106 protein-coding genes and 1 riboswitch (1 of these 107 cut by a window edge) are annotated in these 113,089 nt (G+C 63.1%); of the genes, 42 read left to right on the top strand and 64 right to left on the bottom strand.

The genetic code is table 11. The annotated features are described in order from the left end of the window. The 6 genes from ACGYK4_RS11685 to arfB all read left to right on the top strand — a co-directional run. On the top strand, window positions 1-381 hold the 3' portion of the coding sequence (locus ACGYK4_RS11685) for an acyl-CoA thioesterase (RefSeq protein WP_394456644.1). The gene continues 198 nt to the left of window position 1, outside the view; only the last 381 of its 579 coding nucleotides appear in the window; its start codon lies beyond the left edge, outside the window; its stop codon occupies window positions 379-381. 104 nt (window positions 382-485) lie between these two features. Continuing rightward, on the top strand, window positions 486-1,859 hold the full coding sequence (locus ACGYK4_RS11680) for an MFS transporter (protein ID WP_394429620.1): 1,374 nt from the start codon (window positions 486-488) through the stop codon (window positions 1,857-1,859). Continuing rightward, on the top strand, window positions 1,856-2,800 hold the full coding sequence (gene mepA / locus ACGYK4_RS11675; protein ID WP_394429622.1) for a penicillin-insensitive murein endopeptidase: 945 nt from the start codon (window positions 1,856-1,858) through the stop codon (window positions 2,798-2,800). Before ACGYK4_RS11680 ends, mepA begins: the two co-directional genes overlap by 4 nt. Further along, window positions 2,773-3,687 (top strand): esterase-like activity of phytase family protein, encoded by a 915-nt coding sequence (locus ACGYK4_RS11670; protein WP_394456642.1) that lies wholly within the window; start codon window positions 2,773-2,775, stop codon window positions 3,685-3,687. Before mepA ends, ACGYK4_RS11670 begins: the two co-directional genes overlap by 28 nt. A gap of 63 nt (window positions 3,688-3,750) precedes the next feature. Next, window positions 3,751-4,371 carry a queuosine precursor transporter gene (locus ACGYK4_RS11665; protein WP_394429626.1) on the top strand — a complete coding sequence of 207 codons (621 nt, stop codon included), beginning with the start codon at window positions 3,751-3,753 and terminating at the stop codon, window positions 4,369-4,371. A gap of 329 nt (window positions 4,372-4,700) precedes the next feature. Further along, complete coding sequence (gene arfB / locus ACGYK4_RS11660) at window positions 4,701-5,123, top strand: alternative ribosome rescue aminoacyl-tRNA hydrolase ArfB (protein ID WP_067267837.1); 423 nt, start codon at window positions 4,701-4,703, stop codon at window positions 5,121-5,123. Window positions 5,124-5,126: 3 nt separating this feature from the next. On the opposite strand, the gene cobF is transcribed toward arfB, so the two are convergent. Genes cobF through cbiT form a run of 7 tightly spaced genes read right to left on the bottom strand, consistent with a single transcriptional unit; the run spans window position 5,127 to window position 10,553 of the window. After that, entirely contained in the window at window positions 5,127-5,876 is a 750-nt protein-coding gene (gene cobF, locus ACGYK4_RS11655; RefSeq protein WP_394429628.1) for a precorrin-6A synthase (deacetylating), read from the bottom strand. Continuing rightward, complete coding sequence (locus ACGYK4_RS11650; RefSeq protein WP_394429630.1) at window positions 5,873-6,175, bottom strand: DUF1636 family protein; 303 nt, start codon at window positions 6,173-6,175, stop codon at window positions 5,873-5,875. The genes cobF and ACGYK4_RS11650 overlap by 4 nt, the downstream gene beginning before the upstream one ends. After that, window positions 6,172-6,897, bottom strand: a complete 726-nt coding sequence (gene cobA, locus ACGYK4_RS11645) for a uroporphyrinogen-III C-methyltransferase (RefSeq protein WP_394429632.1) — start codon at window positions 6,895-6,897, stop codon at window positions 6,172-6,174. Before cobA ends, ACGYK4_RS11650 begins: the two co-directional genes overlap by 4 nt. Further along, window positions 6,897-8,219: a cobyrinate a,c-diamide synthase gene (locus ACGYK4_RS11640; RefSeq protein WP_394456639.1), complete on the bottom strand. Its 1,323-nt coding sequence runs from the start codon at window positions 8,217-8,219 to the stop codon at window positions 6,897-6,899. The genes cobA and ACGYK4_RS11640 overlap by 1 nt, the downstream gene beginning before the upstream one ends. Further along, window positions 8,216-9,001 (bottom strand): precorrin-4 C(11)-methyltransferase, encoded by a 786-nt coding sequence (cobM, locus tag ACGYK4_RS11635; RefSeq protein WP_394456637.1) that lies wholly within the window; start codon window positions 8,999-9,001, stop codon window positions 8,216-8,218. Before cobM ends, ACGYK4_RS11640 begins: the two co-directional genes overlap by 4 nt. Window positions 9,002-9,006: 5 nt before the next feature. Then, window positions 9,007-9,375, bottom strand: coding sequence for a cobalamin biosynthesis protein (locus tag ACGYK4_RS11630; RefSeq protein ID WP_394456635.1), 369 nt, complete (start codon window positions 9,373-9,375; stop codon window positions 9,007-9,009). Beyond that, window positions 9,372-10,553, bottom strand: coding sequence for a precorrin-6Y C5,15-methyltransferase (decarboxylating) subunit CbiT (gene cbiT, locus ACGYK4_RS11625; protein WP_394456633.1), 1,182 nt, complete (start codon window positions 10,551-10,553; stop codon window positions 9,372-9,374). The genes ACGYK4_RS11630 and cbiT overlap by 4 nt, the downstream gene beginning before the upstream one ends. Between cbiT and ACGYK4_RS11620 the strand changes: the two genes are divergently transcribed. Beyond that, on the top strand, window positions 10,552-11,301 hold the full coding sequence (locus ACGYK4_RS11620) for a cobalt-precorrin-6A reductase (RefSeq protein ID WP_394456828.1): 750 nt from the start codon (window positions 10,552-10,554) through the stop codon (window positions 11,299-11,301). The genes cbiT and ACGYK4_RS11620 overlap by 2 nt on opposite strands. Here ACGYK4_RS11620 and cobJ read toward each other — a convergent pair. From cobJ to ACGYK4_RS11570, 10 genes are all read right to left on the bottom strand, one after another. Continuing rightward, window positions 11,277-12,011 carry a precorrin-3B C(17)-methyltransferase gene (cobJ, locus tag ACGYK4_RS11615; protein WP_394456631.1) on the bottom strand — a complete coding sequence of 245 codons (735 nt, stop codon included), beginning with the start codon at window positions 12,009-12,011 and terminating at the stop codon, window positions 11,277-11,279. The genes ACGYK4_RS11620 and cobJ overlap by 25 nt on opposite strands. Beyond that, on the bottom strand, window positions 12,008-12,739 hold the full coding sequence (cobI, locus tag ACGYK4_RS11610) for a precorrin-2 C(20)-methyltransferase (RefSeq protein ID WP_394429642.1): 732 nt from the start codon (window positions 12,737-12,739) through the stop codon (window positions 12,008-12,010). Before cobI ends, cobJ begins: the two co-directional genes overlap by 4 nt. A gap of 2 nt (window positions 12,740-12,741) precedes the next feature. Beyond that, entirely contained in the window at window positions 12,742-13,371 is a 630-nt protein-coding gene (locus ACGYK4_RS11605) for a precorrin-8X methylmutase (RefSeq protein WP_067265689.1), read from the bottom strand. Continuing rightward, on the bottom strand, window positions 13,361-14,509 hold the full coding sequence (cobG, locus tag ACGYK4_RS11600) for a precorrin-3B synthase (RefSeq protein WP_394429644.1): 1,149 nt from the start codon (window positions 14,507-14,509) through the stop codon (window positions 13,361-13,363). The genes ACGYK4_RS11605 and cobG overlap by 11 nt, the downstream gene beginning before the upstream one ends. Beyond that, the gene (gene cobN / locus ACGYK4_RS11595) at window positions 14,506-17,748 is read right to left on the bottom strand and encodes a cobaltochelatase subunit CobN (protein WP_394456629.1); all 3,243 of its coding nucleotides are present in this window, start codon (window positions 17,746-17,748) and stop codon (window positions 14,506-14,508) included. Before cobN ends, cobG begins: the two co-directional genes overlap by 4 nt. Window positions 17,749-17,754: 6 nt before the next feature. Then, complete coding sequence (cobW, locus tag ACGYK4_RS11590) at window positions 17,755-18,789, bottom strand: cobalamin biosynthesis protein CobW (protein ID WP_271688495.1); 1,035 nt, start codon at window positions 18,787-18,789, stop codon at window positions 17,755-17,757. After that, entirely contained in the window at window positions 18,786-19,160 is a 375-nt protein-coding gene (locus tag ACGYK4_RS11585) for a DUF1636 family protein (protein WP_394456627.1), read from the bottom strand. Before ACGYK4_RS11585 ends, cobW begins: the two co-directional genes overlap by 4 nt. 72 nt (window positions 19,161-19,232) lie before the next feature. Beyond that, window positions 19,233-19,730 carry a hypothetical protein gene (locus tag ACGYK4_RS11580; protein ID WP_394456625.1) on the bottom strand — a complete coding sequence of 166 codons (498 nt, stop codon included), beginning with the start codon at window positions 19,728-19,730 and terminating at the stop codon, window positions 19,233-19,235. An 11-nt stretch (window positions 19,731-19,741) separates the two neighbouring features. Beyond that, a complete protein-coding gene (locus ACGYK4_RS11575; protein WP_394456623.1) occupies window positions 19,742-20,425 on the bottom strand; it encodes a CbtA family protein in 684 nt (227 codons plus the stop codon). Between the two features lie 214 nt (window positions 20,426-20,639). Next, a complete protein-coding gene (locus ACGYK4_RS11570; RefSeq protein ID WP_082849519.1) occupies window positions 20,640-20,810 on the bottom strand; it encodes a CbtB-domain containing protein in 171 nt (56 codons plus the stop codon). 33 nt (window positions 20,811-20,843) lie between these two features. Continuing rightward, a riboswitch (cobalamin riboswitch) is annotated at window positions 20,844-21,061 on the bottom strand. A gap of 165 nt (window positions 21,062-21,226) precedes the next feature. On the opposite strand from ACGYK4_RS11570, the gene ACGYK4_RS11565 reads away from it, so the two are divergent. Further along, window positions 21,227-22,237, top strand: coding sequence for a PAS domain-containing protein (locus tag ACGYK4_RS11565; RefSeq protein ID WP_394456621.1), 1,011 nt, complete (start codon window positions 21,227-21,229; stop codon window positions 22,235-22,237). A 3-nt stretch (window positions 22,238-22,240) separates the two neighbouring features. On the opposite strand, the gene pncB is transcribed toward ACGYK4_RS11565, so the two are convergent. Both pncB and pncA read right to left on the bottom strand, forming a co-directional pair. After that, window positions 22,241-23,533 (bottom strand): nicotinate phosphoribosyltransferase, encoded by a 1,293-nt coding sequence (gene pncB / locus ACGYK4_RS11560; protein ID WP_067265706.1) that lies wholly within the window; start codon window positions 23,531-23,533, stop codon window positions 22,241-22,243. Window positions 23,534-23,602: 69 nt separating this feature from the next. Beyond that, window positions 23,603-24,199: a bifunctional nicotinamidase/pyrazinamidase gene (gene pncA, locus ACGYK4_RS11555; protein WP_394456619.1), complete on the bottom strand. Its 597-nt coding sequence runs from the start codon at window positions 24,197-24,199 to the stop codon at window positions 23,603-23,605. Window positions 24,200-24,297: 98 nt separating this feature from the next. On the opposite strand from pncA, the gene ACGYK4_RS11550 reads away from it, so the two are divergent. Further along, window positions 24,298-25,197: a rhodanese-related sulfurtransferase gene (locus ACGYK4_RS11550; RefSeq protein WP_394456826.1), complete on the top strand. Its 900-nt coding sequence runs from the start codon at window positions 24,298-24,300 to the stop codon at window positions 25,195-25,197. 9 nt (window positions 25,198-25,206) lie between these two features. Here the strand turns inward: ACGYK4_RS11550 and ACGYK4_RS11545 are convergent, their stop codons facing one another. The 5 genes from ACGYK4_RS11545 to ACGYK4_RS11525 form a co-directional block, all read right to left on the bottom strand. After that, window positions 25,207-26,535: an NAD(P)/FAD-dependent oxidoreductase gene (locus ACGYK4_RS11545; protein ID WP_394456617.1), complete on the bottom strand. Its 1,329-nt coding sequence runs from the start codon at window positions 26,533-26,535 to the stop codon at window positions 25,207-25,209. Then, window positions 26,532-27,353: an ABC transporter permease gene (locus ACGYK4_RS11540; protein WP_067265716.1), complete on the bottom strand. Its 822-nt coding sequence runs from the start codon at window positions 27,351-27,353 to the stop codon at window positions 26,532-26,534. Before ACGYK4_RS11540 ends, ACGYK4_RS11545 begins: the two co-directional genes overlap by 4 nt. Beyond that, on the bottom strand, window positions 27,350-28,225 hold the full coding sequence (locus ACGYK4_RS11535) for an ABC transporter permease subunit (RefSeq protein ID WP_168613629.1): 876 nt from the start codon (window positions 28,223-28,225) through the stop codon (window positions 27,350-27,352). Before ACGYK4_RS11535 ends, ACGYK4_RS11540 begins: the two co-directional genes overlap by 4 nt. A gap of 2 nt (window positions 28,226-28,227) precedes the next feature. Next, complete coding sequence (locus tag ACGYK4_RS11530; RefSeq protein WP_394429662.1) at window positions 28,228-29,355, bottom strand: ABC transporter ATP-binding protein; 1,128 nt, start codon at window positions 29,353-29,355, stop codon at window positions 28,228-28,230. An 89-nt stretch (window positions 29,356-29,444) separates the two neighbouring features. Further along, a complete protein-coding gene (locus ACGYK4_RS11525; protein WP_322328768.1) occupies window positions 29,445-30,530 on the bottom strand; it encodes a polyamine ABC transporter substrate-binding protein in 1,086 nt (361 codons plus the stop codon). A gap of 145 nt (window positions 30,531-30,675) precedes the next feature. On the opposite strand from ACGYK4_RS11525, the gene ACGYK4_RS11520 reads away from it, so the two are divergent. Further along, window positions 30,676-31,377, top strand: coding sequence for a GntR family transcriptional regulator (locus ACGYK4_RS11520; RefSeq protein ID WP_394456615.1), 702 nt, complete (start codon window positions 30,676-30,678; stop codon window positions 31,375-31,377). Window positions 31,378-31,452: 75 nt separating this feature from the next. Next, window positions 31,453-32,847 carry an aspartate aminotransferase family protein gene (locus ACGYK4_RS11515; RefSeq protein ID WP_394456613.1) on the top strand — a complete coding sequence of 465 codons (1,395 nt, stop codon included), beginning with the start codon at window positions 31,453-31,455 and terminating at the stop codon, window positions 32,845-32,847. Between the two features lie 33 nt (window positions 32,848-32,880). Here ACGYK4_RS11515 and ACGYK4_RS11510 read toward each other — a convergent pair whose 3' ends face one another. The 7 genes from ACGYK4_RS11510 to dapD all read right to left on the bottom strand — a co-directional run bounded on the left by ACGYK4_RS11510 (window position 32,881) and on the right by dapD (window position 39,949). Beyond that, a complete protein-coding gene (locus ACGYK4_RS11510; protein ID WP_394456611.1) occupies window positions 32,881-34,179 on the bottom strand; it encodes a lytic murein transglycosylase in 1,299 nt (432 codons plus the stop codon). Between the two features lie 101 nt (window positions 34,180-34,280). Beyond that, a complete protein-coding gene (rnr, locus tag ACGYK4_RS11505) occupies window positions 34,281-36,551 on the bottom strand; it encodes a ribonuclease R (protein ID WP_394456609.1) in 2,271 nt (756 codons plus the stop codon). A gap of 32 nt (window positions 36,552-36,583) precedes the next feature. Then, window positions 36,584-37,153, bottom strand: a complete 570-nt coding sequence (locus ACGYK4_RS11500) for a TIGR04282 family arsenosugar biosynthesis glycosyltransferase (protein ID WP_394456607.1) — start codon at window positions 37,151-37,153, stop codon at window positions 36,584-36,586. Next, a complete protein-coding gene (dapE, locus tag ACGYK4_RS11495) occupies window positions 37,150-38,295 on the bottom strand; it encodes a succinyl-diaminopimelate desuccinylase (protein ID WP_271692580.1) in 1,146 nt (381 codons plus the stop codon). The genes ACGYK4_RS11500 and dapE overlap by 4 nt, the downstream gene beginning before the upstream one ends. Window positions 38,296-38,396: 101 nt before the next feature. After that, entirely contained in the window at window positions 38,397-38,735 is a 339-nt protein-coding gene (locus tag ACGYK4_RS11490; RefSeq protein WP_067261079.1) for a hypothetical protein, read from the bottom strand. 74 nt (window positions 38,736-38,809) lie between these two features. Then, on the bottom strand, window positions 38,810-39,064 hold the full coding sequence (locus ACGYK4_RS11485; RefSeq protein WP_067261077.1) for a GlsB/YeaQ/YmgE family stress response membrane protein: 255 nt from the start codon (window positions 39,062-39,064) through the stop codon (window positions 38,810-38,812). 57 nt (window positions 39,065-39,121) lie between these two features. Next, window positions 39,122-39,949: a 2,3,4,5-tetrahydropyridine-2,6-dicarboxylate N-succinyltransferase gene (dapD, locus tag ACGYK4_RS11480; RefSeq protein WP_394456605.1), complete on the bottom strand. Its 828-nt coding sequence runs from the start codon at window positions 39,947-39,949 to the stop codon at window positions 39,122-39,124. 173 nt (window positions 39,950-40,122) lie between these two features. Between dapD and ACGYK4_RS11475 the strand changes: the two genes are divergently transcribed. Then, a complete protein-coding gene (locus ACGYK4_RS11475; RefSeq protein WP_271688521.1) occupies window positions 40,123-40,986 on the top strand; it encodes an LOG family protein in 864 nt (287 codons plus the stop codon). Between the two features lie 24 nt (window positions 40,987-41,010). Here ACGYK4_RS11475 and ACGYK4_RS11470 read toward each other — a convergent pair whose 3' ends face one another. Together ACGYK4_RS11470 and ACGYK4_RS11465 are read right to left on the bottom strand one after the other, a co-directional pair. Then, complete coding sequence (locus ACGYK4_RS11470; protein WP_394456603.1) at window positions 41,011-41,976, bottom strand: NAD(P)H-dependent flavin oxidoreductase; 966 nt, start codon at window positions 41,974-41,976, stop codon at window positions 41,011-41,013. A 3-nt stretch (window positions 41,977-41,979) separates the two neighbouring features. Further along, entirely contained in the window at window positions 41,980-43,593 is a 1,614-nt protein-coding gene (locus ACGYK4_RS11465; RefSeq protein WP_394456601.1) for a GMC family oxidoreductase, read from the bottom strand. Between the two features lie 279 nt (window positions 43,594-43,872). On the opposite strand from ACGYK4_RS11465, the gene ACGYK4_RS11460 reads away from it, so the two are divergent. The 3 genes from ACGYK4_RS11460 to ACGYK4_RS11450 all read left to right on the top strand — a co-directional run bounded on the left by ACGYK4_RS11460 (window position 43,873) and on the right by ACGYK4_RS11450 (window position 49,263). Beyond that, the gene (locus ACGYK4_RS11460; RefSeq protein WP_394456599.1) at window positions 43,873-47,073 is read left to right on the top strand and encodes a CHASE domain-containing protein; all 3,201 of its coding nucleotides are present in this window, start codon (window positions 43,873-43,875) and stop codon (window positions 47,071-47,073) included. 153 nt (window positions 47,074-47,226) lie between these two features. Then, window positions 47,227-48,879 (top strand): ATP-binding protein, encoded by a 1,653-nt coding sequence (locus ACGYK4_RS11455; RefSeq protein WP_394456597.1) that lies wholly within the window; start codon window positions 47,227-47,229, stop codon window positions 48,877-48,879. 12 nt (window positions 48,880-48,891) lie between these two features. Beyond that, window positions 48,892-49,263: a response regulator gene (locus tag ACGYK4_RS11450; protein WP_067261066.1), complete on the top strand. Its 372-nt coding sequence runs from the start codon at window positions 48,892-48,894 to the stop codon at window positions 49,261-49,263. 89 nt (window positions 49,264-49,352) lie between these two features. Here the strand turns inward: ACGYK4_RS11450 and ACGYK4_RS11445 are convergent, their stop codons facing one another. From ACGYK4_RS11445 to ACGYK4_RS11425, 5 genes are all read right to left on the bottom strand, one after another. Next, window positions 49,353-49,712, bottom strand: coding sequence for an Hpt domain-containing protein (locus tag ACGYK4_RS11445; RefSeq protein WP_067261064.1), 360 nt, complete (start codon window positions 49,710-49,712; stop codon window positions 49,353-49,355). Beyond that, entirely contained in the window at window positions 49,709-50,680 is a 972-nt protein-coding gene (locus tag ACGYK4_RS11440; protein ID WP_394456595.1) for a PleD family two-component system response regulator, read from the bottom strand. Before ACGYK4_RS11440 ends, ACGYK4_RS11445 begins: the two co-directional genes overlap by 4 nt. Window positions 50,681-50,968: 288 nt before the next feature. Further along, window positions 50,969-52,339, bottom strand: a complete 1,371-nt coding sequence (locus ACGYK4_RS11435; RefSeq protein WP_394456593.1) for an aspartate aminotransferase family protein — start codon at window positions 52,337-52,339, stop codon at window positions 50,969-50,971. A gap of 48 nt (window positions 52,340-52,387) precedes the next feature. Further along, window positions 52,388-53,872, bottom strand: a complete 1,485-nt coding sequence (locus ACGYK4_RS11430) for an NAD-dependent succinate-semialdehyde dehydrogenase (protein WP_394456591.1) — start codon at window positions 53,870-53,872, stop codon at window positions 52,388-52,390. A gap of 128 nt (window positions 53,873-54,000) precedes the next feature. Then, window positions 54,001-54,534, bottom strand: coding sequence for an Lrp/AsnC family transcriptional regulator (locus ACGYK4_RS11425; protein ID WP_231886306.1), 534 nt, complete (start codon window positions 54,532-54,534; stop codon window positions 54,001-54,003). 22 nt (window positions 54,535-54,556) lie between these two features. Between ACGYK4_RS11425 and ACGYK4_RS11420 the strand changes: the two genes are divergently transcribed. The 8 genes from ACGYK4_RS11420 to doeB all read left to right on the top strand — a co-directional run bounded on the left by ACGYK4_RS11420 (window position 54,557) and on the right by doeB (window position 62,573). Next, window positions 54,557-55,933, top strand: coding sequence for a PLP-dependent aminotransferase family protein (locus ACGYK4_RS11420; protein ID WP_394429697.1), 1,377 nt, complete (start codon window positions 54,557-54,559; stop codon window positions 55,931-55,933). A 137-nt stretch (window positions 55,934-56,070) separates the two neighbouring features. Further along, complete coding sequence (gene dctP, locus ACGYK4_RS11415; protein WP_394429699.1) at window positions 56,071-57,081, top strand: TRAP transporter substrate-binding protein DctP; 1,011 nt, start codon at window positions 56,071-56,073, stop codon at window positions 57,079-57,081. A gap of 73 nt (window positions 57,082-57,154) precedes the next feature. Continuing rightward, window positions 57,155-57,793, top strand: coding sequence for a TRAP transporter small permease (locus ACGYK4_RS11410; RefSeq protein ID WP_271692590.1), 639 nt, complete (start codon window positions 57,155-57,157; stop codon window positions 57,791-57,793). Between the two features lie 3 nt (window positions 57,794-57,796). Next, window positions 57,797-59,083: a TRAP transporter large permease gene (locus tag ACGYK4_RS11405; RefSeq protein WP_067262546.1), complete on the top strand. Its 1,287-nt coding sequence runs from the start codon at window positions 57,797-57,799 to the stop codon at window positions 59,081-59,083. A 12-nt stretch (window positions 59,084-59,095) separates the two neighbouring features. Then, window positions 59,096-59,536 (top strand): universal stress protein, encoded by a 441-nt coding sequence (locus ACGYK4_RS11400; RefSeq protein ID WP_067262549.1) that lies wholly within the window; start codon window positions 59,096-59,098, stop codon window positions 59,534-59,536. A 17-nt stretch (window positions 59,537-59,553) separates the two neighbouring features. Continuing rightward, complete coding sequence (locus ACGYK4_RS11395) at window positions 59,554-60,345, top strand: ectoine utilization protein EutA (protein WP_394429702.1); 792 nt, start codon at window positions 59,554-59,556, stop codon at window positions 60,343-60,345. Between the two features lie 60 nt (window positions 60,346-60,405). Continuing rightward, complete coding sequence (gene doeA, locus ACGYK4_RS11390; protein ID WP_394401580.1) at window positions 60,406-61,587, top strand: ectoine hydrolase DoeA; 1,182 nt, start codon at window positions 60,406-60,408, stop codon at window positions 61,585-61,587. Beyond that, window positions 61,584-62,573 carry a N(2)-acetyl-L-2,4-diaminobutanoate deacetylase DoeB gene (doeB, locus tag ACGYK4_RS11385; protein WP_394429704.1) on the top strand — a complete coding sequence of 330 codons (990 nt, stop codon included), beginning with the start codon at window positions 61,584-61,586 and terminating at the stop codon, window positions 62,571-62,573. Before doeA ends, doeB begins: the two co-directional genes overlap by 4 nt. A gap of 16 nt (window positions 62,574-62,589) precedes the next feature. On the opposite strand, the gene ACGYK4_RS11380 is transcribed toward doeB, so the two are convergent. The 13 genes from ACGYK4_RS11380 to ACGYK4_RS11320 all read right to left on the bottom strand — a co-directional run bounded on the left by ACGYK4_RS11380 (window position 62,590) and on the right by ACGYK4_RS11320 (window position 75,923). Continuing rightward, entirely contained in the window at window positions 62,590-63,549 is a 960-nt protein-coding gene (locus ACGYK4_RS11380; protein ID WP_209216794.1) for an ABC transporter ATP-binding protein, read from the bottom strand. After that, window positions 63,546-64,523: an ABC transporter ATP-binding protein gene (locus ACGYK4_RS11375; RefSeq protein WP_067262560.1), complete on the bottom strand. Its 978-nt coding sequence runs from the start codon at window positions 64,521-64,523 to the stop codon at window positions 63,546-63,548. The genes ACGYK4_RS11380 and ACGYK4_RS11375 overlap by 4 nt, the downstream gene beginning before the upstream one ends. Window positions 64,524-64,526: 3 nt before the next feature. Further along, on the bottom strand, window positions 64,527-65,432 hold the full coding sequence (locus ACGYK4_RS11370) for an ABC transporter permease subunit (protein WP_394456589.1): 906 nt from the start codon (window positions 65,430-65,432) through the stop codon (window positions 64,527-64,529). Further along, window positions 65,432-66,439, bottom strand: coding sequence for an ABC transporter permease subunit (locus tag ACGYK4_RS11365; RefSeq protein WP_271692596.1), 1,008 nt, complete (start codon window positions 66,437-66,439; stop codon window positions 65,432-65,434). Before ACGYK4_RS11365 ends, ACGYK4_RS11370 begins: the two co-directional genes overlap by 1 nt. Then, window positions 66,433-67,542, bottom strand: coding sequence for a M24 family metallopeptidase (locus tag ACGYK4_RS11360; protein ID WP_394456586.1), 1,110 nt, complete (start codon window positions 67,540-67,542; stop codon window positions 66,433-66,435). The genes ACGYK4_RS11365 and ACGYK4_RS11360 overlap by 7 nt, the downstream gene beginning before the upstream one ends. A gap of 78 nt (window positions 67,543-67,620) precedes the next feature. Next, window positions 67,621-69,213 carry an ABC transporter substrate-binding protein gene (locus ACGYK4_RS11355; protein WP_067262570.1) on the bottom strand — a complete coding sequence of 531 codons (1,593 nt, stop codon included), beginning with the start codon at window positions 69,211-69,213 and terminating at the stop codon, window positions 67,621-67,623. A gap of 64 nt (window positions 69,214-69,277) precedes the next feature. Then, the gene (locus ACGYK4_RS11350) at window positions 69,278-69,868 is read right to left on the bottom strand and encodes a helix-turn-helix domain-containing protein (protein ID WP_394402040.1); all 591 of its coding nucleotides are present in this window, start codon (window positions 69,866-69,868) and stop codon (window positions 69,278-69,280) included. 202 nt (window positions 69,869-70,070) lie between these two features. Further along, window positions 70,071-70,877 (bottom strand): metallophosphoesterase family protein, encoded by an 807-nt coding sequence (locus ACGYK4_RS11345; protein ID WP_394429709.1) that lies wholly within the window; start codon window positions 70,875-70,877, stop codon window positions 70,071-70,073. Continuing rightward, entirely contained in the window at window positions 70,874-71,662 is a 789-nt protein-coding gene (locus ACGYK4_RS11340) for an ATP-binding cassette domain-containing protein (protein WP_394429711.1), read from the bottom strand. Before ACGYK4_RS11340 ends, ACGYK4_RS11345 begins: the two co-directional genes overlap by 4 nt. Further along, entirely contained in the window at window positions 71,655-72,629 is a 975-nt protein-coding gene (locus ACGYK4_RS11335) for an ABC transporter ATP-binding protein (protein WP_394429713.1), read from the bottom strand. The genes ACGYK4_RS11340 and ACGYK4_RS11335 overlap by 8 nt, the downstream gene beginning before the upstream one ends. Continuing rightward, a complete protein-coding gene (locus tag ACGYK4_RS11330; protein WP_394456584.1) occupies window positions 72,626-73,444 on the bottom strand; it encodes an ABC transporter permease in 819 nt (272 codons plus the stop codon). Before ACGYK4_RS11330 ends, ACGYK4_RS11335 begins: the two co-directional genes overlap by 4 nt. Next, a complete protein-coding gene (locus ACGYK4_RS11325; protein WP_394456582.1) occupies window positions 73,441-74,385 on the bottom strand; it encodes an ABC transporter permease in 945 nt (314 codons plus the stop codon). The genes ACGYK4_RS11330 and ACGYK4_RS11325 overlap by 4 nt, the downstream gene beginning before the upstream one ends. A gap of 50 nt (window positions 74,386-74,435) precedes the next feature. Continuing rightward, window positions 74,436-75,923: an ABC transporter substrate-binding protein gene (locus tag ACGYK4_RS11320; protein WP_394456580.1), complete on the bottom strand. Its 1,488-nt coding sequence runs from the start codon at window positions 75,921-75,923 to the stop codon at window positions 74,436-74,438. Window positions 75,924-76,159: 236 nt separating this feature from the next. Between ACGYK4_RS11320 and ACGYK4_RS11315 the strand changes: the two genes are divergently transcribed. Continuing rightward, window positions 76,160-77,290, top strand: coding sequence for an NAD(P)/FAD-dependent oxidoreductase (locus ACGYK4_RS11315; protein ID WP_394456578.1), 1,131 nt, complete (start codon window positions 76,160-76,162; stop codon window positions 77,288-77,290). On the opposite strand, the gene rlmN is transcribed toward ACGYK4_RS11315, so the two are convergent. Beyond that, complete coding sequence (gene rlmN, locus ACGYK4_RS11310) at window positions 77,287-78,468, bottom strand: 23S rRNA (adenine(2503)-C(2))-methyltransferase RlmN (protein ID WP_394456576.1); 1,182 nt, start codon at window positions 78,466-78,468, stop codon at window positions 77,287-77,289. The two genes, ACGYK4_RS11315 and rlmN, sit on opposite strands and share 4 nt — an antisense overlap. Before the next feature lie 89 nt (window positions 78,469-78,557). After that, on the bottom strand, window positions 78,558-79,058 hold the full coding sequence (locus tag ACGYK4_RS11305) for a MarR family winged helix-turn-helix transcriptional regulator (protein ID WP_271688566.1): 501 nt from the start codon (window positions 79,056-79,058) through the stop codon (window positions 78,558-78,560). A 234-nt stretch (window positions 79,059-79,292) separates the two neighbouring features. On the opposite strand from ACGYK4_RS11305, the gene ectA reads away from it, so the two are divergent. From ectA to ACGYK4_RS11285, 4 genes are read left to right on the top strand one after another with little or no spacing between them, the layout of a single operon-like run. Continuing rightward, on the top strand, window positions 79,293-79,826 hold the full coding sequence (ectA, locus tag ACGYK4_RS11300) for a diaminobutyrate acetyltransferase (RefSeq protein ID WP_067261582.1): 534 nt from the start codon (window positions 79,293-79,295) through the stop codon (window positions 79,824-79,826). 52 nt (window positions 79,827-79,878) lie between these two features. Then, window positions 79,879-81,171 carry a diaminobutyrate--2-oxoglutarate transaminase gene (gene ectB / locus ACGYK4_RS11295; RefSeq protein ID WP_394456574.1) on the top strand — a complete coding sequence of 431 codons (1,293 nt, stop codon included), beginning with the start codon at window positions 79,879-79,881 and terminating at the stop codon, window positions 81,169-81,171. Window positions 81,172-81,176: 5 nt separating this feature from the next. Continuing rightward, the gene (locus ACGYK4_RS11290) at window positions 81,177-81,569 is read left to right on the top strand and encodes an ectoine synthase (protein ID WP_067261585.1); all 393 of its coding nucleotides are present in this window, start codon (window positions 81,177-81,179) and stop codon (window positions 81,567-81,569) included. 5 nt (window positions 81,570-81,574) lie between these two features. Then, the gene (locus ACGYK4_RS11285; RefSeq protein ID WP_067261587.1) at window positions 81,575-83,011 is read left to right on the top strand and encodes an aspartate kinase; all 1,437 of its coding nucleotides are present in this window, start codon (window positions 81,575-81,577) and stop codon (window positions 83,009-83,011) included. 300 nt (window positions 83,012-83,311) lie between these two features. Here the strand turns inward: ACGYK4_RS11285 and ACGYK4_RS11280 are convergent, their stop codons facing one another. Next, the gene (locus ACGYK4_RS11280; protein ID WP_231886279.1) at window positions 83,312-83,833 is read right to left on the bottom strand and encodes an invasion associated locus B family protein; all 522 of its coding nucleotides are present in this window, start codon (window positions 83,831-83,833) and stop codon (window positions 83,312-83,314) included. A gap of 189 nt (window positions 83,834-84,022) precedes the next feature. Here ACGYK4_RS11280 and ACGYK4_RS11275 point away from each other — a divergent pair, with 189 nt between their 5' ends. Further along, window positions 84,023-85,003: an asparaginase gene (locus tag ACGYK4_RS11275; protein ID WP_394456572.1), complete on the top strand. Its 981-nt coding sequence runs from the start codon at window positions 84,023-84,025 to the stop codon at window positions 85,001-85,003. A 54-nt stretch (window positions 85,004-85,057) separates the two neighbouring features. On the opposite strand, the gene serB is transcribed toward ACGYK4_RS11275, so the two are convergent. Then, window positions 85,058-85,933, bottom strand: coding sequence for a phosphoserine phosphatase SerB (gene serB, locus ACGYK4_RS11270; RefSeq protein WP_394456570.1), 876 nt, complete (start codon window positions 85,931-85,933; stop codon window positions 85,058-85,060). A gap of 154 nt (window positions 85,934-86,087) precedes the next feature. Between serB and ACGYK4_RS11265 the strand changes: the two genes are divergently transcribed. The 3 genes from ACGYK4_RS11265 (at window position 86,088) to ACGYK4_RS11255 (ending at window position 89,806) form a co-directional block, all read left to right on the top strand. Further along, window positions 86,088-87,251, top strand: a complete 1,164-nt coding sequence (locus ACGYK4_RS11265; RefSeq protein ID WP_394456568.1) for a phosphoserine transaminase — start codon at window positions 86,088-86,090, stop codon at window positions 87,249-87,251. 95 nt (window positions 87,252-87,346) lie between these two features. Continuing rightward, the gene (gene serA, locus ACGYK4_RS11260) at window positions 87,347-88,942 is read left to right on the top strand and encodes a phosphoglycerate dehydrogenase (protein WP_394429733.1); all 1,596 of its coding nucleotides are present in this window, start codon (window positions 87,347-87,349) and stop codon (window positions 88,940-88,942) included. A 135-nt stretch (window positions 88,943-89,077) separates the two neighbouring features. Continuing rightward, the gene (locus ACGYK4_RS11255) at window positions 89,078-89,806 is read left to right on the top strand and encodes a metallophosphoesterase family protein (protein WP_394429735.1); all 729 of its coding nucleotides are present in this window, start codon (window positions 89,078-89,080) and stop codon (window positions 89,804-89,806) included. 5 nt (window positions 89,807-89,811) lie between these two features. Here ACGYK4_RS11255 and tdh read toward each other — a convergent pair whose 3' ends face one another. The 3 genes from tdh to ACGYK4_RS11240 all read right to left on the bottom strand — a co-directional run bounded on the left by tdh (window position 89,812) and on the right by ACGYK4_RS11240 (window position 92,697). Further along, a complete protein-coding gene (gene tdh / locus ACGYK4_RS11250) occupies window positions 89,812-90,852 on the bottom strand; it encodes an L-threonine 3-dehydrogenase (RefSeq protein ID WP_394456566.1) in 1,041 nt (346 codons plus the stop codon). After that, the gene (locus ACGYK4_RS11245) at window positions 90,852-92,036 is read right to left on the bottom strand and encodes a glycine C-acetyltransferase (protein WP_394429739.1); all 1,185 of its coding nucleotides are present in this window, start codon (window positions 92,034-92,036) and stop codon (window positions 90,852-90,854) included. The genes tdh and ACGYK4_RS11245 overlap by 1 nt, the downstream gene beginning before the upstream one ends. 94 nt (window positions 92,037-92,130) lie before the next feature. Then, a complete protein-coding gene (locus ACGYK4_RS11240) occupies window positions 92,131-92,697 on the bottom strand; it encodes a helix-turn-helix domain-containing protein (RefSeq protein WP_394429768.1) in 567 nt (188 codons plus the stop codon). Window positions 92,698-92,812: 115 nt separating this feature from the next. Between ACGYK4_RS11240 and ACGYK4_RS11235 the strand changes: the two genes are divergently transcribed. Then, window positions 92,813-93,994 carry an acetyl-CoA C-acyltransferase family protein gene (locus tag ACGYK4_RS11235; protein WP_394429741.1) on the top strand — a complete coding sequence of 394 codons (1,182 nt, stop codon included), beginning with the start codon at window positions 92,813-92,815 and terminating at the stop codon, window positions 93,992-93,994. A gap of 27 nt (window positions 93,995-94,021) precedes the next feature. Here the strand turns inward: ACGYK4_RS11235 and ubiB are convergent, their stop codons facing one another. Beyond that, window positions 94,022-95,554, bottom strand: coding sequence for a 2-polyprenylphenol 6-hydroxylase (gene ubiB, locus ACGYK4_RS11230; protein ID WP_394456564.1), 1,533 nt, complete (start codon window positions 95,552-95,554; stop codon window positions 94,022-94,024). Next, on the bottom strand, window positions 95,554-96,306 hold the full coding sequence (gene ubiE / locus ACGYK4_RS11225) for a bifunctional demethylmenaquinone methyltransferase/2-methoxy-6-polyprenyl-1,4-benzoquinol methylase UbiE (RefSeq protein WP_067261168.1): 753 nt from the start codon (window positions 96,304-96,306) through the stop codon (window positions 95,554-95,556). Before ubiE ends, ubiB begins: the two co-directional genes overlap by 1 nt. 100 nt (window positions 96,307-96,406) lie before the next feature. Here ubiE and mutM point away from each other — a divergent pair, with 100 nt between their 5' ends. The 9 genes from mutM to ACGYK4_RS11180 all read left to right on the top strand — a co-directional run bounded on the left by mutM (window position 96,407) and on the right by ACGYK4_RS11180 (window position 107,782). Further along, window positions 96,407-97,258: a bifunctional DNA-formamidopyrimidine glycosylase/DNA-(apurinic or apyrimidinic site) lyase gene (gene mutM, locus ACGYK4_RS11220; RefSeq protein ID WP_394456561.1), complete on the top strand. Its 852-nt coding sequence runs from the start codon at window positions 96,407-96,409 to the stop codon at window positions 97,256-97,258. A gap of 64 nt (window positions 97,259-97,322) precedes the next feature. Further along, complete coding sequence (locus tag ACGYK4_RS11215; protein WP_394448253.1) at window positions 97,323-98,099, top strand: enoyl-CoA hydratase; 777 nt, start codon at window positions 97,323-97,325, stop codon at window positions 98,097-98,099. Between the two features lie 173 nt (window positions 98,100-98,272). Then, complete coding sequence (gene rpsT / locus ACGYK4_RS11210) at window positions 98,273-98,536, top strand: 30S ribosomal protein S20 (protein ID WP_067261164.1); 264 nt, start codon at window positions 98,273-98,275, stop codon at window positions 98,534-98,536. 521 nt (window positions 98,537-99,057) lie between these two features. Further along, on the top strand, window positions 99,058-100,419 hold the full coding sequence (dnaA, locus tag ACGYK4_RS11205; protein ID WP_136720544.1) for a chromosomal replication initiator protein DnaA: 1,362 nt from the start codon (window positions 99,058-99,060) through the stop codon (window positions 100,417-100,419). A 162-nt stretch (window positions 100,420-100,581) separates the two neighbouring features. After that, window positions 100,582-101,700, top strand: a complete 1,119-nt coding sequence (gene dnaN, locus ACGYK4_RS11200; protein ID WP_209216850.1) for a DNA polymerase III subunit beta — start codon at window positions 100,582-100,584, stop codon at window positions 101,698-101,700. Between the two features lie 59 nt (window positions 101,701-101,759). Continuing rightward, the gene (gene recF, locus ACGYK4_RS11195; protein ID WP_394456559.1) at window positions 101,760-102,857 is read left to right on the top strand and encodes a DNA replication/repair protein RecF; all 1,098 of its coding nucleotides are present in this window, start codon (window positions 101,760-101,762) and stop codon (window positions 102,855-102,857) included. Next, on the top strand, window positions 102,854-103,474 hold the full coding sequence (locus ACGYK4_RS11190; protein WP_394411808.1) for a LysE family translocator: 621 nt from the start codon (window positions 102,854-102,856) through the stop codon (window positions 103,472-103,474). Before recF ends, ACGYK4_RS11190 begins: the two co-directional genes overlap by 4 nt. 79 nt (window positions 103,475-103,553) lie before the next feature. After that, the gene (gene gyrB, locus ACGYK4_RS11185; RefSeq protein WP_394456557.1) at window positions 103,554-105,968 is read left to right on the top strand and encodes a DNA topoisomerase (ATP-hydrolyzing) subunit B; all 2,415 of its coding nucleotides are present in this window, start codon (window positions 103,554-103,556) and stop codon (window positions 105,966-105,968) included. A gap of 632 nt (window positions 105,969-106,600) precedes the next feature. Beyond that, window positions 106,601-107,782, top strand: a complete 1,182-nt coding sequence (locus tag ACGYK4_RS11180; RefSeq protein WP_394456555.1) for a cytochrome b/b6 domain-containing protein — start codon at window positions 106,601-106,603, stop codon at window positions 107,780-107,782. Between the two features lie 75 nt (window positions 107,783-107,857). Here ACGYK4_RS11180 and ACGYK4_RS11175 read toward each other — a convergent pair whose 3' ends face one another. The 4 genes from ACGYK4_RS11175 to ACGYK4_RS11160 all read right to left on the bottom strand — a co-directional run bounded on the left by ACGYK4_RS11175 (window position 107,858) and on the right by ACGYK4_RS11160 (window position 113,025). Continuing rightward, on the bottom strand, window positions 107,858-108,436 hold the full coding sequence (locus ACGYK4_RS11175; RefSeq protein ID WP_067628442.1) for a YceI family protein: 579 nt from the start codon (window positions 108,434-108,436) through the stop codon (window positions 107,858-107,860). A gap of 776 nt (window positions 108,437-109,212) precedes the next feature. Next, entirely contained in the window at window positions 109,213-111,195 is a 1,983-nt protein-coding gene (locus ACGYK4_RS11170; RefSeq protein ID WP_394456553.1) for a tyramine oxidase, read from the bottom strand. 74 nt (window positions 111,196-111,269) lie between these two features. Further along, entirely contained in the window at window positions 111,270-112,688 is a 1,419-nt protein-coding gene (locus ACGYK4_RS11165) for an aldehyde dehydrogenase family protein (RefSeq protein WP_394456551.1), read from the bottom strand. A 100-nt stretch (window positions 112,689-112,788) separates the two neighbouring features. Further along, entirely contained in the window at window positions 112,789-113,025 is a 237-nt protein-coding gene (locus tag ACGYK4_RS11160; RefSeq protein WP_394456549.1) for a helix-turn-helix transcriptional regulator, read from the bottom strand. Window positions 113,026-113,089 lie beyond the last annotated feature (64 nt).

The following is a 113,089-nucleotide window of genomic DNA, read 5'->3' as shown; positions in this document are numbered from 1 at the left end:
ATCACGCTGCTGCGGCAGAACAAATGGGCGATCACCATCGCGGGCTCCAGCACGCGGTTCCGCCGCCGCATCCGCATGTTCGAGAAATTCGAGATGCGCAGCCGGACCCTGTGTTGGGACGACAAGTTCATCTATCTTGAGCAATCCATGTGGAAGAAGAACGGCGAATGCGCGAGCCATGTGCTCTACCGTTCCGCCGTGACCGATCGTAACGGGCTGATCCCGCCGGAAAAGGTCTTGCAGGCAATGGGACGGCAGCAAGCTTCGCCTGAGGTGCCGGGCTGGGTGGCCGAATGGATCCGCGCTGATGCGCACCGCCCCTGGCCGCCGATGCAGGACGCGGCCCCGACCCCGGATGCGGCAGGGCCGCTTTCGGCCTGAGCCGACCGCCCTCCTCTGCCTCACCCCCTGCCCTTACTGACGCTTGCGCCTTGCGCCCTGCCCTGCTCTAACTTGAAAAAGGGCAGGCCGCGAAAGGGCGCAACATGGCACAGACAGGCGGGCGCAAGCGCATCTGGGGATGGTATTTCTTTGACTGGGCCAGCCAGCCTTACAACACCCTGCTTCTGACTTTCATCTTCGGCCCCTACTTTGCTCAGACCGCGACCAATGCACTGGTCGAGGGCGGGATGGAGCTTGGCGCCGCCAAAGCCCAAGCGCAGGCATACTGGGGCTATGGTCTGGCATTGGCGGGCGTCGCGATTGCGGTGCTGGCGCCGATCTTGGGCGCGGTGGCGGATTCCTCGGGGCGGCGGATGCCTTGGATCAGGCTCTTCTCGGCCATGTATGTGGTCGGCGCGGGCGCGCTGTGGTGGACGGCCCCGGCGGATTTCTCTCTGCTTTGGGCGCTGTTCTTTTTCGGCATCGGCTTGGTCGGGATGGAGTTCGCAACGATCTTTACCAATGCCTACCTGCCCGAGCTGCACCCCGACGCGGATGAGCGGGGGCGCATTTCCGGCGATGGCTGGGCCTTTGGCTATGCGGGCGGGGTGCTGGCGCTGATCGCGATGATCGCTCTGTTTCAAAGCGGCGCGAATGGGCGCACCATGGCGGGGCTGACGCCGCTTTTCGGGCTGGACCCGGCGACAAAGGCCGACACCCGCATCGTCGGGCCGCTGACGGCCATCTGGTACGCGGTTTTTATGATCCCCTTCTTCCTCTATGTGCGCGACAGGCCGAAACCCGGCGCGGTGCGGTATCGCGTGGGCGCGGGTCTTGCGGATTTGGCGCGCACCCTGCGGGGCTTGCCAAAGCACCCGTCTCTGCTGGCCTATCTCGGCTCGTCGATGTTCTACCGCGACGCGCTGAACGGGATGTACACCTTTGGCGGGGTCTATGCGCTTGGGGTGCTGGATTGGTCGATCCAAGAGATCGGCATCTTCGGCATCCTCGCGGCCATCTCGGGCGCGGTGTTCTGCGTGCTGGGCGGGCGGATCGACCGGCGCATCGGCCCGATGCCGGTGATCGTGGCCTGTTGCGTCATCCTCATCGCCACCGCCTGCCTGATCATCTCTCTGGGGCCGAATTCCGTCATGGGCGTTTCTTTGCCCGAAGGCTCCGCCCTGTCCGATATCCTCTTCTACGTCGCCGGTGCCTCTATCGGCGCGGCGGGCGGGGCGCTCCAAGCGTCATCGCGTAACATGCTGACCCGGCAGGGAAACCCCGATCGGATGACCGAGGCGTTTGGCCTCTACGCCCTCTCGGGCAAGGCCACCTCCTTTCTCGCACCGGCACTGATTGCCCTGACCAGCGACCTCACCGGCAGCCAACGGCTGGGCATCACCCCCGTCGTGGGGCTTTTCATCGTCGGTTTGATCCTGTTAGCTTGGGTCAAACCCAAGGGAGATTTCGCCACATGAAGCTGCTTCGCACCCTCACCTCCGTGGCGCTGGCCTTTGCGCTTGCCTCTTGCGGGGGCGGCCGGACCGAGACCGACATCAGCGGTGAGAAGGTCGCCCTGCCGACCATCGGCTCTTCGGGCGGCGCATTGAGCACGGTCGAGGCCAAGCGGCTTTTCGGGGCCAAGAGCTTTGCCTCCGCGCAGTCTCCGGCGGCTTTCGGCAGCTATTCCAAAGGCTGCCTTGCCGGGGCCGAGCAATTGCCCGAGACAGGACCGACATGGCAGGCCATGCGCCTGTCGCGTAACCGCAACTGGGCCCATCCCGAGATGATCGACATGGTTAAAAAGCTCAGCCGCAAGGCCGCGCAGCAGCCCGGTTGGGAAGGCGTCTATGTCGGCGATATGAGCCAGCCGCGCGGCGGGCCGATGCTGACCGGTCACGCCAGCCACCAGATCGGGCTTGATGCCGACATCTGGATGCTGCCGCCGAAGTCCCTGAACCTCAGCCGGGCGCAGCGCGAGAACATCTCGTCGATCTCCATGCGCCGGGCGAGCGGGGCCTATGTGAATTCCTCTTGGACACCTGCGCATCACGAGGTGATCAAGGCCGCGGCCCAAGACCCCCGCACCGCGCGCATCTTTGTTTTCCCCGGCGCAAAAGTGCAGATGTGCGCCGATGAGAAAGGCGACCGCAGCTATCTGCGCAAAATCCGGCCTTGGTACGGGCATCACTACCATTTCCACATCCGCATCAGCTGCCCCAAGGGTGCGCGTGGCTGTGTGGATCAGGCCCCGCCCCCGCCCGGTGATGGCTGCGCCGATGCGCGGCAGTGGCAGGCCAATATCCTGAACCCGCCAAAGCCCGACCCGAGCGCACCCAAAACGAAACCCAAGCCCAAGCGCGACATCCTGCTTGCGGACCTGCCTGCCCAATGCAACGCCGTTTTGAACGCAAACTGATCCGCGCCTGCCTCCCGTTCTTCCTGCTCATCGCCTGCGTGGCCCCCGCCGCGCAGACAGGGCCGGTGGTGCAGGTGGACAGCGTGCTGACATGGCGCCATCCGGCGCCGTGGTTCGGCGGCTTTTCCGGGGTCGAGGTGAATGCCGATGGCACCCGCCTCACGGCGGTGTCGGACCGGGGCCGCGTCGTGCAAGCGCGCATGCTGCGCGAGGCGGGCCGTCTGGTGTCGCTTGAGATTGAGGAGGATGCGCCGCTCAAAGATGCCGATGGCAAGCCCCTGCGCGACAAGATGCGCGACGCCGAAGCGCTGGCGCGTGACGGCAGCGGGCGACTCTACGTCTCATTCGAACACGACCACCATGTCGCGCGGCTGTCGCCCGAGAGCGGCGTCACCACCCCGCTGCCCAGACATGACGACTTCGCCAAGTTCGAGCCGAACGCGGGGATGGAGACTTTGGCCGCCCACCCCGATGGGCGGCTCTTTGCGATCCCCGAAGGCGGCGGCCCGGCCTCGGGTGATTTCCCGCTCTATGCCTTTGACGGCAACAGTTGGTCGATCACCGCAGAGATCCCGCGCCGGGGGCCGTTCCTGCCGGTGGATGCCGATTTTGCCGAGGACGGCACCCTTTATCTGCTGGAGCGGACGATCACGCCGCTGGGGTTTCGCAGCCGCATCCGCAGCTTTAACCTCACCGCGCCTGCGCTTGGCGAAGAGACACTGCTGACCTCTGGCCCCGGTCAGTATGACAACCTCGAAGCGCTCAGCACGTGGCAGGATGCGGCGGGGCAAACCCGGCTGACCCTGCTGTCGGACGACAACTTCTTCGTCATGCAGCGCAATGAGGTGGTCGAGCTGATCCTTGCCAAACCGGGTTCCGAGGGCTAAAGTCGTCCGGTCTGCGATCCCCGCAGGCCAAGTCGCCGCACCCTTGCACAAAACGGTTCACATATGACACGCACCTATCTTCCCGGCATCCTTGCCATGGCCGCCATCGTCGTGGCCTCGAATATCCTTGTTCAGTTTCTCTTTGGCCAATGGCTGACCTGGGGGGCTTTCACCTATCCGCTGGCCTTCCTCGTCACCGATGTGATGAACCGTCTCTACGGTGCCTCCGCCGCGCGCCGGGTCGTGTTGGTGGGCTTTGTCGTGGGCCTGATCTGCTCGCTCATTGGGACGCAGATCATGGGCGAGTTCGGCCCGCTGGTGACGATCCGCATCGCCGTGGCTTCGGGCACCGCCTTCCTCGTGGCGCAGCTGTTGGACGTGACGATCTTTAACCGTTTCCGCGATGGCGCATGGTGGCGCGCGCCCTTGGTCAGCACCTTGATCAGCAGCGCGATCGACACAGCGCTGTTTTTCTCCATCGCCTTTTCGGCCGGCCTGTCGTTCATCCACCCCGCCACCGATGTCTCTTGGGCCGCTGAGACGCTGCCGCTTTTGGGCGCGGGCCCGCTCGCGCCGCTCTGGGTCTCGCTCGCCGTGGCGGATTGGTCGGTCAAACTGGCCATCGCGCTCATCGCGCTGATCCCCTTCCGGCTGCTGACCGCACGGCTGACCGCCCGCGCGTGATACCGGCGCAGGGGGCCACCCCCTGCCGCCGCGCCCCTCTAAAAAAACGCTTTGCGAATTTCAAAACCTGTGCAACGCTCAGGGTGAGTTCAACAAATGTAAAGGAGGTGATCCAGTGTCAAGAAAGGTATTGGAGCGAGGTGTCGGAACAGCCAGCGGGGTTTCCTGCTAGGGCAGCCCCTGGCAATGCAACCACCTGGTGGACGTCGGTCTAACCGATCCCCCTCCTGAAACCATTCGATTGGGCCGCTCCGTAAGGGGCGGCCCATTTCGCATTCCCCCTTCACCCTCACCGCGCGGGCTGGCATGTTGCGGGGCAAGGAGAGCCCATGCTGCACATCAACGATGACATCGCCATTCAGGATTGGGAGCTGACGGAAAGCTTCATGCGTGCCTCCGGCCCCGGCGGGCAGAATGTGAACAAGGTCTCCTCGGCGGTGGAATTGCGGTTCGAAGCCGCCACCTCGCCCTCCCTGCCGCAACCGGTGAAAAACCGCCTGCGCCGTCTGGCCGGGCGGCGCTGGACCACCGAAGGTGCGCTGGTGTTGCAATGTGACGAGACCCGCAGTCAGGCCCGCAACCGCGAGTTGGTGCGCGAGCGTCTGGCCGAGTTGATCCGCCGCGCCCTCACCCCGCCGAAACGCCGCATCGCCACCCGCCCGACGCTGGGGTCGAAAAAGCGCCGTCTCAAGGCCAAGAAGGTGCGCGGGGAGGTCAAAGCGATGCGGGGCAAGGTCGATCCCGACGGTTAAGGATCAGCCGCGCCGCAGCAGGTAGATGTCCATGATCCAGCCATGCGCCGCGCGGGCGGCGGCACGGGTGGCGATGATGTCTTCGGCAACCTCGGCCAGCGGGCCATGGCGGATGATCTCTTCGGCCATGCCGACATAGGCGCCCCACCAGATCGTCACGCCTTCCGCGTCCAACGCCTGAAAAGCGCAATCGCCATCGAGCATGATCACCAGCGTATCGACCCCCTCGGGCCAACCGTGGTCGCGCAGCTGCCGCCCGGTGGTCACCATGAAGGGCGCGCCAATTTCATTCAGCGGGATCGCATGAGACGCGGTCAACCCTTGCAGCGAGGTGATGCCGGGGATCACGGTCATACGAGGCGCAGGATCCAGCCGCGCGGCGATGCGCAGGGTGCTGTCATAAAGCGACGGGTCGCCCCAAACCAGCAGCGCCACCCGTCGCGCGGTCGGATGCTGCGCCATTGCCGCGCGCCACGCATCCGCAATCGCATCATGCCACTGGTCCACCCGGGCGCGGTAATCCTCAATCGCCGGGTCGCGCACGGGTAGATCGAAGCCGACGATCTGCACCGCCTTATTGGTCAGCACCTCGTCGCAAATGCTGCGCCGCAGCCCCGCCAGATCATCTTTGCCCGCCCCCTTTTGCGGGATCAGGATCAGGTCTTGCGCGTTCATCGCCCGGATCGCTTGCAGCGTCAGATGTTCTGGGTTGCCGGTGCCGATGCCGATCAAAGTGAGTTCAAACGCGCTCATCCCGGTATCCTCGCAATCGCTTTCAGCCGCAGCCCGCCCAGCACCCGCGCGTCGGGGAATTTCCCATCGGCGGAGGCGGCATAGAGCGTCACGAAACGGCGCAGATCATCCATGTCGGCTTCGGTGATCTCTCCAAACAGATAGGCCACCTTGCCCGGCGCACGAAAGGCCACCGTCTGCGCCCGCGTACAGCCCGACATACAGTCGATGCCCTCGACCTGCACCTCAGGCAATTCGGCGCGGACCACATCCAGAAAACCGCCATCGGCGGTGCAAGAAGTGCAAACGAAAGCCTTCACGCCTCGAACTCGGCCAAAGGCCCGTAGAAGATCAGCGCGGGCGTGGTGCTGCTGACGGTTTCTAGATAGCATGCCAATGTCTCAATGGTGAACCGTTGCACCTTCTCCGCCGGGGTCGAAACCGCCTCCGCCAAAAGCGCGGGCGTGGTGCCGGGCAGCCCGTGTTCGATCAAGCGCGCGGCGAGGCCGGCAAAAGTGCGTTTGCCCATATAGACCACCGTGGTCGCCATCGGATCGGCCAGAGCGGCCATGTTCACGTCGCGCGGCAATTCGCCCGTCACATCCGCGCCGGTGATGAATTGCACGCGCCGCGCCGTCATGCGGCGGGTCAGCGGGATGCCTGCGGTGGCGGCGGCGGCAGAGGCGGCGGTGACACCCGGCACGATCTCGAAAGGGATATCCGCCGCGCGCAGTGCGATGATTTCTTCCTCCAGCCGTCCGAACATGCCGCTGTCGCCGGATTTCAACCGCACGACCTTCAGCCCGGCTTGCGCATGATCGACCAGAACGCGGCTCACATGGTCTTGCTTGGGCGAGGCGCGCCCGGCCCGTTTGCCGACGCCGATCAGGTCCGCATCAGGCCGCGCGTGCTCCAAAATCGGGCCTGCGCTGAGGTCATCGAAGAGCACGACATCCGCCGCCTGCAACCGTGCCACGGCCTTGACGGTCAAGAGCTCCGGATCGCCGGGGCCGGAGGAGACGAAGGAAACAAAGCCCCCCATCACAGCGCCGCGATCATGTGAAAGAAGGTGCCCGTGGCACGCCCGCCCCCCGCGAAATCGCGGACCGAGCCGGTCTCGGGCACTTCAAAGTCATTGGCATCGGTGATCCGCGCCAGCGGGGCGTCCGGCTCGGCAAGGATCGTGGCATAGTGGAACTCATGCCCACGCAATTCGGCCCGTGCGGAATGGCCGGGGATCGGCGCGTTGAGGTCGGCCTGACGGTAGCCCAGATGCATCTTGCGCTTGGCGAAAGAGGTCTCGAGCCCCAAAAGCCCCGCCATCTCATGCCGGGTGCCCTCCTTGTCGATGAGACCCGCGCCCATCGCCATATAGCCCCCGCATTCGCCGTGCACGGGGCGGGTCTCGGCAAAGGCGCGCAGCCCGTCGCGGAATTGCGCGGCGGCGGCGAGCCTGCCGGCGTGAAGTTCCGGGTAGCCGCCCGGCAGCCAGCAGCAGTCGGCACTGTCGTCCGGCGCTTCATTGGCGAGCGGGGAGAAGGGCAAAACCTCTGCCCCCGCCGCGCGCCATCCGGCCAAGAGATGCGGATAGACAAAGGCGAAAGCGTTGTCCTGCGCCAGCGCGATGCGCTGCCCGGGCGGGGTGATCTGCGCCGGAGCGGGCGGGTTCTGCAACGTGCCCCGCGCGGCGGCCCGCAGGGCGGTGACATCAACATGGGCCGCGACGAATGCCGCCGCCTGCCCCAACAGATCGGGCAGGTTTTCCTGCTCTCCGGCCTGCACCAGCCCGAGGTGACGCTCGGGCATTTCGATTTCCACCCGGCGCGGCAGCGCGCCGAAGACTTTGATCCCGACAGCCTCCATCCCCGCGCGCACCAGCGTCTCATGCCGGGGCGAGGCGACGCGGTTCAACACCACGCCCGCCAGTTCCACATCGGGCCGCATCTCGCGAAAGCCAAGCGCCGTGGCCGCCACCGATTGCGCCGCCCCCGATACGTCGAGCACCAGCACCACCGGCCAGCCCATCAGCGCCGCGACATCGGCGCTCGCGCCATTGCCACAGGCGCCCGGCTTGGCCACACCGTCAAACAGCCCCATCGACCCCTCGCCGAGGATCAATTCGGCCCCATCGGCATTGCCGACCAGCCCTTCGATCCGCGCGCGGTCCATCGACCAACTGTCGAGGTTGAAAGACGCCCGGCCCGAGGCCGCCGTGTGAAAGGCAGGGTCGATGTAATCAGGGCCGCTTTTGAACGGCTGTACCGCGACACCTTCCGCGCGCAGCGCGGCCAACAGCCCCAGCATCAAGGTCGTCTTGCCCGTGCCGGAAGCGGGGGCGGAAATAAGCAGGCCGGACGGGATCATGAGGAGGTCTCCGGAAAGCGCGGCTCGGCCCCGACGGGGCGGAAGCGGCGGTCATAATCGGCGGCGTAGAGGCGGCTTTCACCGAAATCTTCGGCCCCGATGGCATGGCCCACGAGGATCAGCGCGGTGCGGGCCATTTCCTCGCCCACTTCGGTGCGCAGGGTCGCAAGCGTCGCTTTGACGATGCGCTGATCGGGCCAGCTTGCACGCCAGACCACGGCGACGGGGCAATCGGCACCGTAATGCGGGGTCAGTTCTTCGACGACTTTATCCAGCACATGCACCGACAGGTGGATGGCCAGCGTCGCTCCGGTGCGGGCAAAATTGGCCAGCGTCTCGCCTACGGGCATCGCCGTGGCGCGGCCCGAGGTGCGGGTCAGGATCACCGATTGCGCCACGTCCGGCAGGGTCAGCTCGGCCCCCAGTTCCGCCGCGGCGGCGGCAAAGGACGGCACCCCGGGCGTCACGTCATAGGCGATGCCCATCTCGCGCAGGCGGCGCAATTGTTCGCCCATCGCCGACCAAACCGACAGGTCGCCCGAATGCAGCCGCGCCACGTCATGGCCCGCGGCATCGGCGGCGGCGATTTCCTCCATGATGTCATCCAACGACAGCCGTGCGGTATTGACGATCCGCGCCCCTTCGGGGCAGTGGCTCAGCAACGCCTCGGGCACCAGCGACCCGGCATAGAGGCAGACCGGGCAGGCCGCGATCAGGTCGCGTCCGCGCAGGGTGATGAGATCCGCCGCCCCTGGCCCGGCCCCGATGAAATGTACAGTCACGGTATCTATCCTTTCCTCTCGGCAATCGCCGCGGTGGCCATGGCATCGCCCGAAACGACGCGTTCGGCAACCAATACCGCCCCCGGCCCGGCGGCGGCCAATGCGGCGGCCTCGGACAGGGAGCCGGTGCCGAAACGGTCTTCGATCCGGGCCGATTGCGTGGGGGTTATCATGCGGGCCAAGTCTTCGGTGGTGATGCCGAGCCCCGGCACGCCCAACTCTTGCGCGAATTCGCGGAAGACGGTGGCGCGGGCCTTGGCGGCTTCGGTCACCAGCGCGTCGATCTTGGTGCCATCGGGGTTGGCCCGCGCCAGCGCGTCGCGCAGTGAGGCGACATTTGCCGCGCCCCGAAATCCGATCCCGGCCATCCTCATAAAGTCACGCTCCATTGTACCACGGGCCGTAGCGGCTGCCAGCCGCGCATCCGGCCCAAAGGCGCTGCCTGTGCCAGTTCGATCCGCAACAGGCTGCCGCCATGCTCCGCTTGCAACTGCGCCAAAAGCGCCTCGGTTTCCAGCGTCACACCGTTGGCGACCAGCCGCGTGCCCGCTGGTAGCGCAGGCAGGAGGGCATCGTAAAGCGCCGCGTTCCCGCCGCCGCCGACAAAGACCACATCCGGCAAAGGCTGCCCCGCCCAGCCCTCTGGCGCGCGGCCATGAATTGTTTGCATACGCGCGTTCAGGCCGAAATCTGCGATGTTACGGGTGATATTCTCGACCCGCGCGGCGTGCTGCTCAAAGGCGATGGCGCGCCCACCGGCAAGACAGAACTCGACCGATACCGAGCCGCTGCCCGCGCCGATGTCCCACAGCAACTCGCCGGGCCGGGGGGCAAGGGCCGACAGCGTCAGCGCCCGCACCGGCGCCTTGGTGATTTGGCCGTCGCTGGCAAAATGGTCATCCGACAGGCCGGGGGTGCGCGGCAGGCCGATGCCCTTGGGCAATTCCACCCCGACCGCCACCAGCGCTTGCACATCCGTCAGATCGAAGCCATCAGCCCGCACCTCTCGCACCCGCGCATCGGGGCCGCCCAGCCGTTCGGCCACATGCAGCGTGGCCGCGCCTGCGCCTTGTTTGCAGAGAAACTCCGCCAGCGCCGCAGGGGCCTCCCCATCGCGTAGCAGGCAGAGCATCCGCCCTTTGGGACGCAGGGCCCCGCGCAACTGCGCCAGCGGTGCGGCGTGAAGCCCATGGCAGGTAACCTCCTCCAACCGCCAGCCTAGCGCATTGGCCACCAGCGAAAAGGTCGAGGGCGCGGGCAGGCTGTGCCATTCGTCGGGCTGCAACGCGCCGACGATGCTGCCGCCCGCGCCGAACCAGAAGGGATCGCCCGACACCAGCATCACCACGCGCTTGCCGCGCTCGGCCAACACCGGCTCGACCGAGAAAGGCACCGGCCAAGCCCGCCCGCGCGCGCCTGCGCCTGCCCGCTCCAGATGACGCGGCCCGCCAAAGATCACCTCGGCCTTTGCCAGCGCCGCGCGGCTTGCCGGGGGCAAGGCATCCGCGCTATCGTCGGGCATTCCGATGATGCTGAGCCAAGGGTCACCCATTATGCGCGTCCTTCTTTTGGGTGGCACCACCGAAGCCAGCGCCTTGGCCCGCGCCTTGGCCAAAGCCGAGATCGACGCGGTGTTTTCCTATGCCGGGCGCACCGACAGCCCTGTGGCCCAGCCCCTGCCCACCCGCATCGGCGGCTTTGGCGGCGTGGCGGGGCTGGTGGCCTATCTGGAAGCCGAAGCGATCACCCATGTTGTCGACGCCACCCATCCCTTCGCCGCGGGGATGAGCAATAATGCCTTCGTCGCCTGCGCCCGGCAAGACCTGCCGCTGGTGCGGTTCGAGCGCCCCGCGTGGGAGCCGCTGGAGGGGGACGACTGGACCTTCGTGCCCGACCTCACCGCGCTGCCCGCCGCCCTGCCCGACAGCCCGGCGCGGGTGTTTCTGGCCATCGGCAAGCAGCAGCTGGCGCTTTTCGCCGCGAAACCGCAGCACCGCTACCTCCTGCGCCTCGTCGATCCGCCACGCGACCCGCTGCCGCTGCCGCAGGCGACGGTCGTGCTGGCCCGCGGGCCTTTCGATGTGGCGGGCGATACCGCGCTGATGCAGACCCATGCGATCACCCATGTCGTCGCCAAGAACGCCGGAGGCGCTGGCGCGCGGGCCAAGCTGGATGCCGCCCGCAGCCTTGGCCTGCCGGTGATCTTGGCCGAGCGGCCGAAACTGCCGGGCGAGGTGGCCGCCAATGATGTGACCGAAGTGATGCATTGGCTACATCATACCGCGCTGCGCGGCGTATAGACATAGCGCCCGACCCGCCGCGTCGCGGAATTGCCGACGATCACCACGGTGCGCATATCCGCCATCTCAGGCGTCGCCTCGCCCAATGTGACGGTGTTGAACGCCTCTTCCGGCGTGGTCACGGCGCGGGCGAAGGTGATCAGCCGGTCCGGCCCGCATTCGGCGCGCAGAATGTCCAACGCCTCGGCGAATTGGTGCGGGCGGGATTTGCTGCGGGGGTTGTAGAAGGCCATGGCGAAATCCGCCCGGGCCGCCATCCGCAAACGGTGCTCCACCATCGCCCATGGCTTGAGGTTGTCGCTGAGGTTGATCGCGCAGAAATCATGGCCCAAGGGCGCCCCGAGCCGCGCCGCCGCCGCCAGCATCGCCGTGATGCCGGGCAGCACGCGGACGTCGACGCTTTCAAACGCCGGTTCCCGCTCCACCGTCTCGAACACGGCTGAGGCCATGGCAAAGACACCCGGATCGCCCGAAGACACCACCACCACCCGCGCGCCCGCCTGCGCCAGTTGCAGGGCATGGGTCGCGCGGTCCAACTCCACCCGGTTGTCGCTGGGGTGCAGGGTCAGCCCGTCGCGCGGGGCAACGCGGGCGACGTAAGGGATATAGCCGATAACGTCAGTGGCCTGCGCCAAGGCCTCGGTCACCTCGGGCGTGACAAGCGCGTCGTCGCCGGGGCCGAGGCCCGCGATATGAAGGATGCCGCTCATGTCTCCGCCTCCGGTCTGCGGCCTTGACCATGGACCAAGACGATCGCGAAATAGGGGCAGTCGTCATCCGCCACGTCAGAAAGCCTCGCCACCCGCTGGTCGGGCATGGTGCCGCGTTCGACCAGCCAAGCGTCCTCCAACTTGCCCGCCGCCGCCAGTGCGCGGCGCACGCTGGGCAGGTTGCGGCCCGTCTTCATCACCACCAGCGCATCGGCGCGTTTCATGTGGTCAGTCAACTCGGCCTCGGGCAGCGTGCCCATCAAAACGGTCACTACGTCATCGCCCCAAGTGAAGGGGGTATCCAGCGCGTTCCAACAGCCCACCATGCCGGGGATCGCGGGCAGCACCTCAACCTCGGCGCGGCCCTGAAGCCGCGTGTGCAGATGCATGAAGGAGCCGTAGAAGAAGGGATCACCCTCGCAGAGCACGACGACCTCATGATCCTGGGCCAAGGCTTCTAGCCGGTCGGCCCATTCCTCGTAAAAGGCGACCATCTGGGCGCGATACTCGGGCGAATCAAAGCGCAACTCGGTGGTGACGGGATATTCCATCGCATATTCGATGACGTCGTCGCGCAGCATCCCCTCAACGATCCGGCGTGCTTGTCCGGCACGACCTTTCTTGCGAAAATAGGCCAGATGCCGCGCGCCGCGAATGGCACGGTCGGATTTCACGCTCATCAGTTCGGGGTCGCCGGGGCCAAGGCCCGCGCAGATAATCTTGCCCATTGTCATTCCACCCTGCTGGCCAAGGCGTTGACCGCCGCCACGGTGATCGCCGAGCCGCCCAAACGCCCCTGCACAATCATCGAGGGCACCGGCAGGTCCTGCATCAAAGCCTCTTTCGATTCCGCCGCGCCGATAAAGCCCACCGGGCAGCCGATGATCGCCGCCGGGCGCGGGCAATCGGGGTCTTCGAGCATGTTGAGCAGGTGAAACAGCGCCGTGGGCGCATTGCCGATGGCCACCACGGCGCCTTGCAGATGGGGCCGCCACAGTTCCAGCGCGGCGGCGGAGCGGGTGTTGCTCATCTTCGCGGCCAGTGCTGGCACCGAAGGGTCGCGCAGGGTGCAGATCACCTCATTCTCGCGCGGCAGGCGTTTGCGGGTGATGCCTTCGCTGACCATATAGGCGTCGCAGAGGATCGGCGCGCCGTCCTCCAGTGCCGCCCGCGCGGCCACGGCCATGCCTTCGGAAAAGCGGATGTGCTCCTCCAGCCCGACCATGCCCGCGGCGTGGATCATGCGCACGGCGACGATCTCTTCTTCCGGGGTGAAACGCGCCAGCGCCGCTTCGGCGCGGATGGTGGCGAAGGACTGACGGTAAATCTCGGCACCGTCGGTGATATAGCTATGGGGCATCGGCGGACTTTCTAAGGTGAGAGGCGATGGCGGCGGGGGTCAGCCCGCGCAAATGAGGGGGCGCATCGGCGTGGCCGTCGCGGATAAGGTCATACTCCCCCGGCGCGGTGGCGGTCAGGGTGAGGTCGGTAGCGCGCGGCGCGGCGCAGCCCTTGGCGCAGCCGGAGACATGCAGGCGTTGCCCCTTCGGCACCACGGCGGCAAGGTGCCGGGCCAGCCCGCGCGTCTCGCCCCGGCCCTGTGCGCAGCCCGGCGCGCCGATACAGGCAACGACGCGCAACAGCGGGTCATCGGCGGCGGTGATGAGACCGGCCAGATCAGGCAGGCGCGGGGCACCTTCGATCAGCAGCCGCCGCCACGGGGTCAGGCGCAGCGGGCCAAGCTCGGCGAGCGCGGCAAGCGTTTCGGCCTCCATCTGCCCGAAAGCACAGGCGACAAGCGCCCCGGCTGGGTAGAGGCCGGGGGCGGGTGTGCCCTGCCCTGTCTGACGCGGACAGTCAAAACCGGCGGGAAGCGGCGCCCCCGTGGCCGTGGCGCGTGCGGCGCGGGTCACCCCCTGCGCGCGCACCCATTCGGCCAGCGCGATGGCTTCGGTCACCGCAGTCGCACGGGTCACGGGCTTGCCCCGCGTTGCCCCTTCAATGCAGAGCAGCAGTTGACCCTCCGCCGAACGCTCGAACCGGATGTCGGCGGGATCGGCCTGCAACACCGGCTGCGGCCCCGCATCGACCGCATAGCCAAATTTGGCGGAGACATCCGGCAGCGCATGGGACTGCGCGGCGGCAGAGAGGGCTTGGCAAAGGAAATCCGTATCATCGCCCGCCTGCCAAAAGGGGCTGACCATGATGTTGCGCCGTCGCTCCGTCCGCTCATCCGCGTCGATCAGCGCCAGCGCGCGCAGCGCGTCGATCAGACCTTCGTGCCGCGCGGGATCGACGCCGCGCAGTTGCAGATTGCCCCGGTTCGACAGGTCAAGCATGCCGTTGCCATAGCGCGTGGCCAGCCCCGCCACGCCGCGGGCTTGGGCCGGGGTCAAGCGTCCCTGCGGCACCCGCAGACGCACCACCAGCCCATCGCCCGAGAGCATCGGACGCAGCGCACCGGGGCACCAGCCCTTGATCGCCGGAGCCGCGCTCACGTCACCCCGTCCAATGTGGCCGAGATCGAGTTGCGGCGGGTCAGCCAGAGGCCGGACTCGCGCAGCGCCGCAAAACGGTCGCGCATGGCCTGCAAGGCCGCGGGGTTCTCGGCCTCCATAAAGGCGACCAGATCATCGCGCCCGAGCGTGGCGTCGAAGTAGAGGTCGAAGAGATGCGCAGGCACCTCGCGCGTCAGATGCGCAAAGGCAGCAAGGTTGTCGAGCGTCGCCGCCACCTCTGCCGCGCCGCGGAAACCGTGGCGCATCATGCCGCTGGCCCAATTGGGATTGGCCGCACGGGCGCGCACGACGCGGGCTATTTCCTCGGGCATGGAGCGTGCGCGGGGGCTGCCAGCGCGGGTGTGATCGAGGTGGTACATCGCCGGTTTCTGCGCGCCCAGATGCGCCATCGCGGCGGCAAAGCCGCCTTCGTGGCTGGCATAGTCCGAGGCCAGCAGGATATCGCTTTCGGCCAAGTCCTGCACATGAGCAAAGCCATCGGCGCGCTGCAACTGCGCCTCCAGCGCGGCGCGGTCCTGATGCGCCTCGCCTTGGGCGTTGATCGCCCATTCCGACCCCGCCAGCCACGCCTCTCCCGCCGCGGCGCGACCGGCGTCGGAATAGTCTTGCAAGGCCGCTTCCATATTCACACCATAAAGGCCCGGCTTGGGGCCAAAGACACGGGGGGTGCGGGTGAGATAGGGGTTCATATCCGGCGCTTCTTCGCGTTCGGCCAATGCCGCCGCCCCGGCTTCGAAAAGCTGTGCAAGACCGGGAAAGACATCGCGGAACAGGCCCGAGATGCGCAGGGTCACGTCGATGCGCGGACGGTCCAGCAGGGTCAGCGGGATCACTTCAAAGCCCGAAACCCGCTCACTGCCCTCATCCCATTTCGGCGCGATCCCGGCGAGATGCATCGCCATGGCGACCTCTTCGCCCGCCGTGCGCATGGTGGCCGAGCCCCAAAGGTCGATCACCAGCCCGCGCGGCCAGTCGCCATTGTCTTGCAGATGCCGTCTGAGCAGTTCCTCGGCCAGTTTCACCCCCTGCGCATGGGCGGCCCGGCTGGGCACCCCGCGCGGATCGACGGCATAGAGGTTGCGCCCCGTCGGGAGCACATCAGACCGCCCGCGATAGGGTGAGCCGGAAGGCCCGGAGGTGACGCGCCGCCCCGCCAGTGCGGTCAGCAGCCCGTCCCATTCGCCCGCCCCCGCGCCGAAGACGTGCAGACCATCGCCGTATTGGCTTTCCTTGATGTCGCAGACGAAGGCGTCGATCCGGGTCAGGGCCTCGGCCGAGGAACTGGCGGCGTCGAGGCCGAGGTCATCTTCCACCCCCGCCGCCTGCGCCTCGGCGCGGATCGTGTCGACCAGCCGGTCGCGGCGCGCGGGGTCGAGCCCGTCGGCGGTGGAATATTCATCCAGCAGCCGTTCCAACCGCAATAGCCCCTCGGGCGTTTCGCTGTCTTTCAACGGGGGCGGCAGATGGCCTAGCGTCACCGCCCCGATACGCCGCTTGGCCTGCGCCGCTTCGCCGGGATCGTTGACGATAAACGGATAGATCACCGGCAGATCGCCGGTCAGCGCCTCGGGCCAGCAGTCGTCCGACAGAGCCACGGCCTTGCCCGGCAGCCACTCCAGCGTGCCATGCGCGCCGATATGCACCAGCGCGTGATTCCCCTGCGCGCGCAGCCAAAGGTAGAAGGCCACATAGGAATGGCGCGGCGTGCGGGCGAGGTCGTGATAGCTGTCTTCGCGGTCTTGCAGATCGCCGCGTTCGGGTTGTAGCGCGACCAACGCATTGCCGCAGGTTTGCGCGGCGAAGTGGAACGCGCCGTCTTGAACCAGCGGATCATCCTCAACCGTGCCCCATGCATCGCTGAGGTCATCGCGCAGCGCCTGTGGCAGGGTGGCCAAGGCGGCATTGTAATCCGCCAGCGGCCACGAAATGCGCTGTTCGGTAAGGCTCCGGCCAAAACCGATCTGCGGCGTGACGCTATAGCCCTCGCCCGCCAGCCGCATCAGCATGTCTTCGACGCTGGCCAGCGCATCAAGGCCGACCGCATGGGCCAGTTGATCGTCCCGCCCCGGATAGGTCGAGAGCACCAGTGCCAGCTTGCGTGTGGCCGCCGGGGTCTGCGCCAGCCGATGCCAGCCCAGCACACGGGCGACGACAGCCTCGATCCGCGCCTCTTCGGCGCGGTGGGCAAAGCGGGAATATTGCAGATCGGGGTCGCGCTTTCCGGGGCTCTTGAAGCTGACGACGCCACCGAAGATGCGGCCATCGACCTCGGGCAAGACCACATGCATCGCCAGATCGGCGGGGGAAAGGCCGCGCTCGCTCTCGTCCCAATCGCGCCGCCGGGCGATGGAGAGGGCCACTTGGAACACCGGGCAGCCCGGCGCGTCGAGTGGGGAGGTGCCGTCATCCCCGCGCCCCGAAAAGGCGGTGGCGTTGACGATGGCCACGGGTTTCATCGCCGCCAAGGCATCGTCCAGAAAGCCCCGCGCGGGATCGGATTTGAGCGAGGGTACAAAAAGCCCGATGGCGTTCAGCCCCGCCGCCCGCAACGCCCGGATCAGCGCATCGACGGGCGCGGTATCGGCGGCCAGAAGATAGCTGCGGTAGAAGGTGACCCCGACGGTATCCCCTGCCACGTCGGCAAAAGGCACCACGCCCTGATCGGGGTCGTAATAGCCGCAATCAGGCACCGTTTTCGCGCCCATCACCGGCCCGGCATAGAACCCCGCCGCCAGTGCCATCTGTGCCAGTGCGGCCTGCGCCGCCACCGGGCCGCCCGCGTCGCAGAGATGCGCAAGACGGCGCAGCGTGGAAACCGGCAAAGTCGAATGCGCGTCGAGCCCCGGATCCTCGCGCCCATCGGCGGGCAAGACGGCCAGCGCGATATCATGGCGGCGGGCGAAGTCTTGGACCTGCATGATGCCGTAGGGCCAGTAATTCTCCCCCCCGATGAGGCGGATCAGAATGCCCTTGGCCCCGGTCAGCGTCTGTTCGATATAGTTGTCGACCGAGGCCGGGTGCCGCAGCGCCACGAGGTTGCACAGCCGCAGCGAGGGCAGCTTGCCCTCCTTGCCGCCACCGCGATGCCAGCCTGCCGCGAAAGCGCCGAGGTCACTGTCGGAAAACGACAGCACCACCAGATCGGCGGGGGTTTGCCCCGGATCATAGGGGGTGTCGGTATCCTCCAACCCGTGGCTTTCGCGAAAGACGACATGCATGGGCGGTCAGGCTCCCAAAGTCTCGCGGATTTTGGCAAGGTCGATGTCGTCATGCTCGGCGATCACCACCAGATGCCCGGCGCGCGTGTCGCTGCCCCAAGGGCGGTCGAACTGCTGACGCACCCGCGCGCCCACAGCCTGCACCAACAGGCGCATCGGTTTACCCTCGACAGCGACATAGCCCTTCACGCGCAGGATGTTCTGCTCACGCGCGAGCCGCTCGATCGAGGCCACCAGCGCATCGACATCCGACACTTCCGGCATCGGGATCACCACGGTTTCGAAATCATCATGCTCATGATCGTCGTGACCGTCATGATGCGAAGGGCGCGCGGCGAGGTCGTCTTCGGCGGCGGCGTTGAGGCCGAGCACCACCTTGGGGTCGATCACCCCTTCGGTCATCTCAAGGATCGGAATTTCACGCGGGCTTTCCTCTTCGATCACCTTGCGGGCTTTGGCGAGGCCATCGGGACCGGCCAGATCGGCCTTGGACATCAGCACGATATCGGCGCAGGAAATCTGATCTTCGAACACTTCGGAGAGCGGCGTTTCGTGGTCGAGGCTGTCGTCGGCCAGACGCTGCGCGTCCACGGCGGCGACATCAGCGGCGAAAGTGCCAGCCGCCACGGCCTCGGCATCGGCCAGCGCGATGACGCCGTCGACGGTGATCTTGGACCGGATCGCGGGCCAGTCGAAGGCTTTGAGCAGCGGTTTCGGCAGGGCGAGCCCGGAGGTTTCAATCAGGATGTGATCGGGGCGCGTCGGCAGGGCCATCAGTGCTTCGATGGTGGGGATGAAATCATCGGCCACGGTGCAACAGATGCAGCCATTCGCCAGCTCGACGATATTCTCCGCCGGGCAGTCGTCGATGGCGCAGGATTTCAGGATGTCACCGTCCACACCCACGGTGCCAAACTCATTGACCAGAACGGCAAGGCGACGCCCGCCTGCATTGGTCATCAGGTGGCGGATGAGCGTGGTTTTACCAGCGCCGAGAAAGCCGGTGATGACGGTAACGGGAATTTTGGCGAGATCGCTCATGCGGTAGGCTCCTGCGGCAGGGTCAAAGGGGGGATACGCGCAAGGCTTTGCTTGCGAAAGATGACCGGGCGTTCGCGCCAGGGCACCAGCCCGTCTTGGGTGGCGGCATAGGCGGCGGCTCCGGCAAGGATGTCGGCGGCGTCTTCCTTGGTCAAGCGGCCATAGACATAGGACCATTTGCCCGGCGCAGACAGTGCCACGGCGGCCCCTTGCGAACAGGCGGAAAGACATTGCACTGGCACGATGGTCACGCCCTCTGGCGCGCCTGCGGCGTCGAGGGCGGCATGAAGCTGCGCGCCGGGGCGCGGGGCGTCTTCCTCCAGCACCTCGCCTGCGCGGCAGGTCATGCAGACATGTAGGGTCGTGCTCATTAATCTGATCCCATCGGGTTATGCGTGCCGGGTATGCGCTCCGGCGCGCTATGAAAAGGGGAGGCGGTGCGATTATTCAACTGTCAGCACCTTGCGCGCTGTAATCGGCGCACCGTTCACCGCCAAGGGGCGGTGATCATTGGCGTTGAGCGTGACCTCAACCGTGACCTCGCCTTTGGGCAGATCGGGCAGATGCAGCCATGGGCCATAGAGCCGTCCGATCTTGGTGCCGTTGACATAGACATGGGCGTGGCCCTCGCCCGGTTGGTTGTCGCCGCTGGCGTTTTGGGGGGCAAAGGCGAAGCCTTCGGTTTCCACAAAAAGATTGTGGCCCGCCATCGGGTCGGGCGTCACGCGGATGGCAAGGCTGGGGGCATCTTCGGCAGCCAGCGCGATGGGCTGGCCGTGCATCCGCGCGTGATCTGCACCGCCGTGATCCATCCCGCCGTGGGCGGCAGGGTCGCCGTGGTCATGGCCGTCGAAGGTCACCCCGTTGCTTGCGGCGATGGCAAAACCAATGCCACCGCCGAAGACCAATCCAATGGCGAAAAGCGCCAGTGATCTGTCCATTTCGACCTCCCTCAGGCGCTCTGCGCGCCTTCACGTTGCCAAAAGAACCCGGCGAAACTGCCCAGCAACACCCATGCGGCCAAGCCGATGCCAAGCGCACGGGCGGCGAAAAGCGCGCCGATCTCGGTCGGCACCGGGCCGCTGAAGCTCTCGGGCTCGGGCGCGCCGATGATATGGGGGGCCATCAGCAGAACCGCCGAGCCGATCCACGCGCCCCAGCCTTTGCCGAAGGCCAGCAGCCATAGCGCCACCAGCGCTGCCGCTGCGGCGGCAAACCACCAGATCTGCCGCGCGGTGATGTCTGCGGCAGCGACGCCGGGCACTTCGGGCGCAAGGCTGAACCCCGGCGCGAGGTGGAAGGCGACGAAGCCTGCAACGCCCCAAAGGATGCCCCAACGGCCATCGATCACCGCGCCGCGCTCTTCGCCCAAGCTCATCGCGGCGAGAAGGATCAGCGCATAGGCGGTATAGGTCAGCATGGTGAAGATCAGGCTCAGCCCGTCGCGGACGGCGTCGAAACCGGGTAGCTCAGGGTGTGCGCTGACCGCATCGGCCCCGAAATGCACCAACGCGCCGGTCTCATAAAGCTCGGCATGGAGCAGCACGGGCTGCACGAAATAGAGTTGTAGCAGGCCGGTCAGCAGGCCAGCAGAGGCCCCTGCAAAAAGGGCGGAAGTCAGAAAACGTGAAAACATCGCAATGATCCTTGGATGCGAAATGAAATCCGGCGCCGCGCAAAAAGCGGGCCGAAAGCATCACCCAGCCTCAAGATATGCCAAAGCCCTCCCGACGTGGCGAACGGCGGGCGCGAACTGGATGGCGAAAGGCGGGCAATGAACGAGTGGCAGAATCACAGACAGCCGGACTGCGGCATGGCAGCCCGGACCCCCGTGATACCGAACGCGGCGCTTAGTGGCAGGGAAAGCCTGTCGCGTGGCGCACGTCATGGGCGGCATCATGCAATGCTGCGGCCTGCACATGGCCGGTCAGCGCCATCAGAGCCACACCCAATACGGCGGCAAACAGCGCCGGTACGAGTTTGCTGCGCGTGGCACCGGCGGTCTTAATCATCGTCGTCATTTTCAATCTCCTTACCGTCACACCCGACGGGATCTAGCGTTTCATTTGCCTGGCAGGTCTCCTGGCTCGCGGGTCGTGGCCTTTGCCCGCCTTCCCCGTCCGGAGGGACAAGTGGCACGAGGGGCATTGGCTTACCGCTTACAGTCGCGGGGGCGGCTTCGGCTTCAGGGTCTGGCGACCCCTTACTGAATTCCCTTTTCGGTCCCACACCCAAAGGCGCTTTTCGGGACACCAAGCACCTTCAATTACGCATTTTAGGCCCTTCCTGACAAGCCGCATTTATCGAACCTCGCGGAACCGTATGGCGCATACAGCATTTAGTAGATAAATATGGCCCAACCCCCAGTATGCGGGTTGACCCAAAAGCCACGTGCAGGGCACATTGACGGCCAGTTTCGATCAAGGGGCGGGAATTCATGAACGACAACACGGTCTCCGCCGCTCGGCAGACCCTGACCGAAGACGTTCTAGGCAAGGTCGTGCGCTATGCCCGCCTGCCGCTGTGCATCACCGACCCGACCCTGCCGGACAATCCCATCGTCTATGTGAATGACGCTTTCACCGATCTGACCGGCTATGGCTTGGATGAGATCGTGGGCCAGAACTGCCGCTTCCTGCAAGGCCCGGAAACCACGCGCGAAAGCGTCGATGCGGTGCGCGAAATACTACTGGCCCGCCGGGTCGACACAGTTGAGATCGTGAACTACCGCAAGGATGGCAGCCGCTTCCTGAACGCCCTACAACTGGGGCCGATCAATGACGAAGACGGCAATCTGATCTATTTCTTCGGCTCGCAACTCGACGTTTCCGAACGCCGCCGGGTGGAGCGGGAGCACCGGCAACTGGCCGATGACGAATTGCTGCACCGGCTACGCAATATCGTCAACGTCATGACCGCCATGGTCCGCCTGACCGCTCGTGAGGAGCCGACCCCGGCGGCCTTTGCCGACAAGGTGATCGAGCGGCTGGCCGCCTTGGGCGCGGCGCATTTCGACACGATTGGCCGCAGCGACCAGCATGAGGTGGATTTCGAGACGCTGATGGGGCCGATCATGCGGGCCTATACCTCGGCCACCGAGGATCAGATCAACCTCACCGGGGCGAATCCGCTGATCTCGCACCGCCTCGTTTCGCCCCTGACGCTGGCCTTGCACGAGCTGGCGACGAATGCGGTGAAACACGGCTCGCTCAGTTCCGATACCGGGCGGGTATCGCTGGATATCACCATCCTTCAGGAGCCTGCCCGCCTGCGGTTTGTCTGGCGCGAGACAGGCGGGCCGGAGGTCATCAAATCTCCGCGCAACAGCGGCTCGCGGATCATCCAGTCCTTGACCCGCGCGGTCGGTGGCACCCTGCACTACGATTGGCAGCCCGAAGGGTTGATTGCCACGGCGGAGTTCCCCTTGGCCGCCCTTGGCGAAGGCTGACCGTCAGACGATCACCTGCTGCGCGGCCTGCTCTCCGACCCCGAAAACACGCTTGTAACGCGCGATTTCATCCGCCGGCCCCATCGCCTTGTTCGGGTTGTCCGAGAGTTTGACCGTAGGCCGCCCATTGGCGCTGACTGCTTTGCAGACCAAACTAAAGGGCGCCAGCGCATCATTCGGCACCAGTCCGCGGAAGTCATTGGTCAGCAACGTCCCCCAACCGAAAGAGACCTTGGCCTTGCCCGCAAACTGCGCGTGCAGCTCCTTGATCTTGTCCACATCCAGCCCATCGCTGAAGATCACCCGCTTGGTCGTCGGGTCCTCGCCGCGGGCGCGCCACCAGTCAATGGCCGTCTGCGCCGCCGTGGCCGGATCGCCGCTGTCGACGCGGATGCCGGTCCAGCCCGCCAGCCAATCCGGCGCGTGATCGAGAAACCCCTTGGTGCCGTAGGTATCGGGCAGGATGATCCGCAGATTGCCCTCATGCTCATCATGCCAATCCGACAGCACGTCATAGGGCGCGCGGGCAAGGGCGGCGTCATCCTCGGCCAAAGCGGCATAGACCATGGGCAATTCATGGGCATTGGTGCCAATCGCCTCAAGCTCGCGCATCATGGCGATGCGACAGTTGGAGGTGCCGGTAAAGGCATCGCCCAGCCCCTCATGCATCGCCTGCACGCACCAATCCTGCCAGAGGTAGGAATGCCGCCGCCGGGTGCCAAAATCCGCGATCGAAAGATTGTCGACCTCGCGCAGCGCTTCGATCTTTTCCCAAACGCGGGTCATGGCGCGGGCGTAAAGCACCTGAAGCTCGAATTTGCCCATCGGGTCGAGCGCGGCGCGGCTGCGCAGCTCCATCAACACCGCCAGCGCGGGAATTTCCCAAAGCATGACCTCATGCCACTTGCCCTCGAAGGTCAGCTCATATTGATCGCCCTTCCGCTCCAGATGATAGGGCGGCAGGCGCATGCCCTCGAACCACTCCATGAAATCGGGGCGGAACATCTGGCGTTTGCCGTAGAAGGTATTGCCGCGCAGCCATGTGCTCTCCCCCCGGCTGAGGCTGAGCGAGCGGATGTGATCGAGTTGCTCGCGCAACTCCCCCTCGTCGATCAGCTTGGCCAGCGGGATATGGGTGGAGCGGTTGATCAGGCTAAAGGTGACCTGCGTGTCCGGCTTGTTGCGAAACACCGACTGGCACATCAAGAGCTTGTAGAAATCCGTGTCTATCAGCGACCGCACGATGGGGTCGATCTTCCACTTGTGGTTATAGACGCGGGTGGCGATGTCGACCATGGGAGGTTCCTTATTGCATGCCCCTTCATGCCAAGGGGGCGGACAGATGGGCAAGGGGAAAGCGGCGGATCAGGCCAGCGTCACCCCCGCCGCGCGCATGCCTTCGCGGGCTTTGGCAAGCGATCCGTCCAGATCAATCGCGCGGCAGAGATCTTCGCGCACATCGACCTTGAACCCAAGTTTTGCCGCGTCCACCGCCGAGAAGTTCACGCAGAAATCCAGCGCCAGCCCCACCATGGTCAGCCGTTCGATCCCACGCGTGCGCAGGTAGCCTTCGAGCCCCGTGGGCGTGCGGTGGTCATTCTCGAAAAACGCCGAATAGCTATCGATGTCGGGGTTGTAGCCCTTGCGGATGATCAGATCGGCGCGGTCGGTTTGCAGCTCGGGGTGGAACTGCGCGCCGATGCTGCCTTGGATGCAGTGATCGGGCCAAAGCACCTGCGGGCCGTAGGGCATGGTGATGACCTCGTAAGGCCCGTTCTTCTTATGCGATGAGGCAAAAGACGAATGCGCCGCCGGATGCCAGTCCTGCGTCAGGACCACGGCGTCAAACTCGGGCATCAGCGCGTTGATGCCGCGCAGAATCTCATCGCCCTGTGGCACTTCCAGCGCGCCGCCGGGGCAGAAATCATTTTGAACGTCGATCACGATCAGGGCATGGGTCATGGGCATTCTCCTTACCGAAAGGGGTAGGGCTGCGGATGGGGTAGGTCAATGGCACGCGCCGGATTGAGCTTTGCCGCCGAAGCGCTTATTTGACGCTCATGTATACCATCGCCGCGCTATATCACTTCACCCGCTTCGACGATCCCGCCGCGCTCAAACCCGCGCTTTTGGCGCTTTGCGAGGCGCAATCGGTCATGGGCACGCTGCTGCTGGCGCCCGAAGGGGTGAACGGCACCATCGCCGGGCCGCGCGCCGGGATCGACGCGGTGATCGCCCATCTGCGCGCCCTGCCCGGCTGCGCGGATCTGGAGTGGAAAGAGGCCACCAGCGACAAGCCGCCCTTCGGCAAGATGAAGGTGCGCATCAAGCGCGAGATCGTGACGATGGGCCAGCCCGATGTCGATCCCCGCGCCAAGGTGGGCCATTACGTCGACCCGAAGGACTGGAACGAATTGATCCGCTCCCCCGATGTGGCGGTCATCGACACGCGCAACAGCTACGAAGTGGCGATTGGCACCTTCGAAGGCGCGGTCGACCCCGAGACCGAGAGCTTTGGTGAATTTCCCGCGTGGTGGGAAGCGAACAAAGACCGCTTCCACAACAAGAAGATCGCGATGTTCTGCACCGGCGGCATCCGGTGCGAGAAATCGACCAACTATCTGATCGGTCAGGGCGTCGAGGATGTCTTCCACCTCAAAGGCGGCATCCTGAAATACCTCGAAGAGGTGCCCGAACAGGAAAGCACATGGGAAGGCGACTGTTTCGTCTTCGACAACCGCGTCAGCGTCGGCCATGGGCTGCGTGAAGGGCCGCATATGCTTTGCCATGGCTGCCGCCGCCCGATCCTGCCTGAGGACACGCAGCACCCCGCCTATGAGGCCGGAGTGTCCTGTCATCAATGTGTGGATGAGACCTCGGAAAAAGATAAGGAACGGTTCCGCGAACGCCAGCGCCAGATGACGCTGGCCAAGGAACGCGCGGCGCGGGAAGAGGGCTGACCGCCCCCCTCAGCGATCCGACAGCGCGAAGCCCGCATAGGCAAAGGGCATGACCGCCCGGCGAAAACGGCCCAGTTCGAACCGTGCGAGCGGGGCGCGCATGGGGGCAGGATAGGGCCGCTCGGGCGTTTTGCCCCGCACCAGATCAGCCAAGAGCGCACCGGAATAGCTGGCCATCGCCACCCCATTGCCGTGGTAGCACAGCCCTGCGAAGACCCCCGGCTGATCCGGCACCTGCCCCACGAAGGGCATGCGATTACGCGCAATACAGACCATGCCCGACCAGCCATGCGGCGTTTCGACATGGCGCCACGCGGGGAACATCGCCTCGAAATCCGCCCGGGCCCGGGCCAGCGCGCGCCGCTCGGAATTGGGGTTGGACATCAGCCCGCCGCGCACGCCAAACAACATGCGATTGTCAGGCATCAGCCGGAAGTAATGCAGCAGATGACGGCTGTCATAGCAGGCCTGTTGACTGGTCCATCCCTGGGCGGCAAGCTCTGCGTCGGTCATCGGGCGGGTCACGATCACGCTGGATTGCGTCGGCATGTAGCGCGCGGCCAGCCACGGCGGCAGGTCTTCGGAGGAATAGCCGTTGGTGGCGATGATTACCCGCTCGGCCCGGATGCGGCCCTGCGGGGTCGTGACCTCGAACGCGCCCTCGTGCCCTGTCACCCCGGTGGCCGGGCTGTTGTGATAGATCGCGGCCCCCGCCTCTTCCGCGGCCTGCGCGAGGGCGGTCACATATTTGCGGGGGTTGAGGCCAAAGCCAATCGGCACGGTGATCGCGCCCTCGAAGCCTGCGTTCAGCCCCTCAGCGGCCAGATCGGCCTTTTCGGTCAACCGGGCCGTGACGCCGTAATTCTCCGCGTAGTAATCTAACCTACCGCGCATCTCTTCGAAATCACGCGGGCGGTGGGCCAGTTGGGTCTCCCCTTGGGAATGCCGGTCGACATTGATGTCGCGGGCGGCGATGAAATCCTCCACCTGTCGGATCGCCGCCACCTCGGCCTGCCGCCAGCCAAGCCGCTCGGCCCGCCCGAATTTCCGGTCGAGCGCCGCGTCATCCAGCATCCCGCCACCCAAGCAGCAAAAGCCCCCGTTGCGGCCCGAAGCGCCAAAGCCCACCCGCTCGGCCTCCAGCACCGTGGCCCCGACCCCGGCCTGCGCCAGATGCAGCGCGGCATTGAGGCCGGTAAAACCGCCGCCGATGATCACAACATCGGCCTGCGCCGCGCCTTGCAGCGCCGGACGCTCCGGCGCGCCATGAGTCTGGTCCCACCAGCAGCCCGCACGCGGCGCTTCGGAATAGGCGAAATCCGCGTAGATGCGTTTCATGCGGCGGGCCGTTCCGCCGCGCGGGCCTCCTCCTGCGCGCGCAGGCTTGAGCGTTTGCTGACCAGCGATGCAGTGATGACCCCCACGGTCACGATGGCGATCATGATCGTCGAGAGCGCGTTGATCTCGGGCGAGACGCCCAAACGCACGGCGCTGAAGATCTTGATCGGCAGCGTGGTGGCCGACGGGCCGGCGGTGAAGGAGGCGATGACCAGATCATCAAGGCTGAGCGTGAAGGCCAGAAGCCAGCCCGAGATCACCGCAGGCGCGATGATCGGCAGGGTCACGAGGCGGAAGGCCTCCCATGGCGAGGACCCGAGGTCAAGCGCGGCCTCCTCCAACGAACGGTCGAAGGACACCAGCCGCGAGGAGACGACGACCGAGACATAGCACATTGAAAAGGTCGTATGCGCCAGCACGATGGTCAGCACGCCCCGGTCCAGCCCGATGCCGATGAAAAGCAAGAGGAGCGACAGGCCGGTGATCACCTCGGGCATGACCAAGGGCGCGTAGATCATGCCGGAGAATAACGTCCGCCCCATGAACCGCCCGCCGCGCACCAGCACATAGGCCGCCATGGTGCCCAGCACCGTGGCAATGGACGACGAGATCACCGCGACCTTCAGCGTGACCCACGCAGCATTCAGGAAGGCCTCGTTCTGCAACAGCTCGCCATACCAGCGGGTCGAGAATCCGGCCCAGACCGTCACCAGTTTCGAGGCGTTGAAACTGTAGATCACCAGAATGATCATCGGCAGGTAGAGAAAGGCGAACCCCAGCGTCAGCGAGGTCACGTTGAACCATGTCATCCGCTTCATTGTTCGGCCTCCGCCTGTTTCTGCTGGTTGCGCTGGAAGAGGATGATCGGAATGATCAGGATCAACAGCAGGATCACCGCCACCGCGCTCGCCACCGGCCAGTCGCGGTTGTTGAAGAACTCCTCCCACAGCACCTTGCCGATCATCAGCGTGCCCGACCCGCCCAAGAGCGAGGGGATCACGAATTCACCCAAAGCCGGGATGAAGACAAGGAAGCTGCCCGCCACGATGCCGTTGCGCGACAAGGGGATCGTCACCAGCCAGAAGGCTTGCAAACGCGAGCAGCCGAGATCCTCCGCCGCCTCGTTCAGGGATTCATCCAAACGGTCCAGCGCGGCATAGATCGGCAGGATCATGAACGGCAGGTAGGTATAGACGATACCGATATAGACTGCCGTATTGGTATTAAGGATCTGTAAAGGCTCTGCCGTTAGACCCAACCCCATCAATAGTTGGTTCAGCAGCCCTTCGTTGCTGAGGATGCCCATCCACGCATAGACGCGGATCAGGAAGGAGGTCCAGAACGGCAGGATCACCAACATCATCAAGGTGGCGCGCCACTCTTCGGGGGCGCGGGCCATGCCGTAGGCGATGGGATAGCCGACCAAGAGCGTCAGCGCGGTCGATACAACGGCGATGCGCAGGGAGCTAAGGTAGGCTTTCCAATAAAGATCGTCGGAGGCGAGGAAGGTAAAATTCTCGAAATCCAACTGGGCGATCAGGGCGCCGATGCCGTCCTTGATCGTCGGCGTATAGGGCGGGATCGCCAACGCCGTATCGGAGAGGGAGATTTTGAAAACGATCAGGAAAGGCACCAGAAACAGCGCCAACAGCCAGAGGTACGGGACCGCGATCAGGGCGAAACGACGCATGTTCATTGCGCCAACAAAACGCCCGCGGTGGCGCTCCATGAAATCCAGACCGGGTCTTCCCATGTGATGTCACGGCGCGCGATGCGGCGAGTGTTGGCCGTCTGCGCCTTGATCACCTGCCCACCGGGCAGTTCGACGTGATAGGTGGAGAGGTTCCCCAAATACGCGATGTCGAGCACTTTGCCCTGAAGCGCATTGGGCGCATCCTCGGGCCGCTCGGTCGAAATGCGGATTTTCTCGGGCCGGATCGCAAGATGGGCTTGCTGCCCCTCACTGAACGACGCGACGGAAGTCGCGGTCAGCGGCGGCTGCCCTTCGATCCAGTTCAGGTGATATTGATCTTGGCCAATGGCCTTGGTGCTGGCTTCGATGATGTTCACATCACCGATGAAGTCGGCCACATAGACGGAATTCGGCGCCTCGTAGATTTCAGCCGGGGTGGCCACTTGAATCACGCGCCCCTCGTCCATCACCGCCACGCGGGAGGCGACGGTCATCGCCTCTTCTTGGTCGTGGGTCACGATGACAAAGGTGGTGCCGGTGGATTCTTGAATGTCCATCAGCTCGAACTGGGTGTCTTGCCGCAGCTTCTTATCAAGCGCGCCCAAGGGTTCATCGAGCAGCAGAAGCTTCGGCGCTTTGGCTAGCGAGCGCGCCAGCGCCACACGCTGCCGTTGGCCGCCGGAGATCTGATGCGGTTTGCGGCGGGCGAATTTCTCTAGCCGGGTGAGCTTCAGCATCTCGGCCACGCGGGCGGCTATGGCGTCCTTCTCCATCTTGTCGCGGCGCAGGCCGAAGGCGATGTTGTCCCAGATGCTGAGATGCGGAAACAGCGCGTAGGATTGGAACATCATGTTCACCGCGCGTTTGTTCGGGGGCACCGGGGCGATGTCCTGCCCTGCCAATTCGATGCGCCCGGTGGTGGGGCTTTCGAACCCGGCCAGCATCCGCATCATCGTCGTCTTGCCACAGCCCGAAGGCCCAAGCAGGGCAAAGAATTCCTGCGCGTAGATATCCAAAGACAGATCGTCGATGGCGACGAATTCGCCGAATTTCTTGGTCACATTCTTAAAGCGAATGAGCGGCTTTTCGTCGGGGTCGTTCCAGGGGGCGAAGACGGTTGGGCTCACGGTTGAGACATCCTTTGATCGGGCTTTGCTCGGGGTCGCGGGGCAAGAAAAAGGGGCGCGACCAGACTGGCCGCACCCCCTGTCTCAGATCAAGTACCGGACTTGATCTTGGTCCAGAGCCGGGTCACCACGCGCTGTACTTTCGGCGGGTAAGGTGTGGTGGTGAACAGGTTGTTCAGCGCCGCCTCAGAGGGGTAGATCGCCGGGTCGCCGATCACATCCTCGACCAGATGCTCTTGCGAGGCTTTGTTGCCGTTGGCGTAGTACACATAGTTCGACGCGGCAGCCATATTCTCGGCATCCATGATGAAATTCAGGAACTTATGCGCGCCCTCGGGGTTCGGCGCGTCAACCGGGATGGCCATCTGGTCAAACCACATCTGCGCGCCTTCGGAGGGGGCGTTATAGGCGATTTCGACACCGTTGTCGGCTTCATCCGCGCGGTCACGGGCCTGCAAGATATCGCCCGACCAGCCCACCGCGACGCAGACGTCACCGTTGGCCAAGGCATTGATATATTCCGAAGAGTGGAACTTCTGGATGTAGGGGCGGACCGGCATGAAGACCTCTTCGGCCTTGGCGATCACATCGGGGTCATGGCTGTTGGGGTCTTCGCCGATATAGTTCAGCGCGGCGGGGATCATCTCTGCCGGGGCATCAAGGAAATGCACGCCGCAGTCGGCCAGTTTTTCCATATTGGCCGGATCGAAAACCAAGTCCCAGGAGTCGATTGGGGCATCGTCGCCCAGGATCTCTTTCACCTTGCCGACGTTCACGCCGATGCCGGTGGTGCCCCACATGTAGTTGATGGAATGGGCGTTATCGGGATCATATTGTTCGGTCCGCGAGGAAACCACGTCCCACATGTTCTCAAGGTTGGGCAGCTTTGAGGTGTCCAGCGGCTGGAATGCACCGGCTGTGATCTGGCGCTGCAGGAAGGTGCCCGAGGGGACGACCACGTCATAGCCGGACCCACCGGCGAGCATTTTGGTCTCCAGCACCTCGTTGCTGTCGAACACGTCATAGACCAATTCGATGCCGGTCTCTTCTTCGAATTTATCCAGCAGGGATTCGTCGATATAGTCGGACCAGTTGTAGACCCGGACCGTTTCGGCAGTGGCGGCACCTGCCATCAAGGTGGCGACGGCGACGCTGCTTAGTAGCACATGTTTCATTTCATACTCCCGTTAGACAGGTCGGGTTGATCCCCACCTTTCGTCAATTTGATCAAGTTTTGCCTCTTCGGGCAAGATGGTTTATGCTTTCATGCAGAATGAAATGCTGCAAGACACGGCGAAACAAGACGGAAAGACCGCTCCCATGGGTTCAGAAAAAACCGATCCGAGATTGCTTCCCGCCGCCGATGCGGCGGCCAAGACACCGATCCATCAGCATGTTTACGAACGCCTGCGAAAGATGATTCTCTTCGGCGATCTGGCCCCCGGACAGGGGGTCACGATCCAAGGTCTGACCGCCGCTTTGGATGCGGGCATGACGCCGGTGCGCGAGGCCATCCGCCGCCTGATCTCGGAAGGGGCGCTGACCCATTTGGGCAACCGCCGGGTCACCGTGCCGGAACTGAACCATGCGGGGCTGGAAGAACTGGGATTCATGCGGGAAACGCTAGAGCCGGAACTGACCAAACGCGCCGCAAACCGCATGACTGATGAGCGTTTGAACGCTTTGAAAGCCTGTGACAACGCGCTGAACCATGCCATCGACCGGGGCGATGTCGGCGGCTATTTGATGCAGAACTACAGCTTTCACCGGATGATTTACGACCTTGCCGAAGCCCCGATCATGGCCGCGACGGTGGACCGTCTTTGGCTGCGTTTCGGCCCCTCGCTTCGGGTGGTTTGCGGGCGCTATGGCACCAGCAATCTGCCCGATAAACATGCCGAGCTTTTGGCAGCCTTTGCCGAGGGCAACGCCGCTTTGGCGGGAGAGGTCATGGCGGGCGATGTTGCCCAAGGAATGACCCAAATCCGCGCAGCCCTCGATGGTCTGCCCGTTCCGCGTTGATTCGATTGACATGCAATAATTTGATCATATTCTGCGGCTAAGCTTATTTTTCATGCAAATAGAAGGTGCATCCCCATGCCGCCCATCACGAATCACCTCCCCACCGCGGACCTTCAGGCGCTGGATGCGGCGCATCACATGCATCCTTTCACCACCAATGATGAATTGGGCGACAAGGGCGCGCGCATCATCACAAGGGCCAAGGGCATCTACCTGACCGACAGCGAGGGGAATGAGATTCTCGATGCGATGGCCGGGTTGTGGTGCGTGAACCTTGGCTATGGCCGCGAAGAGATGGGTAATGTCGCCGCGCGGCAGATGAACGAACTGCCCTATTACAACACCTTCTTCCAAACGACCCATGTGCCCGCCATCGCGCTGGCCAAGGAACTGGCCGACCTCGCCCCCGGTGATCTGAACCATGTCTTCTTTGCCGGGTCCGGGTCAGAGGCGAATGACACCAATCTGCGCATGGTGCGTACCTATTGGGCGCAAAAGGGCAAGCCTGAGAAAAGCCATATCATCAGCCGCAAGAACGCCTATCACGGCTCTTCGGTCGGCTCCGCCAGTCTTGGCGGCATGACCTATATGCATGAGCAAGGCGGCCTGCCGATCCCCGGCATCCATCACATCGGCCAGCCCGATTGGTATGCCGAAGGTGGGGATATGTCGCCCGAAGACTTCGGTCTGAAACGCGCGCAGGAGCTGGAAGCGAAGATTGTCGAGCTGGGCGCGGACAAGGTCGCGGCCTTTATCGCCGAACCGGTTCAGGGCGCGGGCGGGGTCGTCGTGCCGCCCAGCACCTATTGGCCCGAGATTCAGCGCATCTGCGACAAACACGACATTCTGCTGATCGCTGACGAGGTGATCTGCGGCTTTGGTCGGACGGGCAATTGGTTTGGCTCGCAGACCATGGGCATCAAGCCGCATATCATGACCATCGCCAAGGGGCTGAGCTCGGGCTACGCGCCCATCGGCGGGTCGATCGTTTGCGACGAGGTGGCCGAGGTCATCAACGCCTGTGAGTTCAACCACGGCTACACCTACTCCGGCCACCCGGTCTGCGCTGCCGTGGCGCTGGAAAACCTGCGGATCATGCAGGAAGAGAACATCGTCGCCCATGTGCAAAACGTCGCCGCCCCCGCGCTGAAAGAGGCGTTGGACAAGCTGGGAGAGCATCCGCTGGTGGGCGGGGTGAACGTATCGGGCCTGATGGCCTCCCTCCCGTTGACGCCGCATAAGGAAAGCCGCGCTAAATTCACTGATAGCGGCACAGCCGGATACATCTGCCGCGAACATTGCTTTGCCAACAATCTGGTGATGCGCCATGTCGGCGACCGGATGATCATCTCTCCGCCGCTGATCATTACCCCGGAAGAGATCAAGATCTTCGCCGAACGGGCGACCAAGGCACTGCATGCGACCTATGCCGATCTGAAAGACAAGGACATGCTCAAAGCCGCGTCCTAAAACATCGGGTTGCCCCCAATTGGGGGCGCACCCTCACTCTGCGCGCAGTCGAGCCAGCAGCCGGGGAGAGGCATAGCCATCGGGCGCGATCCCCTCGGCCTTTTGATAGCTGCGCACGGCATTGACGGTCAGCGGCCCGATCTTGGCGTCGATCTTTTGCGTGTCAAAACCCGCTTCGGTCAGCAGGGTCTGCAATTCGATCCGCTCATCAAAGCTCAGCGCACGGTCTTCGCGGGGCCAGTCCTGCTGTATCTCGCCCGCGCCGCCGATACGGTCGGCCAGATGACCCACACCGATGACATAGGCATCCGCCGTGTTATAGCGCTCGATCACCGCGAAATTGGGAAAGATCATAAAGGCGGCCCCCTCGGCGCCCGCGGGCAGCAAGATCGAGGCCGGCCCATGATCCGCCACCGCCCCGCCCTCCAGCGCGGTGACGCCAAGGTCGGCCCATTCCGCCGGGGTCTTGGTCACCGCGCGGTCGGCCAGCAGATAGTCGAACCCCTCGGGCAGAGCCACTTCGACCCCCCAAGGCTGCCCTTCGGTCCAGCCGAAATGCTTGAGATAGGCGGCGGTAGAGGCCAGCGCATCGCTGGGGTCATCGCCCCAGATGTCGCGCCGCCCGTCGCCATCCCAATCGACCGCATGGGCGTGGAAGGACGAGGGCATGAACTGCGTATGCCCCATCGCGCCGGCCCAAGAGCCGCGCAATTGATCGGCATCGGTATCGCCCGCCTGAAGGATGCGCAGGGCGTCAATCAATTCGCCTTCGAAAAATTCCGCCCGCCGCGCGTCATAGGCAAGGGTGGCCAGTGAATCCAGCACCCGATCCCCGCCCCGGAAGCTGCCATAGGCGCTCTCAAGCCCCCAGATCGCGGTGACGATCTCTTTCTCGACACCGTATTCCGCTTCGATCTCTTCCAGCGTGCGTTGCCATTGGGCCAGCGCCTTCTGCCCATTCTGCACCCGCAGGTCCGAGGTAGCGGTGTCGAGGTAATCCCAAATCGTTTTGGTGAATTCCGATTGGTTGCGGTCGCGGCGGATCACCTCCGGATCATAGCTGACCGTATCCAATGCACGGTCAAAGACATCCGGGTCGATGCCCTGTTGCAGGGCGCGCGGGCGGAATTCTTTCACCCAAGCGCGCAGCCCGGCATCGTCGCCACTGGCCTCTGCCACGGGTTCCTGCGCCGCTGGGGCCACGGCGGCCAGCACGGCCTGCGGCGCGCGTGGCGCGGGACGCAGCGATTCAGTCGGGCCAGACCCAAAGGCCGGAGCCCCCATGCCAGCAATCGCTAGAATGCCTGAAATCATCGCGTAGTGCCGGATCATAATCGCCTCACCTCATAGAGTTACGGCAAATCCTATGCCCGCCCCGCCCCGGTGGAAAGGGAGGGGGGCGGCCATCCGCGAAGCTCCGCCGGTTTGCCGCCTCAGCGGCGGGTGCGGGTCACTTTGCGTTTGATCTTGTCCTTCTTGCGCTTGGCTTTCACGGCCTTGCCGCGCGGCTTGCTACGGCCCGCCGGGCTGCGGCGGCCCCCACCTCCGCCTTGCTTGACCTTTTGGTCTTCGATCTCAAGCAATTCCAGCGCGATGCCCCCGGTCACGGGGACCGCCTCTGCCAGCCGCACGGTGACACGCTGGCCAAGGCCGATGGTCATGCCGGTGTCCGAGCCCATCAGCGTCTGCGCCTCGGCGTCGTGGTGGAAATACTCCCGCCCGAGCGAGCGCATCGGCACCAGACCATCCGCGCCCGTCTCGTCCAGCTTCACGAAGGCACCAAAACGCGCGATGCCACTGATCCGTCCGGTGAACTCGTTGCCCACGCGCTCCGACAGGAAGGCGGCAAGGTAGCGGTCGGTCGTGTCACGCTCGGCCACCATCGAGCGCCGCTCGGTGTCGGAGATATGCGCGCCGGTCTGCTCCAGCCCCTCAATCTCTTCGGGCGTCAGCCCATCCTTGCCCCAGCCATGCGCCGTGATCAGCGCGCGGTGCACGATGAGGTCAGCATAGCGGCGGATGGGCGAGGTGAAATGCGCGTAGGAGCGCAGGGCAAGGCCGAAGTGCCCGATATGCGCCGGGCCATAATAGGCCTGCGTCATCGAGCGTAGGGTGCTGAGATTGATCAACTCGGCATCATTGGTCCCCGCTGCCTGATCCAGCAGGCGGTTGAGATGCGCGGTTTGCAGCACCTGCCCCTTGGCCAGCGTGAAACCCGCCGCCTGTGCGGTTTCGCGCAGGGATTCGAGCTTCTCTGGCGAGGGTTCCTCGTGAATGCGGAACAGCAGCGGGGTTTTCTTTTTGATCAGCGTCTCGGCGGCGGCGACATTGGCCAAGACCATGAACTCTTCGATCAGCTTATGCGCGTCGAGCCTTTCGCGGAAGTTTACCGACTTTACCTTGCCATCATCGCCCAATTCGATGCGGCGCTCGGGCAGGTCCAACTCCAGCGGCTGCCGCTCGGCGCGGGCGGTCTTCAGCGCACCGTAGGCGGCGTAGAGCGGCTTCAACACCGGCTCCAACAGCGGGCCGGTGCGGTCGTTCGGGTTGCCGTCGATGGCGTCCTGCACTTCCTCGTAATGCAGCGAGGCGGGCGAGCGCATGAGGCCCCTGTGGAACGTATGGCCGATCTTGTTGCCCTTGGCATCCAGCACCATGCGCACGGCGATACAGGCACGCGGCACGCCCTCGTGCAATGAGCACAGATCACCCGAGAGCCGATCCGGCAGCATCGGCACCACGCGGTCAGGGAAATAGGTGGAGTTGCCGCGCTTGCGCGCCTCGCGGTCCAACGCCGAGCCCGGCGTCACATAGGCGGCCACATCGGCAATGGCGACCCAAACGACATGGCCACCCTCGTTCTTGGGGTCGTCGTCGGCATGGGCATAGCAGGCGTCATCATGGTCCCGCGCATCGGAGGGGTCGATGGTGACCAACGGCAGGTCGCGCAGGTCTTCGCGACCCTTGAGGCCTTGTGGCTTGGCGGCATCGGCCTGTGCGATCACATCGTCGGGGAAGTCGTCGGGGATGCCGTGCTGGTGGATCGCGATGAGCGAGACCGCGCGCGGCTCGGACGGGTCGCCCAGCCGTTCGACGATGCGTGCGCGGGGCGATCCCATACGTGCCTTCGGTCCGGCCTGCTCGGCCTCGACCAGTTCACCGTCTTTCGCGCCATGTGTATGGTCGGCACCGACGCGCCATTCGCGGTCCGTGCCCTTGTCGATCGGGACGATCCGCCCGCCTTCGGCCGCTTTGCGGAAGATGCCCAACACCTTGCGCGGGTTGGAGCCGATGCGGCGAATGAGCCGGGCCTCATAGTGGTGATCTTCGCCTTTTACCAGCGTCAGCCGCGCCAGAATGCGGTCACCTTCGCCAAGCGCCGGGTCACTCTCGCGCGGGATCAGCAGAACGATGGGTTCTTTGCCCTCGCCATGCCACTCCATCGGCTTGGCAAAAAGATCGCCATCGCTGTCCGGCCCCGTGACCAGCAAGACCGAGACCGGCGGCAGGCGGTCGGGATCCTGATAGCTGCGCTTGCGCTTTTCCAGATGGCCCTCGGCCTCCAGCTCTTTCAGCACGCGCTTCAGGTCGATCCGCGCCGCGCCTTTGATGCCAAAGGCTTTGGCGATGTCGCGCTTGGCGGTCAGCGTGGGGTTCTGTTCGATCCAGTCGAGGATCTCGGATTTGCTGGGTATCTTGCTCATACCTCAGCAGGTAGCACGCAGCCCCCCTGTCGTCATGGCAAATCGTGAATTTCGTCCACGTCGCGCAGGGTAGCGACCTCGGCAATGCGGTAGCCCGGCAGGGTCGCGCGGCTGTCGGACAGCGCATGGGGGCCAGACCAGCGCACCGGGTCAAACAGGCTGGGCGGCGCGCGGCGGGGATGTTTTAGCCCCACGAGCCAATAGCCCCCATCGGGCGCCGGGCCAAACACCGCGTCATGGTTGCCAAGCGCATCGAATGCCCGCGCCAGTTCCTTGCGGTTGATGCCCGGAATATCCGCCCCGATCACACAGGCCGGCCCCGGCGCGCTGCGCAGCATCCGCGCCATACGGTCACCGAGGTTGCCGCGCCCTTGCGGCCAGCGCGGCAGATGCGCGGGCCAGACGCGGCTTTGCAGCCCTTCCACGTCCGGGGCCACGGCCAGCACCACCTGCCAACGCGGATCTTCGATCCGACGCAACAGGCGGCGGGTCTGATGGCGAAACCACAAAGCCGCGCCGACCATGCCGATGTCGCGGCCCAGACGGGTTTTCACCCGACCGGGACGCGGCTCTTTCACCATGACGATAAGCGTTGGTTTCACGTGAAATAATTCCGCAGCACGCGCGCGTAGATGGATTTGAGCTGTTCGATATGTTCGACCCGCACATGCTCATCGACTTGGTGCATGGACTGGCCCACCAGACCGAACTCCACCACCGGGCAATGCGCCTTGACGAAACGCGCGTCCGAAGTGCCGCCGGTGGTGGAAAGCTCGGGCTGCACGCCCGTCTCAGCCTCAACCGCGCCCGCGACCAGATCGGACAGGGCGCCCGGCGGGGTGATGAAACTCTCGCCGGAGATCTTGATCTCTACATCCACTTGCAGGCCGAATTCCTCGGCGATCTTATCCGCCTCGCCCCGCAGCCAGTCGCTGAGGCTTGCCCCCGAATGGTGGTCGTTGAACCGGATGTTGACCGCGCCGCGGCATTGTGCCGGGATCACATTGGTTGCCTTGTTGCCGGTATCCACGGTGACCACGGCCAGCGTCGAAGGGTCGAAGTGATCGCTGCCCTGATCCAACTCATGGCTGGCCAGACGATCCATCAGCCGCACCATCGCGGGCAGCGGGTTGTTCGCGCGGTGCGGATAGGCCGCATGGCCCTGTTTGCCCGTCACCTTGAAATGCGCGTTCATCGAGCCGCGCCGCCCGATCTTGATCATATCGCCCATGGTCTCGGGGCAAGTCGGCTCCCCCACAAGGCAGACATCCATCCGCTCGCCGTTCTCGGTCATGTAGTCCAAGAGCGCCGTGGTCCCGTCGAGGGCATCGCCCTCTTCATCCCCGGTGATCGCCAGCACGATGGAGCCGTCGGGCGGCGTGTCCTTTACGAAATCCACCGCCGCTGCGACGAAAGCCGCCACGCCCGATTTCATATCCGTAGTGCCGCGGCCATACATGATGCCGTCCTTGATCTCGGCCCCGAAGGGGGGCATCGACCAATCCGCCTCATCCCCGATGGGCACGACATCGGTATGGCCGTTAAAGCCGAAGGACTTGGTGTTGCCCTTGTTGCCCCAGCGGGCAAAGAGGTTGCAGATGCCGCCCCGATCGACGCGCGTACAGTCGAAACCCGCCGCGCCCAACACCTCTTCGAGCACTTCCAGCGCGCCATCGTTCGCGGGGGTGACAGAGGCGCAGCGCACCAGTTTCGCGGTGAGATCAACAGGGTCGAGACCGGACATATCGGCTCCTTTTCAGGGGTTATCGCTAGTCCGGTAACTTGTGTGGGCAAATCGCGCCGATGCCAAGGGGGCGCATTGCAATTCCCCGTGTGGGGCGCGGGTCAGTCGTAAAAGGGGGTCATTTGCGCGACGATGACCGAGTTTTCTTCCAAAGCGCGCTGCATCAGGGCGCGTTCCTCGGCGTCGATCTCCTGACCTTCGGCCTCGCGCTCTTCCAGCGTGCCGTAGCCGGTCACGTCAAGCGGGTTGGTATCGGCCTGTTTGAGGATCGCCACGGTCTCGCGCACGGCTTCGGCCTCGTCGATACCAGAGGCAAAACACATCAGCGCAGCACCGGTGGCCTTGTCGGGCAGACCGTCACCATCCTTGCGGCCGATCTGAACCAAAAGGGTAAAGACCTGCTGGCGCGAAGGTTTTTTGGTTTTCTTGGGTTCAGACATGATAAGGGCCGCCGATTGCTTTCGGCAGCCCTAACCGTTTCACTTGGATTTGGAAAGGGGCCGCGCCCCTGCCCTTAAGTCTTGCCGCGGACCATCCGCGTGACCCAGATCAGCAAGCAGGCACCGATGACGCCCACCACCAACTGACCGAACCAACCGCCCAGCGTGCTGCCGACGATCAGCATCAAGAGCCAGTTCGCGACCAAGGCACCCAGAATGCCGAGGATGATGTTCATGATCAGACCCATGTCCGATTTCATGATCTTTTCCGCGATCCAGCCCGCAAGGCCGCCCACGATGATTGCGGCAAACCAACCGATACCCGTCATGTCGTCAATCTCCTTTAAATTCAGGTCTCAACGCCATGACGGGGCATTTGGTTCCGTTCAGTCGCGCAGCAGCTCGTTGATCGAGGTTTTGGAGCGGGTCTTGGCGTCCACCCGTTTCACGATCACAGCGCAGTAGAGGTTCACGTTGTTCTTCGACGGCATGGTGCCCGCCACGACGACCGAACCTGCGGGCACTTCGCCATACATGATCTCGCCGGTCTCGCGGTCGACGATCTTGGTCGACTGTCCGATGAAGACGCCCATGCCCAGCACCGAGCCTTCGCGCACGATGCAGCCTTCGACGACTTCTGACCGTGCGCCGATAAAGCAATTGTCTTCGATGATGGTCGGACCGGCCTGCATCGGTTCCAACACGCCGCCGATGCCGACGCCGCCCGAAAGGTGCACGTTCTTACCGATCTGGGCGCAGGAGCCGACGGTCGCCCATGTATCAACCATGGTGCCAGTGTCGACATAGGCGCCGATGTTCACGAAAGACGGCATCAGCACCACGCCGGGCGCGATATAGGCCGAGCGGCGCACGACGCAGTTCGGCACGGCGCGGAAACCGGCTTCTTTCCACTCGGCATCGCCCCAGCCTTTGAACTTGCTGTCGACCTTGTCCCACCAGCCAGCGCCCTGCGGGCCGCCTTCTTGATGTTCCATGTCCTTGATGCGGAAGCCCAGCAGCACGGCCTTCTTGGCCCACTGGTTGACGTGCCACTGACCGTCGTCCTGCTTTTCCGCCACGCGCAGCTTGCCGCTGTCGAGCGCGTTCAGCGTCTCTTCGATGGCGTCGCGCACTTCGCCAGTGGTGGCGGATGTGATCTGATCGCGGGTATCCCAAGCGGCTTCGATGGCGGTTTCAAGTTGGGCGTTGGACATGGGGCAAGTCTCCGAATGATGAAAAGGCCTTTTGAGGGCTATAGCCTTGCACTGCCTAGGGTGCAATTGCCGGGCGATGAGGGGCGTGGTCATTCGCCGAACAACAGGGCATCTTGACCTAAGCGGCCATCGCGCCACCTGAGCCAAGCCCTAGACCAAGGAAAGACCCGAGGATGACCGACGAACACCGCCACCCCCTGCGCCGCGCCAATGTGGACCGCGCCAAAGCCCAAGACGCCCCCGACACGCCGCAAACCCGCGCGCCTGCCTATCGTCTGGCCTTTACCGACGATGACTTCATGTGCCGCGATGAGCTGCGCCCGGTGCGTCTGCAACTGGAGCTTCTCAAGCCAGAACTGCTGCTGGACGCCCACGGCATCCAATCCACCATCGTGCTCTTTGGGGGCGCACGCATTCCCGAACCGGCCGAGAAACACACCGCCCGGACCAAGACGCTGGCCGATCTGTCGCGTTTTTATGACGAGACGCGCACCTTTGCCCGTCTGATGACCGAAAAGTCGATGGAAAGCGGCGGCACCGAGAATGTCATCGTCACCGGCGGCGGGCCGGGTGTGATGGAGGCGGGCAACCGCGGCGCGCTGGACGCGGGCGGCCATTCCATCGGGCTCAACATTGTGCTGCCGTTCGAGCAGGCGCCCAACGAATATGTCACGCCGGAGCTATGCTTCAACTTCCACTACTTCGCGATCCGTAAGATGCATTTCCTGATGCGTGCCCGCGCGATCTGCGTCTTCCCCGGTGGTTTCGGCACGATGGACGAACTCTTTGAGGCGCTGACGCTGATCCAAACAGGCCGCATGAACCGGGTGCCCTTCTTGCTATTTGGCCGTGAGTTCTGGGAAAAGATCATCAACTGGGACGCGCTGGCCGATGCGGGCACGATCTCTGCCGAAGACCTCGACCTGTTCCGCTTTGTCGAAAGCGCGGATGAAGCAATGGAGGTGATCGAGAATTGGGAGACCGCCCCCGCCCGCGAACATGTGCCGGGCCGCGAAGAGGTCGAAGATCACGGCTAAGCCGCCTTGGCCGCCCCCGCCCCGTTACCGGGTGAAGGTCTGGACCAAGGCCGCTTCGGCCCCTTGGACGATATCGCGCAGGATATCAGCGGCGGGGCTGACCGCACCGATCAGCCCTGCCACCTCTCCGACAAAGGCGTTGGCGGTGCGGGCATCCCCCGCTGCCACCGCCGCCTGCCACCGCGGCAACTCCTGCGCAAGCGCAGCGCGCAGCCCGTCGGGGTCTTTATGCCAGCAGTCGGTAAAATCGTTTCGCAAGACACGGCCCGTGTAGCGTTTGGGCCAATCATAGCCGCGCATGATGTCAGTGACGGTGCTGCGCAACGTGTCATCGCCGGTCGCCTCAATCGCGGCGTCCAACAGCGCCGGATGCACCAGCGCCTCTTCCGAGGCCCAGAACCGCGAGCCGACGACCACACCATCGGCCCCCAACATCAGCGCCGCCGCCAACCCGCGCCCATCCGCGACGCCGCCTGCGGCGCAAAGCAGCACCTCGGGCGCATGGCGGGCGATGTGATCCGCGACTTCGGGGACGAGGGTAAAGGTCGCGCGTTTCTCGCCGTGGCCGCCAGCCTCGGCCCCTTGGGCGACGATGATCTCGGCCCCCAGATCAATCGCATGAGCGGCGTCGCGCAGGGTTTGCACCTGACAGATCAACGGCACCTTTGCCGCGCGGATCGCGGGGAGAAACTCTGCCGGGTCGCCGAAGGAAAGAAAGATCGCCGCCGGATCACGGTCGAGCGCTTGTTCCAGCGCCTGCGGATGCTCGCGCAGCTTCCAAGTGATGAAACCGCAGCCGACCGATTGGTTACCCGCCACATCCATCTGCTCGGCGATCCAATCGCCGGCATCATAAGCCCCGCCGATCATTCCCAAACCACCCGCGCCTGAGACCGCCGCCGCGAGCCGCCCGCCTGCGGCGAAGGCCATCGGCGCTTGGATAATCGGGTGGTCGATCCCCAGCCGTTTGGTCAGCCGCGTGGTCAGCATCGCCTACCGCCCCGCCAGAATGGCATCAGCGGCCTTTTCGGCGATCATCACCGTCGGCGAAGCCGTGTTGCCCGAGACGATCTTGGGCATGATCGACGCGTCCACCACGCGCAGACCGCCTAAGCCATGCACCCGCAGATCGCTATCGACCACCGCCATCGGATCGCTTCCCATCTTGCAGGTGCCGACGGGGTGGAAAATCGTCGTGGCGATGTCGCGCGCCTTGTCGAGCAGGTCTTCGTCGCTCTGCACGGCGGGGCCGGGCAGGATTTCCTCGGGCGCATAGGGGTTCAGCGCCCTGGCCGTCATGATGTGACGCGCCTGTTTCATCGCCGTGACCGCCACGCGTTTGTCATTCTCGGCAGAAAGATAGTTCAGCCGGATATCGGGCTGCACCGCGCTGTCGCGGCTGGTGAGATGGCAAGAGCCGATGCTTTCGGGCCGCAGGTTACAGACCGAGACGGTGATCGCGGGGAAAGGGTGCAGCGGATCCCCCAGCTTGTCAGTCGACAGGGGCTGCACGTGATACTCCAGATCCGGTGTCTCAAGCGCGGGGTCGGACTTGGTGAACATGCCAAACTGGCTGGGCGCCATCGCCAAGGGACCGCTGCGGCGCAGGAGGTATTCCAGCCCCATCCGGCCCTTGCCCCAGATTGAATGGGTCATCGTGTTGAGCGTTTTGGTGTTCTGTACCTTGTAGACAGTGCGGATTTGCAAATGATCCTGAAGGTTCTCCCCAACGCCGGGCAGATCGTGCAGCGTGTTGATCCCCATGCCGCCTAAAAGGTCACCTTGCCCGATCCCCGACAGCTCAAGGATCTTGGGCGAATTGATCGCCCCTGCCGAAAGCAACACTTCGCCCTCGGCCTCGGCGCGCATCGCGCGGCCCTTATGGGTGAAACGCACGCCGGTCACGCGCTTGCCGTCCAAGACCAACCCATCGGTATGCGCATGGGTGATCACCCGCAGGTTGGGGCGCTTCATCGCAGAGCGCAGGAAACCGCGCGCCGTGTTCCAACGCACGCCGCCCTTCTGGTTCACCTCGAAAAAGCCCGAACCTTCGTTGTCGCCATCGTTGAAATCGGCCCGCGGCTCGATCCCGAACTCCCGCGCGCCGTCTTGCACGGCCTCCAGAATGTCCCACCGCAGGCGCTGCTTGCTGACCTTCCACTCGCCCCCCGCGCGGTGCATCTCGCTGCCGCCCGCATGGTGATCCTCGGATTTCAGGAAATAGGGCAGCACGTCGTCCCAGCTCCACCCGGCATTGCCCAGTTGCCGCCAATGGTCATAGTCCGCCGCCTGCCCGCGCATGTAAATCATGCCGTTCACCGACGAGCAGCCGCCCAGCACCTTGCCCCGCGGATAGGCCAAAGAGCGCCCGTTCAACCCCGCCTCGGGCGCGGTTTTCATCATCCAATCCGTGCGCGGATTGCCGATACAGTAAAGATACCCCACCGGCACCTTCACCCAGTGATAGTTGTCATCCCCCCCGGCTTCGAGCAGCAGAACCCGATTGGCCGGATCGGCGCTGAGACGGTTGGCCAAGACACAGCCCGCGGTGCCCGCACCGACAATGATATAGTCATAGCGGCCCTCTAGCTGCGTCTCGTCGTTCATGCTGCTCTCTCCCGATATTCTGTCCCGCCTCCCCGGCCCGTCATTGGTAGAGCGCGCGGTGACGGGTCACAATCCCTGCCGTAAATCGCCCGGCCTCCCGCGGCTTTTGCCGCAAAGCCACATTCACCGCGCTTTGCATGCGCGGCGAATCCGTTTGTTGATTTTTTCGACCCGTGGGTGAATATGACCGGATTGGACATACCCCCCCGCGATGCGCGACGTTCATTTCGGGGAAAGATTTTGCCGCCATTTGGTGGCCAGAAACAAAGGCTTGAACTGGTGCGGCGACCCGAATTCATACTCTTTCTCGGATGCCTTGCCATCACCTTTGGGGTGTTCCTCTACAGCAGTCGCAGCAATGATGCCGCCGCCGACCGGGCCTTTGATCGCATCGCCGAGGAAAGCCTGAAAAGCCTTGATGCGCGGATGCATACCTATCTGCAAAGCCTCAATGGCATCGCCGCCTTCATGAACGCCTCGGACGAGGTGACGGCCAGCGATTTCGCGCATTACGTCGATACGCTGGAGATCGACAGCTTCCTGCCCGGCATCAACGGCATCGGTTTTGTTGCCCCCGTCGCCAGAGGCACCGAAGAGGCGTTCATCGAAAAGGTCACCGCCCTCGGGATCGAGGATTTCCGCATTCACCCCGACACCGGCAATGCCGAGAAGATGGTGATCCAGTATATCTACCCCCAAGGGCCGAATGCAGAGGCCGTGGGCCTTGATATCAGCTTTAACGAAGACCGCCGCCGCGCCGCCCTGCGCGCCCGTGAGACGCGAGAGCCGAAGCTGACGCCGCGCATCCTGCTGGTGCAGGACAAGACCCGCCAGCCCGGCTTCCTGCTGCTGCGCCCGGTCTTTGCCGCCGACAACAGCCCGGCGCAGGAAACCGCCGGTTTCATTGGTTGGGTCTATGCGCCTTTTGTGGGGGCGAACCTGTTGTCCGGGCTGACCCCGGCTCAGGGAGAGTCCTATGACATCCAAGTCTACGATGGGCTGACCACGGCCCCCGAAAACCGGATTTTCGACAGCACGCCCGAAGGCATCGCCACCGGCCACCACAGCATCACCCAAACCATCGAACGCTTTGGCCGCCCTTGGACCGTTGTCCATGTCAGCACCGCCAGCTTTGACCGCGCCACCCATAGTGCCGTGCCGGAAATCCTGCTGGTCTCTGGCATCCTTCTGGCGATCCTGTTCTTCGTGGCCTTCCGCAGCCTGCGCCAGCGCAGCGCCGCGCTGAGCGAGCTTGCCGTGCTGCGCGAACGCCAGATCGACGCCCATGAAGAGGAAAACCGCGCCGTTATCGAAAACGCGGTGACGCCCATCTTCTTGCTCGACAGCAATGACCGGGTGCTCTTCGCCAACCAAGCGGCGCTGGTCTGCTTTGGCTATGGGCATGAGGCGCTCAAGGGGATGGAGTTTGGCGAACTCGTCACCGATCTGGTTGAGGATCACGACCACGAACAGGTCAACGCGGCGGGCAAGACCTGCTTTGGCCAAGACCTCAAGCTTAATCTGCAACGCAACAATTGGACCACCCACACCGGCGAACGGCGGGTGACTGCAATCGTGCGTGACCTGACCTCGGAACTGGCGGTGCAGGATGAGCTGGCGCGGAACAAGGCGCTCTATGACCTCGCCCTCGAAGGCGCGCAGATCGGGGTTTTCGACATCGACCTGCGCACCGGCAAATCCGAGGTGTCCGACACATGGCGGCGCATTCTGGGGATGGCGGATTTCGAGCGGCTGCCCGACCCGCAGGGGGAATTCCTCAAACGCGTTCACCCCGATGACCTGCCTCTGCTGACCCAGACTGATCAGGCCTGCATCTCGGGGCAGCAACAACGTTCCGTTACCGAATACCGGCTGAAGATCGGCACCGGTGAGTGGCGCTGGATGCGCTCTGACGCGGTGGTGACCGAACGCGATGAGAACGGCACCGCCCTGCGGATGGTCGGCACCCAGACCGATGTGACCGACATCGTCCACGCCCGCAACGCGCTTGAAACCAGCGAGCGGCGGTTTCGCCAAGTGCTGGCCGCGGCCCCGGTGGGCATGGCGATCTTGGGCGAAGGCGGGGTTTTCAACAGCGTCAACAGCGCGCTTTGCACCCTTTGCGGCTATAGCGAAGAAGAGCTTTTGTCGAACACCAAACTGGGCGATCTGATGCCCGAGGGCGATCTGAAAAAGCTCTACGGTGAGGTGCGTGGGCTGGTCGATTCCCGCAGTTCGCAGACCTATCAGGCCGAATACCGCATTACCCACAAGCTGGGCTATGAACGCTGGGGCCTGTTCAACGTCTCTTGGACCTATGACAAGAACGCCCGCGGCTATGTCTTTATCGTTCAGATCAACGACATTACCGACCAAAAGAAGCTGGAACATATCAAGAGCGAGTTCGTCTCGACCGTCAGCCATGAGCTGCGCACGCCGCTAACCTCGATCAAAGGCGCTTTGGGGCTGATCGACACCACGGACAACAGCCGCTTCCTCCCCGCGCATATCCGGCTGATCGACATCGCCCGCAGCAATGCCGACCGCCTGTCGCATATCGTGAACGACATTCTCGACCTTGAGAAGATTTCATCGGGCGAAGTGCAGTTCGACTTCCATGATGTCGATCTGAACAAGGTGATCACCGACTCGGTCAACGAAATGTCGCCCTTTGCGATCACCCATAACAACACCCTGGGCCTGCAACTGCCCGACAAGCCGCTGACGGTTCGGGTGGATGAAAGCCGCACCCGGCAGGTGCTGGCCAATCTGATTTCGAACGCCTGCAAATACTCCGATGCCGAGAGCGAGGTGCAAATCCGCGCCGAGCGGCTGGGGGACCGGGCCATCGTCTTTATCCAGAACACCGGCCCCGGCGTGCCGGAAAACTTCCGCCCGCGCATCTTTCAGGCCTTCTCGCAGGCTGATGGCTCCGACACCCGCGCCAAGGGCGGCACCGGGCTGGGGCTAAACATCACGCGGCAGATCATCAAACGCCAAGGCGGCACCATCGGGTTTGAAAGCATCCCCAACGGCGTCACCGTCTTTTGGTTCACCTGCCCCATCGCCGAGGCGCAGATCGCGCAAACGCCCGCCACACCCGACGCGGAAGCGGAGGAGCGGGACACTAAGCTGCGCGTGTTGCATATCGAAGACGACATCAACTTCGCCGAGGTGATCCGCACCGGGTTGGACAGCGTGGCGGAGGTGACCAATGTCACCAACCTTGCCCAAGCGCGGAAGTTGATCGGCCAGGATGAACTCGACGTCGTGATCCTTGATTGGTCCCTGCCCGACGGCGATGCACGTTCTTTGCTGGAAGATATCACCCGCCTGCATCCCGCGGCCAAAATCATCAGCCTTTCCGCAGACAACAACCGCGAACCCGACCCCCGCGTGGGGATCAACCTTGTCAAATCACGGAGCGGGATCAGCTCGGTGGTCAACTCAATTACGGGGACAACCGCCCGCGCCTCTTAACCGGCGCATTATAAACCGTGGCATTTCAGCGGAGTGACGCTAAAGTGCGACATGCCATATTATTGCCAATATGCTCTGGCATTTTGATTAAATTACAATGCACAAGTCATGCTATAGTTTTAAGCATGTCCGCTTCGGGGCGAGGAATTCCAAGTGTCGTCAAAGCCATTTACCAAGCGTACCGCCGCCACATTTTTTCTGGGCACTGCCATTTCCGGCAGCTGGTACACCGCAACATCCGCACTTTTCGCGGGCCAAATGGGGGAGGTTATCCCCGTCGTCGGTGCGATCATTCTGGCGGGGCTCACGCCCTTTGCCGCGCCCGCATTGCAAGCAAACCCGCAGTCTCCTGCCGATAATTCAGATATGGAACAAAGGCTTAAGGCTTTCGACAGCCATGCCATTGTAAATATCGTGGATACGGGCGGGATGCTGGAACAGGTCAACGACCGTTTCATCGAACTGACGGGCTACACCCGCGATCAATTGATCGGCCAGCCTGTGTCGATGCTTTACCAAGAAGAGTTTCGCGAACTTGCCGAAGAGATCCGCGCCACCCTGATGGCTGGCAAGACGTGGCAGGGCGAAACCCCGCTGCGCTGCGCCGATGGTCGGGTGATCCAGACGCAGTGCACCGTGATGCCACTTTTCGACAAAAAGGGCGCCTGGGCCGGGTCGATCTCGGCCCGTACCGATGTGACCCATGCCAACGAACTTTTGGCCGAACGCGACACGGCGGAAACGCTCTATGAATTGCGCGATGACATCTGGATCGTCGACGCCGAGACAGAGCGCTTCAGCTATATGAACCGCGTCGCCATGAGCCGCACCGGCTGGAGCAAGGACAGCTACCGCACGCAAACGCTCGAAACCCTGACCGAGGAAAGCGACAACCCGGCCCTGCTGAACGCCTGCCGCGCGCTGAAAAAGTCGGGCAAAGCGATGACGCAGTTCGACACGCAACTGTTTGGCAACCATTTCCAAGTTACGATCAAGCTGCTGCCCACCGGTGGGGCGACGGGGCGGTTCCTGATTATGCTGCATGACATTTCGGATATCATCAACGAAGAGCGGATGAAGTCGGAGTTCATCTCGATGGTCAGTCACGAACTACGTTCGCCCCTGACCTCGATCAAAGGCTCCATGGGGTTGCTCTTGTCGCGGGCGGCGGGCGAATTGCCCAGCAAGGCGCGTGCCTTGCTGGAGATCTCCCACCGGAACGCCGACCGGCTTGTGCTGATCATCAACGACATCCTCGATCTTGAGAAAATCGCCAACGGGCGGCTGGAATTCAATCTTGAGGAAGTCGATATTGCGGAACTTCTGCACGAAACCAGCGCCGCCAATGCCTCACTCGAGCAGCGCCATGGCGTGCGCATTCAGGTCGAGGGGACGGAGGACTTGAACAAGGTCACCACGGACCCGAACCGGGTCATTCAAGTGCTGACGAACTTCCTGTCGAACGCGGCCAAATTCTCCAAACCTGGGGAGCGTGTGACCATCCGCGCCGAAGAGAATGACGACGAATTGCGCATCTCCGTGGCGGACCGTGGCCCCGGCATTCCGGCTTCCGAGCAGCACAAGGTGTTCCAGCGGTTTGCCGATCTGTCCAATTCCAACCGGGCCGACAAAGGCGGCACCGGGCTGGGCCTCAGCGTTTGCAAAGCCATCGTCGAGAATCTCGGCGGTAAAATAGGTTTTGACAGCCGTGAGGGATTTGGTACGACATTTTACTTTACCCTGCCGAAGAAAAATTCTCAGGTAGCGGCAGAGGAACCGGCCGCGTTGCTGCGCGAAGCCTCCTAGAGAGAGTATGGAATGATCAAACTGCTGCACGTCGAGGATGACGCCGATATTCGTGAAATCGCGCTGATGGCGCTTGAGCTAAGCGGCGATTTCGACGTCGTCCAATGCGAGACAGGGGAAGCGGCGCTGAATCAGGTTCAGTCCTACACGCCCGATGTGATCCTGCTCGATATGATGATGCCCGGCATGACCGGTCGCCAGACGCTTGAGAAGATGCGCGAGATGGAGAGCCTGCGCGACGTGCCCGCGATCTTCATGACCGCCCGCGCCCAGCATAATGAGATCGAAGAGCTTCGTGATCTGGGGGCGGCTGACGTGATCAGCAAACCCTTCGATCCGATCTCGCTGGCGGATCAGGTCAAGGCGGCAATGCAAGCAGGCTGAGCCGACTTGCCTTTGACCTGCCCTTGCGGGCGGGTTTGCGGTAAATTGTCAGTAAGTTTTGGACCGGCTCAATACCGGTGGCCGCGCCCTTAGGCGTGGGCGTCGATTTCCTGCCGGCAATGGGCGACGAACCCATCCAGTTCCGAGATGATCTCGATCGGGCAATCGGCGTGGTTGGCGCGCGGCCCGGCCAGATGCTCGACAATCTGCGTTTCGCATTTGCGTGCCAGACGGCCCAGCTCTTCGAAGCCAAGCGACCCGGCGCTGCCCGCGATCTGGTGCAGAATGGCCTGCGCGCTGGCTAGATTGCTTTTGATTTCGTCTACGGTGGTCCCGTCCCAGGCGGCCAACCCATGGGTTGCGATCAGCGTCTGACGCTCGTCCAGCATTTCGACAAAGCGCTGCCTGATGCGCTCTATGCCGGGAAGTTCCGCTAACATTTTAGTCATGCCTGTTGATCATTCTGCCAAAAATCATTGAGCGATCTCGTATGCGCCTCACTGGCGGCTTCTGCACTCGCATGGGCCTGCGCCAGCGCATCCATGACGGAATTGCCGCTTTTCCAGATCAGCCGCACGGCCTCTCCCGCGCTGACACGCGGGTGAACACGCTCGCCATTATTGTCGAACAATTCAGTTTGAGACAACTCAAAGTTAACCGCATCCATCAAACCGCCCATATTCGGGCGCCAGCCGCTCTCTGTAACGCATACGAAAGTGCCATTGCCCGCGTAGGACATCAGCACTTGATGATCGACGAGCGTATCGGACAGGATTTCGGCCACATCGGAGACAAGGCTATAGAACTCGAAAGAGGTCATCGTCGCGTGGAAGGCATCGACCTCGCGGATGGTGAAGGCAAAGGCGGTGGAGCCGAAAAGCGCGCTGCGCGACAATTGGGCGACGTAGTTCTCCATCGCGGTATAGTCGATCACATTGTCCACGTCATAGATCGGGACCGGCTCGAACAACTCCATATGCGTCGCCTGATCGGCGATTGTCTTGGCGGCGAAAATCTTCTTGGTCCGCTGCTGACGTTCTTTCACCATGCCTTCGACCAGCCCGATGCGGGCCTTGAGTTCGGCAATCTCGAAAGGCTTGGTCACATAGTCGGTCGCCCCGGCGGCAAAGGCCGCGTCGATATAGCGTTTGTCGGACATCGCGGTGAGCATCAGGATCGGCGTATCGGCATGGCGCGCCGAATTGCGGATGTGCTGCGCCAGTTCGATCCCATCCATGCCCGGCATCTGAATATCAAGCATGAAGCAATCAATCGGGCCAAGGTTGGGATCACCCAACATATCAACCGCATGCAGAGCCGATGGGGCGGTTGTCAGTTCATGCGCGCCGATGATCTCTACAAATTGCCCAAGCAATTCGAGGATAATCGGATCGTCATCCACCGCCAGAATTCTCATTACATCTCTCCACAGATAAAAATCTTTGGCCCCAAACTGGACGGACCGCTGCTTTCTTCTAATTTCTCTGGGAACTGTGGCCTAATTTTGGCGAATTCTTAGTAAATAGGCGACAAACCGGGGCACTGTTTCCATATCGGGAGAATCTGGCCCGATGAACGGCCCTGTTTACCGTTTTTTCATTTTTGATCGGTCTAGCTGCGGCACCTCTCGCGGGGTGTGATTCCCTCCAATGCAAACGGCCCGACGTTTCCGCCGGGCCGCTCAAGTGTCTCGTAGATTTGCGCCTTAGCCCAAGGTCGCCTTGATCGCGTCGGCGGTGACCCCCACGACCTTGTCCGCTTCTTCGCGGGTCAGGCAGAAGGGCGGCGCGAAACCGATGATGTCGCCTTGGGGCATGGCGCGGGCGATGACACCGGCCTTGACCATATCGCCGACGATGGTCGGCACTACTTTGCGCGCCGGATCGAAGGGCGTGCGGCCATCGCGGTCTTCGACCAGCTCCACGGCGCAGAGCATGCCTTCGCCCCGGATGTCGCCCACCTTGGGGTGATCGCCCAATGCGGCCTTCATCTGCGCATTCAGATAGCCGCCCACGTCCGAGGCATTCTCGATCAGCTTCAGATCGTCGATCAGCTTGAGGTTCGCGATCCCCGCAGCCGCGCCGATGGGGTGGGCCGAATAGGTCCAGCCGTGGCCGATTGGGCCGTTTTCATCGGTGCCCTGCTCCAGCACCTTCCACATCTTGTCGCCCACGATGGAGCCCGACAGCGGCGCATAGGCCGAGGTCAGCCCCTTGGCGATGGTGATCAGGTCAGGCTTCATGCCGTAGTGATCCGAGCCGAACATCGACCCCAGACGGCCAAAGCCGGTGACGACCTCATCCGCGACCATCAGGATGTCATGCTTGTTCAGCACCTCTTGCACGGCGGCCCAATAGCCCTCGGGCGGCGGCACGATGCCCCCGGTACCCAGAACCGGCTCCCCGATGAAGGCGGCAATGGTGTCGGCCCCTTCGCGTTCGATCAGCGCTTCCAACTCGCCCACCAGATGGGCGGTGAACTCCGCCTCGCTCATGTTGGCGTCAGGGCGGCGGTAGTAATAGGGCGCGTCAGTGTGGACCACCTGCGCCAGCGGCAGGTCGAATTTCTTGTGAAACAGCTCCAACCCGGTGAGCGAGCCTGTCACCAGCCCCGAGCCGTGATAGCCGCGCCAGCGGCTGATGATCTTCTTCTTCTCGGGGCGGCCAAGAATGTTGTTGTAGTACCAGATCAGCTTGACGTTGGTCTCATTCGCGTCCGACCCGCCGAGACCGAAATAGACCTTGCTCATGCCTTCGGGCGCGCGATCGAGGATCATCTTGGACAGGGTGATGCTCGCCTCGGTGCCGTGGCCGACGTAGGAGTGGTAATAGGCCAGTTCATGCGCCTGCTCGGCAATCGCCTCGGCGATCTCGGTCCGGCCGTAGCCCACGTTCACGCAGTAGAGACCGGCAAAAGCGTCGAGCATCTGGTTGCCGTCGCGGTCGGTGATATGGCTGCCTTTGGCGGTCTTGATCACACGGGTCGGGCTTTCGCCGCGCGCGTGCTGCGCCAGATGGGTGGAGGGGTGAAAGAAATTTTCACGGTCCCATTGTTCGAGCATATCGTTCTTCAGCATTGGTCTTTCCTTTCTTCCGACGCGCCTTTGCGCCGTATCCTTTAAATCTTAGGCCCAGTCACGGCAGACGTATTTGACTTCCGTAAAGGCTTCGAGCCCCAGCCGCGATCCCTCGCGCCCGATCCCCGATTGTTTCGTGCCGCCAAAGGGGATCGGCGCGCCGGTCACCTTGGTGCGGTTCACCGCCACCATGCCGAAACATAGCGCCCGGCTGGCGCGGTAGATGCGGCGGGGGTCTTGGCTGTGGACATAGGCCACTAAGCCATACTCCGTGTCATTGGCCCGCTGGATCGCCTCATCCTCGCTGTCGAAAGCCGCGATGGCGGCCACGGGGCCAAAGGTTTCCTCGCGCATGATCAGCGCATCGGGCGGCACGTCCGCCAGCACCGTCGGCTCAAAGAACAGCGGCCCCGCCGCGTGACGCTTGCCACCACAAAGCAGCCGCGCCCCACGGTCAAGCGCATCTTTTACGTGTTCCTCTTGTTTGGCCACGGCCTTTTCGTTCATCAACGGGCCGATGTCGGGGTCATCCGCGCCGTTGCCCACGGTGAGCGCTTCGGTCGCGGCGATGAACCGCGCGCAGAAGGTGGCATAGCTGTCGCGGGCAATGAAGAAACGGTTCGCGCCGAGGCAGTCCTGACCTGAGGTGGCGAACTTAGCTTTGATCGCCTCTTCGACGGCGCGGTCCATATCGGCATCATCGAACATGATGAAAGGCGCATGGCCGCCAAGTTCGAGCACCAGACGTTTCACGCTGTCCGATGCCTGACGGTACAGCAGCTTGCCGATCTCGGTGGAGCCGGTGAAAGAGATGGCCCGTACGCGGGTGTCTTCCATCCACGGTTTCACGATCTCGGGCGCCTCGCCGGTGACGACGTTGAACACCCCCTTGGGCAGCCCTGCCTGTTCGCCCAATTCGGCCAGCGCCAGCGCCGAGAAGGGCGTCTCTGCCGAAGGATGCGCCACCACGGTGCAGCCCGCCGCAAGCGCCGCCCCCGCCTTGCGGGTCAGCATGGCAGAGGGGAAGTTCCACGGCGTGATGAGCGCGGCCACGCCCACCGGCTCGCGCCAGATTTCCACCTCGGCATCTGGCAAATGCGAGGTGACGCCTTCGATGTTGGGGCGGCGGGCCTCTTCGGAATAGAACTCGAAGAAAGAGGCGGCATAGTCGATCTCGCCGCGCGACTCGGAGATGGGTTTGCCCTGTTCGGCGGTCATGATCCGCGCCAGATCCTCGCGGTTCTCCAGCATCAGGTCGCGCCAGCGGCGCAGGATCGCGCCGCGCTCTTGCGGCAGAAGGCCCGACCAATGGGGAAAGGCAGCATGGGCGGCATCCACCGCGCCGCGGCTGTCCTCGGCGCTAAGCTTGGCCACCGCGCCCAGCACCGCACCGCTGGCCGGATCGGTCACGTTGAAATCATCGCTCTGCGCCCCCGCGACCCATGCGCCATCGACATAGGCAAAGTGGCGGGCCAAAGCGCCCCGCGTCAGCGCGGGCAGACCATCGGCGGGGGTTGGGATCATCTTGGTCATCGGGCACCTCCTTGGGATGAATTGCCCCGAAGGTAAGGCAGGACGCGGCGCGGGTTTGACCGAATATCAGCCGATCGGCAGGAGGTTTTGCGGCGCAGCCCCCGGCCCGCCGGAAAAACTACGGCGGCTCAGCTTTCGCCCTCGGGCAGCAGGAGCGACAGCGGCAGCGGTGCCGATTTAACCGATTTGGTGACGACATAGGTAAAGTAGCGGCTCAGCCCGGCCTGCTGGTCCAACAGCGCATCCATCAGGCGCTGGTAGCTGTCGATGTCGCGGGTGACGACCTGTAGCAGATAGTCAAAGCCGCCGCCCAAGGCCCAGCACTGCACGATCTCATCATGCTGCGCGATCACGGCCTCGAACCGCTGAAACGCCTCGGCCCGGTGGTTGCCCAATTCGGCCTGCACAAAGACGGTGACATGCGGGGCGATGCGGCGCAGGGCGACATGAGCCTGATAGCCGGTGATGATGCCTGCAGCCTCCAGCCGTGACAGCCGTTCGCCGCAGGCGGTGGCGCTCAGGTTGACCTTGTCGGCAAGCGCGGATTTGGCGATGCGCCCCTCGCGAGAGAGGATCGACAGCACCGCGATATCGCGTTTATCGAGTTTGACAAAGCTCATATCCGCTTCATGCGAGCGCATGCCGGACTTGTCAATTGTCATGATTGTGGTGATCATCCAGATCATGACAAAATGGCGCCCAGACCCCGGATCCCTGACCCGCCCTGCCTATCGTTCACTCGTTCAGGCGATTGAAACGGCGATACAGAACGGCGTGCTTAAACCCGGAGACCGCCTGCCGACGCAGCGCCAGATGGCCTTTGACCTGTCGCTGAGCGTGCAGACCGTCAGCCGCGCCTATGACAAGCTGGTTGAGGCGGGCAAAATCGTCGGTGAGGTGGGGCGCGGCACTTTCGTGCGCGCGGCGAGCGATGAGATCTCCATGCCCTTCGTCAGCCGCAAGGCCGCCGGGCGGCTGTTGGATATGTCGATCCTGAAACCTGTGCTGGATCACGCCCATGAAGAGGCGATGCAAAAGACACTCCGCGCCATGGCCCGCTCCCTGCCCCGCGCGATGATGGGCGGGTTTCGCCAAGACCTCCGCGCCGGGGACAGCAGCAGCGCAGTGCGGCGCTGGCTCTCGCTCTGCGGGCTGGATCTGGAGGGGATGGCGGTGATCCCCACCAATGGCAGCACCAGCGCGATGACCGTGGCGATGATGACGGCGGCCCAACCGGGCGATCTGATCGTCAGCGAAGACATCGGCCACCACACCCTGCGCCCCCTCGCCCGTTTTTTGGGCATCCGCCTGCAAGGGGTGACCGTCGACGCGGGCGGCATCTGCCCAGAAGTGCTGGAACGGATCTGCGCGAAAGAGCCGGTGAAGGCCGTCTATCTGATCCCCAATGGCGCCAATCCGCTGGCCTTTACCATGACGGAAAGCCGCCGCGCCGCGGTGATCGAGGTGGCACGACGCCATGACCTGCTGATCATCGAAAACCAGTCATGGGGGCCGTTGCAAGACGCGCCGCCGCCACCGATGGCGGCCATGGCCCCGGAACGGGTGCTCTATTTCACCAGCCTCACGAAATGCCTGCTGCCGGGGCTGCGGGTCGGCTATCTGGTGGTGCCGGATCACCTTGGAGCCTCCGCGGCCAACCGGCATATGGTGACCAGTTGGATGGCCACCAATATGATGACCGAGATCGCCGGCCGCTGGATCGAAGAAGGCACCGCCGAAACCCTGCTCAACCGTCAGCAATTGGCCCTGCGCGACCGCGCCGATTTCGCCGCCAATGTGTTTCGCGGCCTCGACATGCGGACCAGTTCGAACGGGCTGCACCTTTGGCTGCCCTGTCATGATATTTACGAAGAGGCCGAACTGGTCAAATCCATCCGCGAAAGCGGGGTCGCCGTGGCCAATGGGGCCAGTTTCGCCATCGGACCACCAGACCGCCACCCGGGGCTTCGCGTCTCGATCGGGGGGCAATCCTTTCCCGAATTCGCCCGGGGGATTCGCATGATCGATGCAAGATTACGCAACAGGGGTAGGGCGGAATGACTGTGAGAGCGCCTCAAATTGTCATGGATCAATATTCACATTGACATGATTGGGATCGGTTTAAATGATCTAGCAGTCAGGACATTAGTTTCGCTGCGGCCTTTGTGCTGCGCGGGCAAAAAATGAAAGGGAGACAGATGGCTAATTTCAAGACCGTTATCACCGGGGGTATCCTCGCAGCCGTGACAAGCGTCGCAGGCGCGGCCTCCGCCGACACATGGCGCTATGCATTTGAAGAGGCACTGGACGAGGTGCAGGGCAAATACGCCCAGAAATTCAAGGAAGAAGTCGAAGCGAACTCCGACCACGAAGTGCAGCTTTTCCCCTATGGCACCTTGGGTGAATCCGTTGACACGATGGAACAGGCGCAGGCCGGTATCCTTCAGTTCGTGGACCAATCCCCCGGCTTCACCGGCGCGCTGATCCCCGAGGCGCAGGTCTTCTTCGTGCCCTACCTGCTGCCGCAGGACGACGAGGAACTGTTCGAGTTCTTCCGCACCTCCAAGGCCATCAACGAAATGTTCCCCGAGCTTTATGCAGAGCAGGGTCTGGAACTGCTCAAGATGTTCCCCGAGGGTGACGTCTGCATGACCACGCAAGAGCCGGTCAAAACGCCCGAAGACCTCAATGAGGTCAAGTTCCGCGTCATGACCAACCCGCTCTTGGTCGAAAGCTACAAAGCCTTTGGTGCCACGCCGACACCGCTGCCATGGGGCGAAGTCTATGGCGCGATGCAGACCGGCATCATCCAAGGTCAGGAAAACCCCGGCTTCTATCTGGAATCCACCAAGATGTATGAGGTGACCGAGGTCATCACCTGCATCGGCCACAACAACTTCACCACCGCTGTGATGGCCAACAAGGATTTCTATGACGGTCTGTCCGACGCGGACAAAGAGGTGGTTCAGAACGCCTCTGACGCGGCATTCGAATACATTCTCGAATACCAGTCCGGCCTGCAGGAAAAGTCGCTGGATAACATCGCCAAGGCGAAGCCCGACATGCAGATCAACATCCTGTCCGAAGAAGAGCGTCAGCCCTTCAAAGACAAGGCCGCATCGGTCGAAGAAGCCTTCATCGAAATGACAGGCGACAGCGGCAAGGAAATCCTTGAGCAATTCAAGGCAGACCTTGAAGCCGTCAAGTAAACGACTTTCTCACCCTCCGGCATCGCCGGGGGGTGACCTTATTTTGACGCGATCCATTTGAACCATCTACGGGATGACGCCGGTGACGGAAGACAACCACAGTTCGCAACTGCAATCGCAGACAGATACCACCGGCACCGATGACGCCCCCGTGGGCACCTATAAATCCACCCTCCCCGGCCCTCTGGGCACGATCGACAACGCGATCAGCTGGCTTGAGTCCGTAATGCTCGCCGCTGGTGTCTTGTTGATGGCCGCCAATACAATTGCCAATGTGGTGGGCCGCTTCGTCTTTCAAAGCTCGATTTTCTTTTCCGAAGAGCTGAATAGCGTTCTGATCATTCTCATCACCTTTGCGGGCATCTCCTATGCCGCGCGGCATGGGCGGCATATCCGCATGTCAGCGATTTTCGACGCCCTCCCCCCGCGCCCGCGCAAAATGCTGATGATCTTCATCGCCTTTGTCACCGCCGTCTTCATGTTCGGCCTTGCCTGGTACGCGCTGCAATACATCATGACCCAAGCTGGGCGGGGCCGCCTGCTGCCTGCGCTGCAAGTTCCGGTCTGGTGGACACTGGTCTGGGTGCCTTTCGGCTTTTTCATGACCGGGCTGCAATATCTGCTGACCGCGATCAAAAACATCATTGAACCAGATATTTACCTGTCGACCAGCGTTCTAGAAGGCTACGACGACAACGAGCGGGAGGTCTGAGCCATGGCCGTCACCATTTTCTCTGTCATGGTCGTTCTGCTGCTGCTCGGCTTTCCCATGATGATCCCGCTGATCGTGGGGGCTTTCGTCGGTTTCTATTCGCTCTTCGGCGGTTTCGGCCAGCTTGAGACGATGGTGCAGCAGATGATGGCAGGGGTCAGACCCGCCTCACTGATTGCCGTGCCGATGTTTATCTTTGCCGCCGACATCATGACGCGCGGCCAATCCGCCGGGCGGCTGATCGATATGGTGATGTCTTTCGTCGGCCATATGAAGGGCGGTCTCGCGGTCGCCACCGCTGCGGCTTGCACCATGTTCGGCGCGGTCTCGGGCTCCACACAGGCGACGGTCGTCGCCGTTGGCTCCCCGCTGCGGCCCCGGATGCTCAAGGCGGGCTACAAAGACAGTTTCGTGCTGGCGCTGATCGTGAACTCCTCCGACATCGCCTTCCTGATCCCACCCTCCATCGGGATGATCATCTACGGCGTCGTCTCCAACACGTCGATTGCCGAACTTTTCATCGCGGGCATCGGGCCGGGGCTGCTGATCCTCGCGCTCTTCTCGGTCTATTCCGTGATCTACGCCTACCGCCACAACGTCCCCACCGAAGAGAAAGCGACATGGGGCGAGCGTTTCCGCGCGGTGCGTCAAGCGCTCTGGCCCCTGGGCTTCCCGGCGATCATCATCGGCGGCATCTACGGCGGCGTCTTCTCCCCGACCGAGGCGGCGGCGGCCTGCGTGCTCTATGCCATTTTCCTTGAGATGATCGTCTTTCGGGAAATCGACTTTGCCGGCATCTATGAGACCGCGAAATCGACCGGGCTGATTACCGCCGTGGTTTTCATCCTCGTCGCGGCGGGTGCGGCATTCTCTTGGGTGATCTCCTTCGCGCAAATTCCCCAAGCGGTGCTGACCGGCATCGGGATCGACAGCATGGGGCCGATTGGCGTGCTCTTCGTGATCTCGGCGGCCTTCTTCATCGGCTGTATGTTCGTGGACCCCATTGTCGTGATCCTCGTCTTCGTGCCGATCTTCGCCCCGGTGGTGGACTCGGTTGGCCTCGACCCGGTGCTGGTCGGTACGGTCATCACGTTGCAAGTCGCCATCGGCTCGGCCACGCCGCCCTTTGGCTGTGACATCTTCACCGCCATCGCGGTCTTCAAACGGCCCTATATGGAGGTCATCCGCGGCACCCCGCCCTTCATCATCATGCTGCTGAGCGTCTCGGTTGCCCTGATCTTTTTCCCGCAGATCGCCCTGTTCCTGCGCGATCTGGCCTTTGCGAAATAAGAGGAGAGCGTCATGTTCACCCATATCCTCGCCCCCTATGACGGCTCGGTGAATGCCGACCGCGCGCTGATGAAAGCGGCAGAGATGGCCAAGCTGACCGGGGCGAAAGTGACGCTTTTGACGATCTACCGGCATCATTCAATGCTGGAGGCGTCGCTCTCGATGGTGCGGGTGAACGATCCGGGCAATATCGACGACGCCATGCAGGCCCATGCGACCGAGATCATCACCCACGGCAAGCAACTGATGAAAGACGCGGGCGTCGAGAATGTCCGCGCCTTCGTCCGCTCTGGCCGCCCCGCGCGGGCGGTAACGGAATTTGCCAAGAAACATGAGGTTGACCTGATCGTCATCGGCTCGCGCGGCCTTGGGGCCACGGGCGACAGCTATCTCTTGGGCTCGGTTTCTCACAAGGTTACGGGGCTCGCGAAATGCCCCGTGCTTGTCGTCTAGGTCAAAGGAATATTCAGGTGACACCCCCTGTGCAAAGCGAGACGCTTGATTGCCGTTTGCGTGAAGATGACCCCGTGCGGCTCGGTGCGATGCTGCTGTCGACCGACATGACCTTTGAACGCGACGCCGCGCGGCTGATCGACCCGGCGCAGGCGGCGCTGCATGTGGCGCGGATCGCCTTTGAGAACCCCACCACCCCGGAACGTCTGCGTGCCATGACCCCCGATATGGCGCGCACGGCGGCGCTTTTGGTGCCGGGCATCCAGCTGTCGGCCATCGCCTTTTGCTGCACCTCGGCCTCGGTCGCCATCGGCAACCCGGCGGTGCGCGCGGCGATTGGCGAGGGGCTGCCCGGCGTGCCCGTCATCACCCCCGCCTCCGCCGCCATCGCGGGCTTTGCCGCGCTTGGCGTGACGCGGGTGGCGATGCTGACCCCCTATCTGCCGGAAACCGCCGCGCCGCTGGCCACCTATTTCAACGATCAGGGGCTAGAGGTCATGCGCAACGGGGCCTTCGCACTGGAAGACGACCGCGACATGGCGCGGATCGACGACGAGAGCATCATATACGGCGCCGCTGCGCTGGATGGCGCGGAAGTAGAGGCATTTTTCCTCTCCTGCACCTCCCTGCGCGGCGTTGACGTGATCGACCGGATCGAAGCACGGCTGGGCAAGCCCGTCGTGACCTCTAACCAAGCGCTGTGCTGGGCGTTGCAACGGATGGGCGGGCTTTCGGGCCGCCCCGATGGCTATGGCCGTCTGTTCGACTGCGACATGCCAAGCGCCCATGCACAAGGCATCATTCCGTGATCCCGGCCCCTCTGGCCGGATCGCATTATTCGGGTAACCAGACATGAAAGGGGCTGGCCTATGACCACTTATGAGGCGAATTTTACAAACAGCGAGTACCAGCGCCGGGTCGACCGAACGCGCAAGACCATGGCCGCGCGCAATCTCGATGCCATCGTCGTCAGCGATCCGTCGAACATGTCTTGGCTCTCGGGTTATGACGGTTGGTCCTTCTATGTTTACCAAGCGGTGATCCTGACCCATGAGGGCGAACCGGTCTGGTGGGGCCGCGGTATGGACGCGCTCGGCGCCCGGCGGACGGTCTTCATGGAGGACGACTGCATTCGCGGCTATGACGATACCTACGTCCAGAACCCCGAAAAACACCCGATGGAAGACCTCTCGGCCCTGCTGAGCGAGATGGGGTTGGAGCAGGCGCGCATCGGCGTCGAGATGGACAACTACTATTACTCCGCCCGCGCCCATGACACGCTCAAGACCAAACTGCCCAAGGCGACCTTCATGGATGCCACCGCGCTGGTGAACTGGGAACGCGCGGTGAAATCCGAGCGCGAGATCGAATATATGGAACGCGCTGCGCGCATCGTCGAGGAGATGCACGTCCGCATTCTCGAAGTCGCCGTGCCCGGCATGCGCAAAAACGATCTGGTGGCCGAGATCTATGCCACCGGCATTCGCGGCGCACAGGGGTTCTGGGGGGACTATCCGGCCATCGTGCCCATGGCCCCCTCGGGCATGGACGCCACCGCCCCGCATCTGACATGGGACGACCGGCCCATGCAGCCCAATGAGGCGACGTTCTTTGAGATCGCAGGCGCGCATCGACGCTATCAATGCCCCCAGTCGCGCACGCTGTTCTTTGGCGATGTGCCGCAGAAATACCGCGACGCGGAAAGCGCCGTGCTGGATGCGATTGACGCAGGTCTCGAACAGGCCAAACCCGGCAACCGGGCCGAGGATATCGCCAATGCCTTCAACGCCACGCTGAACAAGGCGGGATTCGAGAAGGACAGCCGCTGCGGCTATGCCATCGGCATCAGCTACCCACCAGACTGGGGGGAGCGCACGATCTCTTTCCGCCGTGGCGACAAGACGATCCTAGAGCCCGGCATGACCTTCCATTTCATGCCCGCACTTTGGCTTGACGATGGCGGGCTTGAGATCACCGAGCCGATCCGCATCACCGAGACCGGCCATGAATGTTTCTGCACCACACCGCGAAAGTTGTTTGTTTCCGCATGACCAGCAATCCCATCACCCCGACCATCCCGCTCGACCAACCCGGCGCGCATCACGGTTTCCTGCGCCTGCCCTACAGCCGCGATGACAGCGCATGGGGGTCCGTGATGATCCCCATCACCGTCATCAATGGCGGCGACGGCCCCACGGCGCTGCTGACCGGCGGCAACCACGGCGATGAATACGAAGGCCCGATTGCCTTGCAGGAACTGGCCGCCACACTGGATCCGGCGCAGGTCACCGGTCGCGTCATCATACTGCCGATGATGAACCAACCCGCCTTTGCCGCAGGCCGCCGCTGCTCGCCCATCGACGGCGGCAATATGAACCGCAGCTTTCCGGGCAGCCCGGGCGGCACGGTGACCCAAAAGATCGCGCATTACATCGCCACCGAACTGGTGCCGCTGGCCGATATTGTGCTGGATTACCACTCCGGCGGGCGCACGCTGGATTTCCTGCCCTTCGCCGCTGCGCATATCCTGCCCGACAAGAAACAGGAGGCCGCCTGCATGGCCGCGATGGCGGCGTTCAACGCGCCCTACTCCATGAAGATGCTAGAGATCGACAACCGCGGCATGTTCGACACCGAGGTCGAGGAGCAGGGCAAGGTCTTTGTCACCACCGAATTGGGGGGCGCGGGCACATCGACAGCCAAGAGCATCGCCGTGGCGCGCAAAGGCGCGCGCAACCTGCTGATCCATGCGAAAATTCTGCAAGGGGAGCCGGAGGTGGCCGAGAGCGTGATGCTCGACATGCCCGACGGGCGCTGCTTCACCTTTAGCGAGACCACGGCCCTGTTGGAGCCGCTGGTCGATCTGGGTGACGCGGTGACCGAGGGCCAGCCCATCGCCCGCCTCTGGCCCAGCGACCGAAGCGGTCAGCCAGCGATCCTCGCCCATGCGCAGCTTAGCGGCATCCTGACCGCCCGGCATGTGCCGGGGCTGGTCAAGATGGGCGATTGCATCGGCGTGGTGGCGCAGGTGGTCTGAACCACCCGCGCCCGCCTCATTCGTCGATGGGGAAGTAGCAGGCCGCCGGATGCGGTGCGCCCTCTAACGGGGGGCGCTCCTTGCGGCAGACATCCTGCACCTTCCAGCAACGCGGGGCAAAGGGGCAGCCTTCGGGGATCGCCAGCGGCGAGGGCAATTCGCCCTGCAGTTTGATCCGCTCCTTGCCGCCTTCCGGATCGGCGCGCGGCGTGGCCGACAAAAGCGCCGCCGTATAGGGATGGCGCGGATTGTCGAAAACCTCGTCCTTCGGTCCCTTTTCGACCGCGCGGCCAAGGTACATGACGATCACGTCATCGGCCACATGGCGCACGACCGACAGGTCGTGGCTGATGAAGAGGTAAGCCAGATCCATCTTCTCCTGCAGATCCACCAGCAGGTTCAGGATCGCTGATTGGATAGACAGGTCCAAAGCCGAAACCGGCTCGTCCAGCACCAGCACTTTGGGGTCCAGCATCAGGGCGCGGGCCACCGCGATGCGCTGGCGTTGCCCGCCCGAGAACATATGTGGGTAGCGGTCGTAATGCTCGGGCCGCAGGCCGACGAGACGCAGCATCTCGCGCGCCTTCTCCTCGCGCTCTTTCTTGGACATGTCCTTGCGATTGATGACCAGCGGCTCTTGCAGGATCGTGCCGATCTGCTGGCGTGGGTTGAGCGAGCCATAGGGGTCCTGAAAGACGATCTGCACATGCTGGCGCAGGTCGGCCCAATCCTCGGGTCGCACCGGTTTGCCGTCGAGCGTGAGCGAGCCTGCGGTCGGCTCTTCGATCATCGTGACCATGCGCGCCAGCGTGGACTTGCCGCAGCCGCTCTCGCCCACCACGGCCAGCGTCTTGCCGGGGTGCAGTTCGAAATCGAGACCCGCGACGGCCTTCAGCGTCTGGGTCTTGCGCAGGAAGCCGCCACCAACCTGATAGTGACGCTGGAGCGCGTCGGCGGTCATTACGGGGGCGGTCATGACGCGGCCCTTTCATTGGTGTTGAGCGGATAGAAGCAACGCGCCTTGCCGAGATCTTCGCCCAAGGGCGGCGGGTTCTCGGCGCGGCATTTGTCGTTGGCGAACTTGCAGCGCGGAGAGAAGAGGCACCCCGCAGGCCGGTCGAACTGACCGGGCACCACGCCGGGGATCGTCGGCAGACGTTTCTCCGTGGCGCGCTCGGGCAGCGCGTCCAGCAGCGCCGCGGTGTAGGGGTGGTGCGGTTCGCGGAAAAGCGGCAGCACCTGCTGTTCCTCGATCTTCTGACCCGCATATTGCACGCTCACGCGCTCGGCGGTTTCGGCGACCACGCCCATGTCATGGGTGATCAGCACCAGCCCCATGCCGGTCTCGTCGCGCAGCGAGGTCAGCAGGTCGAGGATCTGCGCCTGAATGGTCACGTCGAGCGCGGTTGTCGGCTCATCCGCGATCAGAAGCTTCGGCTTGCAGGCAATCGCCATGGCGATCATCACGCGCTGGTTCATCCCGCCCGACATCTGGTGCGGGAAGACCGAAAGGCGCTTTTCCGGGTCCGGAATGCCGACCTGTTCGAACAGTTCAATCGCCCGCTTGTGCCGCTCAGCCCGGTTCAGGCCCAGATGCACGCGCAGGGATTCCTTGATCTGCCAGCCCACCGGGAAACAGGGGTTGAGCGAGGACATCGGCTCTTGAAAGATCATCGCCAGATCATTGCCAACAATCTTGCGCCGGGCGCGTTTGTCCATTGTCAGCAGGTCGTGGCCGTCGAAGGTCAGCTCATCGGCGGTGACGGTGGCGGTCCAGGGCAGAAGCCCCATCAGCGCCAGCATGGAGACCGACTTGCCCGAGCCGCTTTCTCCGACGATGGCGAGGATCTCACCGGTGTCGACATCCTGGTCGACGCTGTCCACGGCGCGGAACTTGCCCGAGGCGGTGGCGAAATCGACCGAGAGGTTGCGGATACGCAATAGAGACATCAATCAGCTCCGCTTCAGTTTCGGATCGAGGGCGTCGCGCAGACCGTCGCCCATGAGGTTGATCGCCAGCACGGTGACGAGGATCGCAAGACCCGGGAAGGTCACGACCCACCATGCGCGCAGGATGAACTCGCGCGCTTCGGCCAGCATGGTGCCCCATTCGGGGGTCGGCGGCTGTGCGCCCATGCCCAGAAAGCCCAAGGCGGCGGCATCGAGGATCGCAGTGGAGAAGGACAGCGCGGCCTGCACGATGATCGGCGCGAGGCAGTTCGGCAGCACGGTCACGACCATCAGCCGCAGCGTGCTGGCGCCGACGACGCGGGCCGAAGTGACATAGTCCTTCTGCCGCTCGGAGATCACGCTGGCGCGGGTCAGACGCACGTAATGCGGCTGCAGCACGATGGCGATGGCGATCATTGCGTTGGTCAGCGACGGCCCGAGGATCGCCACCAGCACCAGCGCCAGCAAGAGCGACGGGAAGGCGAGGATGATGTCCATGATCCGCATGATGATCGTGTCGACCCACTTGGGCGCGAAGCCCGAAATGAGACCGATGATGATCCCGCCCGAGGCGGCGATGGTCACCACCACGATGCCCACGAAGAAGGAATAACGCGCACCCACGATGAGGCGCGAGAGCATGTCCCGGCCCAGAGGGTCGGTGCCGAGCACGTGGTTCCACGTGCCGCCCGCCTGCCATGCCGGCGGTTGCAGGATGGCCGAGCGGAACTGCTCGGTCGCGTCATGCGGGGCAATCCAGGGGCCGAATAGCGCGAGGATCGCAAAGATGGCAAAGATCCACAGGCCGATAACGGCACCACGGTTTTCACGGAAATAGAACCAGAATTCGCGCAGACGCCCGGGGCGGTCGTGCACCATTTCGGCTTCGGCAGAGAGTGCGTCGTCCATTAGCGTTTCCTGATCTTGGGGTTGATGATGCCGTAAAGCATGTCGACGGTAAGGTTCACGACCATGACCATGACGGCGATGAGCAGAAGGCCACCCTGCACGACCGGGTAGTCGCGGCGGAAGATGCTGTCGACCATCCACTTGCCGATGCCCGGCCAGCTAAAGATGGTCTCGGTCAGGATGGCGCCCGCCAGCAGCGTGCCGACCGACAGGCCGATCACGGTGATGACGGGGATAAGCGCGTTGCGCAGGGCGTGGATGCCGTTGATCCGGCCCGAGGACATGCCCTTGGCCCGTGCGGTGCGGATGTAGTCTTCGCCCAGCACTTCGAGCATGGCCGAGCGGGTCTGTCGCGCGATCACTGCCAGCGGGATGGTGCCCAGCACGATGGTCGGCAGCAATAGGTGCCGCAGTGCCGAGAGGAACGCCCCGTCCTGCCCGGAGGCGAGACTGTCGATCAGCATGAAGCCGGTGGCATTGGGGAAGTAATAGAGCAGGTCGATCCGACCCGAGACTGGCGTCCAGCCCAAGTTACCCGAAAAGACAATGATCAGCAGCAGCGCCCACCAGAAAATCGGCATCGAATAGCCCACGAGCGCGGTGGACATCAGCGCCCGGTCAAAGAACTTGCCCCGGTTCACCGCCGCGATCACGCCTGCGGGCAGTCCCAAGGCCACCGCAAAGATCATCGCGCAGAGCGACAGTTCCAGCGTGGCGGGGAAGAGCGAGAAGAACTCATCCCAGACGGGTCGTTTGGTCACGAAAGACGTGCCCAAGTCCCCTTGTATCACGCCAGTGAAGTAATCCCAGAACTGCACATAGATCGGCCGGTCAAAGCCGAACTGCTGTTGCAGTTCGAGATAGCGTTCTTCGGAAATGCCGCGCTCACCGGCCATGACGACGATCGGGTCACCGGGCAGCAAGCGGATGAAGGCGAATGATATCAGCGTGACGCCGATAAAGGTGGGGATGAAGGTCGCAAGGCGCGACAAGACATATTTCAGCACGGGAGCACCATCAGTTCCTTCGGAAAGTTGGTCAGGGATTTGTAGCCATCTTCGGTAATCAGCACGTCATCTTCGATGCGCACCCCAAAGTTGCCGATCTCATAGAGACCGGGTTCGTTGGTGTACACCGTTCCGGCGGGTAAAGTCATGTGGTTGCCGCGCATGATATAAGGCGCTTCATGCACATCGCGGCCAAGGCCGTGGCCGGTCTTGGTGCGGATGCGGTCGGCAAAAGGGGAGGCTTCGAGCACCCCGGTCACCACATCGTCGATCTCATGCGCGGTGACGCCTGCGCGGGTGGCCTCCAGCCCGGCAAGGTTGGCGCGCAGCACAGTGTCGTACACGGCGCGCCCCTCGTCGCTGACATGGGTAAGGAAAACGGTGCGGGTGATGTCGGCGGCAAAGCCGTCCTTGCGCGCGCCGAAGTCGATCAGCAGCGCATCGCCCGCTTTGACGCGGTAATCCTCACGCGCCTTGGCATGCGGGCGGGCCGAGCCGTCACCGGCGGCGACGATCGGGGCGAAGGACAGATCGTCGGCCCCTTCGGCAAAGACCATCTGCACCAGTTTCTGTTCGATCTCTTTCTCGGTCTGGCCGAGCTTCACGCTATCCAGCGTGGCGCGCAGGGCGCGTTCGGAAATGTCGATGGCTTTTTGCAGCGCCGCGACCTCGGCCTCGGTCTTGATCATGCGGGGGGCGGAAATTTCGCGCTCGGCGTCGATGATCCGCAGATCGGGCTGCGCTTTCTTCAGCGCGTGATGCATAAAGACGCGCATCACTTGGCCTTCAACGGCAAGCGAGGTGATGTTCAAATGTTGCATCAGCGCGGCGAAGGCATCGTCATAGCCCGTCTGGTCGCGCCAATCGAAAACGGCCCCGTCGAAACCGACCAACTCCCAACTGCCCAACTCAAGGTTCGGCACCAAGGCGGCGGCGGGGCCGCGGGCGGGGATCACCAGAACGAAGGGGCGTTCGTGGCTCATGAAGGCATGGTCGACGGCGCGGGTGAAATTCGGGCCGGGCACCAGCGCCACGGCATCGACCGTTAGGTCGGCGGCGATATCGGCATAGGCCGACAGGCGATCATTCAGCGAAGGGGACATGGGCTGGCTTTCGGGCTGGCAAGGTTAATAAAATGGGGACGGCACAGGATGCCGCCCCCTTTGGTCAAAGCGGCAGTGTTACTGCTTCAGGCCAACTTGGTTGAAGATGTGGCCACCCAGCGGGTGCACGACATAGTTTTCAACTTCGGGGCGCATGGTCATGTAGACGACCGAATGCGCGATGGTGGCCCAAGGGGCTTGGTCCTTGAAGATTTCCTGCGCTTCTTCGTACAGCGGCGCACGCTCTTCTTGGGTTGGCAGTACCTTGGCTTTCTGGATCAGCGCGTCGAATTCCTCGTTGCACCACTGGGCGCGGTTGGATTTCTCGACACCGTCACAACCCAGCAGAACCGCGAGGAAGTTGTCTGGGTCACCGTTGTCGCCGGTCCAACCCAGCAGCACGGCACCGTCACGGTCCTTGGACTTGGAACGCTCCAGATACTCACCCCATTCGTAGGAGACGATTTCGACATCGACGCCAACCTTGGAGAAGTCTTCCTGCATCAACTCGGCCATACGGCGGGCGTTGGGGTTGTAGGGACGCTGAACCGGCATCGCCCAAATCTTCATCGACAGATCGCTGACGCCCTCTTCCTCAAGCATCGCCTTGGCGGCCTCGGGGTCATAGTTGTCGTCTTCGATGGCGTCGTTGTAGGACCACATGGTCGGCGGCAGCGGGTTCTTGGCGATTTCGCCGGACCCTTGGAACACCACGTCGATGATCGCCTGCTTGTCGATCGCCATGTTCAGGGCCTTGCGGACCTTGGCGTTGTCGAAGGGCGCGACCTGCGTGTTATAGGCCAGATAGCCCACGTTCAGACCTTCTTGCTCCATCACGACGATGTCTTCGGCGTCTTTCATCGCCTGAACATCAGCCGGGTTCGGATATGCCATGACGTGGCACTCGCCCGCCTGCACCTTCTGGTAGCGCACGGAGGCGTCGGGCGTGATCGCGAAGATCAGGCTTTCAACCTTGGCCGCATCGCCCCAGTAGTCGTCGTTACGCAGGTAACGGATGACCGCGTCTTTCTGATAAGCTTGGAATTTGAACGGGCCGGTGCCGATGGGCGCTTGGTTCACCATTTCAGGCGTGCCGGCTTCCATCATCGCGTCGGCATATTCCTTGGACACGATCGAGGCAAAGTCCATCGCCATGTTGGCGATAAAGGGCGCTTCGGGACGGGTCAGGTTGAAGGCCACGGTGTAATCGTCGACCTTCTCAATGCTTTCGATCAGGTCGGGCATGGACATGCCGCCGTAGTATTCCCATGTGCCGCCAGAGACGGTGTGATAGGGGTTCTCTTCGTTGCCCTGACGGTCAAAGCTGAAGATTACGTCGTCGGCGTTAAAGTCGCGTGTCGGCGTGAACTGGTCGTTGGAGTGGAATTTCACACCTTTGCGCAGCTTGAAGGTCACGGTCATGCCGTCTTCGCTGACTTCCCAGCTTTCGGCCAGCGCGGGCACGACTTCGGTCGTGCCGACTTTGAACTCGGCCAGACGGTTGTAGATCGGGTGGCTGGAAGCGTCGAATGTGGTGCCGGCTGTGTACAGCGCAGGGTCAAAACCCTCGGGCGAGCCTTCGGAGCAATAGACCAGCGATTGGGCCGATACCGCCGAGGCTCCAAGGGCCGCCAGCATGGCACCGGTGGCCAATTTCGTTGTAAAAGACATAATATTCTCTCTCCTGGTTGGTTTGTTTCTTGGCAGCGGGGTATCCGCCGCAGGTGATACGCCCTTACGGGCGAGACGACGCGAATGCGGTGGCGACTGCCCCTTCATTCGGACGTATTCTATTGGCGCCAGCAGCCTGTTCATATTGCATCCGCCCCACCCAAAGCACGCGGGCGGGCTTGTCGGTCTTGTTGGACCACGAATGCGGGCTGCTGCCGAGGTAATGCAGGCTGTCGCCGGGCCGCATGATATGCTCCCCCCCATCGACGACCTGCGCGATCTCTCCCTCAAGGATATAGATCACCTCTTCGCCCTCATGCACGACCTCTTCCGAGGCATAGCCCGGCGGCACGTTCATGATGTAGGAGGACAGCTCATGGCCCGGGAAATCCGCACCGATCTTTTCATATTCGATGGATGAGCCCGAAACGGCAAAGCGCGGACGCTCGGCGGCACGGGTCAGGCTGTCTTGGGTCTTGGGCGTATGGATGAAAAAACTGACATCGACCTGAAGCGCCACGGCGATCTGCGACAGGGTGCCCAGCGACGGCGTGGCCCGGCCCCGCTCCACCTGGCTCAGATACCCGACCGACACGCCAGAGGCTTCGCCCAACTGCTGTAGAGTCAGGGACAAACGATGACGCTGCTTGCGCATGCGCGCGCCAAGCGTCGATACACTGTCGCCATTGGCAGTCAGCAAATTCACCCTCCCCGTGAACAGCGGCCCGATCTCATACCGGGTATAGCCTTTTCATGTCTCGCTGTGTGAAATTAAAAAGGTTGAGGGTCAACAATAATTTTTTTACTACACCGCGGCGCAGGGCGCGAGGCTGCGACCAACGGGGGTGGATGTCATTCTACTCAAAGGATTTTAGCTGCGCCCGGTCGATCCGCGCCAATTCAGACGCCGTCGGGTCAAGCGGGGCAAAGGAAACGCTCAAGCCGCTGGGGTGCCATTCGCAAAGGCCGAATCCAGTGCCCTCCACGATACGCAGGTCGCGGGTTTCGGTCAGGTCGATGGTCGAATGCAGCCCGTTGGAAATGACTACCGGAATGCCGTGCCAATGGCTCACCCGGTTCACATGCACATGGCCCGAGAGGATGCCCGCCACGCGCTGCCCCTTCAACATCTCGGCCAAACGCGCACTGCTCGCTGCGTCCAGACTGCCCCATGCGAGGGCCGCGGGATCAATGCGCGGCGGGTGGTGGATCACCAAGAGTTTCGCCAGATCGCCATAGCGCTCAAGTGCGGCTTCCAGAAACTCGAACTGCGCGTCGTCCAGCGCCCCGGCCACCTTGCCCGGCACGCTGCTGTCCAACGTGATGGCATGTAGATCGCCCTGCGGCGCGTCATGGAAATAGGGCGCATCGGCCAGCCCCGGCGCAAAGACCGCGTTGAACCCATCGCGTTTGTCGTGGTTGCCGAGGGCCATGACCAGCGGCGCTTTCAGCGGCTCCATGATCTCGCGCACAAGGGCATAGCTTTGCTGGTCGCCGTGATTGGTCAGATCGCCGCTGGCCACCACGAAATCGGGCTGGGGCTCCATCGCGTTGATCACCTCCACCACGCGGCGCAGGGTGGCAGGCGTATCACTATGCAGATGCGGATCGTTCAGATCGGGATGCGAGATATGCAGGTCGGTCAGGTGGACGAAACGGGTCATGGGCGTACTCCTGCGGCTGTCAGCAGGGTTTTCGTATAAGGGTGCTCGGGGCTGCGCAACACATCTGCCGCCGCACCGCTTTCCAAGGTCTTGCCATGCTGCAGCACCAGCACCCGGTCGCAGATCGATCCGACCACCGCAAGGTCATGGCTGATAAAGACCATGCCGAGGCCCAGATCATCCTGCAGGTCCATCAAAAGGTTCAGAATTTGCGCCTGAACCGAGACATCAAGGGCCGAGACCGCCTCATCCGCGACCAAGAGCGCGGGGCGGGTGACGATGGCCCGCGCGATGGCGATGCGCTGGCGCTGCCCGCCCGAGAACTCATGCGGATATTTGCCCGCGTCCGCGGCATGCAGCCCGACCTGCTCCAAGGCTTCGGCGATGCGATGGGGGATATCCTCGGTCTCACCATTGGCGCGCAACGGCTCGGCGATGGACCAGCCGATACGGCGGCGCGGGTTGAGCGAGCCGAAAGGGTCTTGGAACACCATCTGAAAATCGCGCCGCAGGCTGCGCAATTCTTGCCCCCCGAGCCCATGCAGATCGCGCCCCCGAAACAGCACCGCGCCCGCGTCCGGACGCTCAAACGCCATGATCAGCCGCGCCAATGTGGATTTGCCCGAACCGCTTTCCCCGACCACGCCCAAGGTCTCGCCCGCGTGCAACGAGAAGGAGGCGTTTTCCAAAGCCGTCAGCACCGGCGGGGCACGCAGCAGACTTTGGCGCGGCAGTTTGTAGCGGCGGGTCAGGTTGCGGACCTCTAAAAGCGGCGCGTCAGTCATGGCGCCCCTCCGTCAGCAGGTGACAGGTGGCGGCACGGCCCGCGTCGGTCTGCACAAAGTCTGGGCGCTGCGCGGCGCAGTGAGGCAGTTCCACCGGGCAGCGCCCCGCAAAGCGGCAGCCCTGCGGCAGCCCATGCAGCGGCGGGACCGCGCCCGGAATAGTCGGCAGCCTGCGCCGTTTTCCTTGGGCATCCCGCCCCGCCACGCCCGGATCGGGCCGCGCGCCCAAGAGCCCCTTGGTATAGGGATGCGCAGGCCTGCCCAGCACCTCTGCCGTGCGGCCCCGCTCGACCATATCGCCCGCATACATCACCACGATGTCCTCGGTCGCCCGCGCCACAGCGGCGAGGTCATGGCTGATGAAAACCAGCGCCATCTGCCGCTCCCGCGCGAGCCGTTGCAGCAGGTCGGTGATCCGCAGCGCCACATTGGCGTCAAGCGCGGTTGTCGGCTCATCGGCGATCAGCAGCATCGGGTTGCAGGCCAGCGCCAGCGCGATCAGCACCCGCTGGCGCTGGCCGCCCGACATCTCATGCGGGAACTGCCGCAGGCGACGGTCGGGATCGGGAATACCCACCTCTTCGAACAGGCTCAGGGCGCGGGCACGGGCAGCGCTGCGTGTCAGCCCGTCATGCAGCAACATCGGCTCCATCACCGTGTCGCCCACCCGCCGCAGCGGGTTAAGCGCGGCCATCGGTTCCTGAAACACCATCGCCACGCGGCGGCTGCGCAGCCTCTGCCAATCGCGCTCAGACGCGGCGGCCATGCCCTGCCCGTCGATGCGTAGCTCCCCGGTCAACCGCGCGCTTTCGGGGGCCATGCCCATCAAACAGAGCGCCAGCAGCGTCTTGCCCGAACCGCTTTCGCCGACGACCCCCAAACGGTCGCCGCGCTCGATCACCAGATTGGCGTCGCGCAGGGCGGCGGCAGTGCCGAAATGAATCGAAAGATTGCTAAGCTCAATCATCGCGCGCGCACCAGTCGGGGATCGGTGATGTCGCGCAGCCCGTCGCCCAGAAGGCCGAAGCCCAGCACGGCCACCACGATGCACAGACCCGGATAGATCGCCAGTTGCGGGGCGAGATACATCAGCGTCTGCGCCTCCGACAGCATCCGCCCCCAGCTTGAGGCGGGCGGCTGCGCCCCGAGGCCGAGATAGCTCAGCGCCGCCTCGGCGAGGATCGCCACCGCGAACTCAATGGTGGCCTGCACGATCACCGCCGCGGCGATATTGGGCAGAATGTGATCGCGGCTGATGGCAAAACGCCCGCGCCCCGCCGCCCGCGCGGCGGCGACATAGTCGCGCGTCCATATCTGGTTCGCCGAGGCGCGGGTGACACGGGCGAAGATGGGGATGTTGATGAAGGAGATCGCCAGCACCGCATTGGTCAGCGACGGCCCGAAGACCGCCGCCAGCATGATCGCGAACAACAGCGCCGGAAAGGCAAAGCCCAAATCCGCCAGCCGCATCACCGCATCCTCGACCCAGCCGCCGAGCGCGGAGGCCAGAAGCCCCAAAGCCACCCCGATACTGCCGCCCAAAAGCACCGCCACCAGCGCCACGGTCATCGAGTTACGTGCCGCCGCCATGAGTTGCGCCACCACGTCTCGGCCCAATTGATCGGTGCCTAACCAATGCGTGTCGGAGGGCGGCGCGAACTTGGTCGAGATCGACATCGCCTGAGGGTCATGCGGGGTCCAGACCAGCGACAGCGCCGCCACCCCGACCACGATGCTGACCAGCACCGCCCCCAGCAGGAAGTTCGCCGGAAGCCGCTTCATGCCCGCGCCTGCAGCCGGGGGTCGATGACGACGTAGAGCAGATCGACCACGAAATTCGCCGTCACCACGATAGCGGCGAAAAGCATCACCAGCGCTTGCACCGTGGGCAGGTCGCGGTTGGCGATGGACTGGAAGATCAGCCGCCCGAGCCCCGGCAGGTAAAAGACGTTCTCTATCACGATTGTCCCGGTCACTAGGGCGGCGAACTGCATGCCGACGATGGTCACGATCGGCACCAGCGCATTGGGCAGCACATGCCGCCAAAGCACCCGCCGCCGCGAGAGGCCGCTGGCGCGGGCGGTGCGCACGAAATCCTGCCGCATGACCTCCAGCGCCGAAGAGCGCGTGACCCGCGCCAGCACCGCCGATTGCACCAGCGCCAGCGCCACCGTGGGCAGGATGAGCGAGCGCAACGCCGCCGCAGGATCATCCCACCCGGCAAAGCCCCCCGGCGGCAGCCAGCGCAGCTTCACGGCGAAAAGCATCACGAGCAGGATCGACAGCCAGAAGGCGGGCACCGCGATGCCGAGTTGGCTCAGAAACATCACCCCCCAATCCCCCGCGCGCCCATGCTGCGCCGCCGCCGTGATGCCAAGGCCCAGCGCCAGCACCAGCGTCACCAGCATCCCCGCGACAGCCAGCGAGATCGTCATCGGCAGCCGTTCGGCGATGAGTTCCGAAACCGGTACGCGGAAGGAATGGCTGATGCCAAAATCCCCCTGCAGCGCGTTCCAGACCCACGAAACATAGCGGGTCACCAGCGGCTCATTCAGCCCCAGCTGTTCGCGCAGCGCCGCGATGGCATCCTCGCTGGCGTCCATGCCAAGGATGGTCAGCGCCGGATCGCCCGGCAGCACGTTCATCACGGCAAAGACGACGAGCGAGACGGCGAGCAGGGTCAGCACGAAACCGAGCGTGCGGCGGAAGAGGAAATAGGCCACGAAGTCAGGTCCAAGAGCCGCGGCGCCGGGGGCACCGCGGCCGTTTCAGATCAGTCGGCGATGCGCACGTTCTTCAGCGGCATGTAGAGCACGGGCGAGGAGGACCAGTAGCCTTCGACCTCCTGACGGAAGACGCCCAAAAGAGGCAGCTGGAACAGGAAGCCATGCACCGACTGGTCGGACAGCATCTGCTGGCCCTGCTTGAGCAGTTCGTTGCGGGCCTCGGCGTCGACCTCAGATTGGATCTTTTCCCACAGGGCGGTCATCTCGGCATTGTCGTAGCCGTAGAAATAATCCGGGCCGCGGGCGAAGTTGCCCATGTCGTTGGGGCTGGTGTGGGCGATGATGGTCATGTCGTAGTTCTTCTTCTTGTAGACCTCATCGATCCAGAAGCCCCATTCGACATTCTCGACCTTGGCGTCGATCCCGGCCTCCGACAGCTGGTTCTGGATGATTTCGGCCGAGCGAGTGGCGTAAGGGAACGGCGGCACGCGCAGGGTCATGGTGGCCCCCGAAACCCCTGCCGCCTCGAACATCTCCTCGGCCTTGGCACTGTCATGCGGATAGGCGTCCGTCAGGTCGACATAGGCGGTGCCATGCGGCGGGTAGAAGCTGCCGATCGGCACGGCTTGGCCGTACATCGCGCCCTCGATGATCTCGTCCCGGTCGATGGCGGTGGCCACGGCGCGGCGCACCTCGACATTGTCGAAAGGCGGCTTGGCGTTGTTCATGGCGAGGATCACCTCGCCCTCGGTCGAGCCGACGTTGACGCGGAAGCGCGGGTCGGCCTCGAACTGCGGCAGCAGTTCCGGCGCGGGGAAACCGGGGAAAGCGTCGAGCTCTTCGGCCATCATCGCCGCGGTGGCGGCAGCGGGGTCTGAGATGAAGCGGAAGACCACCTTGTCGAGCGCCACGTCATCCGCGTCGCGGTGATCGGGGTTCTTGACCAGCGTCAGCCGGTCGCCGCGGGTCCAACTGTCGAACTTGAAGGGGCCGGAGCCCACCGGATTGGCGTTGTTGGTCTCCACGCTCTCGGCGGCCACGATGGCGCTGTCGCCCTGCCCCATGTTGAACAGGAAGAAGGCATCCTTGTTCGTGAGCGTGATCTCGACCGTTTGGGGATCCACGGCCTTGACGCTTTCGATCGGCTCGAAAATGTCCTTCGACGGGTTCACGCTGTCTTCACCCATGGCGCGGTCGAAGGAATAGACGACATCGTCGGCGTCGAGCGTGCTGCCGTCGTGGAAGGTCACGCCTTCGGCCAGTGTGAAGGTATAGGTCAGCCCGTCTTCCGACACCTCCCAAGACGTCGCGAGATTGGGTTGCACTTCCCCGTTCTCGGCCACGATGGTCAGCGATTCGAAGACGTTCTGCGTCATCATGCTGTCGATGGAGGCGGTGGCATCCGCCGTGGGATCGAGCGACGTGGGCTCCTGCTGCATGCCGATGACAAGCTCGGCAGCGGCGGAAGCCGAGGCCATCAGGCCAAAGGCCAACGTCAGCGCGGGAAGGGTTCTGGAAAGGGTCAGTTCGGACATGGGGCAGCACTCCTGTGGGTCGGGGCGCGTTCGGCATCACCGATTGCGCCCTTTGTGACAGACTGCGCCGGGCGGGGGCGTTCGGTCAACGGCTTTGCCGCGCCGGGCGAAAATTTCATGCAATTGCAACAGTATGGCGGATTCATCTGATTGCCCGCAGGGGCAGAGGCGGGCCGTGCTTCGGCCCTTTTGCCCCGCCGCTGGCGGTGCTAGCCTCCGCGCAGAGAGGGCAGAGTATGAACAATTCAACGACAGGTTTTGATTGCATCGTCATCGGTGCGGGCATTGCGGGCGCTTCTGTCGCCGCTGAACTGGCCAGCGACCGCCGGGTGCTGCTGCTGGAGCGCGAAAGCCAGCCGGGCTATCACACCACGGGCCGCTCTGCCGCGCTGTTTACGGTGACCTATGGGCCTGAGGTGATCCGCGCCCTCTCTCGTGCCTCTGCCGCTTTCTTTCACGACCCTGCCAGCCCGCATCTGGCGCATCCGCTGCTGGAACCCCGCGGCGCGGTCTTCGTCGCGCGGCAGGACCAGCAAGCATCGCTCGCCCGCACGGCTGAGGAGTTGGGCCCCCATGTCACCCCGCTGAGCGGGGCCGAGGTCGAGACGCACGTGCCGCTGCTGCGCAATGGCTATGCCACCGGCGGGCTGCAGGACGCTTCGGCGGCGGATATCGACGTGAACGGGCTGCATCAGCATTACCTCAAGACCTTCCGCGCGGCGGGCGGCGTTTTGCACACCAAGGCCGAGGTGCAGGCGCTTCGCAAAGAGGGTGACTGGCAGGTCGACACGAACCAAGGTACCTTCCACGCGCCGGTGATCGTCAATGCCGCAGGGGCTTGGGCGGATGAGATCGCCACACTGGCCGGGTTGAAACCTGCGGGCCTCAGCCCCAAACGCCGCACCGCGCTGACGGTGGCCCCGCCTGCGGGCATGGTGCCGGACCGTTGGCCGATGGTGGTGGATATTGATGAACAGTTCTACCTCAAGGCCGATGCAGGCAAACTGCTGATCTCTCCCGCCGATGCCACACCCTCACCCCCCTGCGACGCACAGCCCGAGGAACTGGATATCGCGATCTGCATCGACCGGATCGAAACCGCCTTCGACCTTGAACGTCCGCGCATCGAAAGCCGCTGGGCCGGGCTGCGCAGCTTCCTGCCCGATGGCGACCCGGTGGCGGGATATGATCCTGAGGGAGAGGGGTTTTTCTGGCTCGCCGGTCAAGGCGGCTATGGCATCCAGACCGCGCCCGCGCTGGCCCGGACCGCGGCGGCCTTGGTGCGGGGCGAAGATATCCCCGGCGACATCGCCGCCGAGGGGGTTACCGGGGCCGCATTGGCCAGAGACCGGAGCGGGCTGGCTTAACCGCTCAGTCCCGCGTCGGCTTCGATCTGCTTGCGCGACTTGCGCGCGCGTTCGGTGGCCGATTTCAACTGACCGCAGGCGGCCATGATATCCTCGCCCCGCGGGGTGCGGATCGGCGAGGCATAGCCGGCTTGGTAGATGATGTTGGCGAAAGCCCGAATGCGGTTATTCGACGACCGCTCATAGGGCGAGCCGGGCCATTCATTGAAGGGAATGAGGTTGATCTTGGCCGGAATGCCCTCGATCAGCTTGACCAGACGATGCGCGTCTTCGTCGCTGTCGTTCACGTCCTTCAGCATAACGTACTCAAAAGTGATCCGCTCGGAATTGCTGACCTTGGGATAGGCCTTCAGCGCTTCCAGCAGCGCCTCAATGTTCCAACGCTTGTTGATCGGCACCAGCTTGTTGCGCACCTCGTCGGTGGTGGCGTGGAAGGACACGGCCAGTTGGCAGCCGATCTCAGCGGCGGTGCGGTGAATCTCGGGCACGACGCCGGAGGTCGACAGCGTGATGCGGCGGCGCGACAGCTGGATGCCTTCGGGATCCATCGCGATTTTCATCGCGTCACGCACGTTCTCAAAATTATACAGCGGCTCGCCCATGCCCATAAGCACGATATTGCTCAAAAGCCGAGTTTCGTTCTTGGGTGCGCCGCTCTCGGGCCATTCGCCCAGATCGTCACGCGCCACCATGACCTGACCGATGATCTCCCCCGCTGTGAGGTTGCGGACCAGCTTCTGCGTGCCGGTGTGGCAGAAGGAACAGGTCAGCGTGCAGCCCACTTGGCTGGAGACACAAAGCGTGCCGCGCCCCTCTTCGGGGATATAAACCACCTCGACCTCATGACCGCCCGCGATCCGGACGAGGTATTTGCGGGTGCCATCCTCGCTGACCGCACGGGTCACCACCTCAGGCACTTCGATCACGAATTTCTCAGCCAATTGAGCGCGGTAGCCCTTGGCGAGGTTAGTCATCGCGTCGAAATCCCGCACGCCCCACTGGTAGATCCATTGCCAAATCTGCCCCACACGCATCTTCGCTTGTTTCTCGGGCGTGCCATGGGCGATCAGCGCGTCGCGCATGGCGTCGCGGGTCAGGCCGACAAGGTTGATCGGCCCGTCGGGCAGCTTACGGGGAAGGGTCATCACGTCTTGGGTGATGGGCGCGGAAGCGGACATTTCAAAGACTCACTGGCTAGGGATGGGTCTCTATATAAGAAAAGGCGCGATTTGCAAAAGGGTTTGGCCGCCGAGGTCTGGGACCGCGCTCAATAGGTCTTCTTGCTTGTGCGCAATTCCCCGGTCGCGAGAACCGGCGCGGCATCCAGACTGTCCACGTTCAGCATCGCCGCCACACGCTCCAACGACGACACCAGCTGCGCCTGCTCCCAATCGGCGAGATCCGCAAAGGCCCGGACGTAGCGCTGTTGCAGCGCATCGGGGGCTTCCTCCAACACATCTTCGCCTTGAGTGGTCAAGGTGATGTTGGTCTGCCGACGGTCCTGCGCCGAGGGCTGGCGCGAGACCAAGCTGCGCGCCACCAGCTTGTCGACCAAGGCGGTCACGGTGGCTTGGCTCACCCCCATCTGATTGGCGAGGGTCTTGGCCGTCGGGTCTTTCTTCTCTCCCACGATCTGCAAAACGCGCAGCTGCGCAGGGGTCACCCCCGCGGCCTGCGCCAGATCGCGCGCATAGAGTTCGGTGGCCCGCAAAATGCGGCGCAAAGCGATCAGACTTTCGTCGACCCGGTCGGGATGTTTCTGCGTCATGGTGCATCATTGCACATTGGCGGCATTCTCAGCAATCGCTCAAAACCCACCTGATCGCTTAGTATAGCTAAGCGAAGCCGCCTAATTTTGTTCGGAAAACGAAACAAATATGCACAGTTCTATGGCGCTTAAAGCACGCTATAAGCGCATTTTGAAGTAATTTGCTTTGATTGTTGAAGTATTACCGCGCATGACTTATTTAGCCTATCGAAACAATCAGGGAACCACGAACGGATGCAGAATAAACTCGACATGAAAAAAGCCCGCACACCCAAGCTGCGCAAGCCCAATGCCGAGGACGGAGCCGCCATCTGGCGGTTGATTCGCGACTGTAAGCCGCTCGACGAAAATTCGCTCTATGCGAACCTGATCCAGGCCGACCACTTCCGCGACACCTGCGTGGTGGCCGAGTTGGACGGTGATATCGTGGGCTGGATCTCCGGCCATATGATCCCTGCCCAAGATGCTTTCTTTGTCTGGCAGGTCGCCGTCAGCCCCAAGGCCCGCGGCCTTGGTTTGGGGAAAACCATGCTGATGGAACTGGTGAACCGGGATGAGACCGAGGACGCCAAGACCCTCAAAACCACGATCACCCGGGACAACGACGCCTCTTGGGGGCTGTTCCGCAGCTTCGCGAACCACATCGGCGGCGATCTGTCCGATGCGCCCCACTTTACCAAAGACGCCCATTTCGAGGGCGCGCATGACACCGAACATATGGTGACGATCACGCTGCCCGAGGCCGCCGCGCTGAAACGCGCCGCGTAAACCGCAGCTGACAATTCACACGATAGACTCTCTAGAAGAGAAAGGAATTCCTATGCCTAAGGACATGGCACAGAACACGACCATCTTTACCCGCCGCGAGAGCGAAGCCCGCTCCTACTGCCGCGGTATGAACGCCGTCTTCACCCGCGCCAGCGGCTCGGAAATGTTCGATGGCGAGGGCAACCGCTACATCGACTTTCTCGCCGGCTGCTCCTCGCTAAACTACGGGCACAATGACCCGGACATGAAGCAGGCGCTGGTGGAGCATATCACCGCGGATGGCATCGCCCACGGCCTCGACTTTCATAGCGAGACTAAGGCGGCCTTCCTCGAAGCCTATGAGGAGAAAATCCTCAAGCCGCGCGGCATGGACTATAAGGTCATGATGACCGGCCCGACCGGCACCAATGCCGTCGAAGCCGCGATCAAGCTGGCGCGCAAGGTGACGGGCCGCACCAACGTGATCTCCTTCACCAACGGTTTTCACGGCATGACCATGGGCGCGCTGGCGCTGACCGGCAACAAAGGCAAGCGCGGCGGCGCGGGCGGAGGCTCGCTGGCCGATGTCACCCACATGCCCTTCGAAGGCGCATTGGGCGAAAACGTGAACACGCTTGAGATGATCGACGCGATGCTATCGAACCCGTCGTCGGGCATCGACGCGCCCGCGGCCTTCATCTTTGAGCCGATCCAAGGCGAAGGCGGGTTGAACGCGGCCTCCGACGCATGGATGCAAGGCATCGAGAAGATCGCCCGCAAGCATGGCGCGCTGCTGATCGTTGACGACATTCAGGCGGGCTGTGGCCGTTCGGGGAGCTTCTTCTCCTTTGAGGCCTCCGGCATCAAGCCCGACATGATCACCCAAGCGAAATCGCTTTCCGGCTTTGGCCTGCCCTTCGCGGCCCTGCTGATCGCGCCGGAGCATGACATCTGGAAGCCCGCCGAGCACAACGGCACCTTCCGCGGCAACACCCATGCCTTCGTCACCGCCCGCGTTGCGATCGAGAAATTCTGGTCCGACGACACGTTCGAAAAGTCGCTGGCCGAGAAAGCCGTGGTGCTAACCACCGCGCTCAAGGATGTGGCCGATCTGGTCGACGGTGCCACGCTGAAAGGCCGCGGCTTGATGCAGGGTGTCGACGTAGGCTCGGGCGAGTTGGCCGGTGCGATCTGCGCGCGTGCCTATGAATTGGGCCTCGTGATCGAAACATCGGGCGCACATGATGAAATTGTTAAATATCTTGCCCCGCTCACCACGCCGGAGAAGGTTATGCGCGAAGGCTTTGATATCCTTCTTCAAGCGACCCGCGATGTGACGGGCAACATGAAACTGGCAGCGGAGTAATACCGATGATTGTACGCGATTTTAACAAACTTCAGGGCACAGACCGTCACGTGGCGGATGCGAAATGGACCTCCACACGGATGCTTCTGGCCGATGACGGGATGGGGTTTTCCTTCCACATCACCGTGCTTGAGGCCGGGTCGGAACACACGTTCCACTACAAGCACCACTTCGAAAGCGTCTATTGCATGAAGGGCAAAGGCTCGATCACCGATCTCGCCACCGGCGAGACGCATGAGATCACCCCCGGCGTGATGTACGCCCTGAACCTGAACGACAAACACACCCTGCGCGCAGAGGAAGAACTGCACATGGCGTGCTGCTTCAACCCGCCGGTCACCGGCAACGAAGTGCACCGCGAAGATGGTTCCTATGCGCCTGCCGAGGAGGTCGCTTAAGTTTTATGACTCAACCGTCCCACACTGTCGAAAAAATCGGCGGGACGTCCATGTCCCGCGTGAACCAACTCAAAGATACGCTCTTTGTCGGTGACCGTAAGGGCGCGGACATCTATGGGCGCGTCTTCGTGGTTTCCGCCTTTGGCGGGATCACGAACCTGTTGCTGGAGCACAAGAAATCCGGCGAGCCGGGCGTTTACGCCCATTTGGCCAATGCCAGCAACGATCACGGCTGGCACGAGGCGCTGACCCGCGTCTCGGCCGAGATGCAGCGCGTGCACCGCGAGGTGCTGGAGCATCCCGGTGACATCGAACAGGCCGACGCCTTTGTGTCCGAGCGCACCCATGGTGCCCGCAACTGCCTGATCGACCTGCAACGCCTTTGCGCCTATGGCCACTTCCGCCTGTCGGAACACATGTTGCAAATTCGCGAGTTGCTGTCCGGTCTGGGCGAGGCGCATTCCGCATTCGTCACCACGATCCTGCTGCAGCGCGCTGGCGTGAACGCCCGTTTCGTCGACCTCTCGGGGTGGCGTGACGAGGGCAACGTGACCCTCGACGAGCGCATCGCGCAGGCGATGGAGGGCATCGACCCTCATACGGAAATGCCCATCGTGACAGGCTATGCGCAATGCGCCGAAGGTCTGATGCGCGAATTCGACCGCGGCTATTCCGAGGTGACCTTCTCCAAGCTCGCCGCTCTCACCGGCGCGCGCGAGGCGATCATCCACAAGGAGTTCCACCTGTCGTCCTGCGACCCGAAACTGGTCGGCGAGCATGCCGTCAAGAAGATCGGCCGCACCAACTACGACGTGGCGGATCAGCTGTCGAACATGGGGATGGAGGCGATCCACCCCAAGGCGGCCAAGACCCTGCGCCAAGCCGACGTGCCGCTGCGCGTGACCAATGCTTTCGAGCCCGAAGATCCCGGCACGCTGATCGACGACCGTCAGGCCGAGGCGCCCGCGGTGGAGATCGTGACCGGTCTCGACATCGTTACGCTTGAACTGTTCGAGCAGGACATGGTCGGCGTAAAGGGCTATGACACCGCGATCCTCGACGTGCTGACGCGGCACAACGTGCGGATCGTCTCGAAGGTCTCGAACGCCAATACGATCACCCATTATCTGGACGCTTCGCTGAAGACGATGCGCCGGGTGGAGAAGGATCTGGCCGAGATTTACCCCACCGCCGAGATCACCACCCGCACGCTGTCCATGGCCTCGGTCATCGGGCGCGATCTGAACGGCTTGTCGGTGTTGCAGCGTGGCCTCGTGGCCATCGCGGAGGCTGGCGAGACGGCCATCGGCGCGAGCCAAGGGCCGCGCAATGTAGATGTGCAGTTCATCGTCGAGCGGGAGAGCCTGCAACCGGTGATCAAGGCGCTGCATGGTGCGTTTATCGAGGAAGAGGTGGCGGCGCCGTTGTCGCGCGCGGCCTGACGCCGGAATATACGACGTATTCTTAGCCGCGGCTCCCGAAAGGAAGCCGCGGCTTTTTCGTGCGAGGGCCATCGCCTGCCCGCGGGTCGGCGAACCAACATATTTTCGATACCACTTGATGCTTCAACCATGGTGTAAGCCCTGCGAAGTCACACAGCCTCACCAAATCGCCGACCCGGGGGGCGGGCAGGCGATGGCCCGGCGCCTCCGGCTTGTCCCGGCCCCGGGGTGGCACGTTCACTACAAACAAAAACGGCCCCGCAATCGCGAGACCGTCCCAAACTCTCAGATCGCAGAGGCTCACCCCCCGCAGCGCTTCTCCGCATCTTCAACCGCAGCGGTGAAGCCCAGAAGCGAGAATGTGTCCTTGGTCTGCGTCCCGCGCGAAGACTTGCCGACCAGCGTCGCATCCGCACCGCGTTTCATCGCGGCGATGATCTTGGCGTCATCCGCCGTTGTCGCGGGCCATGCCCATTCGCCTTCGGTGAACAGCTCATAGGTATTGCCCGAAATGCTCATCGTCACAGTCGAGCCCGAGGCGAAAGGATAGCCGCCGGTGAAAGCAACCTGACCCTTGGCCTCTGCCGAAGGACGATAGAATACCATCAGCAATGTCTGGCCCCGGTTCACCGCCACCACACGCCCATCGCGTGTGTTCACGACTTCCTTGGGCGTCGAGACGCCCCAGCATTCCGTCGGGTTATCTTCTACAAAGACGCTCCAGTCGGTCTTGGCCGCCACCCGGTTGGTGCTCTGCTCCTGCGCCACTGCGCCGCTCGCCACAAGGGCGAGCGCCCCAAGTGCAAGACCACATGTCTTCATCGTTCCCATCTGTCCAGCCTCCAGCCGTCCTTGACCTCAACACGTCTACAGACCCCAACCGGGCAACCTCGGGCGGGTTGCTCTCTTGCGGGTGTCTGTTATCTGTTCGACACCAACCACAATAACGGCAAACGCGCGACCGACGAAACCCTGATTGGCAGGTTTTCGCCCAGAAACAGGATGAACCTCATGACCAAAGCAGCCCCCTTTGCGGAAATCTGGCGCGGACCCTTTCTGGAAAGCGTGCATTCCGGTCACGCCGTGATCTGCGACGCCAGCGGCCAGATCGTCGAGGCTTGGGGCGACCCGGAAAAGGTCATTCTGCCGCGCTCTTCCTCCAAGATGATCCAAGCGCTGCCGCTGATCAATTCCGGCGCGGCGGACAAGGCGGGGCTGAGCACCGAGCAACTGGCGCTGGCCTGCGCCTCGCACCAAGGGGCCGCCATCCACACCGACCGGGTGGGCGTCTGGCTCGACACGCTGGGTCTGAACGACGACGCCTTTCGCTGCGGCCCGCAGGAGCCCGCCGACCGCGACGCGATGGAGGGGCTGATCCGCGCCCATGAGAAACCCTGCCAAATCCACAACAATTGCTCGGGCAAACACGCAGGCTTCCTGACGCTGAACCAACATCTGGGCGGCGGTGCGGATTACGAAAAGCCAGAGCACGCGGTGCAAAAAGCCTGCCTTGAGGCTTTCGAGACGGTCACCCAAGAAACCTCCCCCGGCTATGGGATCGACGGCTGCTCGGCCCCGAACTACGCTTGCACCCTGCACGGCATGGCCCGCGCCATGGCCCATTTCGCCGCCGCCCCCGAAGGCTCTGCCGAGGCGCGCCTGCACGAAGCCATGCGCCTGCACCCCGAACTCGTCGCGGGCGAAGGTCGCGCCTGCACGGAACTGATGCGGGCGATGGATGGCAAGGTCGCGTTGAAAACCGGGGCCGAAGGGTTCTTCATTGCCATCTGGCCCGAGCGTAAGCTGGGCATCGCATTGAAAGCCGCCTGCGGCACCACCCGCGCCGCCGAATGCGCGATCACCGCGTTGATGGTCAAACTGGGGGCGCTGGACGCCAACCACCCCGCCGCGCTCAAGCGGATGAACGCGCCGATCAAGAACTGGCGCGGGCTTGAAACCGGGATGCTGAAACCAGCAGCGGGGCTGCTTTAAGCCACTCGCGCTGCCGCTTGGATGAAACGAAGCGGCAGTCCCACGCGGGCAGGCTCAGCCCGCAAATTCGCTACGCGCATAGCCCTGCACGAACAGCAGCGCGGTCAGATCGCCGAAATTGATGCGGATGTCGCATTCCGCCGCGACAGAAGGCTTTGCATGTAGCGCCACGCCCATGCCCGCGCGCCCCAACATGCCCAGATCATTGGCCCCATCACCCACGGCGATGACCTGATCCTCGGTGATGCCCAGCTTTGCCGTGATCTCTTCCAGCGCGGTGACCTTGGCCTCGCGCCCAAGGATCGGAAGCCCCACATCGCCCGTCAGCGCGGCCTGTTCAACCAGCAGCGTATTGGCGCGATTCGCATCAAAGCCCAGCATCTCGGCCACTTTGGCTGTGAAGGCGGTGAACCCGCCCGAGACCAGCGCGGCATAGCCGCCGTTGGCCTTCATCGTGCCCACCAGCGCCCCGCCGCCGGGCATCAGGGTGATCCGCTCGGCCAAGACCTTGTCGATCACGCTGGCCTCCAGACCTTTCAACAGGCCGACCCGTTCGCGCAGGGCGCCGTCGAAATCCAACTCACCGTTCATGGCGCGGGCGGTGATCTCTTTCACGCGCTCCCCGACGCCTGCTTCATCGGCCAATTCGTCGATACATTCTTGCTGGATCATTGTGCTGTCCATATCGGCCAGCAGCATCTTCTTGCGACGACCCTCTGTCGGCACGATCACCAGATCGACCCCCATAGACTGGCAGCTTTCCCAGACATCCCAACGGTTTTCCGGCATCTGCGCCAGCGAGAACTCCGCCGCCTCATCCGGGGCCAGCCAAAGCGCGTCACCCCCGCCCCAAGCATTGCGCAGGCTTTCCACCAGCGCGGGGTCGAGGCTGGGGTTGGTTGGGGAGGTCAACAAGATTGCCGTGAACATAAGTTTCCGATCCGCATCATTCGCGCCGCGCAAAGCGACATGACCGGCGTCCTAGCGTCATTTTGCGACTTGCGCCAGCCCGGCCTCCCCGCGTATCCCGGCAAGTGGGACACCCTTCCCCAACGAAGGGCGATTATCTGAGAGGGTAGCATCAATGGCTATGAACCAACCGGCACCGCGCCCGGAAGCGAAACCTGTTGCCGTACCGGCAAACCCGCGTTTCTCCTCCGGCCCCTGCGCCAAAATCCCCACATTCGACCTGACCAAGCTTGGCGATGCTCCGCTGGGCCGCAGCCACCGTGCCGCCCCCGGCAAGGCCAAGCTTGCAGAGGCGATCGAGACCACCCGTGAAGTGCTCGGCGTGCCCGCCGACTACCGCATCGGCATCGTGCCCGCCTCCGACACCGGCGCTTTCGAGATGGCCATGTGGTCGCTCCTGGGCGAACGGCCCGCCGAGATGGTCGCTTGGGAAAGCTTCGGCGCGGGCTGGGTCACCGATGTGGTCAAGCAACTGAAGATCGAGGCGCAGGTCCACACCGCCGAATACGGCGAGATCGTCGACATGGCCGCGCTGAACTATGACAACGATGTCTGCTTTACCTGGAACGGCACGACCTCTGGCGTGCGCGTGCCCACCGGCGACGTGATCCCGGCGGACCGCGCGGGCCTGACGCTCTGCGATGCGACCTCCGCCGCCTTCGCGCAGGACTTGCCGTGGGACAAGCTCGATGTGACAACCTTCTCTTGGCAGAAAGTGCTGGGCGGCGAAGCGGCGCATGGCATGCTGATCCTCAGCCCGCGTGCTGTCGAGCGGCTGGAGAATTACACCCCCGCGTGGCCGCTGCCCAAGATCTTCCGGCTGACCAAGGGCGGCAAGCTGAACGAGGGCATTTTCCGCGGCGAGACGATCAACACGCCGTCGATGCTCTGCGTCGAGGATTACCTGCTGGCGCTGGACTGGGCCAAATCCGTGGGCGGGCTGCAGGGCCTGATCGCCCGCGCCGACGCCAACACCAAGGCCGTGGCCGATTTCGTCGAAGCGCATGACTGGATCGACTTCCTCGCCACCGATCCCGCGACACGCTCCAACACATCGGTCTGCCTGAAGTTCACCGACGACCGCATCGCGGACGGTGCGGCCTTCGCCAAGGCCGTGGCCAAGCGGCTGGCGTATGAGGGCGCGGCGCTGGACATCGGCGCCTACCGCGATGCCCCTCCGGGCCTGCGCATCTGGTGCGGCGGCACGGTCGAGACGGCGGACATCGAGGCGATGCTGCCGTGGCTTGCATGGGCTTTTGAAGCCGAAATCAACGCGTGACGCGATGGTGCGCGAGGATCGCGCACCCTACTCCCCCCTCTCGTCGGCTGCGCGTCTCTGCGCACCGCTGACCCCGTTTATGAAGGACCAGAGAAATGGCCCCCAAAGTACTCATTTCCGACAAACTCTCCGAAGCTGCCGTTCAGATCTTCCGCGACCGCGGCATCGACGTGGATTTCCAGCCCGATCTGGGCAAGGACAAAGACAAACTGGCCGAGATCATCGGCAATTATGACGGCCTCGCCATCCGCTCGGCCACCAAGGTGACGGAAAAGATCCTCGCCAATGCGCCGAACCTCAAAGTGATCGGCCGCGCAGGCATCGGCACCGACAACATCGACAAGGAAGCCGCCTCGAAACAGGGTGTGATCGTGATGAACACGCCCTTCGGCAACATGATCACCACCGCGGAGCACGCCATCGCGATGATGTTCGCCGTGGCGCGGCAGATCCCCGAGGCGAGCGCCTCCACCCATGCGGGCAAATGGGAGAAGTCCAAGTTCATGGGGGTCGAGCTGACTGGCAAAACGCTGGGCGTGGTCGGTGCGGGCAACATCGGCGGCATCGTCTGCGACCGCGCGCGCGGGCTGAAGATGAAGGTCGTGGCCTATGACCCCTTCCTGGGCGAGGAAAAGGCTGAGAAGATGGGCGTGGAGAAGGTCGAGCTTGATGAGCTGCTGACCCGTGCCGACTTCATCACCCTGCACGTCCCCTTCACCGAGCAGACGGCGAACATCCTGAGCCGTGAGAACCTCGAAAAAACCAAGCCCGGCGTGCGCATCATCAACTGCGCCCGCGGCGGTCTGGTGGACGAGGAAGCGCTGGCCGACCTACTGAAGTCGGGCCATGTGGCGGGCGCGGGCTTCGACGTCTTCGCCGAAGAACCGGCCAAGGAAAACCCGCTCTTCAACCTGCCCAACGTGGTCTGCACCCCGCACCTCGGCGCCGCGACCACCGAGGCGCAGGAGAACGTGGCCCTGCAAGTGGCCGAACAGATGTCCGACTACCTGCTGACCGGCGCCGTGACCAATGCGCTCAACATGCCCTCGGTCACCGCCGAAGAGGCCAAGGTCATGGGGCCGTGGGTCAAGCTCGCTGGCCACCTCGGGGCCTTCATCGGCCAGATGACGGACGAGCCGATCAAGGCGATCAACATCCTCTACGACGGCTCGGTCGCCAAGATGAACCTCAAGGCGCTGAACTGCGGCGTCGTGGCGGGCATCATGAAACGCGCCAACCCGGACGTGAACATGGTCTCCGCCCCCGTGGTCGCGCGTGAGAAAGGCATCCAGATCTCCACCACCAACCAGGACAAGTCCGGCGTTTTCGACGGCTACGTCAAGGTGACCGTGGTGACCGAGAAGCGCGAGCGCTCCATCGCGGGCACCGTCTTCTCGGACGGCAAGCCGCGCTTCATCCAGATCAAGGGCATCACCATCGACGCCGAGATCGGGGAGCACATGCTCTACACCACCAACGAAGACGTGCCCGGCATCATCGGCACGCTGGGCCAGACCATGGGCGAGAACGGCGTGAACATCGCCAACTTCACTCTCGGCCGCCACACCGCCAAGGGCGAGGCGATTGCCCTGCTCTATGTCGACGATCAGGTGCCCGAGACAGTGATCGGCAAGCTGCGCGACACCGGCATGTTCCGGCAGATCAAGCCGCTGCAATTCGACGTGGCCTAAGGCCCGCACGACCTGCACAATCTGGAAGCGCCCCCTCGCGGGGCGCTTTTGCTTTTGGGGCATTGTCGGGCCTAAGCCTTCCCTTCCCCGCCGCTTTGCGGCATCACGAGGGGGTGCAGAAGGACAGGAACGATCATGCCCAGCCCCATCTATGCCATCGGAGACATCCACGGTTACGCCGCCGAGCTTGAGCGCGTTTTAACCCTGATCGAAAAAGACGGCGGGCCGGAGGCGCAGATCGTCTTTCTGGGCGACTACACCGACCGCGGCCCCGACAGCAAAGCGGTGATCGAACGGCTGGCCGAAGGGAAAGCCGAGGGCCGCAATTGGACCTTTCTGATGGGCAATCACGACCGCATGTTCAGCTGGTTCATGGAGGATTTCCCCCGCCACGATCCGCTGCTGCTGGTTGAACTTAACTGGCTGAACCCGCGTTTGGGCGGCGACACGACACTGGGGTCCTACGGCGTGTCGGTCAGCGGGCGCGACCGGATGTCAGAGGTGCATGAGAAAGCCCGCGCAGCGGTGCCGCAGAGCCATGTGGATTTCCTCAAGACCCTCGCCCTGTCACATCAAACGCCCGGCCTGTTCTTTGCCCATGCGGGCATCCGCCCCGAGGTGCCGCTGGACGATCAGCGCGAGAATGATCTGCTGTGGATCCGCAAGGAGTTTCACCAATACACCGCGCCGCATCCCAAGCTGATCGTCCATGGCCACACGCCGGTCGACAGTGCCATGCACTATGGCAACCGGGTGAACCTCGACACCGGGGCGGGCTATGGCAAACCGCTCTGCGCAGCGCTGTTCGAAGGGGAGGACGTTTGGGTCCTCACGCAACAGGGGCGCAATCGCCTGCGCCCCTGAGCGGTTCAGGTCCAGTCCAGCACCACCTTGCCCGACCGCCCCGATTTCATCGCGGCGAACCCCTGCTCGAAGTCATCCACCTCGAAGCGGTGGGTGATGATGGCGGAGACATCCAGCCCGTTCTCCAACATGGCGATCATCTTGTACCAGGTCTCGAAAATCTCGCGGCCATAGACGCCCTTGATGGTGATCGCCTTGAAAACAATCCGGCTCCAGTCCACCGGCGACTTGCCCGGCGGGATGCCGAGCATGGCAATGCGCCCGCCCATGGTCATGGCCTCCACCATCTGGTCCAGCGCTTGCTGGTTGCCCGACATCTCAAGCCCGACGTCAAAACCCTGCTTCATCTTCAGCCGCGGGATCACATCGGCCAAATCCTCCTTGGCGACGTTTACCGGCACCACATCGGCGACTTTCTCGGCCAGCGCCAGCCGGTCGGGGTTCACATCCGTGATCACCACATGCCGCGCGCCGACGTGACGCGCCACCGCGGCGGCCATGATGCCGATGGGGCCTGCGCCGGTGATCAGCACGTCCTCGCCCACCAGATCGAAGCTGAGCGCGGTATGCACCGCGTTGCCCAAGGGATCGAGGATCGCGCCGATGTCGTCGGAAATCTCGTCCGGCAGCGGCACCACGTTGAAGGCGGGCAGCTTGAGGTATTGCGCAAAGGCCCCCTGTTCATTGACGCCGATGCCCCGCGTCGCGGGATCGAGGTGGAACTTGCCCGCCCGGCTTTGCCGCGACTGCTTGCCGATCAGATGCCCCTCGCCCGAGCAGCGCTGGCCGATCTCCAGCCCCTCGACATTACGGCCCAGCTCCACGATCTCGCCGGCGAATTCATGGCCGGTGATCAGTCCCACCGGCACGGTCCCGGCGGCCCAGTCGTCCCAGTTCCAGATATGGATGTCGGTGCCGCAGATGCCGGTCTTGTTGATCTTGATCAGCACGTCCTCGGGGCCGATCTCGGGCACCGGCGCATGGGTCATCCACAACCCCTCGCGGGGGTGCAGTTTGGCCAGCGCCTTCATTTCGTTCGTCGCCATCAGATCACCCCGCAGGCCTTGCCGGCCGTCTCAAAGGCTTTCAGCGCGCGGTCGAGCTGTTCGCGGGTCAGCGCCGCGTTCATCTGGGTGCGGATGCGCGCCTGACCGCGCGGCACCACCGGGAAGAAGAAGCCCGAGACATAGACGCCTTCGTCGAAAAGCTTCGCCGCCATGTCCTGCGCCAGTTGCGCCTCGCCCAGCATGACCGGCACGATCGGATGTTCGCCGGGCAGCAGGTCGAAACCCAGCTTCTCCAGCCCCGCGCGCCAGTATTCGGTGTTCTCGAAAAGACGCGCGCGCAGATCGTCGCCCTCTTCCACCAATTCCAGCGCGCGGATACCGGCGCGCACGATCGACGAGGGCAGCGAGTTCGAGAACAGATAGGGCCGCGCGCGCTGGCGCAGCAGGTCGATCACCGGCTGCGGCCCTGCGATATAGCCGCCGATGGCGCCGCCGAGCGCCTTGCCCAGCGTGCCGGTCACGATGTCCACCTTGACCCCGTGATGCGCCGGGGTGCCCGCGCCCTTTGGCCCCATGAAGCCGGTGGAATGGCAATCGTCGACCATCACCAGCGCCTCGTATTTTTCGGCCAGCGCCACGATCTCGGGCAGCTTCGCCAGATAGCCGTCCATCGAGAAGACCCCATCGGTGGCGATCATAATGAAGCGCGCGCCGTCCTCGCGGGCCTGTTTCAGCTTGGCCTCCAGATCCGCCATGTCGCTGTTGGCATAGCGGTAGCGCTTGGCCTTGCAGAGCCGGATGCCGTCGATGATCGACGCATGGTTCAGCGCGTCTGAAATGACCGCATCCTCCGGCCCCAGCAGCGGCTCGAACAGCCCGCCGTTGGCGTCGAAACAGGCGGCGAAGAGGATCGAATCGTCGTGCCCGAGGAAGCTCGCCAGTTTCTGCTCCAACTCGCGGTGAATGTCCTGTGTGCCGCAGATAAAGCGGACCGAGGCCATGCCGAAACCCTTCTCGTCCATCGCTTCCTTGGCCGCTGCGATCAGCTCGGGGTGATCGGCGAGGCCAAGGTAGTTGTTGGCGCAAAGGTTGATGACTTCGCGGTCGCCCACCGCGATCTCGCCGCCCTGCGGGGTAGTGATGAGCCGCTCGCTCTTCATCATGCCCTCGGCGTCGATCTCGGACAGGGTGTCATTGACATGGGACAGAAATGCTTGGGTCATGAGGCTCTCCTTTACAGGGGACTTCTACCATAGCGGAGGCGTTTCCGAAATAGAGGATTTCCGGAATGGCGGATTTTTTCCGGTATCGCGGAAACTAGGCGTCTTGAACCACCAGAAAGGCGCGCACCGGCCCCTCGGTTGCGCGGATCGCATGGGGCACGTCGGCGGCATAGCGCGCGGTGTCGCCGGCCTGCAGCCGCTCGGTCCCGGTGCCGCTGGTGACCTCCACCGCGCCCCCGAAAACACTGAGATGCTCGCGCGCGCCGCGGGTGTGGGGCGCACTGTCGAGCACACCGCCCTCGGCGATGAGCAGCTCGTAGACTTCGTGATGCCCGGCTTCCTCAGGCGGCGACAGGATGCGAATGCGGCAACCGTCGCCCAGATTGCTGATCGTCGGCACAGCGGCACTGCGCAGCACCTCAATCTGCGGCTCGCCGGGGGCGGCGTCGAGAAGACCGGCGAAGTCCACCTGAAGCGCGCGGGTGAGATTCCACAGCGTCGCGATGGTGGGGCTCGATTCGCCGCGCTCAATCTGGCTGACCATGGAGCGCGACACGCCCGAGAGCTTCGCCACGGCGTCGAGCGACAACCCCTGCCCCTGCCGCGCCTCTTTCAGGCGGGCGGGCAGCTGTGTCAGGATCTTGTCGGTGTTGTCCGTCATGGCGGATATGTCGCGCGGCGCCCCCTCCCTGTCAAGCTGTCGCATGACGGGACGTTTCTCCTGACTTTGCCGCGCCCGCCCCCCATAGTGCCGCCAACGATTAGAGGAGAGTTTCATGTCAGACGATATCGTCATCCTGAGCGGCGCACGCACCGCCATCGGCACTTTCGGCGGCAGCCTTGCCGCCACACCGCCCACCAAGCTGGGCAGCACCGTCGCGGCGGCGGCGATGGCGCGCGGGGGCGTCGATCCGGCGCAGATCGGCCATGTCGTCTTCGGCACCGTCATCAACACCGAGCCGCGCGACATGTACCTCAGCCGCGTCGCCGCGCGCGACGCGGGCGTGCCCGACGAGGTGCCAGCGATGAACGTGAACCGGCTCTGCGGCTCGGGCGTGCAGGCGCTGGTCTCGGCCACTCAGAGCCTGATGCTGGGCGATGCAGACTTCGCGCTGGCCGGGGGTGCCGAAAGCATGTCGCGCGCGCCCTATGTGCTGCCCGACGCCCGCTGGGGCCAGAAGATGGGCGATGCACGCAGCCTCGATATGCTGCTGGGCACGCTGAACTGCCCCTTCGGCACCGGGCATATGGGCGTGACGGCAGAGAACGTGGCGGATGAACACACGATCACCCGCGAGGAAATGGACGCCTTCGCCCTGCAAAGCCAGGAACGCGCGGCGGCGGCCATCGCGGCAGGGCATTTCAAGGACCAGATCGTGCCGGTCGACGTAAAGGTCAAGCGCGACATGGTGCCCTTTGACACCGATGAACACCCCAAGGCCACCACGGCCGAGGCGCTGGCCGGGCTGCGCCCCGTCTTCCAGAAGGACGGGCGCGTCACGGCGGGCAATGCCAGCGGTATCAACGACGGTGCCGCGGCGCTGGTGCTGGCCCGCGCGGAGGCCGCGAAATCCGCAGGGCTGACGCCCCGCGCCCGCATCCTCGGCTACGCCCACGCCGGCGTGCGCCCCGAGGTCATGGGCATCGGCCCGGTCCCTGCCGTGCGCCGTTTGCTGGAGCGCACGGGCCTGAAGGCCGATGATTTCGACGTGATCGAAAGCAACGAAGCCTTTGCCAGCCAAGCACTCGCGGTGAGCAAGGAACTGGGCTTTGACCCCGCAAAGGTGAACCCCAACGGCGGGGCCATCGCGCTTGGCCACCCGGTCGGCGCGACGGGGGCGATCATCACCGTGAAGGCGCTGTATGAGTTGGAGCGGATCGGCGGCAAACGCGCGTTGATCACCATGTGCATCGGCGGCGGGCAAGGCATCGCCATGGCTATCGAACGTATCGCCTAAAGGCCGGGGGGCCGCGCGCCCCCTGCCCTAAAGCAGTGCGTCAATCAGGGCGATTGTGGTGGCCCCGGCCACACCGGACATCACCGCAGTCGCCGCGATATAGCGCCAGAAACGTGGGCGGCGCTCGGGCTGCTCTTCGGTCTGACGGTTCAGCGCCTGCTCGACCAGCCCGGGCAGGCGCGGGCCGAAGCGGGCTATGACCATCGCCGTGTCGCGCAGATCAGAGACGATGGCCCGCGGACCGAGCGACTTGGTGATATAGTCGGTCACGATGGGGCTGGCGACTTCCCAGATGTTGATATGCGGGTTGAGCGAGCGGGCCACGCCCTCGACCACGACCATGGTGCGTTGCAGCAAGATCAGCTCGGTCCGGGTTTCCATGCCGAAACGCTCGGTCACCTCAAACAGATAGGTCAGCAGCCGCGCCATGGAAATGCGGGTGGCGTCCATGCCGAAAATCGGCTCGCCCACCGCACGCAGGGCGCGGGCGAATTCATCGACGTCCTTGTCGGCGGGGACATATCCCGCCTCGAAATGCACCTTGGCGACGCGCTGGTAATCGCGGCGGATGAAACCATAGAGAATTTCGGCATAGACCCGGCGGGTGTAGCTGTCGATATGGCCCATGATGCCGAAGTCATAGGCGATGATGTCGCCATTGGCCGCGACCTTGAGGTTACCTTGGTGCATGTCGGCGTGGAAATAACCGTCGCGCAGGGCGTGCTGAAGAAAAAGTTGCAACACCCGCTCCGACAGCGCCACCCGGTCGTGCCCCGCCGCATCCAGCGCGGCATTGTCGCCCAGCGGCAGCCCATCGGCCCAGCCCAGCGTCATCACGCGGCGGCCGGAATAATTCCATTTGATCTCGGGCAGTTGAAACCCGGCGTCATCCTTGGTGTTGGCCGCGAACTCCGACGCGGCGGAACTTTCGAGCCGCAGGTCCAGCTCCCCCCGCACGACGCCATCGAAATGCTCGATCACCTCCATCGGGCGCAGGCGGCGCGACCCGGGCGAGAAAATCTCGGCCATGCGGGCGGCGAGGTAGAAGGCGTCAATGTCCTTGCGGAAGGCTTTTTCGATGCCGGGCCGCAGGACTTTGACGGCGACCTCTTCGCCGGTCTCGGCCAGCCGCGCGTGATGCACCTGCGCGATGGAGGCCGCGGCGACGGGTTCGCTAAACTCGGAAAAGATCGCGCTGACCGGCTCGCCCAACTCTTGCTCGACCGCGCTGCGGGCCAGCGCCATGTCAAAGGGGGGCAACTTGTCTTGCAGCACGCGCAATTGCACCGCCAGATCGTCGCCCACCACGTCGGGGCGGGTCGACAGCACCTGACCGAATTTGATGTAGGCCGGGCCAAGCGCCGTGAGCGCGCGGGTGGCTGGTGGCATCGTCGGGTCGCCCTTGTAGCCCAGCCATTTGAACGGCAGGCCAAGCGCGCGGGCCACGAAACGCAGCGGCGGGGAGGCATCGAAAGCATCCAGCACCACATTCATCGCCCCGGCGCGTTCCAAGGTCGCGCCCGTGCGGATCAACCGCCAGATGTTGTGCGGACCGCGCATCAGAGCTTCCAACCCGAATGCAGCGCCGCGATCCCCATCGACAGGTTGCGATATTTGGCCTGCCCAAAGCCCGCCGCGCGGACCATCGACAGGAAGGTCTCTTGATCGGGGAAATTGCGGATCGATTCGACAAGGTATTGATAGCTGTCGCGGTCGCCCGCGATGGCTTGGCCCATGCGCGGGATCACGTTGAAACTGTAGAGGTCATAGGCTTTTTGCATCGCCGGGTTGGGAAGCTGGCTGAACTCCAACACCATCAGACGGCCACCGGGGCGGAGCACGCGGTACGCCTCGTTCAGCGCCTCTTGCGGGCGGGTCACGTTTCGGATGCCGAAGCTGATTGTGTAGACATCAAAGGTGTTGTCGGGGAACGGCAGCGCCATCGCGTCGCCCACGACCCAATCAAGGCTGCCGGTCAGCCTGTCCGCCTCGGCCCGCTGGCGGCCTTCGACCAGCATCGGCTCGGTCAGGTCGAGCACCGTGGCATGGCCGTGTCCGGCACGTTTGAGGAATTTGAAAGACACATCGCCAGTGCCCCCCGCCACATCGAGCAGTTTCTGACCGGGGCGCGGGGCGAGCCAGTCCATCATCGCTTCCTTCCAGACGCGGTGGATCCCCATGCTCATCACATCGTTCATGATGTCGTATTTGCTGGCGACGGAGTTGAACACACCCTGCACGCGCCCGGCCTTTTCATGTTCGGGCACGGTCTCGAAACCGAAATGGGTTGTTTTGTCAGCGTCCTGGGTCATCTGCTCTTGCGATCCTCTGGTTCTGTCCCTTGTTATAGGGTGCCGGGGGGCAGGGACAATGCGTGCCTTTTGTCACAGGCAAGCCAGAGGGGAAACCGAGATGCCGGAACTGCCAGAGGTCGAAACCGTCCGCCGGGGGCTGGCCCCCGCGATGGAGGGCCAAGTGATCGCTCGCGCCGAGGTGAACCGCCCCGATCTGCGCTGGCCCTTCCCCGAGCGGATGGCGGAGCGGCTGACCGGGCAGCGCGTCGGCCTGCTGCGGCGACGGTCGAAATACATCCTCGCCGATCTGGCCAGCGGGGAATCGCTCTTGGTGCATTTGGGCATGTCCGGGCGGATGCTGGTTTCGGGCGACCCTCTGGGGCAGTTTCAGCACAACCACCCCGCGCCCGAAAAACATGACCATGTCGTGTTGCATATGGGTAACGGTGCGCGGATCACCTTTAACGACCCGCGCCGTTTCGGCGCGATGGATTTGATGCCCACCGCCGGGGCCGAGACACACAAGCTGCTGGCCTCGCTCGGGCCGGAACCCCTGGGCAACGACTTTCACGAAGCGCATCTGGTCGCTGCGCTGAAAGGCCGCAACACGCCGATCAAATCGGCGCTGCTGGATCAACGGATCGTGGCGGGCTTGGGCAATATCTATGTCTGCGAAGCGCTTTACCGCGCGGGGATTCACCCGGCCCGCAAGGCCGGGCGCATCTCGGCCACGCGGGTCGCCGGGCTGGTGCCGATCATCCGCCAAGTGCTGGCCGATGCGATCACGGCGGGGGGATCATCGCTCAAGGATTTTCGGCAGGCGGATGGCGAATTGGGCTATTTCCAACATAGTTTCGACGTCTATGGCCGCGAGGGCCAAGCCTGCCGCAGACCGGGCTGCAACGGGGCAATCGCGCGCATCGTGCAAAGCGGGCGCTCTTCCTTCTATTGTCCGCGTTGCCAAAGATAACTTGAAACATGGGGGTGCCGTGGTATGCACATTCCCCTGAGCGCAACAACAAAGAGCATTCTTGATGGCTTACGAAACGATCACCGTGGACGTGGACAACCATGTGGCCCTGATCACCCTGAACCGCCCGGATGCGCTGAACGCGCTCAACGAGGCGCTGCTGGGTGAACTCGCCAAGGCGCTGAAAAGCGCGCAGGAAAACGATAAGGTCCGCTGCATCGTCATCACCGGCTCGGAAAAGGCCTTCGCCGCCGGCGCCGACATCGCGATGATGCGCGAGAAAAGCTTTGTCGACGTCTTCATGGGGGATCTTTTCACGCCCGAAACCGATCAGATTCTGCGCGTGCGCAAGCCGATCATCGCCGCTGTGTCGGGCTATGCCCTCGGCGGGGGCTGCGAGTTGGCGATGATGTGCGACTTCATCATCTGCTCTGAAAGCGCCAAGTTCGGCCAGCCCGAGATCAACCTCGGCGTCGTGGCCGGCATCGGCGGCACGCAACGTCTGACCCGTTTGGTGGGCAAGTCCAAGGCGATGGACATGAACCTCACGGGCCGCTTCATGGATGCCGAAGAAGCCGAACGCTCGGGCCTCGTGTCCCGCGTCGTGCCGGTGAAGAAACTGATGGAAGAGGCGATGGGCGCCGCGGGCAAGATCGCCGAGAAATCGATGATCTCTGCCACCGTGGTCAAGGAATGCGTGAACCGCGCCTATGAGGTACCGCTGAGCGAGGGGCTGCTGTTCGAACGCCGCATGTTCCACTCGCTGTTCAACACCGAAGACCAGAAAGAAGGCATGTCCGCCTTCCTCGAAAAGCGCGAAGCGCAATTCCGCGACAAATAAGCGTCGCCCCCGGCGCGGCTTGCATTGCCGCGCCCGCTGCCTTATAGGCGGCACCAATACATGCGCGTGCAGCCCGCTCTGGCTAGAATCACCTTCCCTAAGGGGGTCCGGATTTCCGGTCGGGTTGGCGTCACGCATTGCTACGCAACATATGAACCCGAAGGCTGATACTCATGGCAAACACCCGTCAATCCGCAAAACGCGCCCGTCAAAACGAAAAGCGTTTTGCGATCAACAAAGCACGCCGTTCGCGCATCCGCACCTACCTGCGCAAAGTCGAAGAGGCGATCACCTCCGGTGACAAAGAAGCCGCAACCGCCGCTCTGAAAGCCGCCCAGCCCGAGCTGATGCGCGGCGTCACCAAAGGCGTTTTCCACAAGAATACCGCGTCGCGCAAAATGTCGCGCCTGTCCGCGCGGGTCAAAGCACTGGGCTAATTTGGCTTCATAGCCAAGCCCTTAGAAACACAAGAGGCGCCGCATTGCGGCGCCTTTTTTCGTGCGGGTGCAGCGAAAAAAACACGCCAGAGATTCTTTTCCGGCAATCTCTGAGTCAAGATGGAAGATATGTTGAAGCGAACCGGAAACACTTGCTACCAAAGGTCCAGCGATTCATTTCGCTTGGGGGGACAGGCCCTGAACACGGCGTCAGCCAACTGGCAGAATGCCAAATTCAGGGGGGTGCAAGTGACCGTTCACAGACGGTCCCGCGCACCATCGTGAATGCTGCTGCCAGCACGTTTACCCTGTCGATGAGAACACGAACGGTTCGTTCAGCGCCTCTTGCGCCGGTTTACGGCACAGTAGGCTCATGGGCAGGCCATTCTTTAAAAGTCCGAAGGACACAGGTCGGTCATCCGTGTGGGACCGGGTGGATGACCTGTTGCCGGGTGAAACAATATTAAGGGCCGGGATCCACTCGGCCTCTGTGCGAAGAGCAAAGCGGGACGTAAGGCACGATGACATTAGATCACTGGGGCGAGATCAAAGAGCGGCTTCTAAAGACCGTGGGGCAGAACAACTACACCACCTGGATTGAACCGCTTGTGCCCGGCGCCGTCGAAGACGGAATCGTGACACTCAAGGTGCCGACGAATTTCTTCGGCAACTACGTCAGCCAGAACTTCTCGGACCTGATTCTGCATGAGATCAACGCGACCGGCACCGATGCCACGCGCCTGAACTTTGCCCTGAATCAGCAGCCCACCCCTGCCGCCGAAAAGCCCGCCCCGGCTGCGCGTCAGACCTCGGCCGCCGCGAAACCTGCCGCCAATTCGCAGCTCAGCACCGCCCCGCTCGACCCGCGCTTCAGCTTTGACAATTTCGTCGTCGGCAAGCCCAACGAACTGGCCCATGCCGCCGCCCGCCGTGTCGCCGAAGGCGGCCCCGTGACCTTCAACCCGCTGTTCCTTTATGGGGGCGTCGGCCTTGGCAAGACCCACCTGATGCACGCGATTGCCCGCGAATTGCATGAGCGCAAGCCCGAGATGAACGTGCTCTACCTCTCGGCTGAGCAGTTTATGTACCGTTTCGTGCAGGCCCTGCGCGACCGCAAGATGATGGATTTCAAGGAAATCTTCCGCTCCGTAGACGTGCTGATGGTTGATGACGTGCAGTTCATCGCGGGCAAGGATTCCACGCAGGAAGAGTTCTTCCACACGTTCAACGCGCTCGTGGACCAGCACAAGCAGATCATCATCTCCGCCGACCGCGCCCCGGGTGAGATCAAGGATCTCGAAGACCGCGTGAAATCGCGCCTGCAATGCGGGTTGATCGTCGACCTGCACCCCACGGACTACGAGTTGCGCCTCGGCATTTTGCAAAGCAAGGTCGACGTGCAGCGCAAGACCTACCCCGACCTCGAAGTCGCCGACGGCGTGCTGGAATTCCTCGCGCATCGCATCACCTCGAACGTCCGTGTGCTCGAAGGTGCGCTGACTCGTCTCTTCGCCTTCGCCTCGCTGGTGGGCCGCGAGATCGACATGGGGCTGACGCAGGATTGTCTGGCCGACGTGCTGCGCGCCTCGGAGCGCAAGATCTCGGTCGAGGAAATTCAGCGCAAGGTTTCCGACCATTACAACATCCGCCTCAGCGACATGATCGGCCCCAAGCGCCTGCGCAGCTACGCCCGCCCGCGGCAGGTGGCGATGTATCTGTGCAAGCAGATGACCAGCCGCTCCCTGCCCGAGATCGGCCGCCGCTTTGGCGGGCGCGACCACACCACCGTCATGCATGGGGTGCGCCGGATCGAAGAGCTCAAGGTCTCGGACGGGCAGATCGCCGAGGATCTGGAACTGCTGCGCCGGGCGCTCGAATCCTAACCATAGCGGCCTGAGGGTTGTCCTCAGGACACGGTCAAACAGCGATCGGGGGCGCAGCTTGCGCCCCTCTTGCATTCACTTCAACAAAGCCACAAAAGTTCTTGTGTAAGCGTGGGAACCGGGTAGTTTGCCTCTCCCGGCAGTCGGTATGGGAGAAGGCATATGAAATTCAGCATCGAACGCGCGGCACTGCTCAAAGCCGTTTCGCAAGCCCAATCCGTGGTCGAGCGCCGCAACACCATTCCGATCCTCGCCAACGTGCTGATTGAGGCCGAGGGCAGCGATGTCTCCTTCCGCGCCACCGATCTGGATATCGAGGTGGTCGACAAGGTCGCCGCCCAAGTGGAGCGCGCAGGTGCCACCACCGTCTCGGCCACGCTGCTGCATGAAATCGTGCGCAAGCTGCCCGACGGCGCGCTGATCAGCCTCACCGCCGACACCGCCGCTGGCCGCCTGACGGTCGAAGCGGGCCGCTCCAACTTCTCGCTGGCCACCCTGCCGCGCGAGGATTTCCCGGTCATGGCGTCTTCGGAATATGCCTCGAACTTCTCGGCCCCGGCCCCGGTGCTGCGCCGCCTGTTTGACAAGTCGAAATTCGCCATCTCCACCGAGGAGACGCGCTATTACCTCAACGGGGTCTACCTGCATGTGGCGGATGCCGAAGGCGGCAAGGCCCTGCGCTGCGTGGCGACCGACGGTCACCGCCTGGCACGCATCGACGCCGAGATGCCCGAGGGCGCGTCTGAGATGCCCGGCGTGATCGTGCCCCGCAAGACCGTGGGCGAGCTGCGCAAATTGCTCGACGATGACGAGATGGAAATCGCGGTGTCCGTGTCCGAGACCAAGATCCGTTTCGCGACCCCCGCCATCACCCTGACCTCCAAGGTCATCGACGGTACCTTCCCCGACTACACCCGCGTGATTCCGCAGGGGAACACCCGCAAGATGGAAGTTGACGCTGCCGATTTTGCCCGCGCGGTGGACCGCGTGGCGACCGTCTCGTCCGAGCGCTCCCGCGCCGTGAAACTGCAACTCGACGAAGACCGCCTAGTGCTGTCGGTCAACGCGCCGGACAGCGGTGCGGCGGAAGAAGAGCTGGCCGTGGCCTATGGCGACGAGCGGCTCGAGATCGGCTTCAACGCGAAATACCTGCTGGAGATCGCAAGCCAAGTGGACCGCGAAAACGCCGTCTTCCTGTTCAACTCCTCGGGCGATCCGACCCTGATGCGCGAGGGCACCGATACCTCGGCGGTCTATGTCGTCATGCCGATGCGCGTGTGACGCTGGCGGAAATTTTCAAAATTTCCGCGCCGTTTTCTTTGAAAGAAAACGGGGTCTGAATGGCGCAGCTGTATCTTTCCGATCTCGGCCTCTCGCATTTCCGCTCGCACAAACGCGCGGTGATCGACGTCGACGCGCGCCCCGTGGCGCTCTACGGCCCCAACGGCGCGGGCAAGACCAATGTGATCGAGGCGATCTCGCTCCTATCGCCCGGACGCGGACTGCGGCGCAGCAGCGCGCAAGACATGACCCGCCGCCCCGAGGCTCTGGGATGGAAGATCACCGGGGTCTTGCACGGGCCAAGCGTATTCCACGAGGTCGAGATCTGGTCCGAAGGCGGCGCCGCCCGGCAGACCAAGATCGACGGCAAAGCTGCAGCCCAGACAGCGCTTGGCCGCATAGCCCGCGTGCTCTGGCTCATCCCCGCGATGGATCGGCTCTGGATCGAAGGCGCCGAGGGGCGTCGACGCTTTCTCGACCGGGTGACCCTGTCGATGCTGCCCGATCATGCTGAACTGTCGCTGAGCTATGAAAAGGCCATGCGCGAGCGCAACCGCCTGCTGAAGGACATGGTGCGCGAGCCCGCGTGGTACGCCGCCCTCGAAGATCGCATGGCCGAGACCGGGGCGCAGATCCATGCCAACCGGCAACAGGCCCTCACGGCCCTCGCGAGCGCGCAGGAGGAGGCGCAGACCGCCTTCCCCATCGCCACGCTGATGCTCCAAAACGACATGCCCGACAGTGCCGAGGGGCTGCGCCGGGCGCTGTCGGACAACCGGATGCGCGATGTCGCCGCCGGGCGAACTTTGATCGGCCCTCACCGCGCCGATCTGGAAGGCACCTATGCCGCCAAGGGCATCGCCGCGCGGGATTGCTCCACCGGGGAACAGAAGGCGCTGCTGGTCTCGCTCATCCTCGCCAATGCCCGCGCCATCGCCGCCGATTTCGGCGCGCCGCCGATCCTGCTACTGGACGAGGTGGCCGCGCATCTCGACGCGGGCCGCCGAGCGGCGCTTTACGACGAGATCACGGCGCTCGGCGCGCAGGCCTGGATGACGGGCACGGGGCCGGAGCTGTTCGACAGCCTTGGGGACCGCGCGCAATATGTGGAAGTGACCGAGGATGACGGCCTCTCGAATGTGGTGCGGCAGCCATGACGCTCTCGCCCACCGACCTGCTGCTTTACTGCGGCGCGCTGCTGATCCTCTTCCTCACCCCCGGCCCGGTCTGGCTGGCGATGATGGCCCGGGCGCTTTCGGGCGGGTTTCAGGCGGCGTGGCCGCTAGCGCTCGGCGTCGCGATCGGCGACATGCTCTGGCCGTTGGTGGCGATCTTGGGGATCACTTGGATCGTCTCGGCCTTCGACACGCTTATGGAGGTGCTGCGCTGGACCGCTGCACTGGTGTTCATCGCCATGGGGTTGAGCCTGATCCGGCAGGCGGGTGCGAAGATCGACCCCGACAGCCGCCTCACCCGCCCCGGCATGTGGCCCGGTTTCATCGCGGGGCTCATTGCGATCCTCGGCAATCCCAAGGCGGTGCTGTTCTACATGGGCGTGCTGCCCGGCTTTTTCGACCTGCGCGCGGTCACCGCCCCCGACATCGGGCTGATCCTCGCCGCCTCGGTCATCGTGCCGCTCGTCGGCAACCTCGTGATCGCCCTCCTAGTGGGCCATCTGCGCGGTTTTCTGACCGCCCCGCGCACCCTGCGGCGGATCAATCTGATCTCCGGCGCGATGCTGGTTTTCGTGGGCCTGATCATCCCCTTCGCCTAACACAAAATCTTGTGTCATTCGCGTGACAATGCCGGTCGAAAACACTATAAATCGGGCAAACGATAAGGGTTTTTTCCGCATGGCCGACACTGATCTGACACCACAGGAATACGGTGCCGATTCCATCAAGGTTCTCAAAGGGTTGGAGGCCGTTCGCAAACGCCCCGGCATGTATATCGGGGACACCGACGACGGCTCGGGCCTGCACCACATGGTCTATGAGGTCGTGGACAACGGCATCGACGAGGCGCTGGCCGGTCACGCCGATGCGGTGACGGTCACGATCCACGCGGATTCCAGCGTATCGGTCAGCGACAACGGCCGCGGCATCCCGGTGGGCATCCACGAGGAAGAGGGCGTCTCGGCGGCCGAGGTCATCATGACCCAGCTGCACGCGGGCGGGAAGTTCGACAGCAACTCCTACAAGGTCTCGGGCGGTCTGCACGGGGTCGGCGTCTCGGTCGTGAACGCGCTTTCGGACTGGCTGGAACTGCGCATTTGGCGCGAGGGCAAAGAACATATCGCTCGGTTTGAGGGCGGTTTCACCACCAAGCACCTCGAAGTCGTGGGCGAGACCGACCGCACCGGCACGGAAGTCCGCTTCATGGCCTCGACCGAGACCTTCTCGAACGTCGACTACAGCTTCGAGACGCTGGAAAAGCGGCTGCGCGAACTGGCCTTCTTGAACTCCGGCGTGCGCATCATCCTGACCGATGAACGCCCCGTCGAGCCGCTGCGCACCGAGCTTTTTTACGAAGGCGGGGTGAAGGAATTTGTCAAATACCTCGACCGGCACAAACACGCGGTCATGGACGAGCCGATCTTCATCACCGGCGAGCGGGACGACATCGGCATCGAGGTCGCTATGTGGTGGAACGACAGCTACCACGAGACGGTGCTGCCCTTCACCAACAACATCCCGCAGCGCGACGGCGGCACCCATATGGCGGGCTTCCGCGGCGCGCTGACGCGCACCATCAACGCCTATGCCCAGACCAGCGGCATCGCCAAGAAAGAGAAGATCAGCTTCACCGGCGACGACGCCCGCGAGGGTCTGACCTGCGTGCTGTCGGTGAAAGTGCCCGACCCGAAGTTCTCGTCACAGACCAAGGACAAGCTGGTTTCCTCCGAGGTGCGCCCGGCTGTCGAGGGTCTGATGAACGAACGCCTCGCCGAATGGTTCGAAGAGAACCCGAACGAGGCCAAGCAGATCGTCGGCAAGATCGTGGAGGCCGCACAGGCCCGCGAGGCGGCCCGCAAGGCGCGCGAGTTGACCCGGCGCAAGACGGCGATGGACGTGAACTTCCTCGCTGGCAAGCTCAAGGATTGCTCGGAGAAAGACCCGGCCAAGACCGAAGTCTTCCTCGTCGAGGGGGACAGCGCGGGCGGCTCGGCCCAGACCGGGCGCGACCGGCAGACACAAGCGATCCTGCCGCTGAAGGGTAAGATCCTTAACGTGGAACGCGCGCGTTTCGACCGGATGCTGGGCTCTCAGGAGATCGGCAACCTCGTCATGGCGCTCGGCACCGGGATCGGGCGCGACGAGTTCAACATCGACAAGCTGCGCTACCACAAGATCGTCATCATGACCGACGCCGACGTTGACGGCGCGCATATCCGGACGCTTTTGCTGACCTTCTTCTACCGCCAGATGCCCGAACTTATCGAGAACGGCCATCTCTACATCGCGCAGCCGCCGCTCTACAAAGTCTCGCGCGGCAAGTCCGAGGTCTACCTCAAGGATGAGGCCGCGATGGAGGACTACCTGATCCAGCAGGGTGTCGACGGCGCCATGCTGCGTCAGGGCAATGGCGAAGAGATCACCGGTCAGGACCTCACCCGCGTGGTCGACATGGCCCGCCAGTTGCGCCGCGTGCTGGAGGCCTTCCCCACCCATTACCCGCGCCACATCCTCGAACAGGCCGGCATTGCCGGTGCCTTCGTCGATGGCGCTGTGGACAGCGACCTGCAGGGCGTGGCCGACAAGGTCGCCGACCGTCTGAACCTGATCGCGCTGGAATATGAGCGCGGCTGGCAGGGCCGCATCACCCAAGACCACGGCATCCGCCTCGCCCGCATCTTGCGCGGCGTGGAAGAGGTACGCACCCTCGACGGCCGCATGCTGCGCTCGGGCGAGGCGAAGAAATCCGGCAGCTTCACCAAGCATTTGCAGGAGGTCTACGACCAACCCGCCAAGCTGATCCGCAAGGACCGCAGCCAGATGATCTATGGCCCCATGGACCTGCTCAACGCGATCCTTGCCGAGGGCGAGAAAGGCCTGTCGCTGCAGCGCTACAAGGGTCTGGGCGAGATGAACCCCGACCAGCTGTGGGAAACCACCCTCGATCCGGACGCGCGCACGCTGCTACAGGTCCGCGTGGAGGATATGGCCGAGGCGGACGATCTCTTCACCAAGCTGATGGGCGACGTGGTCGAGCCGCGCCGCGAGTTCATCCAGCAGAACGCGCTGAGCGTGGAGAATTTGGATTTTTGAGGCGGTGTAGAGGTGCGTGTAATCCTGCCCGCCCCCCATAGTATTGCACAAATTGCGCATAGATCTGCACGACCTTAGGTTTGCTTGGCCTGCGACGACATGGGTGAAGCAACAATTGCTCTTCAGGTTGCTTTTTTAAGCTAGGAGCGGCTTTCGGGCTCTAGGATCGCAAGAACTTAGGCCACGATGAGGTCTGCTGGGCGCCAAGGGCGGATAGTGTGCATTCACTGAAACTACGAGGTTGCCACGCGTCGATGGCGATAGCTGACATTCAAGCAACTGCGGAACAGATGTTTGTGCTGCGGTGCGAAAGGCGGCTTTGAGCCCAAACCGGACACTCACATCCCCTTTCGACGCCACAGCACGGCTTCACCAGATCGGCCATTCGTTAATTCCGCGACGCCGCGCGAGAAAAACCGATCGCCAAGGATTACGCTGCGTTCCCGCAAACACCCATACATTGCATGGATAGTTAAGCCGAAAGACGTGCGCATGCGGGCACCTGCCCTCCGAGTTGCGCCTCGCTAAACCGTGGCTTTTCCATCTGCGCACAGAGGTTGTGTGAAAACAACGGAATGTGCTGGCGGCGAAGTCTTGATATCGGAAACCCAGTCAAGACATGCGAGGGTCCGATGATATCAAACACAACCGCCAGCTACGGGCGCGTCGCCCGTTTTTTCCATTGGAGCATCGCGCTCCTGGTGCTGTCAGACATAGCACTTGGATTGATCGGGAAGTTCACGCCGCGTAGTGGCGATACCGTGGTCTTCCTTCGGCTGTTATATTCGTCTCATAAGACGATCGGCGTGACGATCTTGGCTTTGGCAGTATTGCGGGTCGGCTGGGCAATCTCGCAACCGCGTCCCGTGCCTCTCCATCCCGACCGGCGCCTCGAAACCTTCGCCGCGGACACGGCGCATTGGGTGCTCTACGCCGCCATTTTCGTGCTCCCGCTTTCCGGCTGGGTGATCCATTCGGCCGAAGTGGGATTTGCGCCAATCTGGTGGCCCTTCCCCCAAAGCTTGCCGTTTATTCCAAAATCGGAGCGCCTTGCCGGTGCGGCAGCCAATGTTCACTGGATTGCGGGGATCGTTTTGGCAACGATGGTCGCGGCGCATATCGGGGGCGCAATTAAACACGCGCTGATTGACCGCGATGGCACCTTGGCCCGCATGTGGAACGGACGGGCTGCCGGCAAGGCGGCCACTCACCCCGGCAAGACGGCCTCCGTTCTCGCCGCAATAGGGATCTGGACCTTTGCAATCGGCGGCGCCCTGACCGTGTTTGGCCCCGCTCACAACGTGGAAGCCGCGTCACAATTCCCTGCTAAACAGACCGAAGGATGGGTCGTGCAGGACGGCAGCCTGTCGATCACAATCAAGCAAATGAGGGCCGAGGTCACCGGCGGATTTGCCAATTGGCAGGCTGAGATCGAGTATGATGAAGTAACCCGAATAGGCGCCGTTAAGACGGTGATCGATATGACCTCCCTTACACTTGGGTCCGTGACGGACCAGGCGAAAGGCCCCGAGTTCTTCGATGTCGCCGCCCATGATACCGCCGTGTTTCAGGGCAACATCGTGCTAATCGGCGGACCGAAGCACCAAGCCTCCGGCTCCCTGACACTGGTCGGGCAGAGTGTTCCCGTCACGCTCGACTTCGATCTCGAGGTGACAGGACGCACGGCCAAAGCCTCGGGCGGCACGGTTCTGGACCGCCGTGACTTCGGCATGGGAATGGCCTATCCGGACGAAAGCTCTGTCGGGTTTGCTGTGGAGGTCCGGATAGAACTGGTGGCAACTAAGCCAGAATAGACCCTGCACCATCGAGACGAAAAAAGGGCCGCGCGAGGAATCGCGCGACCCTTGTGGTAAAGTATGAGGCTTCGATTATTTAGCGGGCACCATTGCTTCGATCGAGATATCGATCGCAACCTCATCCCCGACAAACGGGGCGAACTGGCCCATGTCGAAATCCGAGCGCAGCAGCTTCGTCGTCGCGTCAAACCCGGCCCAGGGCCGGTTTTCCATCGGATGATCGCCCAACTGGTTCAGTGTTGCGTCCAAGACGACGGACTTCGTGATGCCATTCATGGTCAGATCGCCGGTGATCTTGCCGGTCTCTTCGTCGGTTACTTCGATTGACGTCGAGGTGAATGTCACCAAGGGGTTCGCTTCGGCGCCGAAGAAATCTTCACTCAGAAAATGCGCTTCGCGGGCGGGCCAGCCGGTGATGAGGCTCTTGGCGGGAAATGAAACAGAGACGCTCGATGCTGCCGGGTCTTCTTGGTCCAGCTCTATACTGCCCTCGAACCCAGAGAACATGCCTGTGGTGGTCGAGAAACCCAAGTGATTATAGCTGAACACGATCTGACTATGGGAAGGATCGAGCACATAGGTCATCGTTTCAGCCTGCGCCGCAGTCGCGAGTGTTGCGCCCATTGCCGTCGTAAGAAGGAAGTTTTTCATCTGAATCTATTTCTCCGTTTGAGATGCATACGTTACGTCAGGTGCACCTAATTTAGACGCAAAAATACGCAACTCTCTACCTTCAAACACACTCTGTGCGTTATCGAACAGCGTGCGGAGTTTCTACCAGAAAGCGCGAAGATATCTGCCCAAAGAAGCCCTGAGTTCCATCTCGAAGACTTCGAATGGCGCCTCAAGCCGTAATCTCTCAGGTCTTTAATAGATTAAGCAATTACCCCTGGATGGTTGCACATTATCCCGATCCCGGCGTTGTTCCGCGGTCGGGTTGAAAGGCTGTTTGTGATAGAATGGCGATGAAGCGCATAGAGCGGCTCGCTTTGCCGCAAAGGCTATCGGGATTATATGGCCATCTCCTCTTTGCCGCGCTCAACAACATGCTAAAATGGAACCACCTTTTCAGGGTTCAACCAAATGCGCATTGCGTATTCGGTGCCAAAGACATTGATCGATCCCACGTCCTGGACCGCGACTGGTCTGAAGCCGGGCAGCGACGTGCCCGTCTCGAGGGGCGACCCTCTGGTGTGCCGGACAGTTCGAACCCCTCCACGTATTCGTCACGGTGACCGACGAGAAAGTGCTCAGGGCCGCTGAGTTAACGAACCCCAGTTGGACAGTGCGTTGGCAAGCATCAGATCGAGATGCGCACCGCCACTAATAATCGTTAAACAATGATAGTCTTGCACAGAATGCTTAAGGCCCCCCTTGAGAGAGACGAGCAGCCCCCACTGCCCGTCTTTCTCTTTTCTCACGTGCCCTTATTCAAGATCGCGGATGGTAATCGCCGGGTTCATCGGGAAGAAGTTATGCGGCATGATATGCACCGTCTTCCACTCCGTCGACATGACAGGCCAATCTTCCATGCGCGGCACATGGTGAAACCCTGCCGTGAACCACGTTACGATGTCCTGATCCTGTAGCGGCGCGTCTTCCTTGACCCACTGCGCCAGCGTGTCGGACCCATCGCTTTGCAACGCGAACTTGCCGCCTGCATAGCGTTCCTCAGGGTCATGCACCGTGTTCCATACCGAATTCTCGATATAGGCGTTGCGGATCATCGGGGGGTCGTTCTTAAAGTCGAATGGCCCGTATGCCACGCTGCCGTGGTGGATCATATAGCCCGGTTTATGCCCCAACGGCCCATTGCGGTCGGGGTTCTGCAGCATGAAGTAACGCGGCTTGAACGAGGATACCTGATAGGCCGCCTCAGCCTCGGACTTGGGCATGTTATGCTCGACCTTCCATAATGACCGGCGCGGGCTATCTTCGGCCACTTCGGCGGGCACGATGTCCATCGTCATGAATCGGTTTTTGGGCTGGTCAATGTCGAAGTCGAGGCGGAAGTTGAAGTAGTGGTCATGGTTCGCCGCCACCAAGTTGGGCGCAATAAGCGTGCCGTACTCCGTCTCTCGCGCCGCCGAAGGATCATCCATTGATGTCGCATCGGCGCCTTTCACACCATCCAGTCCTGTGGCACCAATCTTGATCTCCATTTGGCCGTTCTGCTTGAAACGGTAGTCGATCAGATAGTCGTAGTTCCCCACTTCTGAAGCAGTACGCACCACCAACTCGGTCTCGGGCCGACCCTCGGCGGGGGTGTATTGATCGGGGCCTTGGGCAAAGACCTCGAAATGTCGCCACGCCGGATCACCGATGTTGCGCTCAAAGATGCAGACCGCATCGGGGATTTCCAGCGGCTGACCGTCATCGCCCGCGATCATTGCTGGCAGGAAGGTCGCATAAGACGGGCAGTCGATCCCGGCCACCAGCGGGGTCAGGAACAGCCCGAAGCCATATTCCCCACTGTCCATATAGGTCCGCCAATAGAGCCCGGCGCTCGGGTCCATATAGGGAACAAAAACCTCGGACAGATGCGCTTGATAAAGCAGCGTGCGCCATTCCTCGCCATCCTTCACATCGATGTTCGACAGCACCGGACCGGGGCGTTTGTCGACCCGCAGGCGCATGCGCCACATGTCCCATTCCAGTGCGCCATCGGCATAGGTGAAATTCGGTCCGCCCTCTTGGGTCAGCACGGCGGGATTCGTCGCGGCGCGTTGTGGGGTCCGGGCCTCGATCTCCTCGCCCGTGTAGCCCCAGCCGTCTTCGGGGACCGCCACATTGCCCTCGTCAATCACACGCAGCGCCTTGCCGCTTTGCAGATCGACCACGGCGTAGATGTTCTCGATCGGTTTGGCATAGAAATTCGACCCTTCGGGCGAGACATAGCAAGGCACTTTCATCAACCGCGTGCCGTCGTCTTCGTCCGAAAAGAAATTGCCCGCAGTGAGCGGCAGGCAGAACACCTGATCCGGCGTCAGCCCCCGTTTCTCAAGCCCCGCGATCATGTCGGGATGCTCTAGCGCGGCGGTCATAGCGTTGGCGAACTCGTTGAAGAGGATCATCGGCTGCCCCTCGGTGGGCGCGCTGCTCTCGATCTCTCCGGTGGTGAGGTTCACAATGGTTTCAACAAAACCGCTGTTGTCAGTGTTGGACATATGCACCATCGCGCGACGGTCGAGCATGTCACCCTCGCTCCACGCCAGCACATCGGCCTTGGGCGGCTCGATCAATTCGATCAGCGGATAGAGCGTGTCATCCCCCGCCAGATCGCCTGCGCGCAGGATTTCGTTGATCTTTTGGTATTCCTCACCGGAAAAACCATCGAGCGGATGCGCGAATGACGCCCCACCGGTCAGCGCAAGGGCCGCGGCCCCGCCGAGTAGAGTTTTACGTAACATGCTTTCTCCCTTCATGTTTTTCTTGAAGGTGCCCGCCATGGCGGACACCGAATGATCGCCCTCGCCTCCCAGCGTCAGGCGAAAATCACCTGAATGTCGGTATATTCCTTCAGCCCCTCTTCGCCGAACTCGACGCCGAAGCCTGACTTCTTGACGCCCCCGAAGGGCGCGTTGGGTTGGATCATGCCATGGCTGTTGATCCAGACCGAGCCGCATTCCATCCGTTTTGCCACCTCCTTGGCCGCCGCCCTATCAGACGACCAGACAGAGCCACCAAGGCCCACGTCCAGCGCATTGGCCTGCGCCAGCGCATCGTCGAGGTCACTATAACGAATGATCGGCAGCGCGGGGCCGAATTGCTCTTCGTAGACCAACGGGTCATCGGCGCTCATCCCGGTAATGATCGTCGGTGGGAAGAAGAGCCCCTCGCCCGGTTCGCCGCCCAGCAGAACTTGCCCGCGTTCCTTGGCCTGCGCCACCAGCTTCGCCACCTTGTCGAACTGCATCTGGTTCTGGACGGGGCCAAGGACGCTGTCCTCCTGCGTGCCTTCGCCCACTTTGATGTTGCGTGCATAGGCGACCAGTGCGTCACAGACCGCGTCGTGGATATCGTCGTGCACATAAAGCCGTTTCATCGCGGCGCAGGTTTGGCCGTTGTTAATGAAGGCTCCCCAGAACAGCCCTTCGGCAATCGCCTGTGGATCGGCATCGGGCAACACGATGCCCGCGTCATTGCCGCCCATCTCAAGGGTCAGACGCTTCATCGTCTCAGCGCTGGATTGCATGACCTTCTGACCCGTCCCGCAGGAACCGGTAAAGACGATCTTGGCTATGTCCGGGTGCGCGGACATCGCCGCGCCCATGTTGAATGCGCCATCAGCGGCGCTGACGGAATTGACCACGCCTGCTGGCAGTACTTCGTTCATCAACTCAATCATGCGTAGGGACGCGATCGGGGTCATCGGGGATGGTTTGCTGACCACCGTATTGCCGCTACGCAGCGCGGGCAGAATGTGCCAGACCGCGATCAGCACGGGGAAGTTCCACGGGGTGATCGACCCCACCACCCCAAGCGGCTTGCGGTACATCTCGACCCGCCCCTCCGGCGTGTCTTGCAGAACTTCCATCGGCAGCGAGAGCCCCGCGGTATAGCGCGCCCAAGCGACAGCGCCGCCCAGTTCCCATTGCGATCCGATGCCGCCCAACGGCTTGCCTTGCTCGGCGGTGACAAGCTGGGCCAACTCCTCCGCATGGGCTTCGATCTTATCGGCCACGGCTGTGCAAGCGGCGGCGCGTTCTTCGTCGGATGTGGCTGACCACGCGGGGAAAGCCGCCTTTGCCGCGGCGACTGCGCGGTCCAATTCTGCCTGTCCGACATCCGGCGCCGTGCCTGCTTGGCCCCCCGTGCCGGGATTGGCCACGGGGAAACGCGCGCCCGTCTCAACCCGTGTACCGGCCGCGATCAGGCCGATGCTATCGATGGTGTCTTTCATGATGTCCTCCGTCATCCCGTTCCGGCACCGTGCCGAAACGCCTCCTCTGGTCAGAGGTTAAGCGCGGATTCGACGGGCATCTTGGGATAACGCGACAGCCCTATTGGACGATCGCGCCACCGTCGCGGACTTCTGCGACAACGGCGCCGGGCGTCATTCCATAGCGCTGCCGGAAGGCGCGGTAGAAATGCGAAAGATCGTTAAAGCCGCAGCGATAGGCGCAGTCGGTGACAGAGACCTCTTTGCCCCCGCGGCGAGAGAGTTCTGCATGCGCTTGTGTCAAACGCAGTTGCAGCAGACGTTGACCCGGCGTTTCGCCCAAGGTGTTGATTGTCACTGAGAACTGACCCGGTAGCCCCATAAATTGTCACTGAGAATTGACCCATGTGAACACACTTCCC

It is taken from the genome of Sulfitobacter sp. 1A13368 (genome assembly GCF_043557275.1).
Taxonomy (GTDB): domain Bacteria; phylum Pseudomonadota; class Alphaproteobacteria; order Rhodobacterales; family Rhodobacteraceae; genus Sulfitobacter; species Sulfitobacter faviae.
Note: the sequence above shows the minus strand (reverse complement) of the source record. Positions and strands in the feature narration are given on the sequence as shown.

Bases quoted from the DNA above. Each gene is read 5' to 3' on its own strand.
- dapE (WP_271692580.1), bottom strand. From the start codon at position 38,295: ATGTCCGGTCTCGACCCTGTTGATCTCACCGCGAAACTGGTGCGCTGC.
- ACGYK4_RS11580 (WP_394456625.1), bottom strand. From the start codon at position 19,730: ATGGACAGATCACTGGCGCTTTTCGCCATTGGATTGGTCTTCGGCGGT.
- ACGYK4_RS11450 (WP_067261066.1), top strand. From the start codon at position 48,892: ATGATCAAACTGCTGCACGTCGAGGATGACGCCGATATTCGTGAAATC.
- ACGYK4_RS11170 (WP_394456553.1), bottom strand. From the start codon at position 111,195: ATGTTACGTAAAACTCTACTCGGCGGGGCCGCGGCCCTTGCGCTGACC.
- ACGYK4_RS11665 (WP_394429626.1), top strand. From the start codon at position 3,751: ATGACACGCACCTATCTTCCCGGCATCCTTGCCATGGCCGCCATCGTC.
- ACGYK4_RS11525 (WP_322328768.1), bottom strand. From the start codon at position 30,530: ATGAAACATGTGCTACTAAGCAGCGTCGCCGTCGCCACCTTGATGGCA.
- ACGYK4_RS11670 (WP_394456642.1), top strand. From the start codon at position 2,773: ATGCAACGCCGTTTTGAACGCAAACTGATCCGCGCCTGCCTCCCGTTC.
- cobA (WP_394429632.1), bottom strand. From the start codon at position 6,897: ATGGGGGGCTTTGTTTCCTTCGTCTCCTCCGGCCCCGGCGATCCGGAG.
- rlmN (WP_394456576.1), bottom strand. From the start codon at position 78,468: ATGTCCGCTTCCGCGCCCATCACCCAAGACGTGATGACCCTTCCCCGT.
- ACGYK4_RS11255 (WP_394429735.1), top strand. From the start codon at position 89,078: ATGCCCAGCCCCATCTATGCCATCGGAGACATCCACGGTTACGCCGCC.
- ACGYK4_RS11290 (WP_067261585.1), top strand. From the start codon at position 81,177: ATGATTGTACGCGATTTTAACAAACTTCAGGGCACAGACCGTCACGTG.
- ACGYK4_RS11405 (WP_067262546.1), top strand. From the start codon at position 57,797: ATGGCCGTCACCATTTTCTCTGTCATGGTCGTTCTGCTGCTGCTCGGC.
- ACGYK4_RS11490 (WP_067261079.1), bottom strand. From the start codon at position 38,735: ATGTCTGAACCCAAGAAAACCAAAAAACCTTCGCGCCAGCAGGTCTTT.
- ACGYK4_RS11175 (WP_067628442.1), bottom strand. From the start codon at position 108,436: ATGAAAAACTTCCTTCTTACGACGGCAATGGGCGCAACACTCGCGACT.
- ACGYK4_RS11430 (WP_394456591.1), bottom strand. From the start codon at position 53,872: ATGACCAAGATGATCCCAACCCCCGCCGATGGTCTGCCCGCGCTGACG.
- ACGYK4_RS11330 (WP_394456584.1), bottom strand. From the start codon at position 73,444: ATGAAGCGGCTTCCGGCGAACTTCCTGCTGGGGGCGGTGCTGGTCAGC.
- ACGYK4_RS11180 (WP_394456555.1), top strand. From the start codon at position 106,601: ATGATATCAAACACAACCGCCAGCTACGGGCGCGTCGCCCGTTTTTTC.
- ACGYK4_RS11585 (WP_394456627.1), bottom strand. From the start codon at position 19,160: ATGAGCACGACCCTACATGTCTGCATGACCTGCCGCGCAGGCGAGGTG.
- ACGYK4_RS11510 (WP_394456611.1), bottom strand. From the start codon at position 34,179: ATGATCCGGCACTACGCGATGATTTCAGGCATTCTAGCGATTGCTGGC.
- ACGYK4_RS11470 (WP_394456603.1), bottom strand. From the start codon at position 41,976: ATGCTGACCACGCGGCTGACCAAACGGCTGGGGATCGACCACCCGATT.
- ACGYK4_RS11315 (WP_394456578.1), top strand. From the start codon at position 76,160: ATGAACAATTCAACGACAGGTTTTGATTGCATCGTCATCGGTGCGGGC.
- mutM (WP_394456561.1), top strand. From the start codon at position 96,407: ATGCCGGAACTGCCAGAGGTCGAAACCGTCCGCCGGGGGCTGGCCCCC.
- cobN (WP_394456629.1), bottom strand. From the start codon at position 17,748: ATGCATGTCGTCTTTCGCGAAAGCCACGGGTTGGAGGATACCGACACC.
- ACGYK4_RS11420 (WP_394429697.1), top strand. From the start codon at position 54,557: ATGACAAAATGGCGCCCAGACCCCGGATCCCTGACCCGCCCTGCCTAT.
- ACGYK4_RS11550 (WP_394456826.1), top strand. From the start codon at position 24,298: ATGTATACCATCGCCGCGCTATATCACTTCACCCGCTTCGACGATCCC.
- ACGYK4_RS11340 (WP_394429711.1), bottom strand. From the start codon at position 71,662: ATGACTGACGCGCCGCTTTTAGAGGTCCGCAACCTGACCCGCCGCTAC.
- rnr (WP_394456609.1), bottom strand. From the start codon at position 36,551: ATGAGCAAGATACCCAGCAAATCCGAGATCCTCGACTGGATCGAACAG.
- ACGYK4_RS11240 (WP_394429768.1), bottom strand. From the start codon at position 92,697: ATGACGGACAACACCGACAAGATCCTGACACAGCTGCCCGCCCGCCTG.
- ACGYK4_RS11350 (WP_394402040.1), bottom strand. From the start codon at position 69,868: ATGCGCAAGCAGCGTCATCGTTTGTCCCTGACTCTACAGCAGTTGGGC.
- ACGYK4_RS11285 (WP_067261587.1), top strand. From the start codon at position 81,575: ATGACTCAACCGTCCCACACTGTCGAAAAAATCGGCGGGACGTCCATG.
- ACGYK4_RS11440 (WP_394456595.1), bottom strand. From the start codon at position 50,680: ATGAGAATTCTGGCGGTGGATGACGATCCGATTATCCTCGAATTGCTT.
- cobF (WP_394429628.1), bottom strand. From the start codon at position 5,876: ATGAGCGCGTTTGAACTCACTTTGATCGGCATCGGCACCGGCAACCCA.
- ACGYK4_RS11520 (WP_394456615.1), top strand. From the start codon at position 30,676: ATGGGTTCAGAAAAAACCGATCCGAGATTGCTTCCCGCCGCCGATGCG.
- ACGYK4_RS11540 (WP_067265716.1), bottom strand. From the start codon at position 27,353: ATGAAGCGGATGACATGGTTCAACGTGACCTCGCTGACGCTGGGGTTC.
- dnaA (WP_136720544.1), top strand. From the start codon at position 99,058: ATGACATTAGATCACTGGGGCGAGATCAAAGAGCGGCTTCTAAAGACC.
- ACGYK4_RS11545 (WP_394456617.1), bottom strand. From the start codon at position 26,535: ATGAAACGCATCTACGCGGATTTCGCCTATTCCGAAGCGCCGCGTGCG.
- cobJ (WP_394456631.1), bottom strand. From the start codon at position 12,011: ATGAGCGGCATCCTTCATATCGCGGGCCTCGGCCCCGGCGACGACGCG.
- ACGYK4_RS11360 (WP_394456586.1), bottom strand. From the start codon at position 67,542: ATGTCCCCTTCGCTGAATGATCGCCTGTCGGCCTATGCCGATATCGCC.
- ACGYK4_RS11535 (WP_168613629.1), bottom strand. From the start codon at position 28,225: ATGCGTCGTTTCGCCCTGATCGCGGTCCCGTACCTCTGGCTGTTGGCG.
- ACGYK4_RS11410 (WP_271692590.1), top strand. From the start codon at position 57,155: ATGACGCCGGTGACGGAAGACAACCACAGTTCGCAACTGCAATCGCAG.
- mepA (WP_394429622.1), top strand. From the start codon at position 1,856: ATGAAGCTGCTTCGCACCCTCACCTCCGTGGCGCTGGCCTTTGCGCTT.
- ACGYK4_RS11680 (WP_394429620.1), top strand. From the start codon at position 486: ATGGCACAGACAGGCGGGCGCAAGCGCATCTGGGGATGGTATTTCTTT.
- dapD (WP_394456605.1), bottom strand. From the start codon at position 39,949: ATGTCCAACGCCCAACTTGAAACCGCCATCGAAGCCGCTTGGGATACC.
- ACGYK4_RS11235 (WP_394429741.1), top strand. From the start codon at position 92,813: ATGTCAGACGATATCGTCATCCTGAGCGGCGCACGCACCGCCATCGGC.
- ectB (WP_394456574.1), top strand. From the start codon at position 79,879: ATGCCTAAGGACATGGCACAGAACACGACCATCTTTACCCGCCGCGAG.
- ACGYK4_RS11275 (WP_394456572.1), top strand. From the start codon at position 84,023: ATGACCAAAGCAGCCCCCTTTGCGGAAATCTGGCGCGGACCCTTTCTG.
- ACGYK4_RS11335 (WP_394429713.1), bottom strand. From the start codon at position 72,629: ATGATTGAGCTTAGCAATCTTTCGATTCATTTCGGCACTGCCGCCGCC.
- gyrB (WP_394456557.1), top strand. From the start codon at position 103,554: ATGGCCGACACTGATCTGACACCACAGGAATACGGTGCCGATTCCATC.
- ubiE (WP_067261168.1), bottom strand. From the start codon at position 96,306: ATGACCCAGGACGCTGACAAAACAACCCATTTCGGTTTCGAGACCGTG.
- ACGYK4_RS11375 (WP_067262560.1), bottom strand. From the start codon at position 64,523: ATGTCTCTATTGCGTATCCGCAACCTCTCGGTCGATTTCGCCACCGCC.
- ACGYK4_RS11485 (WP_067261077.1), bottom strand. From the start codon at position 39,064: ATGACGGGTATCGGTTGGTTTGCCGCAATCATCGTGGGCGGCCTTGCG.
- ectA (WP_067261582.1), top strand. From the start codon at position 79,293: ATGCAGAATAAACTCGACATGAAAAAAGCCCGCACACCCAAGCTGCGC.
- ACGYK4_RS11320 (WP_394456580.1), bottom strand. From the start codon at position 75,923: ATGTCCGAACTGACCCTTTCCAGAACCCTTCCCGCGCTGACGTTGGCC.
- ACGYK4_RS11380 (WP_209216794.1), bottom strand. From the start codon at position 63,549: ATGACCGCCCCCGTAATGACCGCCGACGCGCTCCAGCGTCACTATCAG.
- doeB (WP_394429704.1), top strand. From the start codon at position 61,584: ATGACCAGCAATCCCATCACCCCGACCATCCCGCTCGACCAACCCGGC.
- ACGYK4_RS11515 (WP_394456613.1), top strand. From the start codon at position 31,453: ATGCCGCCCATCACGAATCACCTCCCCACCGCGGACCTTCAGGCGCTG.
- ACGYK4_RS11165 (WP_394456551.1), bottom strand. From the start codon at position 112,688: ATGAAAGACACCATCGATAGCATCGGCCTGATCGCGGCCGGTACACGG.
- ACGYK4_RS11575 (WP_394456623.1), bottom strand. From the start codon at position 20,425: ATGTTTTCACGTTTTCTGACTTCCGCCCTTTTTGCAGGGGCCTCTGCT.
- ACGYK4_RS11190 (WP_394411808.1), top strand. From the start codon at position 102,854: ATGACGCTCTCGCCCACCGACCTGCTGCTTTACTGCGGCGCGCTGCTG.
- ACGYK4_RS11425 (WP_231886306.1), bottom strand. From the start codon at position 54,534: ATGACAATTGACAAGTCCGGCATGCGCTCGCATGAAGCGGATATGAGC.
- ACGYK4_RS11565 (WP_394456621.1), top strand. From the start codon at position 21,227: ATGAACGACAACACGGTCTCCGCCGCTCGGCAGACCCTGACCGAAGAC.
- doeA (WP_394401580.1), top strand. From the start codon at position 60,406: ATGACCACTTATGAGGCGAATTTTACAAACAGCGAGTACCAGCGCCGG.
- tdh (WP_394456566.1), bottom strand. From the start codon at position 90,852: ATGGCGACGAACGAAATGAAGGCGCTGGCCAAACTGCACCCCCGCGAG.
- pncB (WP_067265706.1), bottom strand. From the start codon at position 23,533: ATGGTCGACATCGCCACCCGCGTCTATAACCACAAGTGGAAGATCGAC.
- ACGYK4_RS11640 (WP_394456639.1), bottom strand. From the start codon at position 8,219: ATGATCCCGTCCGGCCTGCTTATTTCCGCCCCCGCTTCCGGCACGGGC.
- cobW (WP_271688495.1), bottom strand. From the start codon at position 18,789: ATGAGCGATCTCGCCAAAATTCCCGTTACCGTCATCACCGGCTTTCTC.
- ACGYK4_RS11605 (WP_067265689.1), bottom strand. From the start codon at position 13,371: ATGCCCCATAGCTATATCACCGACGGTGCCGAGATTTACCGTCAGTCC.
- rpsT (WP_067261164.1), top strand. From the start codon at position 98,273: ATGGCAAACACCCGTCAATCCGCAAAACGCGCCCGTCAAAACGAAAAG.
- ubiB (WP_394456564.1), bottom strand. From the start codon at position 95,554: ATGCGCGGTCCGCACAACATCTGGCGGTTGATCCGCACGGGCGCGACC.
- dctP (WP_394429699.1), top strand. From the start codon at position 56,071: ATGGCTAATTTCAAGACCGTTATCACCGGGGGTATCCTCGCAGCCGTG.
- ACGYK4_RS11445 (WP_067261064.1), bottom strand. From the start codon at position 49,712: ATGACTAAAATGTTAGCGGAACTTCCCGGCATAGAGCGCATCAGGCAG.
- cobI (WP_394429642.1), bottom strand. From the start codon at position 12,739: ATGGGCAAGATTATCTGCGCGGGCCTTGGCCCCGGCGACCCCGAACTG.
- ACGYK4_RS11305 (WP_271688566.1), bottom strand. From the start codon at position 79,058: ATGACGCAGAAACATCCCGACCGGGTCGACGAAAGTCTGATCGCTTTG.
- ACGYK4_RS11630 (WP_394456635.1), bottom strand. From the start codon at position 9,375: ATGAGGATGGCCGGGATCGGATTTCGGGGCGCGGCAAATGTCGCCTCA.
- dnaN (WP_209216850.1), top strand. From the start codon at position 100,582: ATGAAATTCAGCATCGAACGCGCGGCACTGCTCAAAGCCGTTTCGCAA.
- arfB (WP_067267837.1), top strand. From the start codon at position 4,701: ATGCTGCACATCAACGATGACATCGCCATTCAGGATTGGGAGCTGACG.
- cbiT (WP_394456633.1), bottom strand. From the start codon at position 10,553: ATGGGTGACCCTTGGCTCAGCATCATCGGAATGCCCGACGATAGCGCG.
- ACGYK4_RS11345 (WP_394429709.1), bottom strand. From the start codon at position 70,877: ATGACCCGTTTCGTCCACCTGACCGACCTGCATATCTCGCATCCCGAT.
- ACGYK4_RS11265 (WP_394456568.1), top strand. From the start codon at position 86,088: ATGGCTATGAACCAACCGGCACCGCGCCCGGAAGCGAAACCTGTTGCC.
- ACGYK4_RS11435 (WP_394456593.1), bottom strand. From the start codon at position 52,339: ATGCTGAAGAACGATATGCTCGAACAATGGGACCGTGAAAATTTCTTT.
- serA (WP_394429733.1), top strand. From the start codon at position 87,347: ATGGCCCCCAAAGTACTCATTTCCGACAAACTCTCCGAAGCTGCCGTT.
- ACGYK4_RS11245 (WP_394429739.1), bottom strand. From the start codon at position 92,036: ATGACCCAAGCATTTCTGTCCCATGTCAATGACACCCTGTCCGAGATC.
- recF (WP_394456559.1), top strand. From the start codon at position 101,760: ATGGCGCAGCTGTATCTTTCCGATCTCGGCCTCTCGCATTTCCGCTCG.
- ACGYK4_RS11465 (WP_394456601.1), bottom strand. From the start codon at position 43,593: ATGAACGACGAGACGCAGCTAGAGGGCCGCTATGACTATATCATTGTC.
- ACGYK4_RS11370 (WP_394456589.1), bottom strand. From the start codon at position 65,432: ATGGACGACGCACTCTCTGCCGAAGCCGAAATGGTGCACGACCGCCCC.
- serB (WP_394456570.1), bottom strand. From the start codon at position 85,933: ATGTTCACGGCAATCTTGTTGACCTCCCCAACCAACCCCAGCCTCGAC.
- ACGYK4_RS11355 (WP_067262570.1), bottom strand. From the start codon at position 69,213: ATGTCTTTTACAACGAAATTGGCCACCGGTGCCATGCTGGCGGCCCTT.
- pncA (WP_394456619.1), bottom strand. From the start codon at position 24,199: ATGACCCATGCCCTGATCGTGATCGACGTTCAAAATGATTTCTGCCCC.
- ACGYK4_RS11280 (WP_231886279.1), bottom strand. From the start codon at position 83,833: ATGAAGACATGTGGTCTTGCACTTGGGGCGCTCGCCCTTGTGGCGAGC.
- ACGYK4_RS11570 (WP_082849519.1), bottom strand. From the start codon at position 20,810: ATGACGACGATGATTAAGACCGCCGGTGCCACGCGCAGCAAACTCGTA.
- ACGYK4_RS11475 (WP_271688521.1), top strand. From the start codon at position 40,123: ATGACCGACGAACACCGCCACCCCCTGCGCCGCGCCAATGTGGACCGC.
- ACGYK4_RS11215 (WP_394448253.1), top strand. From the start codon at position 97,323: ATGGCTTACGAAACGATCACCGTGGACGTGGACAACCATGTGGCCCTG.
- ACGYK4_RS11400 (WP_067262549.1), top strand. From the start codon at position 59,096: ATGTTCACCCATATCCTCGCCCCCTATGACGGCTCGGTGAATGCCGAC.